General features: G+C 37.5%; 110 protein-coding genes and 1 tRNA gene (1 of these 111 cut by a window edge). 52 read left to right on the top strand and 59 right to left on the bottom strand.

The window, feature by feature from the left end; all coding sequences use genetic code 11:
- The first annotated feature begins 220 nt into the window (after window positions 1–220).
- The 4 genes from CIN_RS09260 (at window position 221) to spt (ending at window position 4,743) form a co-directional block, all read left to right on the top strand.
- The gene (locus tag CIN_RS09260; RefSeq protein ID WP_008854827.1) at window positions 221–1,348 is read left to right on the top strand and encodes a hypothetical protein; all 1,128 of its coding nucleotides are present in this window, start codon (window positions 221–223) and stop codon (window positions 1,346–1,348) included.
- 49 nt (window positions 1,349–1,397) lie between these two features.
- A complete protein-coding gene (locus CIN_RS09255; protein WP_008854826.1) occupies window positions 1,398–3,131 on the top strand; it encodes a fatty acyl-AMP ligase in 1,734 nt (577 codons plus the stop codon).
- A gap of 149 nt (window positions 3,132–3,280) precedes the next feature.
- Window positions 3,281–3,523, top strand: a complete 243-nt coding sequence (locus CIN_RS09250) for an acyl carrier protein (RefSeq protein WP_008854825.1) — start codon at window positions 3,281–3,283, stop codon at window positions 3,521–3,523.
- A gap of 14 nt (window positions 3,524–3,537) precedes the next feature.
- Window positions 3,538–4,743, top strand: coding sequence for a serine palmitoyltransferase (gene spt / locus CIN_RS09245; RefSeq protein WP_008854824.1), 1,206 nt, complete (start codon window positions 3,538–3,540; stop codon window positions 4,741–4,743).
- On the opposite strand, the gene CIN_RS09240 is transcribed toward spt, so the two are convergent.
- Window positions 4,744–5,676 (bottom strand): hypothetical protein, encoded by a 933-nt coding sequence (locus CIN_RS09240; protein ID WP_008854823.1) that lies wholly within the window; start codon window positions 5,674–5,676, stop codon window positions 4,744–4,746.
- A gap of 9 nt (window positions 5,677–5,685) precedes the next feature.
- Window positions 5,686–6,660, bottom strand: a complete 975-nt coding sequence (locus CIN_RS09235) for a diacylglycerol/lipid kinase family protein (RefSeq protein WP_040364253.1) — start codon at window positions 6,658–6,660, stop codon at window positions 5,686–5,688.
- Window positions 6,661–6,847: 187 nt separating this feature from the next.
- Here CIN_RS09235 and CIN_RS09230 point away from each other — a divergent pair, with 187 nt between their 5' ends.
- Genes CIN_RS09230 through CIN_RS09205 form a run of 6 tightly spaced genes read left to right on the top strand, consistent with a single transcriptional unit; the run spans window position 6,848 to window position 12,732 of the window.
- Entirely contained in the window at window positions 6,848–7,726 is an 879-nt protein-coding gene (locus CIN_RS09230; protein WP_008854821.1) for a metallophosphoesterase family protein, read from the top strand.
- Window positions 7,727–7,740: 14 nt separating this feature from the next.
- A complete protein-coding gene (locus tag CIN_RS09225; protein ID WP_008854820.1) occupies window positions 7,741–8,949 on the top strand; it encodes an LptF/LptG family permease in 1,209 nt (402 codons plus the stop codon).
- Window positions 8,949–10,046, top strand: coding sequence for an LptF/LptG family permease (locus CIN_RS09220; RefSeq protein ID WP_040364252.1), 1,098 nt, complete (start codon window positions 8,949–8,951; stop codon window positions 10,044–10,046). Before CIN_RS09225 ends, CIN_RS09220 begins: the two co-directional genes overlap by 1 nt.
- Entirely contained in the window at window positions 10,043–10,867 is an 825-nt protein-coding gene (locus CIN_RS09215; RefSeq protein WP_139016993.1) for a sterol desaturase family protein, read from the top strand. Before CIN_RS09220 ends, CIN_RS09215 begins: the two co-directional genes overlap by 4 nt.
- Window positions 10,868–10,875: 8 nt before the next feature.
- On the top strand, window positions 10,876–11,640 hold the full coding sequence (locus tag CIN_RS09210) for a nucleotidyltransferase family protein (RefSeq protein ID WP_008854817.1): 765 nt from the start codon (window positions 10,876–10,878) through the stop codon (window positions 11,638–11,640).
- 3 nt (window positions 11,641–11,643) lie between these two features.
- A complete protein-coding gene (locus tag CIN_RS09205; protein WP_008854816.1) occupies window positions 11,644–12,732 on the top strand; it encodes a glycosyltransferase in 1,089 nt (362 codons plus the stop codon).
- Window positions 12,733–12,787: 55 nt separating this feature from the next.
- Here the strand turns inward: CIN_RS09205 and CIN_RS09200 are convergent, their stop codons facing one another.
- Together CIN_RS09200 and CIN_RS09195 are read right to left on the bottom strand one after the other, a co-directional pair.
- Entirely contained in the window at window positions 12,788–13,690 is a 903-nt protein-coding gene (locus tag CIN_RS09200; RefSeq protein WP_008854815.1) for a glucosamine inositolphosphorylceramide transferase family protein, read from the bottom strand.
- A 15-nt stretch (window positions 13,691–13,705) separates the two neighbouring features.
- Complete coding sequence (locus tag CIN_RS09195; protein ID WP_008854814.1) at window positions 13,706–14,005, bottom strand: putative quinol monooxygenase; 300 nt, start codon at window positions 14,003–14,005, stop codon at window positions 13,706–13,708.
- Between the two features lie 243 nt (window positions 14,006–14,248).
- On the opposite strand from CIN_RS09195, the gene CIN_RS09190 reads away from it, so the two are divergent.
- Both CIN_RS09190 and CIN_RS09185 read left to right on the top strand, forming a co-directional pair.
- Window positions 14,249–15,043 (top strand): inositol monophosphatase family protein, encoded by a 795-nt coding sequence (locus CIN_RS09190; RefSeq protein ID WP_008854813.1) that lies wholly within the window; start codon window positions 14,249–14,251, stop codon window positions 15,041–15,043.
- Between the two features lie 47 nt (window positions 15,044–15,090).
- Window positions 15,091–15,927, top strand: a complete 837-nt coding sequence (locus CIN_RS09185) for a lipid-binding SYLF domain-containing protein (protein WP_008854812.1) — start codon at window positions 15,091–15,093, stop codon at window positions 15,925–15,927.
- Between the two features lie 42 nt (window positions 15,928–15,969).
- On the opposite strand, the gene mltG is transcribed toward CIN_RS09185, so the two are convergent.
- From mltG to CIN_RS09135, 10 genes are all read right to left on the bottom strand, one after another.
- Window positions 15,970–16,932, bottom strand: a complete 963-nt coding sequence (gene mltG, locus CIN_RS09180) for an endolytic transglycosylase MltG (RefSeq protein WP_040364250.1) — start codon at window positions 16,930–16,932, stop codon at window positions 15,970–15,972.
- 26 nt (window positions 16,933–16,958) lie between these two features.
- Window positions 16,959–18,239, bottom strand: coding sequence for a beta-ketoacyl-ACP synthase II (gene fabF / locus CIN_RS09175; protein WP_040364249.1), 1,281 nt, complete (start codon window positions 18,237–18,239; stop codon window positions 16,959–16,961).
- A 43-nt stretch (window positions 18,240–18,282) separates the two neighbouring features.
- Entirely contained in the window at window positions 18,283–18,525 is a 243-nt protein-coding gene (locus tag CIN_RS09170; protein WP_008854809.1) for an acyl carrier protein, read from the bottom strand.
- A 234-nt stretch (window positions 18,526–18,759) separates the two neighbouring features.
- Entirely contained in the window at window positions 18,760–19,506 is a 747-nt protein-coding gene (fabG, locus tag CIN_RS09165; protein WP_008854808.1) for a 3-oxoacyl-[acyl-carrier-protein] reductase, read from the bottom strand.
- Window positions 19,507–19,520: 14 nt separating this feature from the next.
- Window positions 19,521–20,483 carry an ACP S-malonyltransferase gene (fabD, locus tag CIN_RS09160; RefSeq protein WP_008854807.1) on the bottom strand — a complete coding sequence of 321 codons (963 nt, stop codon included), beginning with the start codon at window positions 20,481–20,483 and terminating at the stop codon, window positions 19,521–19,523.
- Between the two features lie 69 nt (window positions 20,484–20,552).
- On the bottom strand, window positions 20,553–21,044 hold the full coding sequence (locus CIN_RS09155) for a YdcF family protein (protein WP_008854806.1): 492 nt from the start codon (window positions 21,042–21,044) through the stop codon (window positions 20,553–20,555).
- Window positions 21,041–22,294 carry a class I SAM-dependent methyltransferase gene (locus tag CIN_RS09150; RefSeq protein ID WP_008854805.1) on the bottom strand — a complete coding sequence of 418 codons (1,254 nt, stop codon included), beginning with the start codon at window positions 22,292–22,294 and terminating at the stop codon, window positions 21,041–21,043. The genes CIN_RS09155 and CIN_RS09150 overlap by 4 nt, the downstream gene beginning before the upstream one ends.
- Window positions 22,295–23,062, bottom strand: a complete 768-nt coding sequence (locus CIN_RS09145; protein ID WP_008854804.1) for a glycine betaine ABC transporter substrate-binding protein — start codon at window positions 23,060–23,062, stop codon at window positions 22,295–22,297.
- Between the two features lie 44 nt (window positions 23,063–23,106).
- Window positions 23,107–23,934 carry an acyl-ACP desaturase gene (locus tag CIN_RS09140; RefSeq protein WP_008854803.1) on the bottom strand — a complete coding sequence of 276 codons (828 nt, stop codon included), beginning with the start codon at window positions 23,932–23,934 and terminating at the stop codon, window positions 23,107–23,109.
- Window positions 23,935–24,025: 91 nt separating this feature from the next.
- Window positions 24,026–25,033, bottom strand: a complete 1,008-nt coding sequence (locus CIN_RS09135) for an enoyl-CoA hydratase/isomerase family protein (protein ID WP_008854802.1) — start codon at window positions 25,031–25,033, stop codon at window positions 24,026–24,028.
- Between the two features lie 229 nt (window positions 25,034–25,262).
- Between CIN_RS09135 and bioB the strand changes: the two genes are divergently transcribed.
- On the top strand, window positions 25,263–26,276 hold the full coding sequence (bioB, locus tag CIN_RS09130; RefSeq protein ID WP_008854801.1) for a biotin synthase BioB: 1,014 nt from the start codon (window positions 25,263–25,265) through the stop codon (window positions 26,274–26,276).
- Window positions 26,277–26,320: 44 nt separating this feature from the next.
- Here the strand turns inward: bioB and CIN_RS09125 are convergent, their stop codons facing one another.
- Window positions 26,321–26,803 (bottom strand): hypothetical protein, encoded by a 483-nt coding sequence (locus tag CIN_RS09125; RefSeq protein ID WP_008854800.1) that lies wholly within the window; start codon window positions 26,801–26,803, stop codon window positions 26,321–26,323.
- Window positions 26,804–26,821: 18 nt separating this feature from the next.
- The gene (locus CIN_RS09120) at window positions 26,822–29,056 is read right to left on the bottom strand and encodes a heavy metal translocating P-type ATPase (RefSeq protein ID WP_008854799.1); all 2,235 of its coding nucleotides are present in this window, start codon (window positions 29,054–29,056) and stop codon (window positions 26,822–26,824) included.
- A gap of 115 nt (window positions 29,057–29,171) precedes the next feature.
- Between CIN_RS09120 and CIN_RS09115 the strand changes: the two genes are divergently transcribed.
- Window positions 29,172–29,363 carry a heavy-metal-associated domain-containing protein gene (locus tag CIN_RS09115; RefSeq protein ID WP_008854798.1) on the top strand — a complete coding sequence of 64 codons (192 nt, stop codon included), beginning with the start codon at window positions 29,172–29,174 and terminating at the stop codon, window positions 29,361–29,363.
- A 61-nt stretch (window positions 29,364–29,424) separates the two neighbouring features.
- On the opposite strand, the gene CIN_RS09110 is transcribed toward CIN_RS09115, so the two are convergent.
- Window positions 29,425–29,790 (bottom strand): heavy-metal-associated domain-containing protein, encoded by a 366-nt coding sequence (locus CIN_RS09110; protein WP_008854797.1) that lies wholly within the window; start codon window positions 29,788–29,790, stop codon window positions 29,425–29,427.
- A gap of 318 nt (window positions 29,791–30,108) precedes the next feature.
- Between CIN_RS09110 and CIN_RS09105 the strand changes: the two genes are divergently transcribed.
- Window positions 30,109–30,882: an SDR family NAD(P)-dependent oxidoreductase gene (locus CIN_RS09105; protein ID WP_008854796.1), complete on the top strand. Its 774-nt coding sequence runs from the start codon at window positions 30,109–30,111 to the stop codon at window positions 30,880–30,882.
- Between the two features lie 9 nt (window positions 30,883–30,891).
- On the opposite strand, the gene CIN_RS09100 is transcribed toward CIN_RS09105, so the two are convergent.
- Genes CIN_RS09100 through CIN_RS09085 form a run of 4 tightly spaced genes read right to left on the bottom strand, consistent with a single transcriptional unit; the run spans window position 30,892 to window position 32,946 of the window.
- Window positions 30,892–31,155: a MerR family transcriptional regulator gene (locus CIN_RS09100; RefSeq protein ID WP_211475715.1), complete on the bottom strand. Its 264-nt coding sequence runs from the start codon at window positions 31,153–31,155 to the stop codon at window positions 30,892–30,894.
- 31 nt (window positions 31,156–31,186) lie between these two features.
- Entirely contained in the window at window positions 31,187–31,831 is a 645-nt protein-coding gene (locus CIN_RS09095; RefSeq protein WP_008854794.1) for a phosphoribosylanthranilate isomerase, read from the bottom strand.
- A gap of 6 nt (window positions 31,832–31,837) precedes the next feature.
- Window positions 31,838–32,542, bottom strand: a complete 705-nt coding sequence (gene pyrF, locus CIN_RS09090) for an orotidine-5'-phosphate decarboxylase (protein WP_008854793.1) — start codon at window positions 32,540–32,542, stop codon at window positions 31,838–31,840.
- A 17-nt stretch (window positions 32,543–32,559) separates the two neighbouring features.
- Window positions 32,560–32,946 carry a lipopolysaccharide assembly protein LapA domain-containing protein gene (locus CIN_RS09085; RefSeq protein WP_170314051.1) on the bottom strand — a complete coding sequence of 129 codons (387 nt, stop codon included), beginning with the start codon at window positions 32,944–32,946 and terminating at the stop codon, window positions 32,560–32,562.
- A gap of 187 nt (window positions 32,947–33,133) precedes the next feature.
- On the opposite strand from CIN_RS09085, the gene CIN_RS09080 reads away from it, so the two are divergent.
- From CIN_RS09080 to CIN_RS11555, 6 genes are all read left to right on the top strand, one after another.
- Window positions 33,134–33,424: a hypothetical protein gene (locus CIN_RS09080; protein WP_008854791.1), complete on the top strand. Its 291-nt coding sequence runs from the start codon at window positions 33,134–33,136 to the stop codon at window positions 33,422–33,424.
- A 98-nt stretch (window positions 33,425–33,522) separates the two neighbouring features.
- Complete coding sequence (locus tag CIN_RS09075; protein WP_040364245.1) at window positions 33,523–34,041, top strand: protein-export chaperone SecB; 519 nt, start codon at window positions 33,523–33,525, stop codon at window positions 34,039–34,041.
- Between the two features lie 45 nt (window positions 34,042–34,086).
- The gene (locus tag CIN_RS09070) at window positions 34,087–34,671 is read left to right on the top strand and encodes an NUDIX domain-containing protein (RefSeq protein WP_008854789.1); all 585 of its coding nucleotides are present in this window, start codon (window positions 34,087–34,089) and stop codon (window positions 34,669–34,671) included.
- 73 nt (window positions 34,672–34,744) lie between these two features.
- A complete protein-coding gene (locus CIN_RS09065; protein WP_139016992.1) occupies window positions 34,745–36,067 on the top strand; it encodes a dicarboxylate/amino acid:cation symporter in 1,323 nt (440 codons plus the stop codon).
- Between the two features lie 49 nt (window positions 36,068–36,116).
- Window positions 36,117–37,001, top strand: a complete 885-nt coding sequence (gene folD, locus CIN_RS09060) for a bifunctional methylenetetrahydrofolate dehydrogenase/methenyltetrahydrofolate cyclohydrolase FolD (protein WP_008854787.1) — start codon at window positions 36,117–36,119, stop codon at window positions 36,999–37,001.
- 177 nt (window positions 37,002–37,178) lie between these two features.
- Entirely contained in the window at window positions 37,179–37,670 is a 492-nt protein-coding gene (locus CIN_RS11555; RefSeq protein WP_008854786.1) for a hypothetical protein, read from the top strand.
- A gap of 245 nt (window positions 37,671–37,915) precedes the next feature.
- Here the strand turns inward: CIN_RS11555 and CIN_RS09050 are convergent, their stop codons facing one another.
- Window positions 37,916–38,410 carry a lytic transglycosylase domain-containing protein gene (locus CIN_RS09050; RefSeq protein ID WP_083813380.1) on the bottom strand — a complete coding sequence of 165 codons (495 nt, stop codon included), beginning with the start codon at window positions 38,408–38,410 and terminating at the stop codon, window positions 37,916–37,918.
- Window positions 38,411–38,530: 120 nt separating this feature from the next.
- On the opposite strand from CIN_RS09050, the gene CIN_RS09045 reads away from it, so the two are divergent.
- Window positions 38,531–39,274, top strand: coding sequence for a methylenetetrahydrofolate reductase (locus CIN_RS09045; protein ID WP_008854784.1), 744 nt, complete (start codon window positions 38,531–38,533; stop codon window positions 39,272–39,274).
- On the opposite strand, the gene CIN_RS09040 is transcribed toward CIN_RS09045, so the two are convergent.
- Window positions 39,269–40,654: a M20/M25/M40 family metallo-hydrolase gene (locus CIN_RS09040; RefSeq protein WP_008854783.1), complete on the bottom strand. Its 1,386-nt coding sequence runs from the start codon at window positions 40,652–40,654 to the stop codon at window positions 39,269–39,271. The genes CIN_RS09045 and CIN_RS09040 overlap by 6 nt on opposite strands.
- Window positions 40,655–40,787: 133 nt before the next feature.
- Here CIN_RS09040 and CIN_RS09035 point away from each other — a divergent pair, with 133 nt between their 5' ends.
- Together CIN_RS09035 and CIN_RS09030 are read left to right on the top strand one after the other, a co-directional pair.
- Complete coding sequence (locus CIN_RS09035; protein ID WP_040364244.1) at window positions 40,788–42,005, top strand: MFS transporter; 1,218 nt, start codon at window positions 40,788–40,790, stop codon at window positions 42,003–42,005.
- A gap of 21 nt (window positions 42,006–42,026) precedes the next feature.
- Window positions 42,027–42,584, top strand: a complete 558-nt coding sequence (locus tag CIN_RS09030) for an LOG family protein (RefSeq protein ID WP_008854781.1) — start codon at window positions 42,027–42,029, stop codon at window positions 42,582–42,584.
- 84 nt (window positions 42,585–42,668) lie between these two features.
- Here the strand turns inward: CIN_RS09030 and CIN_RS09025 are convergent, their stop codons facing one another.
- From CIN_RS09025 to hpnA, 7 genes are all read right to left on the bottom strand, one after another.
- Window positions 42,669–43,331: a phosphorylase family protein gene (locus tag CIN_RS09025; protein ID WP_008854780.1), complete on the bottom strand. Its 663-nt coding sequence runs from the start codon at window positions 43,329–43,331 to the stop codon at window positions 42,669–42,671.
- Window positions 43,331–45,295: a squalene--hopene cyclase gene (gene shc, locus CIN_RS09020; RefSeq protein ID WP_008854779.1), complete on the bottom strand. Its 1,965-nt coding sequence runs from the start codon at window positions 45,293–45,295 to the stop codon at window positions 43,331–43,333. The genes CIN_RS09025 and shc overlap by 1 nt, the downstream gene beginning before the upstream one ends.
- 85 nt (window positions 45,296–45,380) lie before the next feature.
- Window positions 45,381–46,685 carry a hydroxysqualene dehydroxylase HpnE gene (gene hpnE / locus CIN_RS09015; protein ID WP_008854778.1) on the bottom strand — a complete coding sequence of 435 codons (1,305 nt, stop codon included), beginning with the start codon at window positions 46,683–46,685 and terminating at the stop codon, window positions 45,381–45,383.
- 10 nt (window positions 46,686–46,695) lie between these two features.
- The gene (gene hpnD / locus CIN_RS09010; protein WP_008854777.1) at window positions 46,696–47,592 is read right to left on the bottom strand and encodes a presqualene diphosphate synthase HpnD; all 897 of its coding nucleotides are present in this window, start codon (window positions 47,590–47,592) and stop codon (window positions 46,696–46,698) included.
- A gap of 144 nt (window positions 47,593–47,736) precedes the next feature.
- On the bottom strand, window positions 47,737–48,624 hold the full coding sequence (locus tag CIN_RS09005; RefSeq protein WP_008854776.1) for a squalene/phytoene synthase family protein: 888 nt from the start codon (window positions 48,622–48,624) through the stop codon (window positions 47,737–47,739).
- Window positions 48,621–49,889, bottom strand: a complete 1,269-nt coding sequence (locus tag CIN_RS09000) for a glycosyltransferase (RefSeq protein WP_008854775.1) — start codon at window positions 49,887–49,889, stop codon at window positions 48,621–48,623. The genes CIN_RS09005 and CIN_RS09000 overlap by 4 nt, the downstream gene beginning before the upstream one ends.
- 103 nt (window positions 49,890–49,992) lie before the next feature.
- A complete protein-coding gene (gene hpnA, locus CIN_RS08995; protein WP_008854774.1) occupies window positions 49,993–50,985 on the bottom strand; it encodes a hopanoid-associated sugar epimerase in 993 nt (330 codons plus the stop codon).
- A gap of 157 nt (window positions 50,986–51,142) precedes the next feature.
- On the opposite strand from hpnA, the gene CIN_RS08990 reads away from it, so the two are divergent.
- The 3 genes from CIN_RS08990 to CIN_RS08980 all read left to right on the top strand — a co-directional run bounded on the left by CIN_RS08990 (window position 51,143) and on the right by CIN_RS08980 (window position 54,849).
- Window positions 51,143–52,210: a lysylphosphatidylglycerol synthase domain-containing protein gene (locus CIN_RS08990; RefSeq protein WP_008854773.1), complete on the top strand. Its 1,068-nt coding sequence runs from the start codon at window positions 51,143–51,145 to the stop codon at window positions 52,208–52,210.
- 36 nt (window positions 52,211–52,246) lie between these two features.
- Window positions 52,247–53,137 (top strand): prephenate dehydrogenase/arogenate dehydrogenase family protein, encoded by an 891-nt coding sequence (locus CIN_RS08985; RefSeq protein WP_008854772.1) that lies wholly within the window; start codon window positions 52,247–52,249, stop codon window positions 53,135–53,137.
- A gap of 89 nt (window positions 53,138–53,226) precedes the next feature.
- On the top strand, window positions 53,227–54,849 hold the full coding sequence (locus tag CIN_RS08980; protein WP_008854771.1) for an ATP-binding protein: 1,623 nt from the start codon (window positions 53,227–53,229) through the stop codon (window positions 54,847–54,849).
- A gap of 44 nt (window positions 54,850–54,893) precedes the next feature.
- On the opposite strand, the gene pyk is transcribed toward CIN_RS08980, so the two are convergent.
- Together pyk and CIN_RS08970 are read right to left on the bottom strand one after the other, a co-directional pair.
- A complete protein-coding gene (gene pyk / locus CIN_RS08975) occupies window positions 54,894–56,339 on the bottom strand; it encodes a pyruvate kinase (RefSeq protein WP_008854770.1) in 1,446 nt (481 codons plus the stop codon).
- An 86-nt stretch (window positions 56,340–56,425) separates the two neighbouring features.
- Window positions 56,426–57,271 (bottom strand): SH3 domain-containing protein, encoded by an 846-nt coding sequence (locus CIN_RS08970; protein ID WP_050798408.1) that lies wholly within the window; start codon window positions 57,269–57,271, stop codon window positions 56,426–56,428.
- A 314-nt stretch (window positions 57,272–57,585) separates the two neighbouring features.
- Here CIN_RS08970 and CIN_RS08965 point away from each other — a divergent pair, with 314 nt between their 5' ends.
- Window positions 57,586–58,146 carry a DUF2939 domain-containing protein gene (locus CIN_RS08965; RefSeq protein WP_008854768.1) on the top strand — a complete coding sequence of 187 codons (561 nt, stop codon included), beginning with the start codon at window positions 57,586–57,588 and terminating at the stop codon, window positions 58,144–58,146.
- Between the two features lie 3 nt (window positions 58,147–58,149).
- On the opposite strand, the gene CIN_RS08960 is transcribed toward CIN_RS08965, so the two are convergent.
- The 6 genes from CIN_RS08960 to zapE form a co-directional block, all read right to left on the bottom strand.
- Window positions 58,150–58,377, bottom strand: coding sequence for a DUF3126 family protein (locus CIN_RS08960; RefSeq protein WP_008854767.1), 228 nt, complete (start codon window positions 58,375–58,377; stop codon window positions 58,150–58,152).
- A 463-nt stretch (window positions 58,378–58,840) separates the two neighbouring features.
- On the bottom strand, window positions 58,841–59,824 hold the full coding sequence (locus CIN_RS08955; RefSeq protein WP_008854766.1) for a L,D-transpeptidase: 984 nt from the start codon (window positions 59,822–59,824) through the stop codon (window positions 58,841–58,843).
- A 92-nt stretch (window positions 59,825–59,916) separates the two neighbouring features.
- Window positions 59,917–61,623 carry a dihydrolipoyl dehydrogenase gene (gene lpdA, locus CIN_RS08950; RefSeq protein WP_008854765.1) on the bottom strand — a complete coding sequence of 569 codons (1,707 nt, stop codon included), beginning with the start codon at window positions 61,621–61,623 and terminating at the stop codon, window positions 59,917–59,919.
- A gap of 840 nt (window positions 61,624–62,463) precedes the next feature.
- Window positions 62,464–63,675, bottom strand: a complete 1,212-nt coding sequence (gene odhB / locus CIN_RS08945) for a 2-oxoglutarate dehydrogenase complex dihydrolipoyllysine-residue succinyltransferase (RefSeq protein WP_008854764.1) — start codon at window positions 63,673–63,675, stop codon at window positions 62,464–62,466.
- 61 nt (window positions 63,676–63,736) lie between these two features.
- Window positions 63,737–66,607 carry a 2-oxoglutarate dehydrogenase E1 component gene (locus CIN_RS08940; protein ID WP_008854763.1) on the bottom strand — a complete coding sequence of 957 codons (2,871 nt, stop codon included), beginning with the start codon at window positions 66,605–66,607 and terminating at the stop codon, window positions 63,737–63,739.
- A gap of 55 nt (window positions 66,608–66,662) precedes the next feature.
- Window positions 66,663–67,781, bottom strand: a complete 1,119-nt coding sequence (zapE, locus tag CIN_RS08935; protein ID WP_050798407.1) for a cell division protein ZapE — start codon at window positions 67,779–67,781, stop codon at window positions 66,663–66,665.
- A 211-nt stretch (window positions 67,782–67,992) separates the two neighbouring features.
- On the opposite strand from zapE, the gene CIN_RS08930 reads away from it, so the two are divergent.
- On the top strand, window positions 67,993–69,015 hold the full coding sequence (locus tag CIN_RS08930) for an aspartate-semialdehyde dehydrogenase (protein ID WP_040364243.1): 1,023 nt from the start codon (window positions 67,993–67,995) through the stop codon (window positions 69,013–69,015).
- A gap of 60 nt (window positions 69,016–69,075) precedes the next feature.
- Here CIN_RS08930 and CIN_RS08925 read toward each other — a convergent pair whose 3' ends face one another.
- Both CIN_RS08925 and CIN_RS08920 read right to left on the bottom strand, forming a co-directional pair.
- Window positions 69,076–69,390, bottom strand: coding sequence for a hypothetical protein (locus tag CIN_RS08925; RefSeq protein ID WP_008854760.1), 315 nt, complete (start codon window positions 69,388–69,390; stop codon window positions 69,076–69,078).
- A gap of 45 nt (window positions 69,391–69,435) precedes the next feature.
- Complete coding sequence (locus CIN_RS08920; RefSeq protein WP_008854759.1) at window positions 69,436–70,071, bottom strand: hypothetical protein; 636 nt, start codon at window positions 70,069–70,071, stop codon at window positions 69,436–69,438.
- A gap of 192 nt (window positions 70,072–70,263) precedes the next feature.
- Between CIN_RS08920 and sdhC the strand changes: the two genes are divergently transcribed.
- The 5 genes from sdhC to CIN_RS08895 all read left to right on the top strand — a co-directional run bounded on the left by sdhC (window position 70,264) and on the right by CIN_RS08895 (window position 74,532).
- Window positions 70,264–70,716 carry a succinate dehydrogenase, cytochrome b556 subunit gene (gene sdhC / locus CIN_RS08915; protein ID WP_040364242.1) on the top strand — a complete coding sequence of 151 codons (453 nt, stop codon included), beginning with the start codon at window positions 70,264–70,266 and terminating at the stop codon, window positions 70,714–70,716.
- A gap of 64 nt (window positions 70,717–70,780) precedes the next feature.
- Entirely contained in the window at window positions 70,781–71,191 is a 411-nt protein-coding gene (gene sdhD / locus CIN_RS08910) for a succinate dehydrogenase, hydrophobic membrane anchor protein (RefSeq protein ID WP_170314050.1), read from the top strand.
- A gap of 32 nt (window positions 71,192–71,223) precedes the next feature.
- Window positions 71,224–73,035 (top strand): succinate dehydrogenase flavoprotein subunit, encoded by a 1,812-nt coding sequence (gene sdhA, locus CIN_RS08905; protein WP_008854756.1) that lies wholly within the window; start codon window positions 71,224–71,226, stop codon window positions 73,033–73,035.
- A gap of 18 nt (window positions 73,036–73,053) precedes the next feature.
- On the top strand, window positions 73,054–73,836 hold the full coding sequence (locus CIN_RS08900) for a succinate dehydrogenase iron-sulfur subunit (protein ID WP_008854755.1): 783 nt from the start codon (window positions 73,054–73,056) through the stop codon (window positions 73,834–73,836).
- A gap of 18 nt (window positions 73,837–73,854) precedes the next feature.
- Window positions 73,855–74,532 carry a tyrosine-protein phosphatase gene (locus CIN_RS08895; protein WP_008854754.1) on the top strand — a complete coding sequence of 226 codons (678 nt, stop codon included), beginning with the start codon at window positions 73,855–73,857 and terminating at the stop codon, window positions 74,530–74,532.
- A gap of 7 nt (window positions 74,533–74,539) precedes the next feature.
- On the opposite strand, the gene CIN_RS08890 is transcribed toward CIN_RS08895, so the two are convergent.
- The gene (locus CIN_RS08890; protein WP_008854753.1) at window positions 74,540–75,058 is read right to left on the bottom strand and encodes a helix-turn-helix domain-containing protein; all 519 of its coding nucleotides are present in this window, start codon (window positions 75,056–75,058) and stop codon (window positions 74,540–74,542) included.
- 465 nt (window positions 75,059–75,523) lie between these two features.
- Here CIN_RS08890 and CIN_RS08885 point away from each other — a divergent pair, with 465 nt between their 5' ends.
- Window positions 75,524–76,312 (top strand): NAD kinase, encoded by a 789-nt coding sequence (locus CIN_RS08885; protein ID WP_008854752.1) that lies wholly within the window; start codon window positions 75,524–75,526, stop codon window positions 76,310–76,312.
- Between the two features lie 32 nt (window positions 76,313–76,344).
- Here the strand turns inward: CIN_RS08885 and CIN_RS08880 are convergent, their stop codons facing one another.
- From CIN_RS08880 to CIN_RS08870, 3 genes are all read right to left on the bottom strand, one after another.
- Window positions 76,345–77,049 carry a response regulator transcription factor gene (locus CIN_RS08880; RefSeq protein WP_050798406.1) on the bottom strand — a complete coding sequence of 235 codons (705 nt, stop codon included), beginning with the start codon at window positions 77,047–77,049 and terminating at the stop codon, window positions 76,345–76,347.
- A 163-nt stretch (window positions 77,050–77,212) separates the two neighbouring features.
- The gene (locus CIN_RS08875; protein WP_008854750.1) at window positions 77,213–77,641 is read right to left on the bottom strand and encodes a hypothetical protein; all 429 of its coding nucleotides are present in this window, start codon (window positions 77,639–77,641) and stop codon (window positions 77,213–77,215) included.
- A 34-nt stretch (window positions 77,642–77,675) separates the two neighbouring features.
- Window positions 77,676–77,969: a hypothetical protein gene (locus CIN_RS08870; RefSeq protein ID WP_008854749.1), complete on the bottom strand. Its 294-nt coding sequence runs from the start codon at window positions 77,967–77,969 to the stop codon at window positions 77,676–77,678.
- Between the two features lie 292 nt (window positions 77,970–78,261).
- Between CIN_RS08870 and CIN_RS11550 the strand changes: the two genes are divergently transcribed.
- From CIN_RS11550 to CIN_RS08850, 5 genes are all read left to right on the top strand, one after another.
- Window positions 78,262–79,050 (top strand): extracellular solute-binding protein, encoded by a 789-nt coding sequence (locus CIN_RS11550; protein WP_050798405.1) that lies wholly within the window; start codon window positions 78,262–78,264, stop codon window positions 79,048–79,050.
- Window positions 79,051–79,319: 269 nt separating this feature from the next.
- Window positions 79,320–79,514 carry a DUF1656 domain-containing protein gene (locus CIN_RS11745; RefSeq protein WP_083813379.1) on the top strand — a complete coding sequence of 65 codons (195 nt, stop codon included), beginning with the start codon at window positions 79,320–79,322 and terminating at the stop codon, window positions 79,512–79,514.
- A gap of 34 nt (window positions 79,515–79,548) precedes the next feature.
- On the top strand, window positions 79,549–80,460 hold the full coding sequence (locus CIN_RS08860; RefSeq protein WP_008854747.1) for an efflux RND transporter periplasmic adaptor subunit: 912 nt from the start codon (window positions 79,549–79,551) through the stop codon (window positions 80,458–80,460).
- Between the two features lie 11 nt (window positions 80,461–80,471).
- Complete coding sequence (locus tag CIN_RS08855) at window positions 80,472–81,980, top strand: efflux transporter outer membrane subunit (RefSeq protein WP_008854746.1); 1,509 nt, start codon at window positions 80,472–80,474, stop codon at window positions 81,978–81,980.
- A 618-nt stretch (window positions 81,981–82,598) separates the two neighbouring features.
- Window positions 82,599–83,636, top strand: a complete 1,038-nt coding sequence (locus CIN_RS08850; protein WP_040364241.1) for a DUF475 domain-containing protein — start codon at window positions 82,599–82,601, stop codon at window positions 83,634–83,636.
- A 177-nt stretch (window positions 83,637–83,813) separates the two neighbouring features.
- On the opposite strand, the gene CIN_RS08845 is transcribed toward CIN_RS08850, so the two are convergent.
- Window positions 83,814–84,056: a hypothetical protein gene (locus tag CIN_RS08845; protein WP_040364240.1), complete on the bottom strand. Its 243-nt coding sequence runs from the start codon at window positions 84,054–84,056 to the stop codon at window positions 83,814–83,816.
- A 133-nt stretch (window positions 84,057–84,189) separates the two neighbouring features.
- Here CIN_RS08845 and CIN_RS08840 point away from each other — a divergent pair, with 133 nt between their 5' ends.
- The 3 genes from CIN_RS08840 (at window position 84,190) to CIN_RS08830 (ending at window position 88,085) form a co-directional block, all read left to right on the top strand.
- Complete coding sequence (locus tag CIN_RS08840) at window positions 84,190–85,581, top strand: MFS transporter (RefSeq protein ID WP_040364239.1); 1,392 nt, start codon at window positions 84,190–84,192, stop codon at window positions 85,579–85,581.
- Between the two features lie 27 nt (window positions 85,582–85,608).
- Window positions 85,609–86,415, top strand: coding sequence for a YdcF family protein (locus CIN_RS08835; RefSeq protein ID WP_008854741.1), 807 nt, complete (start codon window positions 85,609–85,611; stop codon window positions 86,413–86,415).
- A gap of 71 nt (window positions 86,416–86,486) precedes the next feature.
- On the top strand, window positions 86,487–88,085 hold the full coding sequence (locus CIN_RS08830; RefSeq protein WP_008854740.1) for an AAA family ATPase: 1,599 nt from the start codon (window positions 86,487–86,489) through the stop codon (window positions 88,083–88,085).
- A 34-nt stretch (window positions 88,086–88,119) separates the two neighbouring features.
- Here the strand turns inward: CIN_RS08830 and CIN_RS08825 are convergent.
- The 4 genes from CIN_RS08825 to xseA form a co-directional block, all read right to left on the bottom strand.
- Window positions 88,120–88,205 (bottom strand) — tRNA-Leu (locus tag CIN_RS08825).
- Between the two features lie 145 nt (window positions 88,206–88,350).
- Window positions 88,351–88,797 carry a YcgN family cysteine cluster protein gene (locus CIN_RS08820; RefSeq protein WP_040364238.1) on the bottom strand — a complete coding sequence of 149 codons (447 nt, stop codon included), beginning with the start codon at window positions 88,795–88,797 and terminating at the stop codon, window positions 88,351–88,353.
- On the bottom strand, window positions 88,790–89,230 hold the full coding sequence (locus CIN_RS08815; RefSeq protein WP_008854738.1) for a GlcG/HbpS family heme-binding protein: 441 nt from the start codon (window positions 89,228–89,230) through the stop codon (window positions 88,790–88,792). Before CIN_RS08815 ends, CIN_RS08820 begins: the two co-directional genes overlap by 8 nt.
- 47 nt (window positions 89,231–89,277) lie before the next feature.
- A complete protein-coding gene (gene xseA / locus CIN_RS08810; RefSeq protein WP_008854737.1) occupies window positions 89,278–90,729 on the bottom strand; it encodes an exodeoxyribonuclease VII large subunit in 1,452 nt (483 codons plus the stop codon).
- A 53-nt stretch (window positions 90,730–90,782) separates the two neighbouring features.
- Here xseA and purD point away from each other — a divergent pair, with 53 nt between their 5' ends.
- The gene (gene purD, locus CIN_RS08805; RefSeq protein WP_040364237.1) at window positions 90,783–92,057 is read left to right on the top strand and encodes a phosphoribosylamine--glycine ligase; all 1,275 of its coding nucleotides are present in this window, start codon (window positions 90,783–90,785) and stop codon (window positions 92,055–92,057) included.
- A gap of 162 nt (window positions 92,058–92,219) precedes the next feature.
- Complete coding sequence (locus CIN_RS08800; protein ID WP_139016990.1) at window positions 92,220–92,699, top strand: hypothetical protein; 480 nt, start codon at window positions 92,220–92,222, stop codon at window positions 92,697–92,699.
- A 133-nt stretch (window positions 92,700–92,832) separates the two neighbouring features.
- On the opposite strand, the gene CIN_RS08795 is transcribed toward CIN_RS08800, so the two are convergent.
- From CIN_RS08795 to truB, 4 genes are all read right to left on the bottom strand, one after another.
- Complete coding sequence (locus CIN_RS08795) at window positions 92,833–94,251, bottom strand: NAD(P)H-dependent flavin oxidoreductase (RefSeq protein ID WP_040364236.1); 1,419 nt, start codon at window positions 94,249–94,251, stop codon at window positions 92,833–92,835.
- Window positions 94,252–94,377: 126 nt separating this feature from the next.
- Complete coding sequence (gene pnp / locus CIN_RS08790; RefSeq protein ID WP_008854733.1) at window positions 94,378–96,546, bottom strand: polyribonucleotide nucleotidyltransferase; 2,169 nt, start codon at window positions 96,544–96,546, stop codon at window positions 94,378–94,380.
- A gap of 240 nt (window positions 96,547–96,786) precedes the next feature.
- Entirely contained in the window at window positions 96,787–97,056 is a 270-nt protein-coding gene (gene rpsO / locus CIN_RS08785; protein WP_008854732.1) for a 30S ribosomal protein S15, read from the bottom strand.
- A gap of 24 nt (window positions 97,057–97,080) precedes the next feature.
- A complete protein-coding gene (gene truB, locus CIN_RS08780) occupies window positions 97,081–98,001 on the bottom strand; it encodes a tRNA pseudouridine(55) synthase TruB (protein WP_008854731.1) in 921 nt (306 codons plus the stop codon).
- A gap of 227 nt (window positions 98,002–98,228) precedes the next feature.
- On the opposite strand from truB, the gene CIN_RS08775 reads away from it, so the two are divergent.
- Genes CIN_RS08775 through CIN_RS08760 form a run of 4 tightly spaced genes read left to right on the top strand, consistent with a single transcriptional unit; the run spans window position 98,229 to window position 101,723 of the window.
- Window positions 98,229–99,380, top strand: coding sequence for an MlaE family ABC transporter permease (locus CIN_RS08775; RefSeq protein ID WP_008854730.1), 1,152 nt, complete (start codon window positions 98,229–98,231; stop codon window positions 99,378–99,380).
- Window positions 99,381–99,382: 2 nt separating this feature from the next.
- Window positions 99,383–100,159, top strand: a complete 777-nt coding sequence (locus CIN_RS08770) for an ABC transporter ATP-binding protein (protein ID WP_008854729.1) — start codon at window positions 99,383–99,385, stop codon at window positions 100,157–100,159.
- 14 nt (window positions 100,160–100,173) lie between these two features.
- Window positions 100,174–101,124 carry an MlaD family protein gene (locus CIN_RS08765; RefSeq protein ID WP_040364235.1) on the top strand — a complete coding sequence of 317 codons (951 nt, stop codon included), beginning with the start codon at window positions 100,174–100,176 and terminating at the stop codon, window positions 101,122–101,124.
- Window positions 101,121–101,723, top strand: coding sequence for a PqiC family protein (locus CIN_RS08760; protein ID WP_008854727.1), 603 nt, complete (start codon window positions 101,121–101,123; stop codon window positions 101,721–101,723). The genes CIN_RS08765 and CIN_RS08760 overlap by 4 nt, the downstream gene beginning before the upstream one ends.
- Before the next feature lie 6 nt (window positions 101,724–101,729).
- Here the strand turns inward: CIN_RS08760 and rbfA are convergent, their stop codons facing one another.
- From rbfA to CIN_RS08730, 6 genes are all read right to left on the bottom strand, one after another.
- Window positions 101,730–102,152 (bottom strand): 30S ribosome-binding factor RbfA, encoded by a 423-nt coding sequence (gene rbfA / locus CIN_RS08755; protein ID WP_008854726.1) that lies wholly within the window; start codon window positions 102,150–102,152, stop codon window positions 101,730–101,732.
- The gene (gene infB / locus CIN_RS08750; RefSeq protein WP_008854725.1) at window positions 102,152–104,998 is read right to left on the bottom strand and encodes a translation initiation factor IF-2; all 2,847 of its coding nucleotides are present in this window, start codon (window positions 104,996–104,998) and stop codon (window positions 102,152–102,154) included. Before infB ends, rbfA begins: the two co-directional genes overlap by 1 nt.
- A 54-nt stretch (window positions 104,999–105,052) precedes the next feature.
- Entirely contained in the window at window positions 105,053–105,634 is a 582-nt protein-coding gene (locus CIN_RS08745; protein ID WP_008854723.1) for an RNA-binding protein, read from the bottom strand.
- A 70-nt stretch (window positions 105,635–105,704) separates the two neighbouring features.
- Window positions 105,705–107,237 (bottom strand): transcription termination factor NusA, encoded by a 1,533-nt coding sequence (gene nusA / locus CIN_RS08740; protein WP_008854722.1) that lies wholly within the window; start codon window positions 107,235–107,237, stop codon window positions 105,705–105,707.
- Between the two features lie 9 nt (window positions 107,238–107,246).
- The gene (gene rimP / locus CIN_RS08735; RefSeq protein WP_280985066.1) at window positions 107,247–107,864 is read right to left on the bottom strand and encodes a ribosome maturation factor RimP; all 618 of its coding nucleotides are present in this window, start codon (window positions 107,862–107,864) and stop codon (window positions 107,247–107,249) included.
- Between the two features lie 143 nt (window positions 107,865–108,007).
- Entirely contained in the window at window positions 108,008–109,108 is a 1,101-nt protein-coding gene (locus tag CIN_RS08730; protein WP_008854720.1) for a glycerol dehydrogenase, read from the bottom strand.
- Between the two features lie 452 nt (window positions 109,109–109,560).
- On the opposite strand from CIN_RS08730, the gene pflB reads away from it, so the two are divergent.
- From pflB to CIN_RS08715, 3 genes are all read left to right on the top strand, one after another.
- Complete coding sequence (gene pflB, locus CIN_RS08725) at window positions 109,561–111,843, top strand: formate C-acetyltransferase (protein WP_008854719.1); 2,283 nt, start codon at window positions 109,561–109,563, stop codon at window positions 111,841–111,843.
- A gap of 115 nt (window positions 111,844–111,958) precedes the next feature.
- Window positions 111,959–112,711, top strand: a complete 753-nt coding sequence (gene pflA, locus CIN_RS08720; protein ID WP_040364234.1) for a pyruvate formate lyase 1-activating protein — start codon at window positions 111,959–111,961, stop codon at window positions 112,709–112,711.
- A gap of 128 nt (window positions 112,712–112,839) precedes the next feature.
- Window positions 112,840–113,755 carry the 5' portion of a tetratricopeptide repeat protein gene (locus CIN_RS08715; protein ID WP_008854717.1) on the top strand. Its footprint extends 476 nt past the window's final position, so only the first 916 of its 1,392 coding nucleotides appear in the window; it begins with the start codon at window positions 112,840–112,842; the stop codon falls past the right edge of the window.

Raw genomic sequence — 113,755 nt, 5'->3', positions numbered from 1 at the left:
CTTTCTATAAAAAATATCATAAAATCTTCATAATTTTTATAAATACAAATATATCAATATGTTAGGGAAACTGGGAGCAAATGAAATGAGGAAGAGCGAGTCCTAAGAGTCGAGGAAAATAACCCTAATAACGATTTTACTCACCATTTAAATAATTATACTTTATAAACTCTAAATGATACTCACTCTATATATAACTATATAAAGTCATACCTTATAAATGCATGTTCTCTTTTCATATATAGCACAGCCCCATCAAACGTTACATTCGTTACCAATAGCTATTGCTATTGCGCAAGACTATCCAAATATCCAAGTTCATATTGCCTGTATTACAGAAAAACACCTGACTTATATTAAATCTATAGTCGCTTTATATCCGAATACAAATATAAAATATCATATACTCCCTCTCCCACTCATTATATATAACTATATTATACAACACGGAACGAATGCCCCTCTAAAAGTATTAGCATTATATTTAAACCGATCTTTCTTTAATCAGTTCTCTGCGATTATTGTTCCTGAAAGAACAACACTCTTATTAAAAAAATTTGGTGTTCAAAATCCAAAGCTAATTTGGACACGTCACGGTGCTGGCGATAGAGCTATCGGCTTTTCTAGAGATGTGCGAAAATTTGATTTTATTTTAACGGCTGGCAAAAAAATTGAGTATCGATTATTAAAACAAAAATCTATTCGTCCTGGACATTATCAAACAGGTATATATGCAAAATTCGATATCATCCATAAACTGCAGCAGAATAAGCAGCCTATTTTGTTTACAAACAATAAACCAATCATCTTGTATAACCCTCATTTTAAGCGTTGTTTCTCATCTTGGCATAAATTCGGACTACAAATTTTAGAGCAGTTTTCTCGACAAGATCAATATAACTTAATTTTTGCCCCACACTTTAGATTATTTTACCCTCCTTCTCCTAAAGATATAAAAGCATTTCAAGTCTATCAACAATATCATAATATATTAATTGATTTAGGCAGTGAGCACAGCGTAGATATGACATATACGCTCGCAGCACATCTATATTTGGGAGATGTCAGTAGTCAATCATCTGAATTCCTAGTCAAACCAAGACCTTGTGTCTTTTTAAATGCACATCGTGTTCATTGGAAAAACGATAAAAACTATATATCTTGGAGGCTCGGACAGGTTGTATCCTCGCCTCACCATATTATAAAAGTAATTGATGAAGCGTTTAAATTACAAAAAAACTTTATTCAATTACAAAAAAGTTATATACGCAATACATTTGGAACATTAAACAGCCCTACCGCACATATTGGGGCAAAAGCAATTGTTAATTATCTTAAAAGAACATAAGATAGTAAACTACAATGATTGCTTATAGAAACTTGGTGGAATTTTAATTGTGGAAATAACAAATTATCCTACCCCGACTGATTCAGGTTTGAAAAGACGTTTCGGTGACTTTACGTCTCTTGCTGAGGCTCTTGATTATGCTGCACAAGGTCAGTCCGGTATTAATTTTTATTCAGCCAAAGGGGTTCTTCTAGAATCGCTTCCTTATTCTTTATTAAAAGATCAAGCCAAAGATACTGCTAAAAAATTGCTAACTCTTGGACTTAAAAAAGGGGATCGCGTTGCGATAATCGCAGAAAGCGATAGTGATTTCAGCAGAATTTTTTTTGGTTGCCAATATGCAGGCTTAGTTCCTGCACCAATGCCTTTGCCCGTCGCGTTTGCCGGAAAGTCAGCTTACATAGACACATTACGCGGGATGATTACTAATTCTTCTGCAAGCGCGGTAATCACAGCACAAACAATTCAAAGTTGGACTCCAGAAATTATTGAAGGTTTTTCTTTAAAATTTGGAGGTAGCCCTGCTGAATTAATGGATATCCAAGCAGATCAAACAATTGAGCTCCCAACGATCAATAGTGACGACCTTTCTTATTTACAGTTTTCATCTGGAAGCACCCGTTTCCCAATGGGAATTGCTGTCACACAAAAAGCATGCTTAGCCAATGTACATGCCATTTCTAAATACGGATTAGCGGTTAAAGAAACAGGGGATCGCTGTGTTTCTTGGCTACCTTTATATCATGATATGGGATTGGTTGGTTTTTTCATTACACCATTGACATGCCAATTAAGTCTTGACCTATTACCCACAAGAGATTTTGCAAGAAGACCTCATGTATGGTTAGATATTATCAGTCGAAACAAGGGCACTTTATCTTACAGCCCATCTTTTGGTTTTGAACTCTGTGCTCGCCGCACACCTTCCTCTACATTAGAACTTGATCTTTCCTCATGGAGAGCTGCAGGTATTGGTGGAGATATGATTCGTTCTCATATTCTTGATCAGTTTGCAGAACAATATGCTGTATATGGATTTAGTCCAAAAGCATTTGTTGCAAGTTATGGTATGGCTGAAGCAACATTAGCATTAACTTTTGCACCTTTAGATACAGGCGTTAAGACTGATACTGTTGATTTAAATGTTCTCGAAACCAATGGAATTGCAAAACCTTGCAACGATCCTAAGATCACAACCAGAACATTTACTTTATGTGGCCCTATTCTCCCTGCTCATAAAATGGAAGTACGTGACGAAAATGGCAAATCACTTCCTGAGCGTCATGTAGGCAGTATTTTTGTAAAAGGTCCTAGCTTGATGAAAGAATATTTCCATCAAGAAGAAGAAACAAAACGAACAATTAGTGCAGATGGCTGGTTAAGAACTGGTGATCTTGGCTATATATTAGATAATGAAATTGTCATTACTGGTCGTGAAAAAGATTTAATCATCATTAACGGTCGTAATATTTGGCCTCAAGATCTCGAGTGGGCCGCGGAACATAGTTTTAATGCGCTCAGAAGTCGTGATGTCGCTGTATTCTCTGTCGATGCTGATAAGCACGAGTCGATCGTTGCATTAGTTCAATGTCGTTTCATCGATCCGGTAGAACGTAAAAATTTGCAAGAAGAAATGACCAACTTATTTCGCCGCCAACACGGTGTTGAAGTATCCGTTATTTTAGTTCCACCTCACAGCTTACCACAAACATCATCAGGAAAACTCACTCGTGCGAAGGCACGAAAAATGCTATTAGATGGTGAATTTAATATTAACACATAAGCTTATACAAGCCTCTTCTTTAATAGAAATCTTGAGCTTAACCGTTAATTAGAATATCCTAATTTAACCTTTTAATCAAAAAGGCTGATTGTAACTCAAACAATAATCAGCCAATATTAATAAAATCTAATTTAAGAAGGTATGCCAATATGACTGAAACGATTGAAAGCGTTTCTAAAACAATTATAGAAACACTGCTAGAAAACCCAAAAGTTCCACGTAATATTTCCGCTGATAGTAAAATTATCGAAGATTTAGAATTCGATTCATTGGCTGTTATGAATTTTGTGATGGAAATTGAAGACAAATTAGATGTTTCTGTTCCTTTAGATCGTTTAACAGACGTACGCACGATTCAAGATCTTGCTGAAGCTATTGTTTCTTTAAAATAAAAAGATTGATTCTTATGGATATCTTTACCAAATTTAAAACGCTTGATACCGCTTTTGAACAGCTTTCTGCTGTTTGCAAACATAATCCCTTTGGCACAACAATTGAAAAATTACTTTCTGCCACTGTTGGTATTATTAATGGCCAAGAAACATTGTTATTTGGAACAAATAACTATCTAGGTCTTAGCCAATCTGATGCAGCACGTCATGCTGCTTCTGAAGCTGCATTAAAATATGGTGTTGGCACCACTGGTTCAAGAATCGCAAATGGTACCTACTCTTTACATCAAGAGTTAGAACATGATTTAGCTAAATTCTTCAATCGCCGTTCTTGCATGGTATTCTCTACTGGATATCAAGCAACGTTGGGAATGGTTTCTACACTCGCAGGTAAAGATGATTATCTTTTCTTAGACGCTGATTGTCATGCCAGTATCTATGATGGTAGCCGAATGAGCCAAGCTCAAATTATTCGTTTCCGTCATAATGATGCTGATGACCTCAGGAAACGTTTACGTCGCCTTGGGGATATTCCTGGAAATAAACTCATCGTTGTTGAAGGTGTTTATTCAATGTTTGGGGATGTAATCCCACTTAAAGAATTTACCCAAGTTAAAAAAGAAGAAAAAGCTTGTCTTATGATTGATGAAGCACATTCTTTTGGGATTTTCGGGGAACATGGCCGAGGTATTGCAGAACGTGATGGCGTAGAGACAGACATCGATTTTACTGTTGGTACATTCTCAAAAAGCTTAGGCACTGTTGGCGGGTATTGCGTTTCTGATCATCCTCAAATGGATTTATTACGCCTTTGCACAAGACCTTATATGTTTACAGCATCTTTGCCACCAGAAGTAATTGCCGCAACAAAAGCTAATTTAGAAATCATTAAAAACCATCCAGAACTTAGACATCAACTCCATGATAATGCGTCACGTTTTTATCATGCTTTACGTCAAGCAGGTTTCTTAACAGGGCCAGATATTAGTTCTGTTATTTCTATTATCCTTGATGATGTTCCACAAGCAGCACGTTTTTGGAATCGTGTTCTAGAGTTAGGCGCTTATATTAACCTAAGCTTACCCCCAGCAACACCGGATAACCGTCCATTACTCCGTGCAAGTATTGCTGCAGCACATACAACAGACCAAATTGATAAGCTTGTGCAGATTTATATCCAAGCAGCACAGGATGTTGGACTAACTTTAAACAATAAATAATTAACGTTTAAAAACACCCTGGCGATATAATTTTATTAAAATCCAGGGTGCACTCACTAAGGGGTGTCGTTTTTGGAATGATGTTAAATTCAACTCTATCCCTTGGTGACGCTTAATCTTCCAAGCTAAATATTCAGCACCTCCTTTAAAAGTAAATGCTGCTTTTACGAGTCTAGCAATATTCAACGGTCGTCCTAATCTCTTCCGAACATTCCATTTGCATAACGCTTGTTCTCGCTCTGTATCAGAAATTTCTAGAAAAAACTGATTATAACACGTCTCAGAAAAAGAAATACCTAATCCAAACCATCCAGCTTTTAACAACTGATTAAAGTAAATTTCTCTATTCTCTAAAATAGACATCGGGCGATTTTTTGTTTCTACCCTTAGCTCTGCACCATAAGTCTGGGTAAATAAATTACACCAAAATTCCTCAGAAGTCCCTTCTTTTGGACCAAGGTACGCTGCCCACCAAGAAGCTGTAGCAACAGCCCTTATTAAACAACGGAATAGATCCCGACGAGCATCTACATCTCTACTCCACATAATTTTAATAGGCTGGCAAAAACGCGCCCACATCGTGGTATCAATAGATTGTAATCCTGTAGCTTCTCTCAACTGACTTAAAGATAAAATGGCAACCTTAGCCCTTAAAGAAACGTCTTGTTCGGTATATTCATAATATTCAATATTTGGAGGAAGCATTTGATTCGCTAGCAAACTACTTACTTTCCCCTCATACCAATCTGATAAATCCTCACAAACAATGTAAAAATCTAACAATCCTGTCAGATCTTGTTTCCATAAAGTTGATCCGTAATAAATGACCCCTATAGGACGCCTTCCTTTTAAAATAAACTCTATAAAACGAAAAACGTTTTGAGGAACGGCTTCTGTTTGCAAAGAAGACTGTAAAAGCGTAGCAAGTGACATCAGCAACAACTATAATCGAACAAAAGAAAATTCTGGGCCAACAGAGAAGTAAACTCGATGATCTTCACCTGTATCAAAACGCTCTCCATCCAGAATCACCTCTTGTTGTATCTTCATCTCAATTCGTTTAGCAATACCGCTTTGATAGGAAGTATTATCTCTTAGCCATTGTGGTGCTTTACCACGTAATAATGCCCAACATGCATAAATCAATTTTGATGGATAAGGTTTGACATTTAAATAATGCAGTCTTTGGTCATCATGCTCCCCCCCCCAAAATGGCCACATCCCATTAGATAAATTCTGAAGCGTTGTCGCTAAAAATAAAAAACTATTTTCACTCATTACACCTTGTTGATCATATTGAATATGACAAGCCTCTCCTTTTAACCACACATCACGTGTTTGTGGAGATAACAGCTTCAGTAACGCGAACAGAATCGTGATACCAACCGCCCAATCATGGGCAAAATTTTTCAAAATCGTTGGGTCGTGGGCAATATTAATCGCTCTTGTAAAAGCAGCAGTTCCAGAAAACATTCCTAAGACTGCTTGCCTAGAAGTATCTGACCACTCAATTTTAAGCGCATGACGATGTTGTACTGCCCCCATTAAACGATGTCTTTCAGATAAAATCTTTACCCGCTGCAACGCTTGCAATCCACGCACACCAAAACCAATGTCTTTTGCAATCAGATTTGTATTCCCGGAAGGTAAAATAACTAAACTAGGCATTTTATCCGTAGGATAAGCACGGTAAATACTTGTCATAACCTGACTAATCGTTCCATCACCACCATCAACAATAATACATTCTACATTTTCTGATGCGCAATGAACCACCATCTCATTTAGATGCTCAAGTGAATTGGGGACACAGTAACGGTTTCCCAACCAATTAGAGGCAAATTGTGAAAAACTTGTATCCTCATTTTTATTTAACCGACTGGTTGGGTTCTTAATCAAAGCAATATTTTGTGTCACAAACAGATTCCAAAATTCTATATAAACTTGTTTTTCATCAAGAAGAGTCGTAATAAAACATTTATATACAAATGTTATATATACTTCTCTTGTCTTTTATGAAACAATCAAAAAAAAAATCAACTATATTATAGCAAACTTATATATTATCATGTACGAAAGATCATTAACTAAAGGATAGTTACTGTTGAAACGCTTAACGATTGCTCATATTTCTGACCTTCATTTACCTCTAGAAACTATTCAATTTTCAAAGCTATCCCTTTGTAATAAACGTTTTTTGAGCTTTTTGTCATGGAAAAGACGTCGCTTTGGGTTGCAAAAAAAGAACTTAGATCTTGTTATTCAAGATATTCATGCACATAACCCTGATCTTGTCCTTATTTCTGGCGACCTTACCAATCTTGCCTTACCAGAAGAATTTAAGCAAGCCGCAGAATGGTTACATCAACTCCCTTTTCAAAAAATTCGTATTGTCCCAGGAAATCATGATTGTTTAGTCCAAACGCAATGGCATGATACACATGCTTATTGGACATCTTGGACAAAAGCATATGGTAAAGATGATTATCCAACAATTACAAAAACTGATACGACTGCTATTATTGGAATCTCAACTTCAGTGCCAACCGCACCATTTTTTGCAAGTGGATATATTGACCCAGATCAATTAGAACGTGTTAAAGAAGCTCTGCGAAAAGCTAAAGAAGAAAAACTCTTTCGAATTGTAATGTTGCATCATCCTCCTGTTTCAACAATGATGCATGAAAGAAAAGCTCTGAGAAATAGAAAGCAATTAAAAGAAATTTTTGATGAAGTGGGTGTTGAAATGATCCTATATGGTCATATCCACAAAACAATTACCAAAAAATTTCCAAATACAAATATACCAATGCTTGGAATTTCATCTGCATCCTCTAACGCTGTGCGCCCTCAACGTCAGGCAGCATGGCGTAAAATTAGTATAGAACCACAAGATCATCATCTTCAGGTTAATTTTTCAGTCAGGTCTTTGGATAAAAACCAACAATTTATCGAAAAAGCTGCATTTTATCTAAACCATTAACTCTAGTTGCTCCCTTGTCAAAGAATAACTCACACCCACATCATAAAAAACCTTTTTGGTCATTCTTGTTTCCTGGAACATTAGATCATTATTGTTTATCGCTTGCTGTCCCAACATTTTTTATTTCACTGGGTATTATTTTAGCAGCATTAATGCTAGAACGTTTACTCGTGTTACTAGATTTGCTTGCAGCTGATAACAGTCCATTAGGAACTTTTCTAGGATTACTCGCAGATCTTGTCCCTCATTATCTCGGATTAGCTATTCCAGCAGCACTCTGTGTTGCCGTTTACTCCAGTGTGCGACAAATGAGTCTTAATAACGAAATTGATGCGTTATTAAGCTCCGGAATATCATTATTCCGCTATTCACGCCCATATGTAGTTAGTGGCTTTATCGTAAGTTTTTTATGTATTATTTTATATGGTTATATGCAACCTTATGCACGATATGACTTTCGTGCAGCGTTCTTTTATGCGTCGCATGCTGGATGGGTGCCTAATATACAAAGCCATACCTTAATTAGACCTAATGATCACGTTGTTATGGTCGTTGATAAAGCCTATGATCATGGTACACATTTATCTGGCGTTTTTATTCACCAAAAAATACTAAATGAGCACCAAAAACCAACAGAACATATTATCATTGCTGAAACGGGCACTTTCTATACAGCTGATAATCGCTCTAAAATTCAACTTGATTTATATAATGGACAAAATCTCTCTTTAAATTCTCATGATAATAACAATATTACTAACTTCAACCAATCAATAAGAATTTTAAAACAAGAAGGTAAAAAAGTAACATTCCGAGATCGTGGCGATGATGAAAGAGAACTTACAATTACAGAACTATATCAACAGTTACGTCATCATACGAATTCGATCTCTCTTTTAGATATGAAAGCAGAATTCCATTTTCGTCTTGTCAGAGCCGTATCTATTTTATGTATTCCTCTCTTGGCAACAGGGCTAGCAATTATGAAAAAACGTAAAGGACGCAGCTGGGGATTAATCATCGCAGCCATAACTTTGCTCGCTTATGACCATATTCAGGAATTTGGCTCTAATTTAGTTGCTTCTGGGCATCATTCAGCATTAATTTCTTTGTGGCTTCCTTTATTGGCTTTTTTCTTGATGTGTTATCTCACTTTATTGTTTAAAAGTGGTTTATTAAGGATCTCTTTACTTAAACGCTCTTCTAGACATATGGGTAAATAATGAAAAATATGTTTCAACGACATCAGTTAATTATTTATCTGTCGATGCGATTACTTGGTGCTGTTCTTGGAACGGCTATCTTGCTGACTACAATTATGGAGGCTTTAACCCTTCTGGAACAAATGACTCCTATTTTAGAGCGGCATTTAGGAGGAAAAGGGATCGCACATTATCTTATCTTGCGCCTTCCTTTACTCTTCAGCTCTATCTTACCGTTAAGCATGTTAATCGGTGCCATCGTAATGTTCACACAATTAACGTTAAATACAGAGATCACTATCCTACGCTCAGCAGGCCTATCAACATTTGGTTTAATTAAAAAACTAATTCCTGCAACGTTATTATTAAGCGCTATTGCTCTTCTTTTTTATGATCAAATCACCCCAAGGTCAGAGCTTAATCTTGCCATTTGGTGGAACAAGACAAACCCTTCTCCTGAAAAAAGCAAAGATTTTTACTTCTATCAAAAACTAGATATTATTAGCGTTGATTATATCGCCCATGGTGGAAATAAAATTTCTGGCTTAACCATTTATAAACGTAAAGACAGATCTCATTTACAAAGTATTTTAAAAGCGGACACAGCAAAATATATTAATAAACAATGGATTCTCTCTAATGCAAAAATGTTAGAGGTTGCACCAGGTGTCCCTTTACAATTTATAGATATAACTGATCCGAAAAAACTCATTTGGAATGTTGCGTTAACGCCACGAAATTTTGTTGAACTCTCTATCCCGTCTTTACCTCAATCTTTTAAGACGATGTTCGTGCAATTATCCCATATAGAGCCATTTCGCTCTCCTACAAACACTTTAAAAACAGCAATATGGGAGCGCTTTTTCCTTCCATTTACTTTTATCGTGATGCTAATTATTGCAATTCCAGTAACATCAATCCCTCCAAGAACTGGATTAAAAAGCTGGTTACCTATATATTGTCTGGGTGCTGGATTATTCTTTATTATTTTTCAGGAGGTTTTGCGTGCCCTCGGTAAAGCTGGAACATTACCTGCACCTATTGCAGTAATTCCTTCTCTTTTGATATTCATCTTCGCAGCAAGTGCTATTATTTTAATGATTGAAGAAAAACCATGAAAAACCAATCTATCCTCGAAATCATGCGAAACAAAGATCTTCGGTCTGGTCGCAGTTATGACTTAGGTAAAATGAACTTAAAAGAATTATGGGTGGCTTATCTAACCCATGGCACCATTTTGCTTTATTTTAGCCTTATTGTTGCCAGTATTGTAGGTGTTTATTATACATTTACAGGGTGGCTTCCCGTTATCGGTGCAATCATCATGATGATCCTAGGATTTCCATTAATTTGGTATATTATCCATCGTTGGATTATGCATGTATCAATTTTATATCGAATTAAATGGACGGCTTCTTTGTGGAAACGAATTCATTTCGATCATCATCAAGATCCGCATCTATTAAACGTTTTATTTGGTTCTCCTCTTAATACAATACCAACAATTCTTATTGTTGCAGGTGGACTTGGATATCTAGTTGGTGGAGTACCTGGCTTTTTTGCTTCAATAGGAACCGCTGTTTACATGGCTAGTTTTTATGAGTTTTTTCATTGTATCCAACATCTTGGATATAAGCCAAAATCAAAATATGTTTTACATATTAAGCAAGTTCATGTCTTACATCACTTCCACGATGAAAAAGGTAATTACGGTATTACAAACTATTTCTGGGATAAAGTATTTGGCACTTATTACGAAGAAGCAAAAATGCGTGATCGTAGCCCAACCGTCTTTAATATGGGATATGACCTCAAAGAAGCTGAACGCTATCCTTGGGTTATGCTAAAAACAGGTTCACCTCCACGCGATCGTCCAGCGGGCTCTAACTTCCGTGAACAAAAAAAACCATCTTCTGAACAAGATAAACAAGCTGCATAGGAAACAATATGGAACGTGAAACTGTTAATGCACTGATACTTGCTGGTTCCAGACAAGGAAAGCAAGATCCTCTGGCTCAACATGCTCACGTTTCTCATAAAGCTATTCTTCCTATTCTTGGACGACCTATGATTCACTATGTTGTCCAAACACTTTCCAAGGTTAACCTAATCGAGAAAATCGCAGTAACCATTGAACAACAATCAATTGTCAAAGATATTCTACCTGAATATATTCAATACTTACCTGCAGCCTTAGGTCCAAGCGACAGTGTTATTCATGCAATTAAAGAGCTTGGTACACCACTTCTTGTCACAACAGCTGATAATCCTTTATTACAACCTGAATGGGTTGAGTATTTTCTAAATGAAGCTGAGCGCACAAAATGCGATATTGCCGTAGGGATCGCTCTAAAAGAACAAATTAATTCCGATGTTCCTAATACAAAAAGAACATATATCAATCTTTCTGATGGCTCTTTTTCTGGATGCAATCTCTTTTTATTCAGAACGCCAAAAGCAATACAAGTTGCAAAATTATGGCAAAAACTAGAAAAACATCGTAAACAGCCCTTGAAAATGGGATATTTATTAGGATACCAAATTATCCTAAGATACCTCTTAAAATGCTTAACACGACAAGCATTAAAAAAGAGAATTTATAAGCTTACCAAAGCAAAAACACATTTTGTAGTCATGCCATGGGGACAAGCTGCCGTGGATGTGGATAAACCAGAAGATTTAACTCTTGTTAATTCACTATTTCAAAATTAACCCATGCGTATCGCTTACATCATTAACTCATTAGAAGGTGGTGGTGCAGCATTTCCCGTTCCTTCAATTTTATCTTTAATGCGTGATTATGGTGCAGAAGTAAAAATTTTTGCATTGACTAAAAAAGATGGCAAAGCTTTACCTACAATCCATAAAGCTCTTTTACCTGTTTCCGTCAGAGACGGCGGCCTCAAAGATCATCTTAAAACATTATTATGGCTAAACCAACAAATCCAAACCTATCAGCCTACCCATTTATGGACTTCTTTAACCAGAGCAACTTTACTGGGACAATTGGTTGGATTAAAACACCAAATTCCTGTTATTAGCTGGCAACATGCTGCTTATTTAAAACCTTGGAACCTAAGACTCTTAAAGGCCACTCGCTCTCTTTCTAAATTATGGATTGGTGATTCTCAAAGAGTGACGACCCTAACTCAAGAACGCCTTAAAATTTGTAATGACAAAATAATCACTTGGCCTATTTTCAAAAGCTCTGTGAATGCACTCAAAGCACTTCCTTGGCAAAATGGACAAACTATTCAGATTGTCTCTATGGGACGATTACATCCTGTCAAAGGTTACGATATATTAATTGAAGCTTGTCGTCTGTTAAGCAAACGTCCGAACCTACCTAGCTATAAAGTGACTATTTATGGCGAAGGTCAAGAGTATGACACACTCAATAAACGTATTCAGCAATATCAATTAGAACAATATATTAAACTGGCAGGTTTCACGCCACATGTTGAACAAGCCTTAATACAAAGTCATCTTTATCTACAACCTTCTCGTTCAGAAGGATTTTGTGTTGCTGCTCATGAAGCCATGCAAGCTGGACTACCTGTGATTGCCAGTGCAGTAGGAGAACTTCCTTTTTCCATTACAAATAATAAAACAGGCTTTATTGTTCCTCCAGAAGACCCAATTGCCCTTGCCAATGCGCTTTATAATTTTTTACAAAAACCAGAACAGCTTTACATCATGGGACAACTTGCCAGACAAATAGTTCTCTCTCGTTTTTCTACAGAATATTTTAACCAAATTGGTCGTCAAATTTTTGACCGTATGAACACATTTACAAACCAATAAAAAAGAGCCTCTGTTAAAAAGACTCTTTCTCTAATCTATAATTTTTTAAATTCAATCAACGCTTCAATTTCTTTTTTAACTGATAAAGAGCATCTATTTTAAGGCGTTCAAATGCAGATTCAGCCATTCTCTTTGCATCAATTAACGTATATTCACCCATTGCACTTAATGTATGCACCCCATGACAATATGATCCAAACACTCCATCATTTGCATTTAAATGCTTGACCACATGCGCTTCAAACTTTTCCGGGGTCAAAGAGGTGATCTTGAGAAAAGATAATCCGCCGCCATAGGTCCTTGTGCAATCTTGTGTCGGTAAAATAATACCATCATCCGTTACCAACACACTTCCTCCTGGGCGAGAACTAGCGGGAGTAATACGAACAGGATTCTGAGGATGCAACTGCCACGCTCCCATTAGACTTTCAGAAAAAGCAACGGATAATACACTTTGGCGACTATATCCTGAATCAGCTGGCGTATAAAACATCCACCATAAACCATCATGAAAAAATATACTTGGATCAATAACCATCTCTGGAAAAGAAAACTCAGACACAGGCTCCCATTGATAAGGAAATTGGACTGCCTTATACAAATTTGTTTTTCCTGATTTATACGCTTCTGGCAGCATATAAATATTTCCCTGATCCTTAATCAATATAGGATAAGATAAATGCCATGGCTCTTCCAATACAACAGCTCTATCCAAAAGTTTTAGTGTCTTATCATCAAATACTAAAACTTCTATTCGCCCGTGACGGTCTCTATAATCATACCCCTCAGCAAACACATATAATTTCCCATCTTGATGTAAACCAAATGGGTCTGCTAAGAATTTAAAAGATGGTTCTTCCTCTAACCAATGAACATGATCCACCCCTTTGGCAACCACTTCTGCCATTGGAGCTTTTATAATCCCTACACGCCAGATATCTGTCTCATAAATAGACACGTTGCAATGACCTTCTTACTCTTTAATCTCATTTAAAAATAAGAGATTCATCGGGTGTTCTAAATAAGCTTCAACGGTTTTGGCTAATTTTTGGAAATGCGCTGTTTGTAGATGAAAATCTAATGCTTTTTGGCTGGCCCAATGTTCGATAAAAACAACTCGATTATGATTTCCTTGCTCGAAATGAGCTGCATAAAATTGATTCCCATCTTCTTGACGTGTTTGCTCAACACACTCTTTAACAACAGCTGCAATTTTTTCCCATGAACCTTCTTTTAAGTCTAATGTTGCAACTAACCTAAGATCTTGTGACATGATTTGTCCTTTTCATTCTTTTTATATTTCTGAGTTTTGCTATATAAAAGCCTATACTCTATTGATATAGCCCTTTAAAAAGCATAAACTTCACCTTTAAAATAAATAACGCCATTATTTATTCAAAATTAAACAATATATCCTATTTACTTTTTAACATATTTTCTAGCATATCAGAAAAAAAGATAGTGATCATATCCACATCACACCACTTTCAATTTGTTTATCGAGGTTAATCCAATTATGACGGACGCTCTTTCTCACCGCTTTGAAGCAGCACAAGCAATTGTTAAAAAAGCCGCTGAAATGGCCATGACAATGCGCCCAGCACCAGGTGGCCCGCAAGGATCTCTGAAACATGCTCAAGACTGGTTAACAGAAACAGATGGTAAAGTTGAATCCTTTATCTCTAAAGAAATTAAAAGCCTTTTTCCAGAGGATGGCTTTCAAGGAGAAGAAGAAGGTCAGACCAGAACAGGTTCATTAAGATGGGTTGTTGATCCAATTGACGGAACCTCAAATTATGCCAGAGGGCGTAATAGATGGTGTGTCTCTCTTGGATTAATGGAAGGGAGTACGCCTATTCTAGGGATTATTGCTGCTCCTCCTGTGCAAGAATTTTATACTGCTCGACTAGGACATGGCGCGTTTATGAATGGAAAGCAGATTCATGCCTCCCCTGTGACAGATCCTAAAACTTCTATGGTTGAATTAGGATGGAGCCACGTCAGTAAAAAAGAAGAATTTTTAAAACATGCGAATGCTATCCTTGAAACTGGTGCAATGATCCGTACATTAGGATCAGGGACGATGTCTTTGGTTGATGTCGCCAGCGGAAGATTAGATGGACATTTTGAAATGGCTATCAATTTATGGGATGTCGCTGCAGCTCTTGTGTTATTACAAGAAGCTGGAGCAAAAATTTCTCCATTTCTAGAAGATGGCGGTTTGTATCAACCAACACCAATCTTAACCGCAGCACCAGGATTAGCCGACTTACTATCAAAAACAGTCAATATTCCATTGCGTTCTGCGTAATTTCTTTATTTCTAAACCTTACTTTTTATATTTTATAGATGAAACACATGAATTCTTATAAATATCTTTCACTTTGCTTTACCGCAGCTCTAGGAGTTAGTATCTCAACAGCTGCATATGCAAGCACAAAAGCAGAGCAATCTTTGGTTGATCACGCGACTTTGGCAGTTCAAGACATTTATAGCGATGTATCTACAGATAGTAAGCTCTATAGTCGTCTTAAAGAAGCCAGAGCCGTTATGATATGCCCTGATATTACCCGTATATCTCTTGTTTTTGGCGGATCTGGTGGTAGCTGCGTTTTATTATCCAGAGATGCACAAGGATCTTGGTCAAGCCCTGCTTTTTACTCAATGTCTAGCGGATCATTTGGAATACAGCTTGGTGTTGAAAATTCAGAAGTTATGTTTTTCTTAATGGATGAAACAAGCCTACGCTCTCTGTTGGATAGCCAGTTTACGATGGGAGCAACAGCTTCTGCCACAGCAGCCAAAGCCAGTGGCAGTGCTGATAGTGGTGGGGAAAATATTTATACAATCCAAAAAAGCTCTGGACTGTTTGCTGGTGCAGCTTTTAAAGGTTCTAAACTCAAAATTGATAGTAAATCTAACCATAATTACTACAATGAAACTGTTGGCCCAGAAGATATTGTCATTGCAATGCGTGTGAATAACTCTGGAGCAGATCCATTACGTAGAATGCTCATTAAATTAAGTAAACAAGCCACTACATCAACCACCACTACAACTAAAAAAAGCAGCAAAAAAGACGATAGCACGAATAGTGATATTGATTCTGGTGCTATTCAGTTGGCACCCAGTGGAGGAAGTGGCAGCATTAAATCAGAAAGCTTAGCCCCACCACCAGCTGCAAAAAAATATTAAATTTAAAAATAAATAATCATAAAATAGCCAAGTATATCTTGGCTATTTTTTTTCCTTACGCAATGCAACATTATGATTATGTTCTGTTAGAGAACTAGAGAAACTATGCCCTCCAGTTCCATTAGCAACAAAATATAACATATTTCCATCAACAGGATGTGCCACAGCTTCTAATGCTGCCTTACCCGGAGAGCAAATTGGAGAAGGTGGTAACGCATCAATCCAATATGTATTATAAGCACTTTCAACAGTCCAATCTTGTCGTGTTAATGGACGATCAAGTTTCCCTTGCCCTTCCGTAAGTGCATAAATCACCGTTGGATCAGACTGCAATCTCATTCCTGTTTTAAGGCGATTAATAAATACACGTGCAATCATCGAACGTTCTCTAGGAACTGCTGTTTCTTTTTCTACAATAGAAGCAAGCGTTAAAAGCTCTTTAGGTGTTTTAATCTCTGCAAGAGGTTGCCGATTTTTCCAAATCTGATCTAATGTTTTTTGCATAGAATCTTGCATTCTCTGCAATAATTTTTCTCTAGAATTTCCATACTCATAAGCATAAGTTTGAGGAAGAACACTACCTTCTGTAGGAACAATAATCTGACCTGTTAAAAAAGGTGCCTGATTTATCAAATTTTCAATTTGATATGCCGTTAATCCTTCAGGAATTGTTAATTCATGTTGAACAGGTTTAGCATGACGTAAAATATTCAAAACTTGCTGTATAGATGCTTGTTTTGGAAAAGCAAATTCAGCTGCATGCAACGGTCCTTGCTTTGCTGTCATTTTTACAGCTATTTGAAAAATTAGTTTATTAAGAAAGCTATTGGATAAAACGTGTTCACGCTGTAACTGTGAAATTACAGCATCAGTATTCCCTTTTGAAATCACAACATCTTTTGCTGAGGACAACATACCAGGTTTGGAATAGATAGTTTTTCCAAACACAAACATCGCTAGAAGAATAACCAGTAATGCGCCACAACTTATCGATAACTTACGCATTAATATGTATCCTTAAGCTATATTTTCTAAACCTTCTTAAACAATAAAGAAGCGTTTGTTCCACCAAAACCAAAACTATTTGATAAAGCAACGTTCACTTGGCGACGTTGGGCTTCATGAGCCACACGATCAATCACTGTTTCTGTTGAAGGATTATCTAAGTTCAATGTAGGAGGCACAACGTTATCACGAATAGCAAGAAGAGAGAAAATCGCTTCTACCGCACCTGCTGCCCCTAATAAGTGACCAATAGAGGTTTTTGTTGAAGACATTGCTAGTTTTTTACCAGCATCCCCAAAAAGACGTTCAACAGCTTCTAACTCAAGGTCATCAGCTTTTGTTGAAGTACCATGTGCATTCACATAGTTAATATCTTCAACTGCAATCCCTGCATTCTTAATCGCGGCACGCATAGCTCTATAAGCGCCATCGTGACCTTCTGCAGGTGCAGTGATATGATATGCATCACCAGACATTCCATATCCGATGACCTCACCATAAATCTTAGCGCCACGTGCTTTTGCATGCTCATATTCTTCAAGCACAACAATACCAGCACCTTCACCCATAACAAAACCATCACGGTCTTTGTCCCAGGTACGAGAAGCTTTTTCAGGCGTATCATTAAATCCAGTTGACAATGCACGTGCAGCAGAAAATCCAGCAATTCCTAAAGCGCATACTGCAGCTTCAGCACCACCAGCGACCATCACATCTGCATCACCCAACGCAATTAATCTTGTCGCATCACCAATCGCATGAACTCCAGAAGCACATGCCGTTACAGCAGCATGATTAGGCCCTTTAAAGCCATACTTAATAGAGACATAGCCTGAAACCAAGTTAATCAATGATGATGGGATAAAGAATGGAGAAACTTTACGAATTTCACCATCGTGAACTTTAATTGATGTTTCGTAAATCGTTTGCAAACCACCAATTCCTGAACCAATCATTACCCCAGTAGAGCAACGTTCCTCTTCAGTTTGTGGCACCCATCCAGAATCTTCTACAGCTTGAATTGCTGCAACTAGACCTAAATGAATAAAACGATCCATCTTTTTTTGATCTTTAACAGGAATCCATTCTGCAAGATCTAACTTACCTTCACTTTTCATGCCGACAGGAACTTCACCTGCAACACGAGCGGGAAGGTTAGAAGCATCAAAGCTGCTGATTGCTTTAATTCCGCTCTCACCAGCAATTAATCGATTCCATACATTATCAATACCAATTCCAAGAGGACTGACAACACCCATTCCGGTGACGACTACTCGACGCTGAAAAATTTCTTTCTTTTCTGACATCTAATTAACCTATACGCCTCTTGAAACCGATCAAAATATGAAATTATGCAGATTGTTTTTGTTTTTCGATGTAATCGATAGCATCTTTAACAGTTGCAATTTTTTCAGCTGCATCTTCTGGGATTTCTACGCTGAATGCTTCTTCAAAAGCCATAACTAATTCAACTGTATCTAAGCTGTCTGCGCCTAAATCATCAATAAAAGAAGCTTCCGGTGTTACTTTTGCTTCTTCAACACCAAGATGTTCAACTACGATTTTTTTTACTTTATCGGCGATATCGCTCATCTAATTTAATTCCTTCTGCTTGCTATAAGCATTATTTAGTGGTCGTAACTCTATTAATTTCAAAGGTTTGTCACTGAACAAACCTTATATAAACAATTTAATCTGCTTGGGGCATATCATATTTATAACAAATAGCCAAGCCAAACTTCAAAATTGTATCTCTTAGTTTATACCTAACCCAATAATTCTTTATTAAGATAACGTCAATATATGATTTTTACAACACATGGTTGTTTAAATCATCGCCATCCCACCATTAACATGAAGCGTAGAACCTGTAACCCATTGAGCTTCATCAGACGCAAGGTAAATCACTGCAGCGGCAATATCTTCAACTTTACCCATACGTGTGCATGGAATTTTTTCCAATAACTTTTCACGTTGTGCTTCTGATAACTCATCCGTCATTGCTGTTTCAATAAATCCTGGAGCCACGACATTCACCGTAATTCCACGGCTTGCAATTTCTTGTGCCAAAGATTTGCTCATCCCAATCAACCCAGCTTTTGCAGCACAATAATTCGCTTGACCTGGATTTCCTGTGATACCAACAATTGATGCAATATTAATAATTCGTCCATAACGTCTGCGAATCATCCCCTTTATTGCAACTTGACTGAGACGAAAAGGAACTGAAAGATCTACATCTAACACTGTTTGCCAATCCGAATCTTTCATCCGCAATGCCAAGGTATCTCTTGTTAACCCCGCATTATTAACCAAAATATCAATAGGCGCATCAAACAGTTTCTCAGCATTTGGAATTAACGCAGAAACAGATTCTGGATCTGTTAAATTAGCAACTTGAATCTTTGCTTTTTCTTCACCACCCAGTTGCGTTTGCACTTCTTTGAGAACATTTTCTCTGGTTCCTGATAAAACAACTTTTGCACCTTGAGCAATTAATGCTTGAGCAATAGCTTGGCCAATACCACCAGAAGCCCCAGTAACCAATGCAACTTTGCCGTCTAATTTAAACATGTTGATTCCTTTAATTAACTTTTAGAATTCGAAAAAATAGTAACAAATTGATCAATATCTGCAGGCTCTCCAACAGAATAAACCTGGCGATCTTTAGCTGTTCGACGCATGATATTCGATAATACTTTACCAGATCCAATCTCAAAAAATATTTCTACTTCTTTATCAAGCATAAACTGCATCGTTTCAGCCCATCGAACTGGCGCAGTTACTTGTTTAACCAGTAACTCTTGAACTTCTTGCACGTTTTCATATGGTTGTGCCGTCACATTTGCAAGAACCGAACAATTTAAAGGATTTAAAGAAAGTGAAGACAAAGCTTCTTGCATTTTATTTGCTGCAGGAACCATTAAAGGACTATGAAAGGGTGCTGAAACAGGAAGCTTAATGACTCGACGAATCCCTTGTTCCGCTGCAAAAGCAATCGCACGTTCAATAGCGTCTAAATGACCAGAAATCACAACTTGTCCTGCACCATTATCATTCGCCACAGCAACGACAGAATCTGATTGACTACTATGCTGACAAATAAGTTGAGCTTGTTCCATATTGACGTTTAACAAAGCGGCCATACCACCTAAGCCTTTAGGAACAGAATTTTGCATTGCATCCCCACGTAAACGCAATAATGCAGCAGTTGTTGAAAAATCAAAAACACCCGCTGTGCATAAAGCTGAATACTCACCCAAAGAATGACCCGCAGCAAAAGAAACGTCTTTTGCAATATTAAGACCAACCTCTTTTTCTAAAATACGAATTACGGCCATAGAATGTGCCATCAAAGCAGGCTGTGTATTTTGAGTCAGTTTTAACTCATCCTCTGGCCCCTCCATCATAATTTTTGATAAAGGTTGCTTTAATGTCTCATCTAATTCCTCAAAGACCTCACGTGCCACTGGAAATGCTTCTGCAAGCTGTTTACCCATTCCAACATATTGGCTGCCCTGACCGGGAAAAAGAAAAGCACAAACTGCCATCGATTATTCCTAAATAAAATACAAAATTAATAAACAAATCTAAACAAGATCAACAAATATTGTCGTTTATTAGCATAAAATACGAAAACTATCCCATATTATTGCTGGGATTTCACGTAAACGCCAAACCCAACATTTGCAAAAATTACGAGATGCATTTCCTAAAGCCGCTACACGACGCGTACGCCATCCAGATATATACATCAACCAACAACATCGTGAAAGATGGTAAGCATTAGAAACAACGACAATAGTCTGTTGCTTAGAAAACCTTAGTTTTTGTAAAAGTTCACAGCATAATAATACAGACTGACTTGTATTAACTGCTTGGTCCTCACAAATAATCTGATTATCTAATACACCTTTTTGCATCAATAATTGCCTCATGACGTCCGCTTCTGTAATTCCTTTTTTCGGATTTCCACCAGTAACGATATATAAAGGAGAAACGCAGGTTTCTCCATAATTAACCGCTGCATTTACCCTCTCAATCAAAACTCGATGTGGTAATCCATCGGCCTTTAAAGCTGCTCCAAAAACAAGAATAGGCTGTTTGATCATTCAGCCACTCTAACAAATAACTGATTAATAGAACGTAGTTTCTCAAAAGTTTCTAACCATAATGGCATAATCTTCTTTTCTGGGACTCCACGCGCTTTCACAACCTCTATAATTTCACCCAAAGAGCGTTTTCCATCAATCAACCCAAGAAAACCTCTGGCCTGAGCAGGCAGTGGAAACATCACATTTAATGTACCAAACGCAAAAGGAAGTAAATTCGAAGGTAAAATTTCACTCGCCAGAATATCTCCTGGCTTTTCTCGCATAAATGGAATCGAGTCTAAAGACGCTGGATCTACAAAAGATAAATTATCTTCAGCCCTACGAATATAAACAACATGCGTTGCCATATTCCCAGCCAACCCTTCTGCAATAACAGCTTGCGTGCGAGCATCCATTTGCTCCATTTTGTCACGCATCTTAGGATCTGCAATTAAATATTTAGGATCATATCGAGCAGGCTCTACAAAACAACTGATTTGAAACCCTGTGTGATCAATCAAATCCCATAAAGTATCAACTGTATACGCACGATCCCTTGGATTTAATAATAAATCATAAAGACCTGCATCTCCACCTGTTAGATGATCACCAAAATTATTATTTCCACGCAGCCATGCGGTTTGAGGCAAATGACGCATAACGCGTTTCACGACATCCAAACGTTGTGCTGGTTTATCCGTAATTGGGGCAAGATGCGCCAATGCATCTTGTAACATATAGACCCCAGTACGACCATGAGGGGCATAGACCATCAGGCCTATCCCACCACCAACAGCCAAAGCATCTTTTAAAATCAACAATGCTTGTTCTGGATCAGGCAAATGATGCAAAACACCACAACAATCGATATAGTCAAACTTTCCCAAATCTAATTTAGGCAAATCAAAAATAGAACCTTGCACAAAACAAATATTCGTTAACTCACGTACTTTGGCACGTTCTTTAACAATATTTAAAACAGCATTGGCACGATCAAGACAAATCACTTCACCTGGACGATTTTGGCGTGCCATTTGTTGAGCCACCATAATCGCAGCATCTCCTGTGCCACACCCTGCGATCAACACTCTGAATGTATCTGATGTTTTTCTGTGCCCACCAAAAACCCAATAATCGATTTCATTTAGATGGCTAGGACTACCAATAAACAAACGCTTTTTTTCATCCAAAGGATTCCGCTCTGGATAAGGGTAAGACTCATATTGTTCAGCTAAACTAATATCTTGTTGATCGTGTTCTTTTGTCATTTATGCTCTTACTACCAATTTCCCACGTTGCCATGCTTCAGCAGCTTCATGCGCATCCATACCCTCAACACGCATGGCTTGCTCCATCAACTTCATGACTTGATTGCCGAGCGTCATTTCCTCTAACTCATCAATCAAATCTGCATCCAAAGAACGAACCAATTCTTTTTTTATCAAAATTACAGCTTTTTGCTCTTTATCAAGTAAATTTTTCGGATCTTGTAATTTATAAATCAAATCTGAATCCTCAAAAAAACTCGGAGAATATAAGGCAATGATTTTTCCATCTTGAGAAGTCATACTATCTCTATAAGAACTAATTGCTTCTTCATCTGTAACAGATTGTAAACTATACCCAGCATCTAACAACCCATATTCTTTAAATACCACTTCTATTCGTGCATAAATACTTTCTGGAACCATCACTTGTCGGTCTATTTCTGATTGTTGTGCTAATTGCTCAATGGAAGCAATATTCTCTTTAAATTTATTGGGTAGAGCAATAAACAAAGACGGTTGATATAAACCGCCAATTGCTTGCATCGGTGAGGCAGAATTCAGTAGATCTTGATGCACATCAGGCACCCATAACGTGGTGAAAATATCAATATCCCCATCGCAAAGCTCTTGAGAAATTACTTCACTTTCACCTGTAATCAACTCTATATCCATAACCCCATGGGCTTCCAGCACACGTAAAACTGCTGCTGCTGCTGCCTCGTGCACAGGGCTATCGAAAAAAGCCAACTTGATACATTCTTGATCCACTTGTTCTCTACCTCGTTTTAAAGTTAAGTGATTTCTATATAATCCTATGTCAGAGCAGAGATCTGCTTTGCATAAGATTTATGTTGGAATTTAATAATGAGCATCATTGCTTTTGCAAGAAGCTCTTGTATTTTCGTGGAAGGCATCCAACCAATTGTTTTAAATACCATATTCACCACACGTGTCACATGATGACGTTGATATAAAGGCATTGCTTTGGACATATATAACGCAATACAACGTTTATGGTTATAAGGCATGCCTTCTGGTTCATTTGTGATATGAAAAGCAGAAGCTAATTCATCATCTTGGCTTTCTACAATACGACCTAACGCAATTTTTGCCCGCGCCCATTTCGATAAATTATCTGCGGGTAAATAACGTTTCATACAATCATAGAATAATTTATAATGACGAAACTCATCTGCAGCTATTTTACGACAAATTTCTTTTAATACAGGCTCTTGCACGTGATCAGCCAACGCACTGTAATAAGAAGAGGTTCCAACCTCTACCATTGCACGCGCGATAAACTCGCCCGCATGAGATCCACGAATAGAATTTGCGGTATCTAAATCAATTTTATAAAAATTCTTAAAGCGATCAAAACTTTTTTGATAATTCCAACTTGGATCAGCCATCATTGCCCAACGACCCAAAGCTTCACCATGTTGAACTTCTTCATTTTCCCACTGCTGAAACAATTCCATTAACTCTGCATCATGCGCAAAGACATTATTTAAATAAACTGTATAATCAACACTGTTACGCTCAACAACCGAAGCTGCTTTGATTAACGGTACAACCTTTGGATCAACAAGAGAAGGGTCAAACCGATCCCACTTGATCTGCTCCATATCCCAATGCTTCATTATTCTATACCTTAAAAATGATTAATAATCGTCATTCTCTAGACTATATATTTTTGACGACATAAGGGCAAAAGAAAATATAAAGAACTTGTTAACTATATAATTTATGTGACGAAACAAAGCAGGTATCTACCGTTTGAGATAAAATAGGTGCCTTATCCCATTTAGGGCAACGATCTTTATCGACAACAACTGCACGAACCCCTTCTAGAAAATCTGAACGCCACAACAAATGACTATTCATATTCAATTCATGTTGTAAAGCATCTTTTAAATTAGAAATTTTCTTATGCCAAGATTTATAGGTCACTTCTAACGAAAATGGACAAGCTTGAGAAATCTCTTTTAAATCTTCTTTTGCCCACGGCAAAAAGCTACGCCTTAATCGACCAATAATCGTTTCAACATCAGGCGCACCATAGATATCCTCAACATCTTGTAAAAAATTAGGATCATATTTCCTGTCTCGCTTTAAAGGGGTTAGCACATCGCTAATATTCCTTTTTTCGATCTGATCTAAAATAGCAGGCACCATCGAAGAAGAAACAACATAATCCGCAAAGCCTAGCTTTATAGCATCATCAGCATAAAAACTTTGCCCCGTTAACATCATACGTAATCCTGTATATCCTGGAGCGTTACCAAACAAAAAGTTACTCCCTGCGTCAGGCGTAAGGGCAATCTTTACCTCTGGCATTGCCATAACAACACGCTCTGTAACAATGCGATGAGTGGCAAAACAACCAAGCCCAATACCACCCCCCATGGTAATCCCATCCATGATACTAATCGTCGGTTTTGGATATTGGGAAACATAATAAAATAGCTGATAATTATGAGTAAAAATACTAAGACCTTGCTCAAAATGGCCTTCTTTTATGAACGACGCAATCTGGCGAATATCTCCCCCTGCGCAAAAGGCTCTGGCATGAGAGCTATTAAACACAACGGCTTTAATAGAAGGGTCGGTTTTCCACAACTCTAGTTGAGACATAATTTCACGTTGTAAATCAACATTAATCGCATTCAAAGCCTTAGGGCGATTTAACGTTAAAATCCCTAAGCCCCCTTTTTGCTGAATGATAATCAACCGATTCATAAAAACTCCTAAAAAATTTACTGACTAGCCTTCATGTCGTTTTAGTTATAAATAATCTCTTTATAAAATAGAAACAATTTTCTCTTATCCATTTTATATAAAATATATCTTTTATATTCGCTTTATTTTTCTCTATTATTTTTGTAACTGTTTTTTTAATCTTTTTAAAAACTATATTAAGCATTATTTTACTTCAATGACCTCGCATCATGTAATGAAAGATATATCCATGTTTGCCCAACAAATTTCCTCTCCTGACCTTACAACAGAAGAGGCCTTTCCTATTCGTCATGATTGGACAAAAGAGGAAGTCGTTGCTTTATTTGAGCTTCCTTTACCAGAATTGATGTTTAGAGCACAATCTGCACACCGACTTTACTTCGATCCGACCAAAATCCAAGTCTCTACCTTACTTTCCATTAAAAGTGGTGGATGTCCAGAGGATTGCGCTTATTGTCCACAAAGTGCCAGACATGAGGAAAAAATCAAAGCAGATCGCTTAATGGCTGTGGATGAAGTTTTGAAAAAAGCCAGAGAAGCAAAAGCTGAAGGCGCAACCCGTTTTTGTATGGGGGCTGCTTGGCGCTCTCCCAAAGATCATGACTTGGAAACTGTTTGTGCCATGATCGAAGGAGTCAAAGATTTAGGGCTTGAAACTTGCGTAACCCTAGGCATGTTAAACCTTGAACAAACGCTCAAGTTGAAAAAAGCAGGACTAGATTACTATAATCATAACCTTGATACTTCCGAAGAGCATTACGAGAAAATCATTTCTACCCGCACTTATCAAGATCGTTTAGATACCTTAGCTTTTGTTCGTGACGCGGGCATCAAAGTTTGCTGTGGTGGGATCTTAGGCATGAATGAGCAAGAAGTCGATCGTGCCAGTATGATTAAAAGCCTTGCAAACTTACCTAAACACCCAGAAAGCGTGCCCATCAATCTCCTAATCCGCGTTAAAGGTACCCCTTTGGAAGATGCAGAAACCATTGATCCATTGGATTTTGTGCGCACCATTGCTGTTACTCGCATTGTCATGCCACAAAGTTACGTTAGACTTGCTGCTGGTCGTACAGAAATGAGTCCAGAAATGCAAACGCTTTGTTATTTGGCTGGTGTAAACTCTATTTTTCTTGGACAACGTTTATTAACCTGTCCAAACCCAGAAAAAAGTAGCGATTTAACTTTATTCAATAAATTAGGCTTACAAATCGCTGATAAGATGGTCGAAGCCTCTGCCTAATTATTCTATAGGATCTTGAACCCAATCAAGATCCTATTTCGTCTTTATTGCATAAAATTATTAATTCCAATAATTTTCACAACTGTTTTGCTGTGGTCTTTACAAGTCTTCTTTGGACATAGTCCAGCAAACCAAATCTCACCATTTCCAAAAGCCATACCTCGGTAAGTCGATAACATACCAACATATTGTTGCTCTTTAACAACTTGCTCAATTTTAGGCGTGATAATCTGATCGTAATGCTTGATAAATTGCTGTTTATTCTTAATTTTAACTTGTTTTTTATTTAACTGCACTATCAAAGGATATCTTATCACCGCAGCAACTTGATCTTTATGACGTTGAATAATACTATCTTTTAAAGCATCAAAGAAATGATGATAAATCTCATGAGTGCCATAGAGACCATCAAGCTGACTATCCATTGTTTGAGCCGTCATGGGTTGTTGCTGTGCCATTGCGCTTGATGCAATCATAGGAGAACTCGCTACAACCAACAAACCTATCATCAACTGTTTCAAATCCATTGTTTACCAATCCTTATGTTAAACTTGAGCTTTCCATCTTAATAATCGTAACGCATTCATCACCACACAAACACTGCTCATCGCCATTGCTCCCCCTGCCACCGCTGGACTTAAAAATCCACACGCAGCCAATGGAATACCAATCACATTATAAATAAACGCCCAAAATAGCCCTTCTTTAATCCGCTGATGCGTTTTTTGTGCAATATCAATCGTATCCACAACCAACGCAGGATGGTTACGCATTAAAACAATATCTGCAACTTCTGCTGCCACATCAGTACCTTCGCCAATTGCAATCGCCAAATCAGCTGCTGCCAAAGCTGGGGCATCATTAATCCCATCCCCAACCATTGCCACAGATTTTTTCTCTGATCCTTCATTTTGCATGGCAATAATCGTATTTTGTTTATCTTCAGGCGTTAAATTCGCTTTAACCTCTTTAATTTTTAAAATACTCGCTATTTTTGCCGCTGCCTGAGCATTGTCACCCGTTAAAATAACAGGAAGAATATGTTTCTTTTCTAATCGTGCAATCGCAATTGCAGCGCCATCACGAACGTGATCTTCAAAGGCAATAGCCCCCAATAGTTGATACTGATTATTCTGATTGGACACTAACCAAGATAAACTAACTCCTGTCACATCGATGACGACTGAATCCGTTGATACTCCCAAAGATTCGACTAGTCTTTGATTACCAAAGAAATATTCAACATTATCAATAACTCCAGAAATGCCACGTCCTTGATCCTTAATCATTTTGAATTTTTCAGGATCTTTTAAAGAAAGCTGATCTTCTTGAGCTTTCTTGATTAACGCTTTGGATAAAGGATGCTCACTCCCAACAGAGAGACTCCCTGCTAACAATAGCAGCTGCTCTTGAGTAACACCTTCAACAGGCTTCACCGCAACAACGGACAAGCGTCCTTCAGTTAAAGTTCCCGTTTTATCAAAAGCCACAGCTTGTACATGAATCGCACGATCAATGGCTTCTGCATTACGGATTAAAATCCCGGAGCGTGCTGCAGCACCACATCCTGTCGCCAATGCTGTTGGCGTTGCCAGCCCCAAAGCACAAGGACAAGCAATCACTAAAACAGAGGCACCATGTAGTAACCCTGCGATAAACAATCCATATCCTAACCACCACCAGAAAAAAGTTACCAACGCAAGACCAATGACAATCGGCACAAAAATAGCACTAATACGATCAACTAATTTTTGTATCGATGCCTTTGAGGCTTGGGCATCTTCCACCAAGCGCACAATCGCAGCCAGGCGTGTTTCACCACCAACCTTTTCAACTTTAATTAACAAACGTCCATTGGTATTTAACGAACCACCCGTCACCGCATCGTTTTCTTTTTTCTCAACAGGAACACTTTCCCCTGTTAACATCGATTCATCAACAGCACTTTCACCTTGCGTAATCACGCCATCAGATGGAATACGTTCACCAGGACGTACAACAACAATATCACCGACCTTCATCGTATCAATGGCGACCACAGTTTCTTGACCACCCACCCATTTACAAACCGTACCTGGCTGTAAAGACTGTAACGCGCGAATGGAAGAGGCTGCTTTTGAACGTGCTCTTTTCTCTAACCAATGCCCAAAAAGAATGAAGGTAATAATCAAAGAGGAGCTTTCATAATATAAAGGAGGCTCTGCCCCTAATGATGCTGCATGTCCAAAGGTCGTTAAGAGTAAAACAACCGTGCTTAATCCCCAAGCGGCACTTGACCCCAAAGCCACCAAGAGATCCATATTCCCAGCGCCAGACATCAAGGCACGAAAGCCTGCAACGTAAAAACGTTTTCCCAACCAGAACTGAACTGGTGTTGCTAGTAAAAACTGCACCCATCCTGGTAACATCCAATGATGATGAATTGTCCCTGCAATCATAGAAACCAACAAAGGCACAGACAAGCATGCTGCCCAAATTAAATGAGAAAGCTCTTTAGGCTGTTCAGAGGATAAAGGCTCTTTGTTTTTTTTATTATGATCAATCCAAGAGGCCCCATATCCCGCCTTGGTTACAGCTTCTTCGACACCTGAAATCATATGATGAGCATTGGAGTTTTGTGTAAATTCAACACGAGCTTGCTCTAACGTCAAATTAACACTGACATCTTGAACTCCCTCCACTTTTTTAATTGCCTTTTCAACACGCCTAACACAAGACGCACAAGTCATATCTGTAATTTTAAAATCAGCAATTTCTGTAGTCTCAGAGGGATTAGACATCTTTACTTCGTCCTATTTTTATAGCCTAATATAAAAATCTTGATTATGATTACATATATACAAATAATTATCATTATCACATAATACAACAAATCTTATTTAGGAGTATCATATCATGCAAACGTTTAAAGTCGAAGGAATGACCTGCCAACATTGTGCAAAGGCAGTCAAAGAAGCTGTTGAAGCTTTAGCCAATGTTGATGAAGCAACGGTTAATTTAGAAGCAAAAACAGTGACTGTAAAAGGCAATCCAGATCATGCAGCAATCAAAGCTGCTATCGAAGAAGAGGGCTATGAATTAGTCTAAATAAAAAAAGCCTCTTACATTTATAGTAGGAGGCTTTTTTTATTTAACTCTATAATATCTATTACACCAAAGATGGCAAAGAAGACCCGTAATAATAAAACAGAGTCATCACAACAGCTACGACTAAAAAGCCCAACACCATCGTTCCAAAAAATAAATATGCTTGAATCGCATTTGTATTTTTCGCTTTAACTTCGTAACCTTTTTGGAAAATCATTCTTTGTATTTCTATTAGCTTTTGATCAAATACAGAGTCTTCGTTTAAAGTAATTTTTGTTTGCCCTGTTGATAGATTAACTTCAGCAGACTTAACGCCATCTAAATTTTTTATGAATGTATCCATATCCTGTAAACTCGTTTCTGAGTTTTTATTTTCAATAAAAAACTCAATCGCTTTTGATGGGCTGTTAAGAGTTTTCGGCATCATATTGCTCCTTATAAAACCAAAATTACCTATTATTTAAACAAACTCTTGCATGAATGCTGTGTCCTTGTAACATGCCTTACATAAAACGCACAGAGCATCTCTATAATTTTACAATCGACAAAAAACTCATCCTATTAATACATGAGTATAAGAACAAACCACATGATCGCATATATACAGATTATTGTTATTCTCACATAACACAGAAAGTTTTAAGAGGCTCTTGATGATGCATTATCTTAAATGTAGTTAAACTACAAAATTTGAATTTAAAATAAATTAATTGTATGTTAATAACAATTATAACAAGGAAAACATATGTCATATTTTAAAAATAAAAATATTATTATCACAGGAGGTAGCGACGGGATTGGTCTTGGAATTGCCAGAGTATTTGCTCAAAAAAAAGCTAACCTCATCTTGATTGGTCGTAACAAAACAAAGTTACTCAATATACAAAGAGAATTAACCAACGATCATTCTTCTGTTCAAATCATCTCAGCCGATTTATCCAATCTCCATAATATTCCAACAATTAGCCAACAAATTATATCACTAACGCCACAAATTGATGTGCTGATCCATAATGCTGGAATTGGACAATTCAAACCATTTATTGAAACTGATGAAGCTTTACTTGATTTACATTTAAATTTGAACGTCAAAACACCGTATTTATTAACCCAAGCCTTACTCCCTTCCCTTATAAAAACCAAAGGAAATATCATTAATATTTCATCTTATTTTGCAGAAAGAATGCTTCCTGAGCGAACAACAACTGCCTACTCTTTAACAAAAGGTGCATTAAATTCGTTTACAAAATCTTTAGCATTTGAAATTGGACATTTAGGAGTGCGCGTGAATGCCATTGCCCCTGGCAGTGTTTCTACCGAACAGTTAAACAACAACTTACAACTATTATCCACCCATCAACAGAATAATTTTTATAAGATGATTAAAGATGTCTATCCTTTAGAAAAAATAGGGGCTCCCGAAGATATTGGAAAAGCAGCTGCTTTCCTTGCTTCTGAAGATGCACAGTGGATAACAAGCACGATATTTAAAGTAGATGGTGGCCTAACAACGAACTAAAACACAAAATTATATTTCTATGAGACTCATTAGAGAATCTAACTTTGCAATTCGATCCTCTACTTTCCTTGCAGCACCATCTAAACTATAACCGTCATCTAAAAGCTCTTGGACTAGAATGATTTTTTTTATATTTGCCAAATTAAACTGACGAGATTTCGCTGTAGGATCAACAGCTTGGATGATTCCTTTTTCCTCCCAATAACGTAATTTACGAACAGGAATATTGGTTATTGTTGAAACTTCATGAATTCCGACAATAACCTTAGACAAAAAATCCATATAAGAATAATTAAGATTGTTTTTACTCATATGGTTGACTTGACCGATCCAAACGACGAATACTCTCGACAAACTGCTTAATTAACGCAGTATCTTTCTCTCCTTTTTGACGCTCTACTCCAGAAGATACATCCACCGCCTTAGCACCTGACTGTTGAATGGCTTGCGTTACATTCTCTGACGTTAAACCACCTGCTAGCAGCCAAGGTTTTGGAGAATGCCAACCAGAAGTTAATTGCCAATCAAAGGTTCGACCATTCCCTCCAGGACGTAAATCTGACTGATTAGACGGCGCTTCAATAACCAACCCATCAACAGAACAATTTGTTGGTAAATCAGAGATTGTTTGAACACCTTTTGCTAACCAAACGGGAATACCAAATTCATCTCGAATTATTTGTGCAGTCTCAAGGGATGTATAAAGCTGCAATATATCCAGATTTACCTTATCAAGAACCGCTTTAATATCATCAAGCGTTGGCTTTACAAACAAACCAACTCTTAATAATCCTTGGTTTTTATAATCAGGTAACTGACGAGCTTGATCTATCGTAATATAACGTGGAGAAGGTGGATAAAAAACAAGTCCCACCCAATCCACTTTAAGTTCAGCTAATAAATCATAAGTATGAGTTTCTTTGACACCACAAATCTTAATCGCTGTCACAGCTCTTTACCCTTGTAATTCCTGCACAATATGTTTGGCCATTGCTTCTGGATCAACAGCTTTGGTAATAGGACGACCTACCACAACCCAGCTGGCTCCTGCTTGACGTGCTTGTGCTGGTGTCATTACTCTTTGTTGATCATCTGCAACCGCATCTTGCATCCGAATACCAGGCACAACTAAAACAACATCCTCGCCTAAATGTTCCCGTAAGTAAGCAACTTCCTGTGGAGAACATACTAAACCATCAGCTCCTGCCGCGAGTGCCATTTTCCCAAGAAGTAAAACCTGCTCTAAAGGTGTCACTGAGATACCAATAGAATTTAAGTTCTCTTGATTCATACTGGTCAACACAGTCACCGCCAGTAAAATCGGTTTCTGACCACTTAGGAAATTTGCATCTACCGATTTTCGTGCAGCAGCAATCATATCCTTACCACCCAAAGCATGGATCGTTAACATCGCAGGTTTTACAGATGCCAAACTCGCAATTGCTGAAGCAACTGTATTAGGAATATCATGCAGTTTAAGATCTAAAAAAATCTTTCTACCCTGAGCCAGACGAGCAACAGCATCAAAGCCACAGGCATAAGTAAATTCCATACCTATTTTAATCATTTGCCCAGTAGCATCAGCAATCTTTGCCCATTGCTCTGCTTGAGCAGGATCCTTCGTATCCAACGCAAGGATCAATCCTGTATTTTTAACCATAATCTTACTATACTGCTTTATGTCAGTGCTTTTGCAGCATCTGCCTCAGCAGAATTTCCAATAACTGTCACAGGTTCCTGAACAGGAATATTAACAGCCGCAGGCACTGTAGAAGCAGAAGTTTGAGTCAAACTAATATATTGCTCACGCAACTCATTTAATTTCTTTTCTAAATCCTGTACTTGCTTATTTGCTTTCCTTACCTTGCGCCATTGTTTTACCAAAGCAATAGAAACCGTCAAAGCACCGATTACAAAAGAAGCCAACCCAACCAGCACAGCAAAAAAGCCAACAGACATTTGCCAGCTGAAGAAAGGGAAGCTCATTGCGTATAACTCTTCATTCTTGAAGAAAAAAATACCCAAAACCGCTAGAAACGGTACAACAATTATTAGACGCAGCACGTAAAAATTCTCCTTAATCATTAAATTTAAGTGTCGCTTGCATAATAGTATATAGTATATTTCAAGACATAGAGTAAGAATTTTTATATCAAAAGCATTTTTTAATATAAAATTAGCAGTAAAGAATATTATTTTCTGAGGCGTTTCAAGTCCTGTTGCCAATAAATTAAAGTAAAGATTTTAAAAAATGAGCACAATTATCCCATTAAAAAAAACAATCAGCACAAATAAACTATGGGCTACTGCTTTCTATTTAAAAGGCAAAAGATATATTACAAACATTTATAGCTCGCATCAGCAAGCTATAGAAGATTGCTTATGGCGAGAAAAAGAAGTGCAAGCTTATAAACAGCTTTTAATTAGCAATAAACAACCAATACCCGAGTATTTTATCACGACTGTACATCGATCAGAGCTCCCTAAAAATTGGAAACCTTCACCAGCTTTAGGGTTTCTCCTTCAAACAAAATTTTACTAAAATGAATTCTTTAATTTCATATTCTTTTCAATTCTTGCTATATAAGCTTATTGAGAACAGTTTATACCACTCTATTATAATTAATGAGAAAAATGAAAATGTCTGAAAACGAACAGTTAATTGAACCAACAAAATTATCAAATCTCAGTTTAAATACTCAGTATATTAAGGACATCAGTCTTAAAATTCCTGATGCCCCTCATATTTTTAAAACCATGCCATCTTCCCCTAGTCTCACAGTCACTGTTGATGTGAATGCACAACAAATGATTGAGGGAGAACCTAATTTTGATGTAACTGTGTTTATTGCTTGTATTAGCACGACAGCTCCTCCTAATAATGATGAAAAAGCAAAAGTGATTTTTAATTTAACTTTGCAATATGCTGCTTTGATTAGCTTTCCAACATTGGAGACTTCCAATTTAGAAGAATTATTAATGGTTCACACACCAGATTTACTCTTCCCTGAAATTAGAAATGTCATTTTAAACATCACTCGCGAAGCAAATTTACCCCCTGTTATTTTACAGCGTATTGATTTTGCAACAATGTGGAAAGAAAAAAGACAAGAAAACCAAAATATTACAGAAATTGATATCAATCCTGATACAAAATAAATCTTTCTTTTCTATTTCACTTTCAGCATACAGGATATTTGAATTATGACAGCAAAGAAAATTATTGGTCAACCCGATGCTGGCGGGATCACTCCTATCTCGTCACGGATTGCTTACGAAAATCGTTGGTTAAAAATTCGTGAAGATATTATCAAATATCCCAACAACTTAGACGGTATGTTTGGAGTTGTAGAGCGTAACGAGTTTGCTGTTATTCTCCCTCTTGGCCAAGATGAAAATACCCAAACGGTCACTCTCATTCGACAATATCGATATCCTGTAGGTGAATTTATGTGGGAACTTCCTATGGGCATGTGGGAGTTAAAACCTGATGCAACTCCAGAAATGGTGGCTGCAGGAGAACTGGAAGAAGAAACCGGACTACGTGCTAAAACACTTATTCGTGCAGGTAGTTTTTATCAAGGTGCTGGTTACTCCACACAAAAAGGACATGTATTCCTCGCAACAAATCTAACCCAACATTCAACCAATCGTGAAGCTACTGAGCAAAATATGACTTGCCATACGGTACCATTGGCGCAATTTGAAAAGATGATTGAAACAGGTGAAGTGACCTGTATGGTTTCAATCGCAGCATTTTGTTTGTTGCGTAGCAAAAAATTAGTTTGACACAGTTACCTATAGTTTTTTAAAACTATAATCTTTCATAAAAAAACCATAATTAACGAGGGAATATTTCCGTATGGCATCAGAACAGGTTGAACAAACCCCAATATCTTCATCCAATTCTCTTTTAAGGCATACCCTCGTTATCGGAATTGCGATGATATCTGGGCTTATTTTGGGTATTATCTTCCATAATTACGGTTATAGTATTAATATTACTAAAACAACAAATCTGGCAACTTTTGTAACAACTTCTGCCGATTTGGTCGTCAAGATTTTCTTACGATTAATCAGTATGATCGTTGGCCCTCTTGTTCTAGCCACTTTAATTTCAGGCATCAGTAACGTCCAAGATACAAGCACTTTTAAACGTATTGGAATCAGAGTCGTTTTATGGTTTATTGCAGCCTCTTTTGTTTCTTTGGCTGTAGGGATGGTTTATGCTAATATTGTTAAACCTGGCATTGGATTTATGGAAAACCCTCCTCCTATTACTGAGGTACATTCAAACTATCATTTTGATATTATTCATTTTATTATCGACATTGTACCAGATAGTATTATCGGAGCCATGATCAAAAATGATAAAATCATACAAGTTGTTGTTTTTTCACTTTTCTTTGGATTAGCTTTAGCAAAAATCCCAGGGAAAACAGCTCAAGTTCTACGTGATGGTATTGATACTTTAGCCAAAGTTATGTTGAATATTACCGACATGGTTATGAAAATTGTTCCTTTGGTTGTTTTTTCTTCTCTACTATCAATTTCAACAAAAAATGGCATACAAATTATTCCACAATATGGAATATTTATTGCAGAGTTTTACATTCTTGTACTTATTATGTGGAGCCTACTTATTGGTACTGGATATTTAGTCATAGGCAAGAAAATCTTTCCTCTGTTATCTTATATCTCTGAGCCTGTTATGATTGGATTTGCAACAGCAAGTAGTGAATCTGCATATCCACGTTCTCTCGAACAACTCACAAAATTTGGAATTTCACCAAAAATATCTGGATTTGTTTTACCTCTAGGATATACATTTAACCTCTGTGGAACGATGGTATTCCTTTCTTTTGCAGCTTTATTCATTGCGCAAATCTATCATATTGATATGCCTTGGGATAAACAGATTATGATGCTGCTTGTCATGATGATTAGTAGCAAAGGAATTGCGGGCGTTCCAAGAGCATCAACTGTTATGTTGCAATCTGTTATGCCTGGTTTTGGCATTCCTGCATCAGGAATGACATTAATCATCGCTGTTGATCAATTCCTTGATATGGCTAGAACGGCAACAAGTGTTTTAGGAAATGGTATTGTTGCCGCAATTGCTGATGAATGGGATCAAAAAGCAGAAACAAAAAAAGAAAAAAAGAAAGACAAAACGATCGTATAAAACTTTCTTAAGCATACTATTTGTTAATTGAATATAGAGACTAAGAATAATGAATACACCTATCGAAACACAACTGATTGATGGTAAGGCATTTGCCGAACGTATGACACAGAAAGTAACTGAAGAAGTTGCAGAACTACAAAAAACCACAGGCATTACTCCTGGACTTGCTGTTATTCTAGTTGGCAACGATCCGGCAAGCGAAGTTTATGTGCGTAATAAAACAAAACAAACACATAAAGTTGGCATGCGTTCTTTTATGCACTTGTTACCAGAAACCACAACACAACAAGAGTTGCTATCTTTAATTCAAAGACTTAATAACGATCCTGATATTCATGGTATTCTAGTACAACTTCCCTTACCTAAACATCTAGTTGCAGATCCCATTATTCAAGCTATTCGTCCTGAAAAAGATGTTGATGGGTTAACAGCTTATAATGCTGGCAAATTAGCACTCGGGCATATGGATGGTTTTATTCCATGCACACCTTTAGGCTGTCTACTATTACTACAACAGGAAGTCCCTAATTTACGCGGATTGAATGCGTTAGTTATAGGCGCCTCCAACCTCATGGGAAAACCCATGGCACAATTACTTTTAAACCAAGGATGCACAGTAACAATTGCGCATATTGATACACGTAATACTGCTGAGCTAGCCAAACAAGCTGATATTATCATTGTAGCGACAGGATGCAGAGAACTCGTAAAAGGATCTTGGATTAAAAAAGGTGCTATTATTATTGATGTAGGTATTAACCGTATTATTTCTGATGATAAGAAAATAAAATTGGTAGGAGATGTTGCTTTCCAAGAAGCCCTAGGTATTGCAAGTAAAATTACCCCTGTACCAGGCGGCGTAGGGCCGATTACAATATCTTGCTTATTACATAACACCCTATGCGCAACAAAAAAACATCTATCAATATAAATTTTATTTAGAAACTTAACTGAAATAAGATCATAAGCCTTGTAAAACGAGATCGTTACAACTATCTATTTAATGAAAAGACTATTATATTAAAAAAACAAAACGATTTGTTATGTTTTTTGAGCCTAACAAAATATTTTATTACAATTAAAAAATACAAATGGATCAATAACACCAATGTCTGAAATCGAAACTCTATCTCTTTTATTTGACTCTGCTTGGTATCTTGCAACCTATCAAGATGTTACACTTGCAAATTGTGATCCTTTAGAACATTATTTATCTTTTGGTTACAAAGAAGGACGCAATCCTAATCGTTTTTTTAACACCAAATTTTACTTAAGCACTTATACAGATATCGCAGAATGTCATTTAAATCCTTTTATTCACTATATTTTATATGGTGCATCAGAAGGTAGATTACCTCGCTCTCCTCACGAATCTCCATTACCTCCGATAACGTTTGAAGTCTTTCTTGATGAGGATGAAACAGAAATTACTATTGAAAAGCACGATATAATCGTTGAAGAAAACACAAACAAAGCAAAAGAAACAACTAGTAAAATTATAAAAAAAGACGCTGTTGCTGCACCTCAAAAATCTGAAATAGCGAAAAAAAAGTACAAAAAAAAGTACAAAAAAAAGCGACACAGCCTTAAACAATACTAAAGATAGTGCAGAGCCTAAAGTCATTACAAAAAATATTAAAAAAGTTAACCCTCCAACTACTAAAGGGAATGATCATTCTTTAGATAAGATCGATATTAAAGTAGCTACAAAAGACGATAGTTCAACTGCAACAAAAAATAAAAAAGTAATTGAAAAACCAATTTCTCAAACAAAGACATCGACTCTTGTACAAAAAAGAAAAAAAGTTAAATCTTAATGATTTGTTACTAGAAGCAACGCGATCATTATGATCTTTTGCGATAGTGATGTTTATTAGACCTTTGTTTTGCTTTTAGTAGGCGTCTTTGATAAGGAGACAAACGATCTCCTAAAGAAGCAGAAGTCGAGTTTGTTTTATAAGATGCCTGGATAATTCGTAGCTGATATTGATTATTAAAATAAGGTGTATGGGAATGATAATTCCCAATCGCCTGCATTAAATTTCCATTTGTCTCACGTAAATAAAGCTTCATAATTGCGCCTGCGACCGCAATATTATAGCAACTATCATTTTGTAATCTTTTATAAATCACATCTCCAGCTTCATGAGTCGTTCTTTGCAATGGTTCAATCCATCGTGTATTAATCTGCATTACCCCCAAATCTTGTGTTCCGTTTTTATTATTAGAAACAAGACCTGGCCTCCCCCCTTCAACACGCTGTATTGATGGCAAAACATTGGGAGGTAAATGATGAAAAGTAGAAACCATCATCATACACTGAAGATACGGAACAACCATAAGAACAACCTATTTCAATAATTTTTTATCATTATGAAATCTATAAAATAAACTTGATTAGAGTGACTTGCAGTCAATTACAAACCTTTATACTATAAATCAAACAATAAAGGATAAAAAATGACACGTATCTCAATCGAGCTTATCCCTAGAGATAAACAAAACCTTATTACCGATATGCAAAATATCAAAGAATATTTTCCTGTCGCTAATACAATTAATATTCCAGACCTAATGCGCTTTCCTTTACATAGTTGGGAAGCTTTTGATATTACTTATCCTTTATATCCAAATACCATTCCTCATGTCAGAGCAATCGATATTGATCCTAATGCCCCTTTGCCTGGATATAACCAAAAGAACCTTAAAGAAGTTTTAGTCATTCAAGGGGATCCTCCTGCTGATTTACACAAAATCACCTATCCCAATACAACAGAAACTATCCTACGTCGTTATCAAAAAGAGCTGCCTCATTTAACATTATATGCTGCTTTTGATCCTTATCGTCGCTCCCCTAAAGAGGAGCTAGAACATATTCAGTCCAAAGAAGCCGCTGGGGCAAAGGGCTTCTTTACTCAACCTATTTTTGACGAAAAATTACTAGAGGTTTGTATGGATTGGCTTCACGATAAAAACGTATTTTGGGGGCTATCTCCTGTGGTTGGTCCAAGATCGAAATCTTATTGGGAAGTTACCAACAATGTCATTTTTCCTCAACAGTTTGAACCAACCTTAGAAGCAAATATTGCTTTCGCAAAGCGTGCGTTAAACCTTATTAAACAAACAAATAGCAATACTTACTTAATGCCACTACGGGTAAAACTTGAAAAATATTTACCCCCTTTACTCGAAGTATTTTTATAGTTTTACAGTTTGTAACGCATATAAAATTCTTACCCAAGAACGTATCCCCTTATGAAATGAACGAAGGTTATATTTTTCATTCGGGGAATGAATACAATCATCTACATTTGCAAATCCAACCAAAAAAGACTCGATTCCAAAGACGCGTTGTAAATCATTCACAACAGGAATAGCCCCTCCACTGCCAACAATAGCCGTTTCACAATGCCATTCATCTCGTAAAGCGTCACAAACAGTTCCTAGAACAGGGCCATCCAATGACACCATCCCTGCTCTAGAAGCACCATGAGATTCAAACTCAACGCGACAATCTTGAGGAATAAAGGACTTCACAAATTCACGAAAATTCTTTCTGATTTTCAAAGGATCTTGTTGCCCAACCAATCGAAAAGAAATCTTTGCTGAAGCTTTTGCGGGAATAACCGTTTTAAATCCTGCCCCTTCATATCCACCACTAATCCCATTAATTTCACAAGATGGCCGACACCAAGTTTGCTCTACAGCTTTAAAAGCTTTTTCTCCAGCAGCCTCTTTTAACCCAATCGGGGATAAGAGTGCTTCATCTGTTTTTCCGATCTCTTGCCATTTAGACTTAATCTCTTCAGGAATATGCGGAACACCTTCATAGAATTCTGGAACAGTGACACGCCCTTGACCATCTCGCAGCGCAGTAATCATTTCCGATAATACTTGAATAGAGTTGCGTGCCGCATTCCCATATAACCCAGAATGTAAATCTCTATTCGCAGCATAAATAGTGACCTCTTCCCCTACTAAACCACGCACCATCGCTGTAATCGCGGGAACATCTGGCGTTGCCATATCTGTATCACAAATAAACGCCATATCTGGATGAAGAGAATTCTTTTGTGCTTCTAAAAAGCCTGGTAGATGCTCTCCACCACTTTCTTCTTCGCCTTCTAAAATAACCGTCACACGCACAGGAAGTTGTCCTGTTTGATTATAAATTGCACGACAGGCTTCTAAGAACGTTAAGATTTGTCCTTTATCATCAGAAGATCCTCGTCCATGAATAACATCGCACCCTGAAGCATCTTTGATAATCGCAGGTTCAAAAGGAGGGGTATGCCATAACTCTAAGGGATCAACAGGCTGCACATCATAATGACCATAAAATAAAATATGTGGCGCATCTGTAGCTGACAACTCTTGAGCCAATATAATCGGATGCCCTTCTGTTTCACAAATCTGTGTCGTAAAATTGAAAGTTTCTAAATATTCTTTTAACCAATTTGCTGCATGACGACATTCATGTGCATAATCAGGGTCTGCCGAAATACTCGGAATTCGTAATAGCTCAAATAATCTTTCTAAAGATTGAGGTAATCCTTGATCAATATCTTTTAAAATGCTTTCCACAATTTTTTCCTTTCCTTATACGTGCAATCATTTTATCATCAAAAACATATATTTTATTGAAATATAAATAATTATCTATGCTAACTATTTCATATGTCACTCTTTTATCCAATCAAAGAATTGTTCTGATACGATGCCTATAAATCATCTAAAACCTAGCCCTGTTACTACGAAGATCCTTGCCGCCGTTATTTTTAACCTCATTTGTTATATTAATGTTGGTATGCCTTTTGCTGCAGTTCCATTATATGTACACCAACAACTCGGCTATAATTCCGTAGTCGCAGGTATGGCTGTTTCGATTGCTTATATTGGAACATTTCTCAGTAGACCCGGGGCAGGCAAATGGATTGATACAAAAGGCGCCAAAAGCTCTGTTGTCATCGGTTTAATTGTTAGCGCTTGTGGAGGATTATTTACACTCGGCTCTTCTTTCTTTATTGCACAACCACTTACAGCCCTTTTTATTATTATTCTTGGGCGTTTTTGTATGGGGGCATCAGAAAGCTGGGCATCAACAGGAACGAACCTTTGGAATATTAGTCGCGTAGGCGTCGAAAACGCAACTCAAGTCATTTCTTGGAATGGTGTGACTTCTTATGGAGGCATGGCCATTGGTGCTCCTTTAGGCATTTTTCTTTCTAGATTACCCGGTTTTTGGGGAGGCTTAAATAGCATTGCTATTTTAACGACCATTCTTGCTGCTGCTGGTGCTTTACTGGCCTCCACTTATCAGAACATTCCCCCCACTCCATCCAGTGAACCACGCCTTTCGTTCACTAAAGTCTTTATGCGTGTTTTACCAACAGGTGCAGGTCTTGGGTTAGCCACAATCGGCTTTGGTAGCATTCAAGCCTTCATGGCTTTATACTTTGTATTTAATAACTGGAATGGTTCAGCATACGCGATTTCCCTCTTCGGCGGATGTTTTGTTCTTATACGCTTTATCTTTAAAAGCTCTATCGATCGATATGGTGGGTATATTGTCGCCATCGTATCACTCTGCGTTGAAACCTTTGGATTATGCCTAATTGCTTTTACGCACTCTATCATTGGAACCTACATTGGTGCTGGATTAACAGGATGTGGATTTTCTTTGATGTATCCTGCATTAGGCATCATCGCTATTTCTACAGTCGGTGCAGAAAATAGAGGTTCTGCTTTAGCATTCTTCTCTTTATTCCTGGATATCGCACTCTTTATTGCAGGCCCTTTATTAGGCTTTATTCATTTACATTGGGGATATTACTGGTTATTCCTAAGCTCTGCTGTTTTTACATGTGCAGGGATTATCCTAACCTCAATTTTGCATTATCAATCAAAACATCGTACAATAGTTACACCTAATTAATATTATAAAAGTTTAAAATTAATGTCTAAATATACACATTCTGTTACCGTTTTCTGTGGCTCTCGTCTTGGAAATAAACCTGTATATCAACAAACTGCCAAAGACCTTGGTACTGGATTAGTTCAACATAATCTACGCCTCGTATTTGGAGGAGGAAATGTTGGTATTATGGGAGAAATCTCTAATACAATGATTGATCTAAACGGTGCGGTAAAAGGAATTATCCCTAAATTCTTACAGAAAAAAGAAGGTGAGCATTCTCGCTTAACAGACTTAATTATTACAGAAGATATGCATACCCGTAAGCAAATACTTTATAACGAAGCGGATGCTTTTCTTTGTCTACCTGGTGGAATTGGAACATTTGATGAGTTCTTTGAAATCCTCACTTGGAAACATCTACAACTGCATAACAAACCAATTATTATTGTAAATATCGACAATTGGGCAGAAATTGTCATTAAACAACTCCACATCATTGTTGAGCAAGATTTTGCTGATTCTAGTATTTTAGAATTATTTGAAATTATTGACGATGTTCCAAGCACACTAAACCGCTTAAAAGAAGTGCTTGTATAAGGACTAAAAAACTAAAAATCACAATCTATATTAATAATAGATTGTGATTCCATTTATTATATTAATAAGCAAAGTATTATAGACTTAAATTGCTTGAAATAAACTCTGATTATTCACAAAGTTATTTAACTGCCGATGCGCAATTCCTGCATCAACCCCTAGTTTAATAAGGCTAGAAATCTGAGCTGGATTGGTCAAAAGATTTCTGATCATTTTAGATGTATTTAATTTTCCATCATGAGATAATGCCATACAAGCAAGAGGTGGAAGATCTCTCGATGCTGAATCACAAACCACTCTTAATACAGCAAAAGGAATATTGTGTTCATGACAGTATTTCGCAACAATACCACTTTCCATATCCACAGAAACACAACCTGTCTGCTCAAAAAGCTTTTGTTTTTCAGCAGCTGACGTAATAATCTCATCACTATGAAGCAAAGCACCTAGCCTTACTTTAGATCTTTCAGACCCAAGCTTTAACCGTAATGCTGGATCTGAAATATAATCCTTATCCTCTACATGAATGACGTTCGGAAGTAAAATCGTACCTGCTTTGATCAATGGATCCAATCCAGCTGCAAATCCAAAAGAAACAATAGACGTCACATTCGCAGCAATTAAACGATTTAATGCTGCTTTAGCTCCTTCTTTAGTAGCTCCACTAGCCTCAATCGCCGCTGGATATAAGTGACGAGCTAGCTTCGCCTCTGATTGCATTCCAACCAAAACACCAATACGTTGCATTAAAAACCTACCTCAACTTTACCAGTATTACTGGATTGTAAATTGCGATAACGAGATAACGCAAATAACGGAAAGAACTGACGATATCCATGATAACGCAAATAGAATACTCTTGGAAAACCGACTGCATTATAAGGATCTTCAGCCCATTGACCATCTGTTTCTTGAGTTTCCATCAGCCAACGAATACCTTTTTGCACAGCTGGATGTTTATGCTGCTTTGCAGCCATTAACCCCAATAGTGCCCAAGCTGTTTGAGAAGGAAGACTGGTATGATATTGACCAGGAGTGCCCCCCTCGTAAGACTCTTCACTTTCACCCCACCCACCATCAGGACGCTGAACGCAAGTTAACCAATCCACAGCCTTTTGAACTGCAGGATCTTGATCTGAAATTCCAACAGCATTAAATGCACATAATGCAGACCAAGTGCCATAGATATAATTTGTTCCCCAGCGACCAAACCATGCACCACATTTCTCTTGTTCATCACGAAGATATTGGATACCTCGATCAATAACAGGCTTATCTTCTGGATGTCCTAACTGTGCCAAGAAAGAAATACATCGTGCTGCCACATCAACTGTTGGTGGATCAAGCAGCGCACCATGATCAGAGAATGGAATATGATTTAAAAGCATTTTGTTATTATCAATATCAAATGCTCCCCAACCACCATTGGAACTTTGCATTCCAATAATCCATTGACGCGCACGCTCTATTGATTCTTTATATTCAGGCTTACCCTCTCTATGAAGTAGCATTCCAACAACCGCAGTGTCATCAACATCAGGGTAATAATCATTACGATATTGGAAAGCCCAACCACCAGGAGCCACGTCTGGACAGTTAATTGCCCAATCACCTTTGACATCCAAGATTTGACGATCTTTCAACCATTCTGTTGCCTTAGCAAGCTTTTCCATCGTTTTTTCACGATCTACAGCACGAACACCAGAAGCCGTTTCAATCATTGCATGCCCTGTTAACGCTGTATCCCAAATCGGAGACACACAAGGTTGGCAATAAGCCTCATCATCTTTAATAACTAATAATTTTTTAACAGATTGCCAAGCAATCTCTGCTCTTGGATCACTATCCGGAATACCAAAGCAACGGAAACCCATCACAGTATTTGCCATCGCAGGATAAATCGCCCCCAAACCATCTTCACCATTGAGACGTTCTCTAATAAACTCAATTGCTTTTTTTTGAGCATAACGACGGAAAAATTTTGGAATTATTTTTTCAACTGGACGAACAACTTTGTCCAAATATTTAAATAAATATCCCCAGTTAGAACGAAACGGCCCTTTAATCCATTCTTTAATTTGTTCAGGATGGGTTACAAATAACTCTTGAACATGAATGTTATGACGATTAACAGCACGAGGTTTTAATGAAACCAACAAAACCAAAGGCGCAATAACCGTTCTAGACCAATAGGACATATTCCATACTGAGAATAACGCCCATTTTGGCATTAACATTAATTCAACAGGCATCGCAGGCGTTGCGCGCCAAGGAACTTCACCAAATAAAGCCAATTGTGTACGAGTAAAAACATTTGCAGTTTCTGCGCCACCATGTGCTAAAATTGCAGTTCTTGCGCGCTTCATATGAGGGGCATCAACATCATCCCCAATTGCTTTTAATGCGAAATATGCTTTAACAGAGGCTGAAATATCAAATTTACCACCATAATAAAGTGGCCAACCGCCATGATCCCCTTGAATTCGACGTAAATATACACCGATTTTTTCTTCTAACTTTGTATCGATACGGTCAAGAAAATGTTCTAGTAATACATACTCAGCAGGGATAGTTGCATCGGCCTCTAACTCAAAAACCCAATGTCCATCATCATTTTGAAGACCGGCTAAGACGTTTTGTGCTTGTAGAATAGCATGATCTAATGCATCGTCCTTTATCGTATTTTCCAAAGAGTCAACATGGTCAAGCATAGTCAAATATTTCCTTTTTGTTTATACAATATCAAAGTCTTTGAGAGATCTCTCATCCGTTTAACATCGGCAATCATATCGATTATTAATCAGGTTTTGAAGCAAAAACAGCATCTGCCGCACTAAACCCAGAACGAATTGCACCTTCAATCGTTGCAGGAAGGCCTGTAGCAACCCAATCTCCAGCCAAGAACAAATTATAATATGGCGTATAACAGGATGGGCGACGATAGTTTTGCTCAACCGTGGCCACAAAACTAGCGCGTTTTTCCCATAAAAGACGATAGTTTGGAATTTCTTCAGGTAACGGTGTCTCTACCACAGGAGATAAAACCTCTTTAACTTCTTGCCAAATTAACTCGGCCAGGTTTTCAGATTGACATCCAATAAAGCGATTAGCCGCACTTACCGTAATAGAAATGACACCTGGTTTTACAAAAATCCATTCGCTGATACCACCAATAACACCAACAAATTTTGCCTTATCAACACTGCCCTTAATCCGCAAATTTGGATCAACGGCATAATGTAGATTCAAAATACTTTCAAATTGATTAGGCACTTTAACTTTTGGACAAACAGCCCCTAATATTTGTTCCGCTACATGCGCGCTTAATGCAAGAATAACCGTATCCTGAGAGCCAACTTCTATTTTATTATTATTCATAACAAAATAATCAATTTTACCATCTTCAACATGTAACTCTGAAAGACGAGATTTCAAATGAATCTTACCACCTTGTAATTCAATCAAAGATGTCGCTGGTTGGACAAATGTTTCAGATAATCCTTCTTTAGGGAAGTAAGGAATACAAGCTTTCCCCCCCTTCATCAACGATTGACGCATCACAGAACCTAGTAACAAAGCACTGCCCGCATCACAAGAGGTATTCAGCGCAGAAACAGCAAAAGGTTTTAATAAGCGACGGGCAAACTGTCCATTAACCAAACAATCCGCAACCGTTTGTTGTGTATCTGCCTTTAATAACTTCCATAAAGCAAATAATTCTGGAAATTTAAAATCTGGCACACGATGTTTTGCAAGGAATAACCACCAAGGGAAACGCCCTTTAGATAACAATAAATCCCAACGCTTTCCTAATTCCAAGTCAACAAATGGAAATAGAGGATATCCAGACCCAATCAAGCTATTTGTTGCATCGATCAAACGCAAATATTTAAAAACAGCATCATTTCCAGATAAAATCAAATGATTGCCATTATCAATGGTTCTCTCTAAATGCGTATCATAAAAAGAACGTGCTCTGCCCCCCAAAGAAGGACTGCTCTCATATAAAATAACCTGAGCATCAGATCTCTGAGATAAAGAAACCGCGGCGGAAAGCCCTGCTAATCCACCACCAATAATATGAATATGTTTTTTTACCATCTCAAAATATCTATCTCTTCAATCCAATAAAATTCATGAACACCCCACTGCCCGCCACTGCAATTTTCTCAGGCAAAGACAACGATGCTCTCTTAAAAGGAGGCTTCCATCCTACCTTTTTTTGTTTAGACAATATAAACCCATAGGTAATCGCCATAATTTTTGCAGGAAGTAATGCTTTTTGATTACACTGCGCCATAAATTGACGTGCGAGTTTAAAATGATCCGCAGCTCTATAAGCTAAAATATTACAAACTTGATCAACATCAGGATTAGAAATACATCCTTTGGGATCTAATGGTAAGCGAAACCGTTCTAATAATTCTTTGGGTAAATATAAACGCCCACGCTCAGCGTCTTCTTCGATATCTCTTAGAATATTTGTTAATTGTAAAGCTCGGCCAAGATGATAAGCCACCTCTTGTGCTGCCTGAGAGCTATCACCAAAAATACAAACAGCCAAACGACCCACAGCGGAAGCAACTCGGTCACAATATAGATCTAACGTTTTTTCATCAGGGGCAATAATTGGATGTTCAATATCCATCTCCATGCCCTCAATAATATCAACAAAGTCTTTTTGCTTAAGATCAAAACGCTGAATCGTCGCCATTAATACACGGTCAACTGCATCCTCTTCCTGACCAGCATATAACCGAGATAAACGCTCTCGCCACTCTTGTAATAAACGATGCTTTGTTGGAACTTCACCTTCTTCATCAGCAATATCGTCAACAATCCGACAAAAGCTATAAAGAGCATACATTCCATAACGACGTTCTGGGGACAAAACTTGCATCCCTGCCGCAAAAGAAGTCTTTGATCTGTTCACAATATCTTCTACATAAGTCAAATCAAGTTCGCTGCACCCGATAATCTGTGCTGCTTCTGCTAACGGCTTACGCATAGTTTCTGATCAGACCTTTCTTTAACGACACAATAAACAAGTGTCACAACTACCAATTTGTAAATCAATATACAACCTTAAGCTATATATCTTTTTATACAAATTAAATACAAACGAATTTTGTGCATCCTACATAACATAATATTACATAAAATAACGAAAGGATTTCGAAACTGACAAAATTACATCTTTTTTGCTTAACTTCACACGTCCTGCCACAGGATCTTCATTCCGCAATCTCTGGGCTAAAAATTTAGCTAAATAAACAATCACAGCAGATTCTAAACGTAAGCGTCGATCATGAGTTAAACGAGGTAAATCTTCTGCTTCTTTATTCAACGCATCAACATAATCTAACAATATATTAAAGATTTTTCGTAATGCAAAGCTTGCTTTATCAGCAAGTAAATCTTCAACAACCACGTGATGCTCTTGCATCAAATCCAAAGGGATATAACAACGATCCAACTTAATTAGGTCAGTTTTACAATCTTGCAAATGATTTAAAATCTGCAAAGACGTACATAGTGCATCAGAAGCAGGAACCGTATCTGGTCCCTCTTTATGTAAACTCAATAAAAACCGTCCGACAGGATTAGCAGAATAACGACAATAATGCGTTAACTCTTCTAAAGTTTGATAACGTGTTTTTACAGCATCCTGACGAAAAGCGATAATTAAATCAGTTGCAGTATCAAATGGAACCCCAGTTTCAAGAAAGCTATTATATAAATGTCGTGCAGTCCACACATCAGAACGATCTGGTGCAGGAACATCTTTACATACAACAGCTTCCATTCCATTTAAGCGATTAATTTTTTCTTCGGCACTCAGTGTTTCAGAATCAGCAATATCATCAATGACTCGTGCAAAATCATAATAGGCTTGGACATGAGGCCTCAATTGACGACTAATCAGCAAAGAACCCACAGGAAAATTTTCATCTTTTGCGGCTTTTCCAGAGGAAACATCCTCTTCTCCCCAAATAGAAGAATCATATAAATGCGATTTACTTTGCTGAGCGGATGTCATTCACTATCTCTTTGTATGTTGGCTTGTTGAATATTATCAGAGCTTACCATATCTGGTAAATGAAGATGCAATTCTTTTTTACCATCCCCAATTGCAGGAGCAGTATAAGCCCTACCTTTCCACATCATTCCTTTACCACGGTAATAATTTACCGCAGATCCAATCGTTGCCAATAAATAAAATAAAGCAATAAAAGGTAACGCAAAAATCCATAAAAACGACAGACGAAAACGTGACAAAGTTGGAATAAAAGAACAAATAGAAATACAATAAGCAACAACAGCCAGTTTATGTGCCAGCCCTTGTGCTGTGAAGATTTGTATCAAAGGCACAAACCACATAAAAGACATAAGAGCAATCGTTAATAAAAGAAAAGGAACAGAATAACGTAACTGCACATAAGCTGTTCTGGTAATCATATTCCAAATATCGCTTAGTTCATCATAAGGTCTTAAAGAAGATGCAAGGCTACTATGCCCAAGATAAATATTCCCACCATGCTTCTTAACCAAAGTCGCCAAAGTCACATCATCAATTAATGCTGATTTTAGTGATGCAACACCACCGATTTTATTCAACATCTTGCTACGAATAAGCACCGTTCCGCCTGCTCCAGCAGCAACTTTAGAGCTCTTTTTATTCACACAAGGAAAAGGATACAACATGCAAAAGAAATAAACAAAGGCCGGAATACATGCTTTTTCGTAAATATTTTCACAGCGCAATTGAACCATTTCAGAAACCTGATCCAACTGATCTTTTTGTGCTTTATAGACTAATGTAGAGAGATGAGAAAGTTCATGATCAATATCTGCATCCGTAAAAAAGAAAAATGCGTTTTCCGTTGAGTATCGTTGTTTAATATAATCAACGCCAGTAGATAAGCCCCATAACTTACCACTCCATCCCGTTGGACGGGTTGACGTTTCGATAACATCCAAACGCTCCTGATCTTCAAGCGACAAAGTTTGTCGATAATTCCGAATAATGCCACCTGTATTATCGCTGCTTCCATCATCAACAACTAGAACTCTATATTGCCCCATATAATCCTGATGCAATAAAGAATTTGTAACTTTTTCTATTGTTTCAGCTTCATCACGTGCAGGAATAATCACGTAAACGTCAGGCCATTTTTCTTTAATAGATTCTAACGTTGTTTTTGGAATAGAATAAAGAATAGGACCTCTACGCCAAAAACGTCCATGAAAGAAAAAAAGCACAATCCATAGGATAAATGAGCAAGCTGCAACAATAAGCATCATCTTAAATTCTCTAAATACTACATTAAATATCTGGATATCACTTTAATAAATAGGATATCCATTAAATCATTAAAATTATGTTAATATATTTTTTTAAATGAATCTACTTGCGAACATAGCCTTGTTGATGAAACCAATCGACTGCGTCTTTAATAGCCTCATGTGCGGGACGATGCTTGTATCCCAACCCTTTTTCAGCTTTAGCAGAAGAAAAAAACATCTTTTTATAAGACATCATCAGCATTTCACGCGTTACTCTGGGTTGAATATTAAATCGATTAGCCATCCACTCAGAAACTATCGCTACTGGCCAAATTACCTTTTGATTCAAACGCATTAAAGGCGGTTTTACATTCGCAATCTTAGCTGTCATGGCAAAAAAGTCACAGAGAGACATATTTTCTCCTCCAAGAATATATTTCTCGCCAATCACACCTTTTTCTAACGCCAACAAATGTCCTTCGGCAACATCATCCACATGAACAATATTTAACCCCGTATCCACATAAGCAGGCATTTTCCCTTTTGCACAGTCCAAGATCATCTGCCCTGTTGGTGTTGGTTTAATATCTCTGGGGCCAATCGGTGTAGAAGGATTAACAATAACTGCAGGCAGTTGATTCTCTTTAATTAACTTCAAAACTGCTTGTTCTGCTTCATATTTAGACTGTTTATAAACACCAATAATCTTATGCACAGGGGTGTTTTCATCAGCAATACTCCCATCGCCAATCAACCCCAAGGCAGCAACAGAAGAGCAATAAACAATTTTTTCAACGCCTGCCCTTTGGGCAGCTAGCATTAAACGACGAGTTCCTTCGACGTTAATTTGCATCATACGTGCAGGATCTGGAACCCATAGACGATAATCTGCTGCAACATGGAAAAGATATTTACACCCTTTCAAGGACTCTTCAAAAGCTTCTGGATTTAATAAATCTCCCTCAACAATTTCTGCATCCAGTCCCTGTAAATTCGTTTTATCACTCGTTGAACGCGTTAACAGTTTTAGGCTGTGTCCTCGTTCAATTAATTTACGTGCAACTGCTGAACCTACGAAACCTGTAACCCCAGTAACAAATGTTGAGGCAACCATAAATCCCCCTGATCTAAATATAAAAATTTCCCATATAACGCTGAATCTGCTATTCAAAATTACGTCGAAATATATTGTAATGGATTTCACATATAATTACTATGGATACCATTCAACGAAATAATAATTTCTCTTTTTAAAAGATACACGGTCTGTTTTGAAAAAAATTTCAATTATACTCTTTTTTCTGGGGCTCAGCCTCATTATAGGTGGCGCGGCTTGGATCGGGGCAGATAGTATTTTTAAATCTGTCTTTTCAATTGGATTTGGCAACCTTTTAATTTTATGTGCATGGCAACTTTTAATTATTGTCGTCCTGAGTTGGGCTTGGCATACAATTTGTCCAGCTTTAGGAGTTATACGACTTTTTTGGGCCAGGAATCTAAGAGAAGCTGGCGCAACCTGCCTTCCCTTTTCTCAAATCGGAGGAATCGTTCTTGGGGTTCGTGCTGTTTGTTTCAAAGACTATCGATATATTAAAAACCCTGCCGACCTCTCCACAGCACAAGGAATTAGCTCTAATATCGTTGATATTACCACAGAAACATTGGGACAAGTCGTCTTTATTATCATTGGCATTACGACACTCTTAGTCGGCGGTTATCATACGCAATTACAAGATATCCATATGTTTGGAACTCAAATCAACCTAAAATGGTTCATTATTTTTGGAGTTCTTCTATTAATTTGTGGTTTAGTTCCTTTTATTTGGACACAAAGACAAGGAAATCTATTTTTTCGTAAGATTGTTAATTCATTAAGCTCTAATATTGCACAACAATGGAGCGGAAAAATCGTTTCTAGTGCAGATGCACTACAAGAAGCTTTAGATCAAATCTGGGCTCATCCTAAAAGAGTCGCGATCAGTTGCTTAGTCCACCTCGCAGGATGGATAGGCAGTGGCATTGGCACGTGGATGTGTTATCATTTCTTAGGGGCAGATATTAGCTTACTTGAAGCAATTACCATTGAAGCCCTTGTCTGTGTTGTTTTATCCATTGGTTTCTTAGTCCCTGCCAATATGGGCATACAAGAAGGGGCTTATGTTATTATTGGCGCTATCTTTGGTATCGACCCATCACTATCTTTTGGCCTTTCAATCTTACGTCGCGCCCGCGATCTTATTATCGGCATTCCAGTCTTACTGTTATGGCAATTAGGTGAAATTCGATATTTGCGTAAGAACCCAGAAAAAGAAGCTAAACTCGAGATCACCCCCAATTAAATTTTTATTTTCAACTTTTAATATCGATTATATATCATGAACACACCTATCTTTAATTGCGTTACTGTTATCGGGCCTGGCCTTATTGGCTCTTCTATTTTAAGACGTATTAAAAAAGATCGCTCAATCGCGACCCACAGCGTTGCTTATGATAGTAATCCAGACGTCTGTAATCGCGTTAAAGAACTACAAATCGCAGATGAAGTTTGTTTCGATCCAAAGTCAGCTGTAGAAAATGCAGACTGCGTTGTCCTCGCCATTCCTGTTGGTGCTATGGAGGAAGTTACAAAACAAATTATCCCTTATATGAAAAAAGGAGCCATCCTAACAGATACAGGATCAACCAAAGCCTCTGTCATTGCTGCCATTGAACCGCACCTTACCCCAGATATTATTTTTGTTCCTGCTCATCCTATGGCTGGCACTGAATTTTCTGGACCCGATGCTGGATTTGATACATTATTTGAAAATCGCTGGTGCTTAATTACCCCAACTGCCAACACATCCCAAGAAGGGATCAATAAAATTACGACTTTTTGGCAAACAATGGGCGCAAACACACGGATCTTAGCCATAAAACATCATGATAAAGTCTGTGCAATCGTCAGTCACTTACCACATTTAATTGCATTTACCATTTGTAATACCGCTGATAGTTTAGAAGAAGAAACAAGATCTGAAGTCTTAGACTATGCAGCTTCTGGTTTCAGAGACTTCACTCGCGTGGCTTCTTCCGACCCCACCATGTGGCGTGATGTCTTTATCAATAATCGTGAAGCGATTTTAGAAATGCTCGCACGTTTTACCGAAGATGCCCAAGCCATGGCCAAAGCTATTCGCTGGAAAGATGAAGACTATATTACTGAGACCATACAAAAAGGGCGTCGTATCCGAAAATCTCTGATCGATAACAAACAAGTGCAGTAGCAAACTAAAGAATATACTATCACCAGATCCATTTATCCTTTACTTTAGTTCTGTATTATTCTGAAATACAAAAGAATAAGGTTATTGTAATGACACACACCCCCTCCGTTCCAGAGCCTTTAACGGTAAAACAACTGATTAACAGCTTTGATTGGAACGGAACTTCTTTAGGCGCTCAAAATTCGTGGCCTGCTAATTTAAAAATCATTTTATCTTTAGTATTAGATACCTCATTACCCATGGTGATTTATTGGGGAAAAGGAAATGTTGCTTTATATAATGATGCTTATGCAAAGCTGATTGGTTCTAAACATCCTGCTTTATTAGGCAGACCGTTAATGGATGTATGGCCAGAACGTAAAGCTTATTTCAACCAAATTGTCAGCTCTATTTATCAAAAAGAAACCATTAAATATACGACAGACTACCATATTCCAGGACTTGATAACCAACACTTAACCAATACACAAATTGAGGTTACTTTCAGCCCAATCCTTGACGATCATAACCTCGTACAAGGCATGTTAAGTATGATCACACATATCAAGGAACCAACAGTCCCTTCATCTACCCAAACTATTGAACAATTAATTGGTGGATTGGCACATGATTTTAATACATTACTCGCAGGAATTATTGGCAACTTAGAACTCATGCAGATGCGTATTGATCAAAGCAAACTTAATATGTTGCCTTCTTATATTGAAGCTGCACAAAAAGCCGCAACCAAAGCCACAGAGATCACTCATCAGCTACTCTCTTTTTCAAGACGACAAACTTTAATTCCACATGTAATTGATCCCAACCATACCATAAAAGCATTGCTGGATACCTTTTATAATTTTATTAAAGAAGACAGCATTAAACAGCTTATTAATATACAGATCCAGCTAGAACCTATGATCTGGTCTATTTTCTGCGACCCTGAACACTTAAAGAATGCCCTTTTTCATATTTTTAAAAATTCTTGTGAATCTATTCACTCTTCAGGCGGTCATATTTTAATCACCACACAGAATATAACCATTACCTCCACGAATCCTCTGCGCCAATTCATTAAACCTGATGATTATATTGTCATTATGATTGAAGATAATGGCGAAGGCATGCCTCCAGAGATGATCAGCAGAGCAACAGACCCATTCTTTACAACTAAGCCTTTAGGTAAACGGGCTGGGCTTGGATTGTCAATGGCTTATGGATTTACGAAACAATCTAACGGACATTTAGGCATTATTTCCCACCCTCATAAAGGAACGACTGTCAGCCTTTATTTGCCACGCTATCATCGCCCTTTAATGATACAAACATTGGATAATCATCATGAAAAAGCAAAAATATATAAAGCACTGCTAATTTCACAAGATAGTCACTTATGTATGCTGCTAAGTGAAAACTTAGAAGATTTAGGTTACTCCATGGCGATTGCTCAAACTAGAAAAGAAACACTTGCACTTTTAAAAAATGATGGTTTTTTCAATTTTGTTGCTATTGATATCCGTCTTTTACCAGATGTAAAAGAAGAATTTATAGACGCGATTCAGCAAATCTGCCCTAAAATATCTATTTTATTTATTACAGGATACGAAGAAACACCAAGCAAGTTGAAAAAATTTATTAATGCGCAGAGTTTTGTTATTAGAAAACCAATTACACATACTATGTTGGCTGATTGTATCAAAGCAATGGAAAACGCCAGAAGTAAAACGTAAGTCGTAAAGAGAAGAATAAATCTTCCCCTTACGTTTGTTAAATATTATTCAACATCAACAACACGAATAAGATTCGTGCTACCTGCTTGACCAAAAGGCATACCAGCGATCACAACCATATGATCCCCTTTTGTCACAACTTTATAGCTTTTCACAATACGAGAAGCTTCTGCAACCATATCTTCAACGCTACAAGCTGGATTATCAACTGTCACTGAATGATAAGGATGAACACCCCAAGCTAATGCTAATTTTCTAGCAGCTTCTAATGTTGGTGTTACCCCAAAAATCATTGAATTTGGACGTTCTCTGGACATACGTTGTGCGGTTTTACCTCTTCTTGTAAACGCAACAACAGCAGGTGTTGCCAACGTATTACAAATTGTTTGAGCAGCAGCAACAATCGCATCTGCAACATTGTGATGAGGTTCTTCACGTGTTGCTTCCATAAGCTTACGCCATTCTTCATCTTTTTCAACACGACTAATGATACGATCCATGATGCTTACAGCTTCTTTTGGATATTGACCAGCAGCACTTTCTGCTGAAAGCATCACGGCATCCGCACCTTCAAACACAGCGGTTGCAATATCAGAAGCTTCTGCACGTGTTGGTGTTGGAGACGAAATCATGCTTTCCAACATTTGAGTTGCCACGATTACTGGTTTGCCCAAGCTACGAGCTTTACGGATGATTTTAATTTGAGCCAATGGAACTTCTTCAGGAGGCATTTCAACCCCAAGATCACCACGAGCAACCATCACACCATCTGTCAATTCTAAGATAGCATCAATGTTTTGCATTGCTTGTGGTTTTTCCATTTTGGTCACAATCCATGCACGACCATTAGAAATATCTTTTGCTTCTTGAACATCTTCTGGACGTTGAACAAAAGAAAGACCAATGAAATCAACCCCTAATTCCAATGCAAACTTAAGATCTTTATGATCTTTTTCTGTTAATGCTGGAATTGGCAATACCATATCAGGAACGTTAACCCCTTTATGATTTGACAAAGCGCCACCAACAACAACTTCAGTTTCTAAGAAATCTTTACCAACTTTACGAACAATCAAACAAAGTTTGCCATCATCTAGCAACAAACGACACCCAGGTTCTGCACTGTTGATAATTTCTGGATGTGGTAAACAAACGCGTTTATCTGTTCCAAGTTCTTTATCTAGATCCAAACGAAATGTTGCGCCTGTTTTTAAAGTCACTTTACCTTCAGCAAAGTCACCAACGCGTAATTTAGGTCCTTGAATATCGGCAAGAACACCAATGACTTTACCTGTTTCTTTTTCAAGTTCACGAATAATGTTATATCGTGCACCTTGCTCTTCATGAGAACCATGAGAGAAGTTTAAACGAAAAACATCAACACCGGCAAAAAACAATGTTCTGATCATTTCTTTTGTCGAAGATGCTGGCCCTAAAGTAGAAACAATTTTAGTGCGACGACCTCTTAACAAGCTAGCTTTATCTTCCATGTATCTAATTCCTTATATTCTAAATTAATGAATCAACTATTTTGCGTTTCACCGCGATCATAGATAAAAATTGATTCTCAAATAACCTAATGTGCTTCTATCACTTCTTGAGGCATAATTCCCCAAAAACTGTTTCGAGGTATCCAGCCATTATACCCCTTAATTGCAACTTTACACCAATCTGAACCTGCTGGACATTCTTTAATACTTCCAACAACCCCAGGCTTTAAAACCGCCACAGGAGTTGCTGTATCTTTTGCTTCAGATCTAAGAATAATGCTATTTTTTCCAGATTGTATGGATTGAGCATCCGCAATATATCCAACAATACGGCTGTCCATATGCTCTGTTTTCTTTTTATCGGCATCTTTATTTTCTGAGCCAGCCATTTCTTGTCCAGTAGACAAAGGCGCACCTGAAATCAAAAACGAACGACCTCCAGACAAAATAGCTTGCTGTATCCATCCTTTTTGCCCATCAGCATCTTCTACTAAACGCCAGATATCAAACTCACGAATTATTTTAACTGGCATTCCACGACGATGATACGTCCAAATTACAGGATAACGAGCCCCTGGCCCTGCACGCATATTGACCTCATCAGAGCGTAAGGACGCAAAATAAGGTAGTGGTTTCTTTGTTACTGCTCCTTGTTCAGACGCATCAGGGGTGGCTGGAACGACTTGACCTGTACCATTAACAACAGGAAGATTCCCACTTTGTGGTGGTAAGGTTTGAACTGATCCTGAAGCAAGAAGAGAAGCTTTATTAGGTGCAACACTGGGTGCATATTGTTTTTCTTGTTGAGTTTGTGCATATCCAGATAAAGGGAAAGCAAACCCTAAAGCCAAAACTCCCCCTAAAAAACATGTACTAACTTTATGCCGACTCAGATTTTTAGACATCAATAATTTAGAAAAACAATATTTCATACGATTCTATCTTTCAAAGATATAAATTTTACTTCGAAATAAATAAATAATTTAATAGCTTTTATATTCATAATATAAAAACGCGCTAATGTTAATATTCCATCTTAAGATTATTTATATAAACACTCTACAAATGAGAAACTCTCTCTTTTACAAAAACAATATTCATCTCGTTCATTTTGCCTTATAATAAGAAAATGTTTATATTTTGGCTATATCGTAGCTCATTAATAGATATTTGCTATGAAAATTTCATTTATTGATTTTATGTTAGCATGTTTAAATGATAGAATTTAATTTTAAAGGAGTAATGCATGCGTTTTTTATTTTCAAAAAAATGGAATTTTTTCTTTATCTTTGCTTTTTTAGGTGGGTTTTATATGACTTACCCCTACATGACCCTATGGTCTATTTCAAAAGCAATGCAAACGCATGATACAAAACAATTATTAACTTACCTAGATTGGCAGGCCATCAAAACAAATTTGCAAACAGACCTTGCACACAGCATCCAAAGCACTCCCACAACTAATGACGAACTTCCTGACTTTGGAAACTCTTTTGCGACGACTGCCATTTCAAATGCTGTAGATCTCCATGTAACACCTGAAAATCTCACACGATTTATTAATCAAATAAAAGAAGATTCTTCGCAACAACATTTATCTATAATGGCGGCTTTATTACAATCTTTTATGGACACACATATTCACTTTATGTCTCCTACCTATTTAAAGGCGAATATTATCACTCCTGGAGAACAAAAAGATCCTATTCAAATGACTATGCAGCTACAACATTGGAGATGGAAAGTAACATCTTTTAAATTCTCTGAACAACGTACTTTCCAATTTTTTCAACAATCAAATCTATAAAATTTATGTCAAATCTTCTTCTAATATCGTCAAAGAAATCGCATAAGAAACTTCTCCCTCATCTTCGTCACGATATACAGTACCAATGGATTCTAAGTTCTTACCATTTTGAACATATAATTCTACGGGTTGCCCGGAACGCTTTGGCAAAATAACTTTAAGACAATCACTGCCCAATTTTTTTTGCAAATACTGTTCTAAAACTTCTGCTTCTTTAGCTTGTATTGGCATTTTTACTGCACTCCTTTAATCATCATACTCACAGATATGAGTTATATAAACAATTTTCTGCTAATTTTATACCATTATTATGCCATTTTTTAGTAAAACAATTTACTTTATTTAGTTAACTTATACAATTTTGGTAAAAAATATGAAAAAATACACTTTTCACGTTATTCGTTACAGCATTATTTTACTACCAATGTTGTTACTAATATTCGTCATTACACATATTCACAATAGCACAAAATCAAACTACGCCTTTGCTAACAATCATATATCAACACAAGTTAGACCTCCTGATATGTTATCAAGTAGCCAATTACAAAGCATCATGAGTCTTAAAAGAGATACTTTGGTCCACGAACTACTTCCCTTTTTACCAACAGAACTAAAAATAAACTAGCAAAATAAAAACGTCTACTCAGTAAAATACAACCCGATAAACCTTAACAACAAACTTTGTATGTCCTTAGCTTCTTTGCGAATCATGTATTTGTGATGAATCAACCACAACTAACTTATCCCCAGCCAAAGGCGTAGACTGTCGGTTTTTTAATAAAACAGAACTAAAACGCTTATCTTTATGGGCCGCTTGATTATACAAGGCATCAATAATCCCATTCTGATCAATAAACTGATTCATTTTTGCAGCTACACGAACACATCCTTCAGACGCCGGTCGTCCCAAGCGTTGTTCTAAAAAATCAGGGTCGGTTGCGTGCATTTCCAAACGAATTTGCCCTTTTTCCCTATTAGGTAACCAGCCTTTTTCAGCCCATTGCCATCCGAAATCCCAAACACGCATCCCTTTAACGCCATTACCTCGAATGCCATTTTTATTTTTAGTACCTAATGCTCGATAGCCTATACGTTCAATCGTATTATAAAAAACACCTGTTGGCGTAATATAATAAAGTTTACGTCCTGTATTTCCTGTTGAGACTTTACCACCTCCAAGCGCTCTCCACTCTCCTTGCCCTTTTGGAAACGCCAAAACAAAGCATAATTCTTGTACTTTTGGATTTCTATCAACCACAATTAATAATTGTGGTCTTTTAACAGGGGGACCTTTACGTTCCATTTCTTCTTTTGCTAATTGAACCCACTTGCGATTTCGTTGCTCTGAATAAATCATGGCATTCGGAACGGATTTCTTCAACAACGCAGTTAGTCGAGCTGCTTCTTTATAAGCTTGCTCCGACGTTAAAGAAGGTAAAAATGGTAACCCGTGTATCTCATGTTCTTTTTTAAATAAAGATGTGTCGGCATACTCATAAAAATGAACATAGGAGCGATTAGCATTAGGATCAGGAATAGGTGTATAAGGAGGTGTATCCTCTAACCCTTTAATATCATCCTGCACATTAAAAGAGGTAGGTACTGCTTGCACTTGTATTTGCGTCCATATTGCCAAAGCGCCAAGAACACTAATCGCAAATACATGATGCCTCATCCTGTCTTCCCCTTTAAACTCTATTTTTTAATAAATTTACAGAAAATTTACTGTAATAGAATATCAAAACAAAGAAAATAGATTTTATATTGTTACAGGTGAATTGATCTTTTCTGTGTTCCCAAAGCTGCTTCTTTAATCGATTCTGTCAAAGTCGGATGAGCATGACAGGTCAATGCAATATCCTCTGCAGAGGCTCCGAAATTCATTGCCAATACAATTTCAGCAATCATTTCGCTACAATGTGGGCCGATAATGTGAGCTCCCAAGACTTTATTCGTTCGTTTGTCTGACAAAATCTTTACAAAACCATCCGTCTTATTCATTGCACGTGCACGTCCATTAGCACTAAATGGAAATTTACCAATTGTGTATTCAATAGACTCAGCCTGTAAAGCCTCCTCTGTTTTTCCTACCATCGCAATCTCTGGATCCGTATAGACAACGCTAGGAATAAGTTCATAATTCACATGAGGCTTCTGTCCTGCTAATAACTCAGCTACAGCAACCCCCTCCTCTTCAGCTTTATGCGCCAACATAGGCCCCGTAATCACATCCCCAATCGCATATATTCCAGCAATATTGGTTTGGAATTCAGTATTTACCGCAATACGTCCTTTGTCATCCAATATAATACCCAAAACTTCTAGACCTAACCCTTGAGTTACAGGACGACGCCCCACAGAAACCAACACCACATCTGCCGATAAATGTTCAGTCTTATCTCCAGCAGCATTTGTAATAGTTAGCTGGGATTGTAAACCTTCTTTATCAATTTTTTCGACCTTATGAGCCAACTTTAACGAGATCCCTTGTTTTTCTAAAATCTTAGCAAACGTCAAAGAAACCTCTTTATCAAACCTTGGCAGCAAACGATCAAAATATTCAATAATCGTTACTTTTGCGCCTAAACGATGCCAAACGCTACCTAACTCGATACCAATCACTCCTCCGCCAATCACCACCATATGTTCTGGCACTTTTTCAAGAGCCAATGCTCCTGTCGAAGTTATAACTTGTTTCTCATCAATCTCTACTCCTGACAAAGAAACACTTTCGCTTCCCGTAGCAATCAAAATAGAACGTGCAGTTACGATTGTATCATCTATTGAAACATGACCAGGCGCAGTAATGGTTGCGGTTCCTTTTAACCACGTGATTTTATTTTTCTTTAAGAGAAATTCTACTCCAGCAACATTGGCATCAATAACGGATTGTTTATGTGCCTGCATTTTTGCCAAATCAAGCTGTACATCTTTAACAATAACGCCTAGATTCTCAAATTGAGTTTGGACTGCTTCATATTGTTCAGACGCATATAACAAAGCTTTTGATGGAATACAGCCAACATTCAGACAAGTCCCACCCAAGGTGGATCTTTTCTCAACACAAGCCACTTTCATTCCGAGTTGAGCCGCACGAATAGCAGCCACATATCCCCCAGGCCCTGCGCCGATCACAATTAAATCATAATCTGTGACCTCTGCTAAACTTGCTTTTTGAACCTCCGTCTCAACAACAGGAGCAACTGAAACAACGGGATCCAAAGCCCCTACATCAGTTGCATCATGAATAGTTACCAATAACTTACCAACAGAGACCTCATCGCCTACGGCAACTTGATACTGCCCTACTACGCCAGCAATAGGTGCTGAAACTTCCACATTCACCTTATCTGTTTCTAACTCAACGACAGCTTCATCAGCGCAAACCGAATCCCCAGGTTGTTTTAACCATTTAGAAACAACTGCAGAAGTAATACTTTCGCCTAAAACTGGAACAATAATTTCCGCAGCCATCAGGGTAACCTTCCTTTAATAATAAGAATCAATATATTCGTTCTACGTAAAGCATTATTGATACAAACAATCACTTCATTATTTATCTTTAATTATAGATAAGCCATTTATAAACATACTATCAAAAATGTTGCCTCTGCAATGGGAAACAAAGCGGTTGCCAGTGATGGTTATACCAATCCTGGTGCCAGAGGGACCATTGCCTAAGTTTTTTACATGTAGCGTTTAAAACATCAATTAATTCGCTAACTCGATCTCGGAAATAATGGAATTCTAAATTGATTTCTTGATCATTATCAATATCAGCTTGATGTAGAGTATAATTATAAAAATATATCGTTCTGAAATCATAACTATATACTATGGAATCAGGGGGGATATTTTATTCCAACGGTTGGATCATCATCGCCCATTTGTTCACTATTATATCGATATGTATCAGCCATGGCTTTCAGCTACATGTCTTCGAATACACAAATATCATTTGCAGAAGTACGTGCATCTGTATCATTGTAACATTGTTTGACGACATCAATAATTCTGTGAAGCCTGTCGATTAAGTTAAGCGAACAATAGCTGGAGCCAAGGCATAACGGCTACATCAAATGTTTTTTGTGGTAGCCGTAAGAATATTTCCTTCCCTTTTTGTTCCTTCTGTATGAGAAACCATCGGGATTGCCAATAGTGCAAGGGCTACAAAAAGTTTTTTTTATGATTCATCCTGAATGATAAGCATTTTATTGATCGTTAATATATCGAAAATAACATTCTGCGCAAATGGAACCAAAAACGCTATTATTTACCCTTTTATATTGACCACATCCAATTAAAGATAAATCTCTAAACATCCAATAATAAACGCTCTGGATGCTCAATTTTATCTTTGATATGCACTAAAAAGCTCACAGCTTCTTTACCATCCACAATACGATGATCATAAGACAACGCCAAATACATCATTGGACGAATAACGACTTGGCCATTTTCAGCAATCGGACGTTCTTTAATTGCATGCATCCCCAAAATACCTGACTGAGGCATATTGATAATTGGAGTAGACATCAAAGACCCATAAATCCCACCATTCGTAATAGAGAACGTGCCATTTGATAAATCATCAAGTTTTAACTGATTACTACGTGCTTTTTGTGCGAAATTCGCAATCTGCATTTCAATTTCAGCAAAGCTCATTTGATCTGCATCACGCAAGACAGGCACCACCAATCCATTCGGCCCACCGATTGCAATCCCCATATTTACAAAATGACGATAGATAATATCTTCCCCATCAATTTGTGCGTTAATCGCAGGATATTCTTGCAAAGCAGATACGGTTGCTTTTACAAAAAAAGACATAAACCCAAGCCGCGCACCCTCATGTCTTTTATTAAATGCGTCTTTATATTCTGTGCGCATTTTCATAATCGCAGACATATCGACTTCATTAAAAGTCGTTAACATTGCTGCTGTTTCTTGGGCATTTTTTAAGCGTCTAGCAATCGTGCGACGCAACCTTGTCATTTTGACACGCTCTTCACGAGGGTCATCTTCACGAGCCGAAACAGGCGATGGTGCAGTTACAAGTTTATGCCCATCACTCTCAACAAAATTCACCACATCATCTCGCGTAATACGACCATCTTTCCCTGTGCCTTGTCCGATTTGTGTCGCAGTAATCTGTTTTTCATCCATCATTTTACGTGCTGCTGGCATTGGTTGATGTGTTTGAGGCTCTTGACCAACTGTCTCCACGCGCTTAGATGTTTCAACCTGTGAAATTGCTGTTAGGCCTTGAGACTTTACAACTTGTGCATTTCCCTCTTCAATTGTTGTCAGTACAGCTCCAACCGCCACTTCATCTCCAGCTTGAACAAAATGAACTCCCAAAATCCCCGCTTGTGGTGCTACAACCTCAACACTCACTTTATCCGTTTCCAACTCGATAACAGCCTCATCTATTGCGACTAATTCGCCTGGTTGCTTAAGCCATTTTGCAATCGTTGCAACTGAAATACTTTCTCCAAGTTGAGGGACTTTAATCTCTACTGACATTATTACTTACTTTCTTATTTATGCTGTCTTTATCATTTTTATCGTAATAAAATTAAGCTTTTTAATGATCTAATGCTTGATCTACTAAAGTCGCTTGCTCTGCCTTATAAACAGAAGCTAATCCAGTCGCCGGACTGGCTGCTGACAATCGTCCAACATACTTCACAAAACTTGTTTTATGATTCATTTCTCGTAAAATCTTTTCAATTTTACGATCAACAAAATTCCATCCACCCATATTTTCTGGCTCTTCCTGACACCACACCATTTCTGCATTCGGATAACCAGATAAGATCTCCGCCAACTCTGAAGCTGGGAAAGGATAAAATTGCTCCAATCTTACCAAAGTAATTTGTTCTGATTGCAATTCACAACGCAACTCAAGTCGCCTCATTAACAAGTCATAATAGACTTTACCGGAACAAATCACGACTCGTTTAATAGCCTCTTTATCTGTAACCGTTGGATCCACTTCATCAATCACTGGTAAGAACTGCGTTTGATCAGTAAACCCAGATAAAGGAGATTGGGCTAGTTTATGTCTTAACAAGGATTTGGGAGACATAATCACCAAGGGCTGACGATAATTTCTTTTTAATTGACGGCGTAAAGCATGGAAATAATTCGCTGGTGTCGTTAAGTTACAAATCTGCATATTATCTTCTGCACATAGTTGTAAAAAACGTTCCAACCGTGCGGAAGAATGTTCTGCACCTTGCCCTTCTTGTGCATGAGGTAACAACATCACTAAACCAGACATTTGCAGCCACTTGCTTTCGCCTGCACTAATAAACTGGTCTATAATAATTTGTGCACTATTGACGAAGTCTCCAAATTGAGCTTCCCACAAAATTAATGCATTTGCATTCGTGCAGCTATATCCATACTCAAATCCCAACACAGCAAATTCAGACAAATGAGAGTTATAAATATCTATCTTTGCCTGCTCTGGCTGTATATGGTTTAATAAAACGTAAGGCTGTTGCGTCTTTTGATCGAATAAAACCGCGTTTCGATGACTAAATGTGCCTCTTTGACAATCTTGACCCGTTAATCGAACAGGATATCCCTCAACCAATAAACTCCCAAATGCTAATGCTTCGGCTGTTGCCCAATCAATCCCAACTCCTGTTGAGAACATTTGTGCTTTGACTTCTAATTGACGGATGAGTTTAGGATGACAATCAAATCCTTCTGCATAAGAAGATAAAGCTTTTCCGATTTTTTGTACTATATCATGAGAAATCGCCGTTGAGAAATTCTGACGATCTTGCCCTCGAAATTTCATTTCTTGCCACTCTTTGGCAATCCACTCCATCTCGTTCACACGATAATTCTGTGCAACAACATAACTTTCTTGCAAATATTCTTGGAACTCACTCCAATTTGCTTCACTTTCGACAAAAGAGATCACGCCTTCTTTTGCTAATTTATCCGCATAGACTTTATAAAGATTATCATGCTTACGAATGGCTTGCGTCATCACAGGTTGTGTAAAAACAGGCTCGTCAGTTTCATTGTGACCATGTCGACGATAACAAACCAAATCAACGACAACATCCGTTGAAAAACGTTCTCTAAACGCCACAGCCAGCTGCATTACTTTTACAACGGCCTCTGGGTCATCGCCGTTCACATGAATAATTGGCGCACGAGCAACTTTTGCAACATCTGTGCTGTAATATCCAGAAGAGGACTCTTCCGGAGCGGTTGTAAAACCAATTTGATTATTAATAACAATATGAATAGAGCCATCTGTTTGATAAGCAGGCAATTGTGACATTGCCAAAATCTCATAAACAACCCCTTGCCCAGCAAAAGCAGCATCTCCATGTAAAATAACTGCTAAATGCTTACCTGAACGACGATCTTGCTCGGCTCGTACTTGCCCTTCAACAGCAGCCCCTACTACTTCTAAATGTGAAGGATTGAATGCCATCGAAAGCTCTATTGTTTTCCCTGCAACTTCAACTGTTTTACGATATCCAAGATGATACTTTACATCAGCAGCACCAGAAATCCCTTCTGGTTTATAAGAGCCTCCTGCAAATTCATGGAATAACGCTGTAAAAGATTTACCAATCACATTGGTTAAAACATTTAACCGCCCACGATGTGCCATTCCCATACTGATTGACTGGACATCATATTGAACTGCCTGACGAATGAGCGCATGAAGTGCTGGAATAGTAACTTCGGCGCCATCTAGACCAAACCGTTTAACACCAACATATCTTTTTTGACAGAAATTTTCTAAACCAACAGCTTCTGTAATTTGCTGTAAAATTCTTTGTTTATCTTCAGTTGCTAGATTAATAACGCCCTGACTTTCTATTTTCTGCATCAACCAATGACGTTGTTCTAAATCTTGTAAATACATATATTCCCAAGCAATAGAACGACAATAAACACGCTTTAATCCAGCAATAATTTCACTTAACGTATGGATCTCTTTGGGTAAAAAAGAAGCAACCTTATTCCCCACAAAAATAGGACGATCCATATCTTGCGCAGCAAACCCATATGTTTTTGGATCAAGATCTGCGACTACAATTCTATGAGCTAGTTTTAATGGATCAAGTTGCGCATACTGATGTCCAAAATTACGATATGCATTGATTAATGCAATTGCACGTATACTATCATGAACAGCAGCCTCAATTTGCACATGAGTAATTTGAGTTGTTTTTTGAGGGGTAGAGGCTGCTTTTTCATCAATATCATGCAAAATATCTGTTAATGGACGTGGAGACCAGGAGGCTCCTCGGGCGTCTTTAACAATAATATTATGTGCATCATCCAGCATCATAAATAAATCAGAGAATGAAGGATCAACACTTTCTGGATTTTCAACCCATTGTGCGTAAAGATCAGCCAGATAAGCACCATTTGATCCGCTAAATATACTTTCAATCTGATCCTTAGCCGCCATTGTCTCTTTCGTTCCTTAAAACTCTTTATGCAAATTTACTATTATCAGCAATCTCTTACACTGCTCGGGCGACATTACCCCAATTCTGACCTTGCATTTCATTTAACCGCGAAATTGTACGTTCGAAAAAGGATCTGCGATCTTCTTTACGATAAATATGTTCAAAATCTGTCTCTGCCGAAACATATAGTTTCACATTTTGCTCATACAATACATCAATTAACATTGTAAAACGTTCAATGACATTAACATTCTCTGGGTTAAATACGGGAATATCATCTAAAATGATTGTTTTAAATCGTTGGGCCAAAGCAAGGTAATCCCCAACTCCCAACGCTACATCACATAAGTCAGCAAATTTAAAACGTGCAACATCACCTGCAGCATGAGGAACATTCAGCTTTCTACCCATCACCAAAAGCATTTCTTCTTTCTCAGGAACACCATGCGATTCACGCAAAAATACATGATCTAATTGCTCTTTATTATGCATCGTACAGGGAATTAACCACCGTTGTTCATTTTCACTACGACCTAAACGATAATCCTGTGCTGCATTTAATTCAACCTCATTCATTTGCTGAGATAAAATTTTTATAAATGGCTTAAAAGCATCCGCACCAGGTCGATTTTGAAAGAGATTTTTAATTCTCACATTCGATGTTGCAACCACCACGACGCCTAATGCAAAAAGCTGTTCAAACAAACGACCCAACAAAACAGCATCGGCAATATCATTAATTTGAAACTCATCAAAACATAAAAGCCATGCTTTTTGAGCCAGCTCTCTTGCCAATGTAGGAATAGGATCGCCACCTTTTCCTGATCGCTGTTTTAAGACATGAAATCTTTTATAGGTTTCTTGCATAAAAATATGAAAATGCGTCCTGATCTTATATTGCACAGGAACCTGAGCATAGAACAAATCCATTAACATCGATTTCCCACGCCCCACAGATCCAACCAAATAAAGCCCTTTAGGAGGTTGAACAGGCTTTTGCCAGATACTTTTTAAAGCACCCAACATCCCACCAGCAGAATGAACAGCAGGTTGATACGTAGCCAGAGATTTACAGAGTTGATCCAACATAAAAACAATTTTTTGTTGTGCAGCATCTTGCTTTAACGTTTCTGCTTTTACTCTTTCCTGATAAACAGCACTGGGTAAATTCATATTCCACTCTTTTTCAGTCAATTTTTATCTAATAATACCCCTTCTATTTAATGTTATAAATGAAAATTCATAGTAATTTTTATATAGCTCTTACAATTGTGATCTCTTTTAAGCCTTTTTTGTTTTCATGCGTTTACAAGCAAGAATAAACCTGTAAATATATTCTTTTCAGTTTTAAGATTTATGAACCTAATCTAAGGATAAAAGAACTATGGGTTATCGCGTAGCCGTTATGGGTGCCACTGGAGCTGTGGGCAGAGAAATTTTGAAAATTCTTGCTGAACGGGACTTTCCAATTAAAGATATTGCAGCATTAGCTTCACCTCGCTCTGCTGGAAAAGAAATTTCTTTTGGCGATAAAAAAGTTCTAAAGGTTCAAAACCTAGAAACATTCGATTTTAACGGATGGGATTTTGTTCTTTCTTCTGCTGGCGCTTCTGTCTCTGCAATCTATGCCCCTAAAGCCGCAGAAGCAGGATGTATCGTCGTTGACAATACTTCATACTTCCGTATGGAACCTGATGTTCCTTTGGTTGTGCCTGAAGTAAACCCAGAAGATCTAAAAAAAGCGAAACGCAACATCATTGCGAACCCAAATTGCTCAACCATTCAAATGGTTGTTGCACTGAAACCATTACACGAGCTTTTTAAAATTAAAAGAGTGGTTGTATCAACCTATCAAGCGGTAGGTGGTGCTGGTAAAAAAGGCATGGATGAATTATTCACCCAAACCAAATCTTCTTTAATCGGAGAAAGCATTTCTCGTGGTAATTTCACGAAACAAATCGCTTTCAACTGTATTCCTCACATTGATAAATTCATGGATGATGGATTTACCAAAGAAGAATGGAAAATGGCAGTAGAAACCAGAAAAATTCTAGATCCAGATATCGCTGTTGTGGCAACTTGTGTGCGCGTTCCTGTCTTTATTGGCCATGGTGAAGCCATTACCATTGAATGTGAACGCCCTGTTGACCTCGAAAAAGCACGTAAAGCCCTTCGTAAAGCAGATGGTGTTATTTTATATGATGAACGCCAAGATGAAGGCTATGTTACTCAAATCGAAGCTGCTGGTGAAGATGCGTCTTACGTTTCCAGATTACGCATTGATCCAACTGTGCCAAATGGTTTGGCTTTGTGGTGCGTGTCTGACAACCTCCGCAAAGGCGCTGCATTAAACACTGTGCAAATTGCTGAATCAATGATTGAACAAAATCTCGTTTCTAAGAAATAATCTACAATCACAAGAGTTGATCTACATTAAAGGCGAGACATTCTCGCTTTTTTTATTGTTTTATTCATCTTTATAACGTCCATAACTTGCATATATTTTTGTAATCATACAGTAAGCATAAAAAGCAGGAACATAAATGGTAGAAATTTTCATATCATAAATAACATTTGTTTTTGAGTTTTTTTCTAAAACTAACAGCTTTATTGATTGCATTGCTTCTTCATCAGATTGTGGTTCAACTTTTTTTACCTTATTCTTAAACAGTTCTTTTAATGCACCTGACGCTTTTTCCATAAATGGTAATTGTTGAAAAGTATAAGAAACAATCCCATAATGCTCAATCGGACGATCTGGTTTTCCTGTATAAAAATCCACTTCTTTTCTCCTAGAGAATTAAAAAAATAAAATATTATTCAACAGCTAATGATATTTTTGTTTTAAATATTTTTTGATATCTGCTGCAGTTTTATATTTATAGTTCTTATAACAATCAGTGTCACCGTCAGGATTAAGATCACTTTTACAATTATTGTCACCGTTAAAACCCGACAAATTCTCATCGTCTGAAATATTTTTATCGAGAGACAATATCCCTTTATCATTTTTAGTATAAGCGTAGGTTTGGTATACATCACCATACGTACCAGCCCCTGCATGCTTTGAATCCCAAACGACCATCACAAAAATATATTTTTGATTCTTGATAATACTAAAAAAGACAGATTTTATTTCTGGACATCCTCCATCCTCCTCATACTGATCAATTTTTTCTTTTTGAACTGCACCATTCTGAACATTTTCTAAAAAGAAAGAAATCGGATAGCATTGTTGTACAATTGTATTCTGATCATCTTCTTTTCTGGTAAAATAAATTTTGCCATTTGGATATAAACTTGTTTTAAAAGGGCCTTGTACTATTTTAGTATCCGATATTTGCGCAAAACCAGAAATATTATAAAATAGCCCTATTAAAATTAAAAAACTTCTCAATACTTTTCGTTGCATCTTAGTCTCTTCTAAAACTTCCCATAACTTATCAACATGCTTTGTAAGCATAGTAATCTACAATTAGTTTCGATTATAAACAAAACCTTACAATATATTACACGCCAGAAACTATCATTTTTTTGATCGAAAAACCCTATTTCTCCTAATAATTTGACTAGACCGATAGAATAACGCGGTATAGGCTGAGGCTAAGTAATTTTGCTCGGCATCATGCCGAAAACGATACATTAGGAAAGAATTATGTCGGATATACGCGAGACTTTTTATGTCGGTCATAAAAGTGATGGTACGTTACAAAAACGACCTATGTCACCACATTTACAAGTCTATAAACCTATCCCTTCAATGTCCTTATCTATTTTAAATAGAATAACTGGGGCGGCTTTAGCCTTCGGATCAACATTAATGGTTGCGTGGCTTGCTTCTGCTGCAAAAGGGCCTAAATCTTTTAAAACCGTTCAAAAAGTCACTGGCAGTTTTCCTGGGCAAGTTGTTTTATTTGGCTTTTCTGCTTCTTTCTTTTTACATTTCATTCGTGGCATACGCCATTTAATGTGGGACAGCACCGCAAAACGCTTGGAAAAAGAAGAAATTAATAAAGATAGCAAGATCGATATCGTTGGTATTTCAGCGTTAACCCTTGGGTTATGGACAATCATTATCGGCAAGCGATTAAGTAAAAAGAATAAGTAATCAATTAATTACACAATCAATAATCACTCATATTTTTAATTTATTACTTTAGGAGAAACTATCCGTGAGAATATCTTCCGATCATCCCACCGTTTTACGTTCTAACTTAGGTCGCATGCGCCAACTCGGTGCAGGTCATCATGTTGTTGAGCATTGGAAAGCAGAGCGCATCACCGCAATTGGCAGCGCCCCATTGTCTATTTGGTTTATTATCCAGATGTTAAGGTTGGCCGATGCAGATCATAAAGCTGTTGTGCAATGGGCTGGAAAACCTGTGAATACTGTTTTGCTTCTTTCTTTGATGATTATCACCTTTCATCATATGCAAATGGGGCTACAAGTGATTACCAGCGATTATTCACGAGGAAAAAGTAAATCAATCCTTGATTTAATCATTAAAGGTGGAACTTTCTTCTTGGGATTATTATCCGTTATTTCCATTTTGAAACTTGCTTTGGCTCCAGCTAAAAAATAATTAAAAATAAAAGAAACAGGATATATGAAATAATGAATACCATAACCTTACCTTCACAACGCAGTTATCGTATTGTTGATCATGCATATGACGTTATTGTTGTGGGTGCTGGTGGCTCTGGGCTTCGTGCAACATTAGGAATGGGTGCCGCTGGATTACGTACCGCTTGTATTACCAAAGTTTTCCCAACACGCAGTCATACAACAGCAGCTCAAGGAGGCATTGCCGCCTCTTTAGGCAACATGGCCGAAGATCACTGGCAATGGCATATGTATGATACCGTCAAAGGCTCAGACTGGTTAGGCGACCAAGACGCTATTGAATATTTATGTCGCGAAGCTGTTCCTGCCGTCTATGAACTAGAACATATGGGCGTTCCTTTTACCCGCACAGAAGACGGTAAGATTTACCAACGTCCTTTTGGTGGACATATGCGTGATTTTGGGAAAGAACCCGTACAACGCGCTTGTGCTGCTGCTGACAGAACAGGACATGCAATTTTACATACATTATACCAACAAAGCCTTAAACACGACGTTGAATTTTTTGTCGAGTATTTCGCTATTGACTTGATTATGGATGATAAAGGGGCTTGTAAAGGCGTCATGGCTTGGTGTCTTGATGACGGCACCATGCATCGTTTTCGTGCGAACTTAGTTGTCTTAGCAACAGGTGGTTATGGACGTGCATTCCAATCTTGCACTTCTGCACATACATGTACTGGTGATGGAAACGCCATGGCTATGCGTGCAGGTATTCCAACCCAAGATATGGAATTTGTTCAATTCCATCCAACAGGTATTTTCCCAGCTGGTTGTTTATTAACCGAAGGTTGCCGTGGTGAAGGTGGGTATTTAACCAACTCTGAAGGTGAACGCTTCATGGAGCGTTATGCCCCTCATGCCAAAGACCTTGCCTCTCGTGACGTTGTATCTCGTGCAATGATTGTGGAAATTAACGAAGGTCGTGGTTGTGGTCCAAACAAAGATCATATCATGTTGCACTTGGAACATTTAGGTGCAGATATTTTACATGAACGCCTTCCTAGCATTGTTGAGACTTCTAAAGTCTTTGCTGGCATTGATGTTACCAAAGATCCCGTTCCTGTTCTGCCAACGGTTCATTATAATATGGGTGGTATTCCAACGAATATTCATGCCGAAGTCATCCGTCCAACCAAAGATAATCCAGATGCAACAGTCCTTGGCTTAATGGCTATCGGAGAAGCCGCTTGCGTTTCTGTTCATGGGGCTAACCGTTTAGGAACAAACTCTTTACTCGACTTAATTGTTTTTGGCCGTGCAGCTGCCTTACGTGCTAAAGAAACCTTAAAACCAAACGATAACATTCCTCCATTACCTGCCAATGCAGGTGAAGATGCCATTGCGCGTCTGGATACCCTCAGATACGCCAAAGGAAATACCAGAGTTGCTAAATTACGTGATAACTTACAACGCACAATGCAACGTCACGCTGCTGTTTTCCGAAATAACCAGAACCTCAAAGATGGTGTAGAAAAAATAGAAAAAATCTGGCCCGAACTTGCAGATATCTCTGTTGCAGACGAATCTTTGATTTGGAATACAGACCTAATGGAAGCATTAGAATTTGAAAACCTTCTTGCCAATGCAACGGTAACCATGGTTAGTGCAGAAGCTCGCAAAGAAAGCCGAGGTGCACATGCCCATGATGATCATCCTGATCGTGATGACAAAGATTGGTTAAAACATACCGTTTCTTTCCTAAACAACAAAGGAAAAGTCTCTTTGGATTATCGTCCAGTGCATATGCATACGCTGACCGATGAAGTTCAAACTTTCCCTCCGAAAAAACGCGTATATTAGGTAAGAAAGGTTAAAATTATGGTTGAATTTAGATTACCTCAAAATAGCCGTATCGGTGTTGGCAAGACCTTTCATGCTGCTCCTGATGCGAAAAACGTTAAACGTTTTAAAATATATCGCTGGAGCCCCGACGATGATCGTAATCCTGTCACCGACACTTACGAAGTCGACTTAGATAAAATCGGTCCTATGGTATTGGATGCATTGATTTACATTAAAAATGAAATTGATCCTACCCTTTCCTTCCGTCGTTCTTGTCGTGAGGGGGTTTGTGGTTCATGCGCCATGAACATCGATGGTCACAATACTCTGGCTTGTTTGAAATATATCAAAGACATTAATTCTGATGTGCCTATCTATCCTTTACCGCATATGCCTGTCGTTAAAGATCTTATCCCAGACCTCAGTGGCCCTTATGCCCAATTACGCGAAGTAGAACCTTGGCTAAAATCTGATACACCACCACCACCTGATAAAGAACGTCTTCAAAGTGTTGAAGAACGCAAGAAAATGGATGGACTTTATGAGTGTATTTTATGTTTTTGTTGCTCAACTTCTTGCCCCTCTTATTGGTGGAATGGCGATAAATATTTAGGCCCAGCAGTTTTATTAGCCGCAATGCGTTGGGTTTCTGATAGTCGTGACGAATATGCTGGTGAGCGCTTGAATGAACTAGAAGATTCCATGCGTTTATATGCATGCCGTACAATTATGAATTGTACGCAAACTTGTCCAAAAGGTTTAAATCCTGCCAAAGCAATTGCAGAGTTAAAGCATTTACAAGTTGAACGTAAAATCTAAATCATATAAAGATGGATCATGAGCAAGAAAATATCTTTTGATCCATCACTTTCCACTCCCTCTGACCGTTACAAAGCATGGTTAGATAGTCTATTTATTGACCATTCTATATTTAGGCTGGTCTGGACAAATTTTCACGCTGTTATTCCAAGCAAAGTCTATCGTTGCAATCATCCAACGCCTGCAAGATTACGCAAACTTGTTCAAAAACATCATATTAAAACAATTATTAACTTACGTGGCAAACGTGATTGTGGATCAGATGCCCTTTCTCGACAAGCCGCCAAACAACTTGGAATTACACAGCTTGATTTACCATTTGAAAGTCGCGGAGCCCCTCATAAAGATCGTATTTTAAATCTTGCACAACTTTACCCCAACCTTGAGTTTCCGATCCTCATTCATTGTAAATCTGGTGCGGATCGTGCTGGATTAGTTTCAGCATTAATTACTTTGTTCGAAGGCAAAACTCTCGATGATGCTATTGCTCAACTCTCTTGGAAATTTGGACATTTTAAACAAGCAAAAACAGGTATTTTAGACCGTTTTTTCGTTTACTATTATCAACAAACTCAAGGAAAAATAGATTTCCTCACATGGATAAACCAAGATTACCATGAAGATTTTTTAAGAAAAGAATTCAAAGCTAAAAAAATCTCTTCTTTTATAACCGATAAAATTCTTCATAGAGAATAAAATAAGCTTATTCTCTGTTATCTCCCATAGCACGAATTAAATGTAATAATTTTTGACGAATTTCAAGATCTGCAATCGCATAATACGCTTTTAAAAGATGAATAGCCTCTTTATTACTCATCAACTCAAATATCGTATCTTTTTCATCTTCAGGCGAGGATACAGATTCTGATGTATCATCTAAACTACTATGAACATCTTGTGCAATAGCAGATGACATGTCAGCACCTAATATTTTTTCTTCAATATAAAGTGGATTTAAAAATTCATCAAAAAAGAAATTAATAGGAACTTGTAAAATCTGCGCTATATCAAATAACCTTGATGCACCAACACGATTACTTCCTTTTTCATATTTTTGGACCTGTTGAAAAGAAAGACCAAGAGCCAAAGCAAGCTTTTCTTGAGAGTAACCTAAAAGTCTTCTTCTTAAACGAATACGTCCTCCAACTCTTTTATCAATAAAGTTAGATTCTATCAGATTATCTTTCATATATACATCTGAAATTTTTTTATTTTCAGCCATAAAAATATTTACTCTCGTAATAAAAATAATTATTCAACAATATTTTGCTTAAATAAAAATTTATTATAAATCTTATAATAATTAACAGCACAAGCGAATAAATTCAAGTATAGATACGAAATTTAAATAAATAATTATAGATGAACAAAACTTTTAATTGTATTAAAACAATTAAATACAATTAAAAGTTGAAATAATTGCTTTACTTTAACATTCAATTTCTACAAAATGTTATATACACAGAAATAATAACGATTATAAAACAAATATAATGATAATTTACTTTAATTTTGATTTAATATTATATTGTATAAAAAAAATAAAGGACTAAATTAGTCTAATAGGCTATGAATAATTTCAAAATAAAGTAAGATAACTACATTAACTATAAATTATAAAGCAAAATTATTTTCCTCCGCCTCCATATATTAAGTTACTAAACTCTAAATTATCTTGGAAATATCTATGTGGCCCCTAATTGATCCACCAAAAAAAATACATTTTTTATCTGTTAAAAGCTCTGAAGCAATTAAATATAAAAATGACCTGATAAAAAAATATGGCAATGCAGATATTAATGAAACAGAAGTGATCATCTGTATTGGTGGTGACGGCTTTATGTTGGAAACATTACATAATTATTTAAATTACCAAATCCCTATTTATAGTATTAATTTTGGATCTGTGGGTTTTTTAACCAACCCCAAAATATCTATAGAAAAAGATTTACCGCTAATTTTACACGAGGCCCAACCAACTTCTCTACATCCTCTAGCCATGACTGCTTACACTGCAGATGGAAAAACACATACAGCTTTAGCTTTTAATGACATTTTCCTTTATAGACAGACAAGACAAGCTGCAAAAATACAAATTATTACCAATGATGAAATTAGACTTCCTGAACTTATTTGCGATGGTATTATTGTATCAACACCAGCAGGATCAACAGCTTATAATTTGTCGGCTCATGGCCCTATTGTACCTTTAAATTCTGGGCTTTTACCTTTGACCCCGATCTGCCCTTTTCGTCCTCGTCGATGGAGAGGCGCCCTACTTCCTTCCAACACTTCTATTCAATTTTTAACCATGGAAGAAAAAAAACGCCCTATTGCCGCTGTCGCTGATTTTACAGAAATAAGAGATGTGACACAGGTTTTTGTAAAAGAAAATCGCACAATCAAATCAACGATTTTATTTAACCAAGGACATGAACTGTCAGAAAGAATAGTCGCAGAGCAATTCACTGTTTAACCGCGACTTAAATAAACTGCTATAATAAATTACTAGGCTTCTTCTTTAGAAGAGGCAGAGTGGGTATTGTGAAAAATATATCCTTGCCCCCACATCGTAGAAATTAAATCTCCAGCACCAGCATTTTGTAGCTTTTTTCTAAGCTTACAAACAAAAACATCGATAATTTTCATATCTGGTTCATCATCGCTATCTGCATACAAATAATTCAGAATGGTTGTTTTACTAATTAAAACACCTCGCCTTAGAATAAGCATTTCTAGAATTGCATATTCTTTAGCCGTTAAACGCACCATATTATTATTAACTGAAACTTCACGTGTTTCTAAATTAATCTGTAATGGACCTGCCTTGACAATACGATCTGCAACAACTTTATTCGCACGCCTTAAAAGCGCCTTACACCGAGCTAATAGCTCCTGCATCGCAAAAGGAATAGCAACAAAGTCATCTACACCAACTTGGAATGATTGAACTTTAAGATCAAGATCGTTTTTCTTAGAAACAACAAGCATAGGTAGTTTTTCACTAAGCGATCTTAAAAATTTAATTGTAGAAAAAAACTGCTTATCTAAAATGTCTGGCTCGATAATAAGCATATCATAATCGTAGAAACGCGACGCCGATAAAAGCTGGGTATCATAAGGAACACGATCAATTGAAAAGCCCGCTGCCTTCAACTCTTGATAGAACTCATGCTCAGAAAAGAATATTTCGCCCATAAGAAGAACATGCATAGTATCTACTCCAGATAGCTCTTTAGCTAATAACTATCATAAGTTGAAAACAAAAATCAATTAAAACTTAAGAAAGAATTAATACTTTATTAACTATTTAGATAATATCGAGGTTTGTAAAAATCAATATATACAAACCTCAATTTTATTTTATTAATTCAAATTATTTCTTAAATATCTTTTTGATAAATTGCCAAATAATCCCACGCACGTATCCCCCAATAGGGCCACTTAACGTTCCAATTAATGCCGTAATCGCAAGCGAATTTCGTAATTCTTTTAAATTATGATTACGAACGACTTTTGCTTCTAACTCAGCCACACTAACTCTTTGCTTGAAAGCACACCAAAATAAGAAAGCTGCACAAACACCATCAAACACGAGAATAATCAATGACGTTCCCAAAAAACCTGTATGGAGTAAATTCCAACAAAGTGCGGCCAAAACAGCATGAATGGAAATCAATGCAAATAAGCCAAAAAGAGCTCCAACCAAACACAAAACAATTTGCTTGCTAATTCTAATTGACTTTTTTTTCAGAAGTATAACCTCAGCATCAACTGCGGCTTTACCATACTCAGCAATCTTCATGATTCTTTAAATCACTTTCTAAATGATAACAAAATTAACGGATAACTCGACCTAATAAATACCCAATGACGATAGAGAGAACAATAGCAATTAAAGGTTTAGATTGCACTTTATCAGAAACATGCTTCATTTGATGATCTGTAAGTTCTTTTGTATTATGCACAACTTGATCAGCTTTATCCGCAGCTTGTACAATCGCTGGAGTTACTCGATCATTTAATAACTCTTCAACTTGTTCCTTTAAAGATCTAATTTCGTCTTGAGCACTCTTTTGCAATGCAACAGCAGCTTTTGCAGCTTTTTTCTTATCTTTTTTACCAAAAAACATTCTGTTTTTCCTTTCTATACCGAGAAAACATTCAAATAATTTATCTTCAACAACATGTATTTACGATAATATATTTTACATCTTCGTATAAACAATTTATAGTCACTCACTATACTTACATATTATTTAACAAATTTATATGCATTTACTTAAATTTATATTCATATTTATCTTTTCAAGCATACTATCAACCTCTTTTTGCTTTGCAGATACTAAGGTAAATCGGCCAAATTTAGGCGTTCTAAACGGCTATCAATTTTATTTTAAGACTTATGATAAAAAATACCATCTTGTGACATGGGATGGTAATATTACAACACTAGAGCAAGCATTATCCCTAAATAAATCTCCTGTAGATATTTTATTACTCAACAAAACTACTGCTGACCAAGCATGCGAGCGTGGATTATTAATTTCCTTACCTGATGATTTACTCTCTTCCGACACCAAACAATGTGATTTTCAAACAATAACAGATCATATCGCCTTGGCATGGGACACACGTAAGATTCATTTTAACCCAACTTGGAAAGATTTTTGGAATATCACTCAATATCCAGGAAGAAGAGGATTGCAAAAAGATGCTTTTAGCGCATTATCCATTGCATTATTAGCAGATAACGTTCCTCCTGATGAAATTATTGAAACTTTATCGACCCCATCTGGAATTTTACGAGCATTCAAAAAACTGAATCAACTTCGTCCTTATATTGTATGGTGGACAACGCCAAATGATGCCAACTTTTTATTAAAAAATAATCAAGTATTAATGACTAGTGCCTCTGTTCTCAGCATACTTTCTTTTCAACAACAACACCCTAATTTACATTTTAAGCTTCAGCAAAATAACACAATAGAGAATTCAATTGTCTTTAGTATCCCTATTACAATCCAAACAAGTAGAATTAAAATAATATACAATTTACTCAAAAAAAATCCTTTATTTCCATTTCCCTCTACAAATTTGGATTATTCAACAAAATATCCAACAATCAAACAGTTTAACTTTTCTTCTCCAGACTCTTCGATTTCATTAGATAAAATCTTTGACGAATGGTTACACTTAAGCAACCCCAAATAAAATTAATTAACAATAAATGATGAAATATCTTGACTGAAGTGGAACAAAGACTTATTCGCATTATGTATTTTTAAAAAATGAAATTATATATATCGACATTATTGCCACAATATTTGTATGATACATATTTAATTTTACAATGTTTCTTTATATCTTTAGTATCGATTATATGAAACGTTTTCTCATCCTTTAACTCAGAAAGAGATTTCTTTTCATCTATACGATTTTTCGCTATGTTTTTTTAGGCTTTTCCTGTTAGTAACCATGAAATGATCGCAGAATTTGACTTTTTTGGCATATTTATTGCCCCTTTTGTAGTATATACATTGCTTGCCTTGGTCGTAACAATGATTGTTCGATCTATTTTATGGCGAACAGGATTAATAAAAATATTTTGGCACCTTGCTTTGTTTGAAGTTGCCTTATACTTTTGTATTTTGTGTCTACTTATTCTCTATATGTAACCCTTTTATCTTTATTAAGTTTTGATCTCGCACCATGTTTTCTTTCAGCAATATTATCCGTATTAGCTTAACTCTTATCGTTGTTGTCATTGCGATTATCCTTGGGGTAACCCTTTGGGATACTTATATGATTGCCCCTTGGACACGTGATGGACGCGTCAGGGTTTACGTCGTTAAGATCGCCCCCGAAGTCTCTGGGACTGTGGTGCAAGTCCCAGTAAAAGACAACCAATATGTCCGTAAAGGCGAACCTTTATTTATTATCGATCCACTTCGTTTTAGAATCGCAATTCAACAAGCTCAAGCTAACTTAGAAACTGCTGAAGCTGACTTGACATTACAACGCCGTAACGCGATGCGCCGAAAAGGATTAGAGGGTATCGTTTCTACAGAAGAAAAAGAAGGGTATAACACCAAAGTTGCAACAGCTCAGGCCAGCGTTGATAGTGCACAAGCAGCATTAAGCGCAGCAAAATTGAATATGCAACGTTCTATTTTATACTCTCCAGTCAACGGATATATCACAAACCTTAATTTACGAGTTGGTGATTACGTCAGTTCTGGACAATCTTACTTATCTATTGTTGATGCAGATTCTTTTTGGGTTTACGGATATTTTGAAGAAACCAAAATGTGGGGTATTCACATAGGCGATGTTGCCCGTATTAAGTTAATGGGATATAAACAAATCCTTCCTGGCCACGTCGTTAGTATCTCTCGAGGTATTAATGATAGCAACGCTGATGCTGATGCCTTTGGATTACAAAATGTTAGCCCGATTTTCACATGGGTTCGTTTGGCTCAACGTATTCCAGTAAGAATACATATTGATCATGTTCCTGATACTATTCATTTATCAGCAGGGATGACCGCAACCGTCAGCATTGGTCCAGAAACCAAAGGACGCCGTGGCTTATTATCCTCTTGGTTACAAAATCATTTATAAGGAACAACGTAATGTATAAACACTTCTTTCGTTATACAACGCCGCTTGTTCTTTTATTTGGATTAACAGCTTGTACAGTAGGGCCTAACTTTCATCGTGATCATATGCAAATTCCAGATCAATGGACAGAAAAAGTTTGGAAACGTCCTGCAACAGCTAAAGAAATTGCAGATGCAACAAATGAAATGCGCCGTTGGTGGGAACAGTTCCATGATCCTTTGCTTAATGAACTTGTCGAAGAAGCAATTAAAAATAACTACAATCTACAAATTGCTAGCCAAAGCATTTTAGCAGCCAGAGCTTTAAGAGATCAACAATCTTCGAATTGGTATCCGCAACTTGATGGCTCTGCTGGTTATGGTTACACAACCACTTCCTATACATTAGGAACCAGCACGATGCTAAAAGGACAACCTAATGATGCTGTTATTCGTCGTTATGGTGCAAGCGTCAGTTGGCAAGTCGATGCATTCGGTATGATCCGTCGTATGGTGCAATCTCAAGATGAAGCTGTGAAGGCTTCTATTGAAGATCGTCGTGTTGTTTTATTAACGATGTTATCACAATTAGCTAATAACTATGTAACATTAAGAAATATGCAACTTCGTTTACGCATTGCTGATGAAAACGTTGCTATTGCTCAATATATTTATAACTTAGCTCAAAAACAATATTTAGAGGGAACAGGGACAACACTTAGCACGGCCCAAGCCCAAGCAGAGTTAGAAAGCCAACGTGCTTCTAGAGAACCGATAAAAACCAATATTACACAAATTACCCATACAATCGATGTGCTATTGGGAAAAACACCTGGTTCAACTGAAGCACTTTTAAAAATTGAAAAACCTCAACCTAACCTTCCCGCTTTTCCAGCATCTATTCCTTCGATTGCATTAGCCAACCGCCCAGATGTTCGAGAAGCAGAACGAAACTATGCTGTAGCAACAGCTAATGTAGGGATTGCTGTTGCCGAACTATATCCTCAATTTACCATTGACCTTAGTGCAATGCCAACAACGTCTTACACTAGTCAAATGGCCAATATTGCAAGTTTAGTATCAAGCAGTTTCATTAATATGGCTATTCCAGGGTTTCATGGTGGTCGTTTAACGGCGCAAGTTCAAGCCGCGCAAGCATTGGCAGAGGCTTCAAGACTACAATATCGTCAAACTATTTTAGGTGCATTAAAAGAAATTGAGGATATTATTGCAGCTTGGGGTGATGATGCTGAACATGTTGAATTATTGCATAAATCAAAATTAAGCAGCCAACTTGCTTTACAACGTGCCCAAAAATTATATCAAGCTGGTTTGACAGGATATCTTGATGTCTTAACCGCACAAAGAACAGCAACAGCTGCAACTAACTCAGAAGCTGTTGCAATGCTAGACCGTTTCCAAGATGCTGTTAATTTATTCACAGCATTAGGTGCTGGATGGCAAGGCGTTGAAATTACTAAAACAGAATTACCAGTTAGCTTAGAACAACAAAATATATGGGCAAAAGCGATTAAACAATAAAGACAAAATCATACCTCAGTGTTCTCAATAACCGATAAATAGAAAAAATGACGTCCTAATTATAAAGGTAACATCATTTTACTTTACCCAATCGTCGACAAGTCATTAATTGAAAATTGAGAACACTGATACATAGACTTTTTTGTGTTTCTTTTAAGTCATACTATGTACAAACACCTTGTAATCAGAAAACCATATAAAATAAAGACTGTTAGATATTCATCAAAGTTATGATATTCATCCAGCCTACACTTCCTCAACACAAAACAATATAAATATTCCTAACTCTATCATAATCAAAGCGGCTTATATATTAATCAACAAATCAGATACGATGAATATACTATTTTTATAGTAATAGGCACAAAACACTGATGTTAAACGACAAGTTGTAACTGAACGAACTTAGATTATAAATACATAGTTCATATGACAAAAGAGCATAGCAATCAAATAATGTATATATAAGATAATTTTTATTAATAATGAAAATTAACCACCTCTTTTAATATTTTAAAGACTATAACGATCTCACGAATAATATTGGTATTTACTTATAATAGATTGCCGCGTTAAAAGACTAATATCTCTATTCTTAGATATCTGGATATATAATTTATGAAATACTTTAAAGGCTCATTTTTCTTTACTATCATTTGCCTTTTCCTTGCGGCTTTTCTAGGTTACAATGCCACAGGAACCTCAACAGGTGCTTTATCAACTGTATTAATCTGTGCAATTCTTGGTGTATTGGAAGTTTCTCTTTCTTTTGATAATGCTGTTGTCAACGCAACTGTTTTAAAAGACATGAATCATATATGGCGAGGACGTTTCCTAACATGGGGAATGCTGATCGCTGTTTTTGGAATGCGCCTTTTGTTCCCATTAATTATTGTAGGTATCGCTGCTCACCTTGATCCTGTTGCTGCACTTGACCTAGCCATTAAACAACCTGAAAAATATGCAGAGATTTTATCTGGTGCTCATATTGGCATTATGGGATTTGGCGGATCATTCCTAGCTCTTGTTGGACTAAAGTTTTTCTTCGATGCTGAAAAAGATATTCATTGGATTACTTTTATTGAAAATCAACTGGCTAAATTCTCTAAATTAGAAGCTATAGAAATTGTTATTGTTCTTTTAGCAATTTTCGGCATGTCTAAATTATTACCAGAAGCAGAAGCATTAACTTTTATCATCTCTGGTATCTTTGGCATTATTACCTTTATTGCTGTTGAAGCAATTGGAACTATGCTTGAGGCTGAAGACGCTACAACAACAGTTGCCAAAGCAGGACTTGGTGCCTTTTTATATTTAGAAGTGCTTGATGCTTCTTTCAGCTTTGATGGTGTTATCGGAGCGTTTGCATTATCCACTAACCTTTTTGTCATTGTCCTAGGGTTAGGAATTGGTGCTATGTTCGTTAGATCTTTAACAATTATGCTTGTTGAACTGGATACACTTACAAAATATCGTTACCTTGAACACGGTGCTTTTTGGGCTATCCTTGCATTATCAGGATTAATGTTTGTTAGCGTTTCTCATGAGGTGCCTGAAGTCGTTACCGGTCTTATTGGAGCAGCATGCATTCTTCTTGCGCTGCTTTCCTCAATCTGTTGGAATAAAAAACATCCAGAAGAAGAATCTAAAAATTAATTATATCTAAATATCTCAACGTTATTTTTATAAAAGAAAATTATATAGCAATCATATTATACAAAGGTGCTTATTGTATCATTAGCAAAACCAATAAAATATTTAGACATCGGCCTTATTAGTCTTGATTGAATATTTTACTCAATAAAATAGTCATATTCATAGTGATGCTAACTTTTACTTTTCACCAAAATCAACTTCTTCAGCATCTATGATTTGACCAAGTGTTTTTACTTTATAAACTCCCCATCCTGTTATAATAAGGCCAATAATCAGTATAATGATAGGAATAATTAGACTACGAAGACCTGTATAAATGTACAATAATATATATATAAGAGAACTAAATGCTATCACTATCCCTAAAAAAAAACTAAGTACAATTTCAATTATATTTTTTTTAAAAAATTGTTCTCTCATCCTATTTCTCTCAATATGTAATGATTGCTTACGATAACTAATAATATAGAATTATTTATTTATTTATTCTAGCTCATCATCTAACATAATATTTTATATTCCTAAAAATTATTTTCTTTTCTGGTATTTTTTAATGACCAATAAACAAAAATATACTGCACTCTGCGTTTGCTGTATGGCTGTTTTAATCGTTCAAATTGATGCAACTGCAGTTAACATTAGCCTCCCTTCCATTGCCAAAGAGCTCCATGCATCCACCTCTCAATTACAATGGATTGTTGATGCATATTTAATGGTATTAGCCTCTTTATTAATGTTATCTGGATCTCTTGCTGATCGATTTGGTCAAAGAAGAATGTTTGCCATCGGCATTAGTATTTTTGGATTAGGCTCTTTACTATGTGCATTATCTACCTCTCCGAATATGCTCATTCTGATGCGTGGATTGCAAGCCATCGGAGGCTCCTCCATGGGGCCTATTGCATTATCAATCATATCAAAAGTGTTTACCGATAAAAAAGAAAAAGCATTTGCAATTGGAATGTGGGGAACAGTCCTTGGGGTAGGAATGGGATTAGGCCCCATCGTTGGTGGGTTTGTTGTTGCGGACTATAGCTGGCAAGGAATATTCTTGTTAAACATTCCCATTGTCATCATAGCAGTCCCATTAATTCACAAAGTGATTCCTCTTTTTGATGACAAGCAAGTTCGCTCTATTGATGTTCTAGGACAAATATTAGCAATCATCTTTATTGGTAGTTTGACCCTCACTATTATTCACTGTGGCGAAATGGGACTTTCTGATCCTATCGTAAAAGTTGCTGGTGTTATCGCTCTAATCTCTGGCTTTGTATTTCTATATGTTGAAAAACGTGTGAAAGAGCCTCTACTTGAAATTACCTTCTTTAAATCTATTCCCTTTTCAATTGCGACCTTTATTGGGTTAATCGAGTTTTTTAGCTACGCAGGCTTTGTTTTTGTGGCATCTCTCTATTTACAAGATTATCGACTAATTCCGCCACTGGAAGCTGGATTATTAATGCTTCCATTGGCAGCTGCAAATATGGTGTTTGCACCTTTATCTGGGTTGGCTGTGGGACGATGGGGCACACGATTACCAATGATGGCTGGAGGAACCTCCTTAATCATTGGAGCTGTTTTATTAATTATCGAAGTCGATATCCCTGAACTCTATTTCCTCCTTGCTGCATGGTTTGTTGGAATGGCAATGGGGATGGCGAATTCTTCAATTACCGTGATTGCTGTAACAGGCATGCCCAATCACAGAGCTGGCGTCGCAGGTGCAACAGCAGCAACTGCTCGACAATTTGGACAATCTTTGGGAGTTGCCGTGCTTGGGGCTTTATTAAACGGGCGTATGCATGCAGGATATCCATTTACACATGCCGCAACAGCAGGATGGTATCTATTATTAGCCTTGGGAATCTTGATGGTTGTTCTTTCTTGGATTACAGGCATGGCCTTTGCACAACGATCCGCACAAAGAGTGCAAGCAACATTTTAATAGCGTATTTATTCAATGAGAAAGTCCATGCTGCAATTTAACGATCTTTTAAAAACACAAGACGATGTTCACGCTGTTAATCAAATTGCAGCTTTTCTGGCACCTAGTGAGCATGCAGCCATTCATAATACTGACATTGATCTTGTCATTCACGCAGGGAATGCTGTGCTTGAAACGGCCATTGCGGCGTGCCAGCTTGCAAAACAAAAGCAATGTCCTTTGTTATTCTCTGGTGGCGTTGGGCATTCTACACAGCTTTTAATCGATACCGTAAAGATACTTTATCCTGAGATCACTCATGATTTTCAATCTCTATCTGAAGCAGAAATTACGGGGTATTTAGCGGTTGCGTTATGGGAGTTTCCAAAAGAAAAACTGATTCTAGAAACTCAATCAACGAATTGTGGGGCGAATGCTGCGTTTAGTTTAGATCAGCTGACAGCGTTAAGTTTATCGCCTAAAAAAGTAGTCATTATCCAAGACCCTACGATGCAATTACGCACCTTGGTGACGTTTCAAAAAGCGTGGCAGCAAGCGAATTTTGAGATGCAATTTTATAGTGAGCCTTCTTTTGTGCCTCAACTTAAGCTCTTAGATCATCAGATCAATTATGCTAATCCTGAGATTGTGGGATTATGGAGTCCCAGTCGATTTTTATCATTGCTAATCGGTGAAATTCCAAGGCTGAGAGATGATGAACACGGCTATGGCCCCAAAGGAAAAGGGTTTATCCCTCATGTTGATATTCCAACAGAAATCGAAGAAGCTTATCGTCATTTACAAGGATTGATCGCGCAGGAAGAAGCTGTTCAAGATCGGAAAATTCTTATTTAAAATAAACAACTTTTCATGTCGTTACACTTCAAGATATAGTTTTATATTGATTCAAATCTGGAGCATATGCAATGGACGACGACATTGTCAATCTATCGATACCCACACTAAATAATGAAACAATAACAATCAACTGTTCTCCAAAAGAAAGAATTTACTTTATTGGTGCGAATGGTTCTGGGAAAACCAGATTAGCTGTTTATATTGAAAATAAGCTAGGAGCAAAAGCACATCGTATTGCCGCACATCGTAATCTTACTTTAAATCCTACTGTTGATAAAATATCAGCGACACAAGCAAAACATGCACTAAAACAATATACACCCTCTTCAGCCATTATGGGCGCCAGTTATGCTACTGTTCTTTTTTCTAATTATAATGCTATAATTCAGCTTCTATTTGCAAACCAATCTAATATCGCATTACAAACTCATAATAATGCTCATGCAAAAAATGATGCCCCTCTTCAAAAAACATTTTTTCAACGATTAAATGATATTTGGAATCGTATTTTTCCTAATAAACAGCTTCTAATCACTGGAGATGATATCCAGGTTCAAAATTTAAATCAAACACCCTATTCAGCTAGTGAAATGAGCGATGGTGAACGCTCTGTCTTTTACCTTCTTGGACAAACATTTGTTGCTGATTCTGGAACTGTGCTTATTTTTGATGAACCAGAGCAACATTTACACAGATCCATTATGTCTCGCCTTTGGGATGAATTAGAAACTGCAAGACCCGATTGTGCATTTATTACGATTTCCCATGATTTAGAATTTCTTGCGAATCGTTATGGGCAAAAATACATCCTCAAAGCATATGACAATCAGAAATGGGATATCCAAGAACTCACAGAAAATAATGCTTTCTCTGAAGAACTCACCACTCTTATTCTCGGAAGCAGACAACCCATTTTATTTATTGAAGGTAATGAAAAAAGCCTAGACTTACCAATCTATCGTGCTTGTTATCCTGATTGGACAATTATACCAAGGAACTCATGCGAAGAAGTAATGTATGCAGTCATTACCCTTAATCACAATAAAAACCTTCATCATTATCAATGTGCTGGGATTATTGATGGAGATGATTATTCAGATGAAGAAAAAAAATATTTTTCTGGCCTTAATATTTATCCCCTCGCTGTTTCTGAGATAGAAAATATCTTTTTACTAGAAGACGTTTTAGCCGAAATCGCAAAAACAAATCATTATCAAGGCGTTGAATTAGAAGAGTTAGTCAAAGGGCTAATAAATGAAGTCTTCATACATCCTGGCAATGATAAAAACCAACAACAAAGCCTCTTACGCTATGCACGTCGTCGTATTGACCGAACCTTAAAGAAAATTGACTGTTCCGAAGCTGAGGATGAAAGTGCTCTAATTACATTATACGAATCACAAATAGCAAAATTAAAGATTGATCAACTTATTAAGACAGCTAACGATGCCATTCAAAGTGCAATTGCAGAACGGGACACAAAGAAATTGTTACAATGGTATGATCATAAGGGTTTGTTAGCGATTGCTTGCAAAACGACAGGCATGAAGGTTACACAATTCAAAGAATGGATCGTTAGATATTTGCGTAACGAACCAAATTCAATATTGTCGAAAACAATACAAAAACACTTACCAAATATAAAAAGTGATAAAAAAGATATTTAATTTTCAAAGGGGAAATGTTTTAAAACAAACATCGTGGTGCGAACTGTGGGACTTGAACCCACACGTCCAATTGGACACAAGATTTTAAGTCTTGAGCGTCTACCATTCCGCCAAGCTCGCTCTCGATGTTTGTATCGTATTAATAGCATGAAGATTTAAAACGTCAAATAAATAATGACAAAATTCTTCATTTTTTTTCGAAAAAATAAAAAAATTAAATTTTTCAATTATTAAGAAAGCATAAAACTCTTTAATTCTGAAACTTTTACGATTCTTGAGCAGGCCAATCAACAATATAATCTTCTAAATCCCCAGCATCTCGTTCGCTTATCACACGACCTTTGACAGAAATGCCCGCTTGATAGACCTCATCAAAACTACCAGTATTTAAATAATGCCACGTTGGCAGAGTTTTTCCCTCTGCCAATAAACGATAAGAACAAGTCGGCGGTAACCAATCAATTTCCGATAACATTTCTTTGGTTAACTGAATACAATCAGGAATACGCATTTTACGACGGCAATAATCGCCACATTGTCCCGTCTGAACATCCAATAATCGACAGGCTACATTGGTATATTCGATCTCGTCTGTTTCTTCATCACGTAATTTATGCAAACAACAGCGACCACAACGATCACACAGAGATTCCCACTGAGCCTCATCCATTTGATCAAGGCTCAATACCTCCCAGTAACGTTCTTTAAACAATGGCTGCACCCGCCTGCGCAACAGACATATCTTCCTCAACACTGCCACCACTTACGCCAATGGCGCCAATAATATATCCTTCTTTATTCTTCAATAACTCACCACCACCAAAAATCGCCATTCCTCCATTCGTCGCTTCAATCCCATAGAGCTCCTGCCCTGGTGCTGCAAGTTTACTAAGCTCATGTGTAGACATATTCAATGAACGTGCTGTTTTCGCTTTTTTTATCGCAATATCAATACTTGCCAAAAACGCCCCATCCATACGCACAAATGCTTTTAAATTCCCACCAGCATCAACAATCGCAATATTCATTAACAGATTATTCTCAACCGCTTTTTTAACCGCTGCCTCAATCACCTGATTTGCTTGAGCTTGCGTAATATCGCCTGGTAAATAAAATTTAGTCGCATCCATTTTAGAAACGCTCATTTTCTATTATTCCGTGTTTTAATATTTTTTGCCCTTTAATTACTATCTTATAAATCCAAAGTCTCTTGACGTTTATCTTGCTCTTTTACCACCCGAACCATGCGTTCACCATCATAAAACGTCAAGCTTAACTCTGATCCCGCACGTAATCCTTTGGCTTGCGTTACCGTATGACCTTGTTTGTCTTTTACAAACACATATCCTCGTGACAGAACGGCTTTAGGAGACAAAGATTCTAAACGTGCAGAAAGCGATTGCAATTGTATTTGTTTTTCTCGGCAAGTCGATTTTAACAAAGACAACGGCAATACAGGCAACGTTATTTTTTGCTGTTGCAAATAATGTCGCCAAGACGAAGTCATTTGCATTTTATGCATATGAATAGTGGATTTAAAGCGATTTAATAATCCAAATACATATTGATCGACTGGTTTAATTGCGGACAAACGATGACGGCGTTTCATCACCAATGCTGGTAAAGCCAGATCTAAGCGATAAGAACGATCATCGAGCCTCATTCGACTTTGAGCCAATAAAGTTGGAATATCTGGTAATTTCGAAACTGCTTTATTTAACCGTAATCGATAGGCCTGATTTAAATGAATTAACGCTTTACTTAAGCGTGTTGTATATTGCATCAATCCAGCGATTATATCCGCCTTGGATGGCACCGCCATTTCAGCTGCCGCCGTTGGTGTTGGCGCTCTACGGTCTGATGCAAAATCGATCAAGGTTGTATCTGTTTCATGTCCAACAGCAGAGATTAACGGAATCTGAGAATTCGCAGCGGCCCTAACCACACGTTCATCATTAAAGGCCATTAAATCCTCTAATGAACCGCCCCCTCTCGCCACAATTAAAATATCAGGACGAGGCGCTTTCGAAACAGAGGATAATTGATTAAATCCCTCAATTGCTTGAGCAATTTGCTCTACAGCACCATCGCCTTGCACGGCAACAGGCCAAATAATGATATCTCTGGGAAAGCGACGAGCAATCGTGGTTTTAATATCATGCAATACTGCCCCTTTGGGAGAAGTAATCACACCAACTGTTTGTGGTAATAGAGGAATGGAGCGTTTTCGTTCCTGAGCAAAAAGACCTTCTTCTTCTAACTTCTTACGCAGCTTCTCGATTCGAGCAAGCATTGCTCCTTCGCCTGCGTAATCTACTTGATCGACAATCAACTGATATGAAGAGCGCTCACCATAAGAAGAAATCTTACCTGTTGCAACAATTTCAATTCCATTTTCTAACTGCATTTTTAATTTAGCAGCTGTAAAGCGCCAAATAATCGCGGTTAACTTACCTTCTTCATCTTTCAAAGAAAAATAAATATGACCTGATGGATATTTCTTTAACTCGGTAATTTCTCCACGAACTTTTACACGTGAAAAATTCCCTTCTAAAATCCGTTTAATCGCTGTAGAGATATCCCCTACGGTAAATTCTGGTATATTATCCGTCATCAAGTCAGAAAGTTGGTCATTCATAGACATAAAATATGATAAACCTTACTCAAGTAAAGAATAGAAAAAGGAAGGAAATCACAATGCGAGTTTTACTGGTCGGTTCAGGAGGTAGAGAACACGCCATTTCCATGGCTATTGCCCGTTCCCCAAAACTTACCGAGCTATTTATCGCACCAGGAAACCCAGGTACTGCTCAATATGGTAAAAATATTGATATTAAAGTTGATAATATCACCGATCTTGTAAAATTTGCACAAGAAAATCATATTGACCTTGTGATCCCTGGCCCTGAGCTTCCTTTGGTTAAAGGATTAACCGATGCATGTAATGCAGTGGGAATCCCATGTGCTGGCCCCACACAAGAGGCTGCTCAACTTGAAGGAAGCAAAAGCTTTACCAAAATTGTCTGTGATGCCGCCAACATTCCAACCGCTCAATGGCAAGAATTTACCGAAGTTACTCCAGCTATTGAATATTTAAAAACACAATCTTTTCCAATTGTTATCAAAGCAGATGGATTAGCAGCTGGTAAAGGCGTTATTATAGCTGCTGATTTTGAAGAAGCAGAACACACCATTCAAGATATGTTGGCAGGTTCTGCTTTTGGACAAGCAGGGCATAAAGTTGTTATTGAAGAATTCCTAACAGGTGAAGAGGTTTCTTTATTTGCGTTCTGTGATGGGGAGAACGCAGTTCTTATCGGTGCGGCACAAGATCATAAACGCATTGGCGATGGTGATACTGGCCCAAATACAGGCGGAATGGGTGCGGTATCCCCACCACCTTTCTTTGACAAAGCCGCACAAGAGCATGCTTTGGACTTAACCGTTCGTCCAATGTTAAAAGAAATGAACAAAAGAGGAACACCTTTCCGTGGTGTAATCTTTGCTGGATTAATGCTAACTCCCAAAGGGCCTGCTTTAATCGAATATAATACTCGTTTTGGAGATCCAGAAGCCGAAGTGCTTTTACCTCGCTTACAATCTGATTTATTGGAAATCTTATTTAACCTAAGCCAAGGCAAACTTTCTCAATCAGAAATCAAATTCTCTGATCAAGCAGGTATTTGTATTATTATGGCTGCCAAAGGCTATCCTGGAACCCCAACAACAGGGGGGATTATTTCCAATATTGAAGCAGCAGAGACTTTACCAAATGTTAAAGTTTTCCATGCAGGAACGACAATGAACAATAATCAAGAGCTTTGCGCTGCGGGTGGTCGTGTGCTTTGCGTATCTGTCTTACATGATGACCTAGAAAAAGCTCAAGAAATCGCCTATCAAGCTGTTCGTAAAATCGAATGGAAAGATGGCATTTGGCGCAATGATATTGGTAATCGTGCGTTAAGAAAATAAGTCTTTATTGGTTTTGTCTATAAGCTTAAACGATAGTTTATAGACATTTTTTTTACAATCAGATTAAAAAATAAATTAATTATGAAATTGTAATGATTTATAATTATGACGTATAATAATCACTTGGTTTTACTTAATAAATTGCACAAAGTGATAAACAATATGACATTTGAGATAATAAAATCAAAAAAAGAAGGACTAGATAGCAAAGAAGGTTACATAATTGTAAGATCTACAACAGTCTTTTTAAGACTGCTAGGAGAAAAGCCTCACTACGAGTTGATGACTGCAACAGCTGATGAGGATAATGGTCCAATAACGGTATGCCAAAATCAAAAACAATTAATTACATCTGCCTTACAACTTGCTCTTGAACTAAAATTAAAACCGCTTGTAACATCTGATCATAACAGCAGAAAATATGTAAAAATTTGTTCTCTTATAATTGAAGATAATAATCAAGAGATACAAACTAAGGAAATACTCAAAAGATTTTTTGAAATCTATGATAACTACGATATAAAATCTCGTGCTGAAGAGGAAATGATAGAATTATATAATGATCTAGCAATAGATGACTCTGGTGAAGATGTATATTTAAGTGATGGTATGTATCTGAGTAGTGATGGCTCACTCCACTAAATCCCTTTATAAACAAGTTAAGATACTACATCATAAATTTATACATGATGCTTACTGAGATAGTCAGAATAATATCAATATTATAATTAAACATAAAAAAAGCCCTCTGAAAAATCAAAGGGCTTTTAAACGATTAATATCCCGTTAAAATACGGTTAATTAACTCTTTAACCGTTGGGGTAAATCCATTGGCATAAAATGGATCAGAACCAAAACGCCACCCTTGGGTACCGCTAAACATCAAATTATGATCCATAATCTCATTCGCATGTTCACCTGAAGCATGTGCAATCTTTTGCAATGTGCTTTGAATACAAAAAGACCGAGGGTCTGGGCGATTTCCTGTTGTATAATCTGGACCATGTTGTGACCAATTAGAAAAACGACACATAGATAAACAACCCATACAATCCGCTTGGTCTTTTTGAATAGACATCGCTTGTTCGGGTGTTACGAATACATATGTATTATCTGGGGTTAACATCATTTGTGTAAACCCTTGTTGCTCCCAACCTGCGATATGTTCGCGATCTTGAGAAGTAACATAAATCACACGTCCTCGAGCACCATATTCATATGGCACTGTCATATCGCCTTCTGGTTCTTTCGCAAAAGAAATCTGACGTTCTGAACGTGCTTTTAAGTCTAACAAAAAGCTATTTTTAACTGCTGAAGAGAAGAAACCCGTTGGTGAAAATTGATTTAAATAAATATCACCTTCTTTTAACGTCCGCAAACGATCTTTCCAAGCTTGTGGAATTGGGCTTTCTTTGGTTAATAATGGACGTGTTCCAAACTGAAACGCAATCGGCCCTAAATCAGGATTATCAAGCCAATCTTCCCACTCTGAAAGCCACCAAACACTACCAGCCATAATAATAGGAATATTATCTAATCCATATTGACGCATAACTCTGCGCAATTCCAAAACCCGAGGAAACGGATCTTGAGGCACTAATGGATCTTCACTATTCGATAATCCATTATGTCCACCTGCACGCCATGGATCTTCATAAACAACACCACCCAACCATTCTGGATGTTTGTTATAAGCTCTACGCCACAAAGCATTAAACGCACGACCAGAAGAAATAATCGGGTAATAATACACACCATTTTTAGAGGCAAGTTCAGATAATCTGAACGGCATTCCTGCACCACAGGTCACCCCAGTTATCGTTCCTTTTGCTTGCTCTAGAACCGCAGAAATAACAGGCTCACATCCACCCATTTCCCACATAACATTGGCATGAATAGGAGCATCAGGCCCAGCAATTTCACGAGCAATCCTTGCTTGAGTAATCCCGCCAGAAATTGCGTATTTAATCAACTCTTCATGGCGTTCACGACGTGTTTTTGCACGATAAATTTGAGGAATGATATTCCCTTCATCGTCATAGCTATCTGCATTTACAACTGATACAGTACCAACACCACCAGCAGCAGACCAATACCCAGCAGAGACACCTGTGGAAATTGCAACCCCTTTGCCCCCTTCAACTAATGGTAAAACTTCTTTACCACCCATAAGAATTGGATTAACTGCCTTCATTACTGCTCCAGCTCACAATGCAAATATCTAACACACATACTCGAATCAAATCTTTTAATCATATAAAATGTTTTTTTCCAGTGGCAAAGCAAAATTTTATTACTTTGCCACCAAAGTTACTAGTTTTTAAGATCTTCTTTGAGGGCGATCACTTCTGTTACGACTTGGTGATGGCGCACGTGGAGGAAGACTTTCGCTGATATCAGCGCCAGTTTCTTGATCAACTTCACGCATAGAAAGTTTAATTTTACCACGGTCATCAAAACCAACGACTTTAACCTTAACAATGTCATCAACTTTAACAACATCGCTAGTACGAGCAACGCGGCCTTCTGCAAGTTCAGAAATATGAACCAACCCATCACGAGCACCCATAAAGTTTACAAAAGCACCGAAATCAGCAACTTTTACCACTTTACCAGAGTAAATACGACCTACTTCTGGCTCAACAACAATAGATTCAATACGCTCTCTTGCTCTATCTGCTTGATCGCTTGAAGTTACTGCAATTCTTACCGTGCCATCATCTTCAATATCGATCTTACAACCTGCATATTCAACGATTTCACGAATAGTTTTACCACCAGCACCAATCAAATCTCTGATTTTTTCTTTAGGCACATTCATCACAATAATATGAGGCGCATTGTCAGAAATTTCAGCACGGCTTTCAGTTAAAGCTTTAGCCATTTCGCCAAGAATGTGCATACGACCATCTTTAGCTTGTGCCAATGCTTGTTTCATAATGTCAGGCGTAATGGAAGTAATTTTAATATCCATTTGAAGAGCTGTAATCCCTTGCTCTGTTCCTGCCACTTTGAAATCCATATCCCCAAGATGATCTTCATCCCCAAGAATATCAGTTAACACAGCAACACCTTTATCTTCTTTGATCAAGCCCATTGCAATCCCTGCAACTGGACGTTCCATAGGAACCCCGGCATCCATCAAAGATAAAGAAGTACCACAAACTGTTGCCATAGAAGATGAACCGTTACTTTCTGTAATTTCAGAAACAACGCGCATCGTATAAGGGAATGCTTCTTTGCTTGGTAACAAAGGATGAATTGCACGCCAAGCCAATTTACCATGACCAATTTCACGACGACCAGGCGCACCTAAACGACCACATTCCCCAACAGAGTATGGAGGGAAATTATAATGCAACATGAAATTAGAGCGATATTCGCCTTCTAATGCGTCAATAATTTGTTCGTCTTGTGCTGTTCCCAATGTGGTCACAACCAAAGCTTGGGTTTCACCACGAGTAAAGAGCGCAGACCCATGTGTTCTTGGTAGAATACCCACTTCACCAATAATTGGGCGAACGGTTGTCAAATCACGACCATCAATACGAATACCAGTTTTTAAAACAGATGTACGAACAATATCCGCTTCAAGACTATCAATCAAAGAACGTGCTTTTTCAACATCGAGTTCTTCTTCGGTAATTTTTTCAATAATCTTGTTACGTGCTTCACCAAGAGCAGCATAACGTTTTTGCTTTTCTTTTTCTTTGTAAGCTTCTGCTAAGATTTTACGACCAACTTTATCGATACGTGTTTTTAATTTTTTCTCTTCAGCAGTAGGCTCAATTAAATCCCAAGGTTGACGAGCAGCATGTTCAGCCAATGCAATAATCGCATCAATCACAACTTGTCCTGCTTGGTGACCAAAATTAACCGCACCTAACATTACTTCTTCACTTAATTCTTTAGCTTCTGATTCAACCATCAAAACGCCTTCGGTTGTACCTGCAACTACCAAATCAAGTTCACTATCTTTTACTTCAGATAATGTTGGGTTTAAAATATACTCACCGTCTTTATAACCAACACGACAGCCTGCAATTGGGCCTAAGAAAGGAATGCCAGACAATGTCAATGCTGCAGAACAACCAATTAACGCAACAATCGCAGGATCATTTTCAAGATCATGACTTAATACAGTTGCAATCACTTGCACTTCATTTTTAAAATTCTCTGGGAATAATGGACGAATTGGACGATCAATTAAACGAGAATTTAAAGTTTCTGCTTCTGATGCACGACCTTCACGTTTGAAAAATCCACCAGGGATTTTACCAACAGCGAATGATTTTTCTTGGTAATGAACAGTTAATGGAAAGAAGTCTTGACCTGGTTTGACTTTTTTATCACCAACAGCGGTACATAAAACAACCGTTCCACCATAAGTAATAACAACTGCACCATCTGCTTGACGAGCAACTTTACCTGTTTCAAGAATTAAAGGGCGACCGCCCCATTCAATTTCTTTACGATAATATTTAAACATTTATAATATCCTATCTAAGAGAATATATAGGAAAAAATCAAACCACTCTTACACCATAGACTGCAAATGACAGCGTCTCGGACGGCATGGAACTTTATTTTGCTTTTCTTAATTAATCGCACCATGTGGCCTGAAACGCTGTAAATGGGCTTGTTACTTTTTCTCTATTTTATCTATACCTCTTTATATAATTTCAAAAATAGGAACTGACTTAATGGTGTAAGTCAGTTCCTAAAGTAACTAACGGCGTAAACCTAGACGTTTGATTAAGTTTTCATAACGGCTTTGGTCTTTATTACGCAAATAGCTTAATAAACGGCGACGTTGTCCAACTAATTTTAACAAACCACGACGTGAATGAAAATCTTTAGCATGTTCTTTCATGTGTTCGGTTAAGTTAACAATTCTTTCTGTCAACAAAGCAACTTGAACTTCCGGAGAACCAGTATCGTTCTCTTTTGTTTGATATTCCTTCATTAACGCTGTACGACGTTCTGCTGTAATCGACATCGTGTTATCCTTTTTTCTAAAAAATTAAAATATACGAATTGGACGTAACCATTCAGTATCCAAACGGCATAATCCAACAAAACGCTTCCCATCCACAGCACGGACAACTCCATCAGGAATATCCGAATATTGTGAAACACGATCTGCAACTTGATCCCGTTCAAGAACGCGACCAAAACTGAGCTCTGCGACTTCATCTGATGTTAAGGCTAGAGCCGGGATGTCGTCCAGCGCAGTCTCAACAGGCAGAATCAAATCCAAAGAAGCTTCTCCTTTTTTGTCGTTTCCGACAATTTTGTCCAGTAAAAATGCATCTGTCACATCAAAAGGACCGACTTTTAAACGGCGCAGCTCTGAAATATATCCAACAGATTGGCACGCAACCGCTAAATCTCTGGCCAAAGAACGCATGTAAACGCCTTTTCCAGAAATAACTTCAAATTTCGCACGATCTCGATCCAGCCGTTCAATTAATCGAAAAGAATCTATACGGGCTGGACGTTTCTTCAACTCTGGCACTTCACCTTGGCGCGCCAAATCGTACGAACGTCTACCATCAACTTTGATAGCAGAAAAAATTGGAGGAACCTGTAAAATCTCACCTTGAAATTGTTCAAGCGCTTTATTGATTTCCTCATCACTCGGCCTGACATCAGACCGTGCAAGCACTTCCCCTTCGGCATCATCTGTCGTTCTAGATTCACCAAAAGTCAGTGTAAAATGATAAACTTTCTTTTTATCCAAGATATAAGGAATAGTTTTAGTGGCCTTACCAAATGCAATCGGTAATAACCCCGTTGCCAAAGGATCAAGAGTACCACTATGTCCGACTTTACGTGCATCAAAAGCATATTTAACTTTATTCACAATAAAAGCTGACGTTTTTTCTAATGGTTTATCAATTAACAACCATCCATCAACAATTTGTCCACGCCTATTCCGCATGAATACAATATCTCTCCTAAATATCTTGATAAGACTACCAAGAACATTTTTATCTTTACGTATTCCTTAGCACGGTAAGCGATGAAAATAAAATGATATATTCTATACAAAGCAATAATTTTATAATAAGGTGATCAACAAATAAGCAAAATACCTATGATAACAGTCAATAGTTTAATAAATGTTATCAATGGATAATGGGATTATTCTATTAGTAAGGTTTTCACTTGACGATTAACAACAATGCAAGTTTGCCATCTTTACAGCCTGAATGGACATTAAAGTTCGAAAATCAACAACCTAAGCTGTGTTTATATGGGGATTGGCTTGCAAAAAACAATAATATTCCACAATTACCACGAAATATTTTTCAAAATTGCTCTGCCGATATTTCAGTTCAATTTGATACAGACCAACTTCGTACGTGGGATAGTGGTTTTATTGCTTTTCTCTGGGAACTCAAAAATCTTGCTACAATCAATCATATTTCAATTGATAAACAGCAACTCCCTGAAGCTGCACAACAACTTTTAGCCCTGCTTGACGATAAAAAACCAGAAGTTTCACCACCTGCCAACCCTCCATTTCGTCCTTTGTATAATTTAGGCGGATGGGTTATTGACTCTTTAAATAGTCTTGGCGTTACCTTCCAGCTCTTTTTATTCGCATTAAAAGGCGTTTTTAAATTTCTAGCTGGGCGTTCTTATATGCGCCTTACAGATCTGCTAAGAGATATTAAAGCAGCAGGCCCTTCTGCACTTATTATCATCAGCATTGTTAATTTTTTGATGGGCTCTATTCTGGCGTTCGTTGGTGCGGTGCAACTTCGTAAATTCTCTGCTGATGCCTACGTTGCCAATCTTGTCGGTATTGCAACTGTCAGAGAGCTCGCTGCTGTGATGACAGCCATTGTCATTTCAGGGCGAACAGGGGGTGCCTATGCTGCACGGATCGCAACTATGCAAGGCAATGAAGAGATTGATGCGTTAAAAGTTTTTGGAATCCCAGTCACGGAATATCTTATTTTACCTTCAATGCTTTCCCTAACAATCACAATGCCCATTATGTATTTATATGCATGCTTCATGGGAATTTTAGGTGGTCTCATTGTTTCGATCTTAATGCTGAGAGTGACCGTTCTTGGTTTTCTTTATCAAACATTTGGTGCCGTGCCTTTTAATCAATTTATTTTTGGCGGTTCAAAAACCATTGCTTTCGCTATGTTTATCGGGGTTAGTAGCTGTTATATCGGTATAAAATCAGGACGTAGTGCTGCTGATGTTGGTGTTGCTGCAACCAAAGCCGTGGTTGCTGGTATTGTTGGTGTAATCGCCTTAGATGCCGTGTTTGCCGTTCTTGCAGATATTATCGGTATATAATCATGACCAACACACAACCCGCCGAACATCTTTTATCTGTTGAAAATTTAACCGTCGGATATGGCGAGCGTATTATTCAACACAATATTAACTTTACCGTTAAAAAAGGCAGTATTTTTGCTTTAATGGGTGGCAGTGGATGTGGTAAAAGCACACTCCTAAAATCCATGATTGGTTTATTACCGCCTAAAGCTGGTGACTTCCTCGTCAAGGGCGAAAACTATTGGAAATCCTCTAAACAACATAGGATAGATATAGGACGTAATTTTGGCGTTTTATTCCAAAGTGCCGCTTTATGGAGTTCTATGACTGTTGGGGAAAATATAGCCCTCCCATTACAGCTTTTTACGGATCTTTCTTCCTCAATGATTCAACGCCTTGTTGAGCTAAAATTGGGGCTTGTTGGAATGAGCCATGCGATTAATTTATACCCTTCAGAGCTCAGTGGTGGGATGAAAAAAAGATGTGGTTTGGCTAGAGCATTGGCTCTTGACCCTGAAATCCTATTCTTTGATGAACCTTCAGCAGGTTTAGATCCCATCACTTCAAAACGTTTAGATGACCTTATCGTTAATCTACGTGATGGTCTAGGAACAACAATTGTTATCGTCAGCCATGAACTGCCTAGCCTTTTTGCCATTGCAGATGATGGCGTATTCTTGGACGCTGAAACAAAAACGCCTATTGCATATGGCTCCCCAAAAGAGCTACGAGACCATCCACCATGCGAGTTAGTGAATGACTTTATGCATCGTCAAATTTTTGAACATCCGAAATAGAGAGACTATCCACTATGACAATCAATAAACAAACAGCTATTGGAGCATTCGTTCTAGGAGGACTAATTCTTCTATTGACTGTAATCATCTTTTTCGGAAATTTCAGCTTCTTTTCTACTAAAAGACAAGCAGTGATTGTTTTCCCAGGATCAGTAACAGGATTATCGATTGGTGCGCCAGTTACATTCCGAGGCGTGCAAGTCGGCACAGTAAACTCTATTACATTACAGTTTGATCCAAAAATACATCAAGCTTTTATCCCTGTTGTCATAAGCGTTGATCCACAAAAAATTCGTTTAGATACCCATTACAGAGATTATAAAGACTTTATGGATACAATGATTGCCAATGGGCTTCGTGCGGAAATTAGTACTGAAAGCTTTGTTACAGGCTCTTCTAATATATTCTTAGATTTTTATCCTGGTGATAAACCTGTTTTTCATCCTCAATTTACAGATCATCTCATTGAAATTCCTTCTCATCCGTCTGCTATTCAACAGATAAAATCTGAATTAATGCATCTACAACTTGAAAAGCTTTCAACAGATTTAGACAAAACTGTCCTTAAGGTTGGACAATTAACAGATGTGTTAAACCAAAAAATCCCTGCCTTATTAGATAATGTCAAACAAACGTCAGATAGTAGTAATAAACTAATTGCTAACGTTGATCAAAAACTTGATAAACTCTTTCTTAATCTAAATACATTACTTGTTGACGGTGATAAGCAAATCAAAACTAAAGGGGCTGAGTTCCAAAAAATATTAGTATCAACAAACAAAACACTCAATAACGCTTCTGATGTCTTACAAAATATAAAATCTATGACATCTGTACGCTCTACAACACGCAATAATTTGGAGATTATTCTACAAAACTTGGCAGATGCTGCTGTTTCATTACGTGGATTCTCTACACAAATTGAACGTAACCCTAAAATTCTATTAACAGGTCGTCGCCAATGAAAAAAATAATAACTTATGGTGCTATTGGCACTTTCTCTCTGCTGGTTGGATGTGCAGCTCCAGCACTACAATATTATACATTAACAGAAGGGGGGAATATCATTCCTCAACCTTCACGCACACAGACCTCTTCAGATAATGCCACTGTAATTTATATTGTACGCGTTACTGTGCCTGATTATCTCAATACTACAGACATTACCACACGTCATGATACAGTCGTAAATCATAGTGTTAATGGAAGAATGAGTAGTATTTTATCTGTAGGTGCGACAGGATTTATTGCTAATCTTCTAACTGATAAAAATCCCAATTTATGGATTACCAATGAATCCCCAGTAACGCCACCCAATTATCAGTTAATGATTAATATTAGACGTTTTGATTTACAAGCAGATCCAGATCAAACAGGTAAGTTAACTATTGAAGCAACATGGTCAATTATACCAAAAGACTCGCAATTACCTATTCAAAAACAAAGAACTAATTTCGTAGTTCAAGGATCTATTAAAACGGATAGTGAAATTATACAACTAGAGCAAAAAGCATTAACGCAACTGACAGACAGTATCAATACAACGATCCAACAGTTACGCTAATAAATTTTAATCTTCTTTATCTAGATCTCTTAATACTTCTGGTTGATGCAGCAAAACATCGATTTTTGCTGCATAATCTAACCCTGTATCTGCCTGAAAACGAAGTTCAGGTAAGAACTTTAAACTCAACTTTTGACTAAGCTGAGAACGAAGATATGGTGCAGCCTTTCTCAAAGCTGGCAACAATTCTTCTACATTACTTGCCCCCAAACGTACGACATAAATAATCGCGTTCCGTAAATCTGGAGTCATTCTAACTTCGGTAACCGTCAAACGTTTATCACGTAACTCTGGATTACGAAATTCTGTTCGTGCAAAGACATCAGATAAAACATGTCTAACCTCTTCGGCAACGCGTAATTGTCTTTGAGAAGGCTCTTTGGGATTTTTTCCCAAAGAGCTTTTTCCTGTAAATAAAGGCTTATTCATTAGGCTTCAATAGTTTCCATTTCGTAACACTCAACGACATCGCCTTCGCGTAAGTCATTAAATCCAGCAAAAGAAAGACCACATTCATATTCATGTGCAACTTCTTTTACATCGTCTTTAAAGCGTTTCAATTGGCTCAAATTACCTGCGTGAATAACAACGTTATCACGTAGCAAGCGTACACCACATCCACGACGAACAACACCTTGTGTTACATAACATCCAGCAACTTTAACGGTCTTACCAATAGAGAAGACTTTACGGATCTCAGCATAACCCAAGAATTTCTCACGTTGTTTAGGTGCAATACGCCCTTTAATTAATTTCTCAATATCATCAATCACTTGATAAATAATTGAGTAATAATGAATATCAACGTCTTCTTGTTGAGCTAACTCTCTTGCTTGAACTGTTGCACGAACGTTAAACGCCACGATAATTGCATTAGAAGCTTTAGCAAGTTGCACATCACTTTCTGTGATCTGACCAACAGTTGCGGAAATCACATTAACTTTGATTTCTTCATGCTCTAGTTTCAATACCGTTGTCTGAATTGCTTCAGCAGAACCTTGAACATCAGCCTTGATCAAGACAGCGACTTCTTTTTGTTCACCAGCTTGAATACGAGCCAACATTTGATCCAAAGTACCACGAGCAGCAAGACGGACAGCAGCTTGTTTTTCACGCACTTTACGTTGTCTGAACTCAGAGATCTCTCTAGCTTTACTTTCACTATCAACGACAATAAAAGGTTCACCAGCACGAGGAACACCTGTTAATCCTAACAACTCAACAGGAGCAGATGGCCCAGCATGTTTCATATTCGTGTTTTTGTCATCTAACATCGCACGAACACGTCCCCATTCAGCGCCAGCAACAATCACGTCCCCTTTGTTCAAGGTTCCTTTTTGCACTAACAATGTTGCTACAGGTCCACGGCCTTTATCCAAACGACTTTCTATCACTGCACCTTCTGCAATGCGGTTTGGATTAGCTTTCAACTCTTGTAGTTCTGCCAATAGGATAATTGCTTCTTCAAGTTTATCTAAACCAATACGTTTTTTTGCAGAAACTTCAACATCCTGAGTATCACCGCCCATTTGCTCTACAACAATTTCATATTGCAGTAATTCTTGACGAACACGATCAGGATTAGCACCAGGTAAGTCACATTTATTAATTGCAACAATAATAGGTACACCAGCAGCTTTTGCATGTTTAATTGCTTCGATAGTTTGAGGCATAACCCCATCATCTGCAGCAACAACCAATACAACGATATCAGTTACAGATGCACCACGAGAACGCATTGCTGTAAAAGCTTCATGACCTGGTGTATCCAAGAATGTAATTCTTGCACCTGATGGTAGTTTTACTTGATAAGCACCGATGTGCTGAGTAATTCCCCCAGCTTCACCTCTGGCTGTATCCGTTGTACGCAACGCATCAAGCAAAGATGTCTTACCATGATCAACATGTCCCATAACAGTAACAACAGGTGGGCGAGATAATTGATTTTCATCAGTATCTTGAACACCCTCAATACCCAACTCAACGTCACTATCTGCAACTCTATGAACGCGATGACCAAACTCTTCAATAACAAGCTCAGCTGTATCTGCATCTAAGGATTGATTAACCGTTGCCATTACACCCATTTTCATCAAGGATTTAATAACATCCCCTTGACGAGCAGCCATACGATTAGCCAACTCTTGAACTGTAATTGTTTCAGGCAAAGTCACATCACGAACGACTTTAACTTGATCTGCACGCAATCTTTCAAGCTCAGCTTGACGACGTTCACGTTCCCTTTGACGACGCATAGAAGCCAAAGAACGCATTTTATTATCATCTTCGCCTTCAATGGCTGCTTGAATATCAATTTTACCAGAGCGACGATTATCACCTGATTTGCCACGGCCACCACTAGGTTTACGAGCTGCACCCGCACCACGACGAGCACCGCCTCCGCCTCTACGACCATCACCGTCTTCACTATCTGTATCATCACGTGAATCAGGGCGAGCTCTTACAAAATCATTAGATTTTTTAACAATTTTATTATCGTCTTTATCTGTTTTACGCCCTAAATTTTTCTCACCATCCATCATTGCTGGCGCTGCAGTTGTTTTTGCCGCTGGTTTACTAGACATAACCGCGCGTTTTGCTAGAGGTTCTACAGGCTTTGGTGTCGGTGCAAAAGTAATCTCTCCTGGGATAGGAACGTGTGAAACTTTAACTTTACGATCAGGCGGAGATTGATCTGATACTCTTTTAGTTTCTTGCGTTGATTTTACCGCAGACTGTCTTTTCACTTCAACATCTTGAGCTTTTTGAACAGCTTCAGCTTCTACCTTTGCAGCACTTTCTGCTTCTATTCGTGCTTTTTCAGCTTCTTTCGCAGCAGCAACTTCTTGTTGAGCTTTTTCTTCTTCACGACGCTTTGCTTCTTCTGCAGCAGATAAAATAGCAATTTTTTCTTGCTCTCTGCGTTCTACTTCTTTACGTTGCTGATCAATACGTTGCTCTTCTAGCACACGTTGACGTGTAGCCAACTCTGAGGCTGTTAATCCTCTTTTACTTGCAACACCACCAGCAGACTTTTTAGTTGCTGGCTTACGTGCCACGCCGGTCGTATTTCCTGCTGTTTTCTCGCCAGCAGCAGAAGCACCACGTTTCTTACGGACTTCTACCTGCACAACTTTTGTGCGCCCATGACTAAAACTTTGTCTTATAGATCCTGCATCGACAGTGCGTCCTGCATCTTGCCTTACCGACGAACGTAAAGATAGACGTTTTTTACCTTGCCCTTGCCCTTGTTCTTGATCGTTGCCTTCGCTCATATACCTGCCTATTCTTTATCCATCCGCCGGATTTAACCCGCCGAACCCAATACCTTAATTGATAAACCCTGCTAACCGCTTGTTGTCATTGAAAATTCGATTAACAAACGGACCTGTGTGAATTGCCGCATGAACAACATAATCACGACCAAAGAGTTTTCCCAACTCTTCACCCGTAAAAACGGATACAACTGGCAAATTTTTTGCCCCAGAGAGTAAACGTAATTTTTCGTCTTCACTACCGTCTGAAGCTTGTATGATTAACCCAACATTATTTTGAGAAATCTTTTCCCTTACTTTTACAAAACCATATGTAATCTGTCCAGCACGCCTTGCAAGACCCAAGCCATCTTTTATCCGAAACTTTAAACCGTCTATAATCATTGACAATAAATTATCAGGAATTTTCACTTGGCACTGTGCGGCTTTGGAAAACACACGACGTTGTATTGCCGTATGTAGCACATTTTTATTTGCTTGCAACCACATTCCTCGCCCAGGGAGACGCTCTGTCAAGTCAGGAACCACCATTTCATCAGGGGATACAACAAAACGAATCAACTCTTCCGGACAACCTTTCTCTCTTGTGACCAAACAACAACGTTGTTCCTTTGGTGCTTCAGACTTCTTCATCATTACCGCAGTTTACCAAGAATTAAAAGAGGTTTCATCAAAACAGCTACAAATATTACGACAATAGATTTAATTATGCTTCACCTTCTTGAGATTTTTGCCCTTCTTCATCTTCAAACCAATGCTCTCTTGCTCGCATAATGATCGCGTTTGCAGTTTCCTCATCCAAAGAATCAGTTCCTAAAATATCGATCAATTCATCACTTGCAAGATCTGCAAGGTCATCAAGGGTTTTCACACCCTTTTCACCTAATAATATCAGCATTTGTGGCGTAAAGCAATCAAGCTCAACAATCTCATCAACCACACCAAGCTCTTGACGTTTTTGCTCTAAAGAATCTTGTTGTTTAACCAAAAATTCTTCTGCACGCTGCACAAGCTCTTGCGCAACATTTTCATCAAACCCATCAATTTCAGCAATTTCTTCCGGTGCAGTATAAGCAAGCTCGTCAATATTATGGAAACCTTCAGTGACCAAAAGACCTGCAATAACATCATCAACGTCTAAATCATTCACCAGTGCTGTTGTTCTTGCTTTAAATTCTTCTTGTCTACGTTCAGATTCTTCAGTCTCAGTTAAAATATCAATATCCCAACGGGTTAACTGACTAGCCAAACGCACATTTTGACCGCGACGACCAATTGCTAAACTGAGTTGATCATCAGGAACAACAACCTCAACACGTCCGGCTTCTTCGTCCATCACCACTTTAGTAACTTCTGCAGGAGCTAATGCATTCACAACAAAAGTTGCAGCTTGACCGTCCCAAGGAATAATATCGATCTTCTCACCTTGCAACTCTTGCACCACAGCTTGAACACGAGATCCTCTAACCCCTACGCAAGCACCGACAGGATCAATAGTTGTATCTTTAGAAGTAACAGCCATCTTCGCACGAGATCCTGGATCTCTAGCAACAGCTTTAATTTCAATAATACCATCATAGATTTCAGGCACTTCTTGAGCAAATAATTTTGCCAAAAATGCAGGATGAGAACGTGATAAGAAAATTTGTGGTCCACGAGGCTCTTTACGCACATCATAAATATAAGCGCGAACTCGTTCAGAGTTACGGAAATTCTCACGAGGAATCAATTCATCACGACGCAACAATGCTTCTGAACTACCAATTTCTACAAGTAAATTACCGTATTCTGTACGTTTAATCGTACCATTCACGATTTCACCTACACGGTCTTTGAAATCTTCATATTGACGGTTACGTTCAAACTCACGAACACGTTGCACAATCACTTGCTTTGCTGTTTGTGCTGCAATCCGCCCAAAATCAATCGGAGGTAATGGATCAACAATATGTTCACCGATTTTAATATTCGGTTGAATTTTAATCGCAATTGCATAAGGAATTTGAGAATCTTCGTGCTCGACTTCTTCTACAACTTCGGTCCAACGAGACAAACGAACCTCACCCGTTTTACGATCAATAATCGCACGAATATCTTTTTCATGACCATATTTTGCACGACCAGCTTTCTGAATAGCTTGCTCCATAGCTTCAAGCACTTCATCTCGACTAATCGCCTTTTCACGAGCAACTGCATCCGCAACCAATAATAACTCAGGACGAGAAACTGACGTATCCATTGAAACCTCTCAATGTGTTTTATAACGATTATTTTTACCAGATCGTTTTGACTGGTCTTTATCTGTATCTTCCTCAATAGATTCTTCTGAATCCTCAGATACAACATCCCTAGGGCTCAACATATGTTGACAAGCATCAATCAAAGCATCCGTTAAAACCAATTTAGCCTTACGAATTTCAGAGAAAGGCAAAGCCACTTCTGCACCATCATCCAAACGCATCCGTGCAAATTCATCATCTGCACCTAGTGCGATACCAGAAAAACGTCTTCTGCCTTCAACAGGAATCATCGTTTCTGCTTTTGCCAAATGGCCAGAAAAACGATTCCAATCTTTTGGACGAACCAAAGGACGATCAATCCCTGCAGAAGAGACCTCTAATGTCCATGCAGCTTCAATTGGATCATCAACATCCAAAATAGCACTGACAGCATGACTGATCTGTTCGCAATCTTCAACATTAATCAAAGATCCATCCGCACGATCGACCATAATTTGCAAGGTCAATGCCGTTTTACCTAAGATCATAATTCTAACGATTTCGTAGCCCATATCGATCAACGTAGGTTCAATCAATGCAGCAATACGACGGTCAAGACGGTTATCCGAAAATTCTAATGAATCCAAAACAAAAAAAGGCGGCCGACTAAGGCCACCCCCCACAATAAGGAAGATAATTTTTTATTAGCTTAATCGAAAAAATCTTTTTTTACAAGCATTAACTATTATTAACGCGTTGGTATCTTTTATTTTATATTTCAATAACATCCTTATTTATAACGCGTAGCCAGCATATTCGCAGCAATCATTGCTTGATAGACTTCATTAGCAGTTACTTTTTTAGGCATATTGCTCATCGTATCATGTTCATCACAGGCAACCTCTGCAACTTTACGCCATTCATCTTCAACAAACTCTTTTAATCCCATATCTTGCAATGTTAATGGCAAACCAACCGCCTTGATAATACGAATAACTTCATCAAACTCTTCTTTTGGAGCATTCTCTAAAACCAACTGAGTTAATAACCCAAAAGCAACCTTTTCCCCATGCTGTGCTTTATGTAAATCAGGCACCATAGACATTCCATTATTCACCGCATGTGCCGCAGCCAATCCACCAGATTCTGCACCAACACCACTCAGGTAAATCGTTGCTTCAATCACTTGCTCTAAAGCAGGTGTTACAATTTTATTACTCACTGCATCCATGGCTGCCTCAACGTTCTCTTGCAACACTTCATAGCATAAACGCGCAAGCCCTATTCCTGTTCGTGAAGGTCTTTTTAAAACCAGATTTACACCATCCACAGCATAACAAGCTCGCGCTTCAAAATATGTAGCCAACGCATCCCCAACCCCAGCAGCAAAGAATCGAACAGGTGCTTGAGCAATAATCGACGTATCTGCAATCACAACATCTGGATTTTGAGGTAAATATAAATACCGATCAAAAGCACCATTTTCCTTATATATAACTGCCAACGCTGTACAAGGAGCATCTGTTGAAGCAATCGTTGGAAAAATAATCACAGGATTTTTTTTATAATAAGCAACAGCCTTTGCAGTATCGAGCGTTTTGCCACCACCAATACCTACAATAACATTTGCAGATAACTCATCCATCAACGCAATAAGCCGTTTAATCTCTGTATCAGTACACTCATAATTAAACTTTTCAACTTTGCCATTTAATCCAGCCATGTGAAGATATGACAAAGCCTCACTATTGACTCGCTCCATGATAAATTCATCGCATAGCAATAGGGCATTATCACCAAAATCTTTCACATATTCATGAAGGTCTTTTAAAATACTACTGCCAATGATGAATTTTTTAGGAGAAGTTACAGTACGAGGAAGATTTGACATTTTTTTTCCTTATTTGTTACTTAAAATCTACAAAGGTCAAAACGAAAGCAGGTATAACCTTCTATTTAATATATTTTATTAATAAACTTTAATATATTTAAACAATATAACAGTTAAACCTTGAAAAAAATCAGTTTTACCCCTAAAATAATAATCACAATGACGTGAAATAATTGACGTCAAAATTATGCTAAATATTTTATAGAGATTAAATCTATGAAGAAACTGACTGAAGTAAAAAGTTTTTTTTACTCCTCTTTTAATTACATTAGGGGCTGGGTCAGTATTCGGTATTTTACTAACAGTTCTATAATAAATACCGTTTCTTTTTCAAAACAAATTAATAAATTCTTTACTGATAGTCTAAATTTTTATTCAAAAAAGGACTTCCTATCATTTTATACTAACGAATAAAAATGACTTTCTCTTACTGAAATACTAAGGAGATATATATGTCTAAACTCACAGATAAACATGCAGTTGCTTGGAAAGGCTTTAAAGGAAATAACTGGCAAGAAGAAGTCGCTGTTCGTGACTTTATCCAAGCTAACTATACCCCATATGAAGGGGACGAATCCTTTTTAGCATCCGCAACAGAAGCAACTGATAAATTGTGGGCAGAAGTTATGGAAGGGATTAAAGTTGAAAATGCGACTAAAGCCCCTTTAGATTTCGATACAAAAATTATTGCTACAATTACTTCTCATGACGCTGGATATATTGATAAACCTCTAGAAACAATTGTTGGTTTACAAACCGACAAGCCATTAAAGCGTGCAATCATGCCTAATGGTGGTATTCGTATGATCGAAAGTTCATGTAAAGCATATGACAAAACTTTAGATCCTGAAGTTTTAGAAATCTTTACCAAATATCGTAAATCTCATAACCAAGGCGTTTTTGATGTTTACACCCCAGAAATCATGGCTTGTCGTAAATCTGGTGTAATTACTGGGTTACCAGATGCTTATGGTCGTGGTCGTATCATTGGGGATTATCGCCGTGTTGCTTTATACGGTATTGATTACTTGATGGCTGATAAACGTCAACAATTTGACGATTTACAAAAAGACCTAGAAACAGGTAAAAACCTTGAAGCTACTATTCGTTTACGTGAAGAAGTTACAGAACAATTCCGTGCATTAAACGACATGAAAAAAATGGCTGCAAGTTATGGCTTTGATATTTCAGGCCCTGCAACCAATGCTCATGAAGCTGTTCAATGGACCTATTTTGGTTATTTAGCTGCGGTTAAATCTCAAAATGGTGCTGCGATGTCTTTAGGACGTACATCAACATTCTTGGATATTTATATCCAACGTGATCTAGAAAATGGTGTAATTACTGAAACACAAGCTCAAGAATTCATTGATCACTTTGTGATGAAACTTCGTATGGTTCGTTTCTTACGTACCCCAGAATATGATGAGTTATTCTCTGGTGACCCAATTTGGGCAACAGAATCTATTGGTGGTACAGGACTTGATGGTCGTACATTGGTAACCAAGAACTCTTTCCGTTTCTTGAATACATTGTACACAATGGGACCCTCTCCAGAACCAAACATGACAGTTCTATGGTCTGAAAAACTTCCTCAAACTTTCAAAGAGTTTGCAAGTAAGGTTTCTATCGACACTTCATCATTGCAATATGAAAATGATGATTTGATGCGTCCAGACTTTAACAGCGATGATTATGCAATTGCATGTTGTGTTAGCCCAATGGTGGTTGGTAAACAAATGCAATTCTTTGGAGCTCGTGCAAACCTTGCTAAAACATTGCTTTATGTAATCAATGGCGGCGTAGATGAAAAATCAAAAGCTCAAGTTGGTCCTAAAACTGCACCAATGATGGATGAAGTCTTAGATTTCGATAAAGTTATGGCTGGTATGGATAGCTTTATGGATTGGTTGGCAACAAATTATGTAACTGCTCTAAATTGTATCCATTATATGCATGATAAATATAGCTATGAAGCAGCATTAATGGCATTACATGATCGTGACATTGTTCGTACAATGGCTTGTGGTATTGCTGGACTTTCTGTTGCTGCAGACTCTTTATCTGCAATTAAATATGCAAAAGTACGCCCTGTTCGTGACGAAAATGGTGTTGCTGTTGATTTCGAAATTGAAGGTGAATATCCTCAGTTCGGAAATAACGATGCAAGAGTTGATGATATCGCTTGTGATCTTGTTGAACGTTTCATGAAGAAAATTAAAAAACTTCCTATGTATCGTGATGCAATCGCAACTCAATCTGTATTAACCATTACTTCTAACGTTGTATATGGTAAGAAAACAGGAAATACACCTGATGGTCGTCGTTCTGGCGCTCCATTCGGACCAGGTGCAAACCCAATGCATGGTCGCGATAAAAAAGGTGCTGTTGCTTCATTGACCTCTGTTGCTAAACTTCCTTACGAATATGCAAAAGACGGTATTTCTTATACATTCTCTATTATTCCAAACGCATTAGGAAAAGATGATTCTATGCGTAAAACAAACCTAGCTGGAATGATGGATGGATATTTCCACCATAATGATAATCGTGAAGGTGGACAACATTTGAATGTAAACGTCTTTAACCGTGAAACATTGGTTGATGCACAACAACATCCTGAAAAATATCCAAGCCTAACAATCCGTGTTTCTGGGTATGCTGTGCGCTTCAACTCATTAACAACGGAACAACAAAATGATGTCATTAATCGTACTTTTACCGCTACGATGTAATTGATATTCATCTACTTGTTGACTACATAAATGATAGATAAAGAAAGGTCCTGCAAAGGGCCTTTCTTTTAACGAATCATGCTATAAAAACTGATAAAATGAAAGTAAGTTAATAATGCATACAGACGACCACATCAGAGGCCGTATCCACTCCATTGAATCTTTTGGCACAGTCGATGGTGACGGAATTCGTTTTATTGTTTTTTTCCAAGGCTGCCTCATGAAATGTCTATATTGTCATAACCCAGATACTTGGGATATGCAGGGAGGACGTTTTGTGACTGTTCCTGAATTAATACAGGAAATCGTTACTTATAAACCCTTCTTACAACCTAATGGTGGTGGTGTTACTGCTTCTGGTGGAGAAGCTGTATTACAAGCCCGTTTTGTCTACGAATGGTTCAAAGCATGTCATCAAGAAAATCTTACCACATGCCTTGATACCAACGGCTATGTCAGAAAATATACTCCAGAAATTGATGATCTTGTAAATGAAACAGATCTCGTTATGCTTGATTTAAAGCAAATGAATGATGAGGTACATCAAAAATTAACAGGCGTTTCCAATCAATATGCCAAGCAATTTGCTGAATATTTACATCAACACAACAAACGCACATGGATACGATATGTTGTAGTTCCTGGTTGGACAGATGATGATGAATCTGCTCATTTATTGGGGCAATTTACCAAAAATATGGACAATATTGAACGGATAGAGCTTTTACCTTTTCACCAAATGGGAAAAGTAAAGTGGGAGATTATGCATAAAGAATATCAACTCGAGAATGTTGAATCGCCTTCTCGTGCAACATTAGAACGATTACAAAAAATAATCTCGAACTATGGTCACAAAGTGATTTTTTAATTTACACACGACCTCTTAATAAAAATTCATTTTAATATTTTACTTCATTTTATTACTAATATTATCAATGTAATTATGATATAAATTTATTAAAGCCATATTATTGCAGCATATGGAGATTGAAATAAATGCTATTTGATTATCAAAGTCAATACTCTTCTGGAATATCATTTTTCTCTAAAGAAATTGATAATTATTTTATTGATTATATACCAGGGAAATTAAATCAATTAATAATTACGTTTGAAAATGCTGATCAACCCAAAAAACCACGTTTAGACAAAATGCGTGAAGCATGGGGAGCAACATTCCTAACACGTAAAGGCTTTTCTGTTCTTGGTATTAAACCAAAAAAAGTTGATTGGTACCGAGGTGCCGATTTACATAACTTTTTTAGATCACATAATTTTAAAATATTTATTTCGAGCTTCCAACAAGTAATTCTTTATGGATCCTCAATGGGCGGTTTTGCTGCCCTTACCTTTGCAGAAGCTTGTCCCAATGCAATTGTAGTTGCCTTTAACCCACAATCTACACTCCATGCTGATTTAGCACCATGGGAAACTCGTTACCCTGAAGGGACTGCGCAGAATTGGACTGGAGATTTTGCTGATGCTTATTATGGAATAAAAAACGCAAAAAAAGTTTATATTGCATATGATCCTCTTTTAGATTTAGACCGCAAACATGTCGAAAGATTAACAGGCCCAAATGTAACTCTTTTTAAAATGCCTTTAGTTGGGCACATAGTAATGGGGTGGATGGGAGAGGCCGGCATTCTTTCAACATTTTTAGATGATGCTTTTGCCGGAACCCTTACTGAGAGCCAATGCCAACAGCTCGCACGAAATCGACGAAAAACTGCCCGTTACTATATAGTTATGGGATTAAGAACCAGATATACATCGGTTGCTCTTGCATGCGCTAATAAATTGCTAAATTTCCAACATATACCACTTCATCACCAAAGAGATTTTAAAGCATTAATTTTTAAACATCAACTATGGAAACATATACTTACAGATCAATGGAAAAACAAACTTA

It is taken from the genome of Commensalibacter intestini A911 (assembly GCF_000231445.1).
In the GTDB taxonomy this organism is placed as follows: Bacteria; Pseudomonadota; Alphaproteobacteria; order Acetobacterales; family Acetobacteraceae; genus Commensalibacter; species Commensalibacter intestini.
Note: the sequence above shows the minus strand (reverse complement) of the source record. Positions and strands in the feature narration are given on the sequence as shown.

Bases quoted from the DNA above. Each gene is read 5' to 3' on its own strand.
- CIN_RS09260 (WP_008854827.1), top strand. From the start codon at position 221: ATGCATGTTCTCTTTTCATATATAGCACAGCCCCATCAAACGTTACAT.
- CIN_RS09250 (WP_008854825.1), top strand. From the start codon at position 3,281: ATGACTGAAACGATTGAAAGCGTTTCTAAAACAATTATAGAAACACTG.
- spt (WP_008854824.1), top strand. From the start codon at position 3,538: ATGGATATCTTTACCAAATTTAAAACGCTTGATACCGCTTTTGAACAG.
- CIN_RS09240 (WP_008854823.1), bottom strand. From the start codon at position 5,676: ATGTCACTTGCTACGCTTTTACAGTCTTCTTTGCAAACAGAAGCCGTT.
- CIN_RS09220 (WP_040364252.1), top strand. From the start codon at position 8,949: ATGAAAAATATGTTTCAACGACATCAGTTAATTATTTATCTGTCGATG.
- CIN_RS09215 (WP_139016993.1), top strand. From the start codon at position 10,043: ATGAAAAACCAATCTATCCTCGAAATCATGCGAAACAAAGATCTTCGG.
- CIN_RS09210 (WP_008854817.1), top strand. From the start codon at position 10,876: ATGGAACGTGAAACTGTTAATGCACTGATACTTGCTGGTTCCAGACAA.
- CIN_RS09205 (WP_008854816.1), top strand. From the start codon at position 11,644: ATGCGTATCGCTTACATCATTAACTCATTAGAAGGTGGTGGTGCAGCA.
- CIN_RS09195 (WP_008854814.1), bottom strand. From the start codon at position 14,005: ATGTCACAAGATCTTAGGTTAGTTGCAACATTAGACTTAAAAGAAGGT.
- CIN_RS09190 (WP_008854813.1), top strand. From the start codon at position 14,249: ATGACGGACGCTCTTTCTCACCGCTTTGAAGCAGCACAAGCAATTGTT.
- CIN_RS09185 (WP_008854812.1), top strand. From the start codon at position 15,091: ATGAATTCTTATAAATATCTTTCACTTTGCTTTACCGCAGCTCTAGGA.
- mltG (WP_040364250.1), bottom strand. From the start codon at position 16,932: ATGCGTAAGTTATCGATAAGTTGTGGCGCATTACTGGTTATTCTTCTA.
- fabF (WP_040364249.1), bottom strand. From the start codon at position 18,239: ATGTCAGAAAAGAAAGAAATTTTTCAGCGTCGAGTAGTCGTCACCGGA.
- CIN_RS09170 (WP_008854809.1), bottom strand. From the start codon at position 18,525: ATGAGCGATATCGCCGATAAAGTAAAAAAAATCGTAGTTGAACATCTT.
- fabG (WP_008854808.1), bottom strand. From the start codon at position 19,506: ATGTTTAAATTAGACGGCAAAGTTGCATTGGTTACTGGGGCTTCTGGT.
- fabD (WP_008854807.1), bottom strand. From the start codon at position 20,483: ATGGCAGTTTGTGCTTTTCTTTTTCCCGGTCAGGGCAGCCAATATGTT.
- CIN_RS09155 (WP_008854806.1), bottom strand. From the start codon at position 21,044: ATGATCAAACAGCCTATTCTTGTTTTTGGAGCAGCTTTAAAGGCCGAT.
- CIN_RS09150 (WP_008854805.1), bottom strand. From the start codon at position 22,294: ATGACAAAAGAACACGATCAACAAGATATTAGTTTAGCTGAACAATAT.
- CIN_RS09140 (WP_008854803.1), bottom strand. From the start codon at position 23,934: ATGAAGCATTGGGATATGGAGCAGATCAAGTGGGATCGGTTTGACCCT.
- CIN_RS09135 (WP_008854802.1), bottom strand. From the start codon at position 25,033: ATGAATCGGTTGATTATCATTCAGCAAAAAGGGGGCTTAGGGATTTTA.
- bioB (WP_008854801.1), top strand. From the start codon at position 25,263: ATGTTTGCCCAACAAATTTCCTCTCCTGACCTTACAACAGAAGAGGCC.
- CIN_RS09125 (WP_008854800.1), bottom strand. From the start codon at position 26,803: ATGGATTTGAAACAGTTGATGATAGGTTTGTTGGTTGTAGCGAGTTCT.
- CIN_RS09120 (WP_008854799.1), bottom strand. From the start codon at position 29,056: ATGTCTAATCCCTCTGAGACTACAGAAATTGCTGATTTTAAAATTACA.
- CIN_RS09115 (WP_008854798.1), top strand. From the start codon at position 29,172: ATGCAAACGTTTAAAGTCGAAGGAATGACCTGCCAACATTGTGCAAAG.
- CIN_RS09110 (WP_008854797.1), bottom strand. From the start codon at position 29,790: ATGATGCCGAAAACTCTTAACAGCCCATCAAAAGCGATTGAGTTTTTT.
- CIN_RS09105 (WP_008854796.1), top strand. From the start codon at position 30,109: ATGTCATATTTTAAAAATAAAAATATTATTATCACAGGAGGTAGCGAC.
- pyrF (WP_008854793.1), bottom strand. From the start codon at position 32,542: ATGGTTAAAAATACAGGATTGATCCTTGCGTTGGATACGAAGGATCCT.
- CIN_RS09080 (WP_008854791.1), top strand. From the start codon at position 33,134: ATGAGCACAATTATCCCATTAAAAAAAACAATCAGCACAAATAAACTA.
- CIN_RS09075 (WP_040364245.1), top strand. From the start codon at position 33,523: ATGTCTGAAAACGAACAGTTAATTGAACCAACAAAATTATCAAATCTC.
- CIN_RS09070 (WP_008854789.1), top strand. From the start codon at position 34,087: ATGACAGCAAAGAAAATTATTGGTCAACCCGATGCTGGCGGGATCACT.
- CIN_RS09065 (WP_139016992.1), top strand. From the start codon at position 34,745: ATGGCATCAGAACAGGTTGAACAAACCCCAATATCTTCATCCAATTCT.
- folD (WP_008854787.1), top strand. From the start codon at position 36,117: ATGAATACACCTATCGAAACACAACTGATTGATGGTAAGGCATTTGCC.
- CIN_RS11555 (WP_008854786.1), top strand. From the start codon at position 37,179: ATGTCTGAAATCGAAACTCTATCTCTTTTATTTGACTCTGCTTGGTAT.
- CIN_RS09050 (WP_083813380.1), bottom strand. From the start codon at position 38,410: ATGGTTGTTCCGTATCTTCAGTGTATGATGATGGTTTCTACTTTTCAT.
- CIN_RS09045 (WP_008854784.1), top strand. From the start codon at position 38,531: ATGACACGTATCTCAATCGAGCTTATCCCTAGAGATAAACAAAACCTT.
- CIN_RS09035 (WP_040364244.1), top strand. From the start codon at position 40,788: ATGCCTATAAATCATCTAAAACCTAGCCCTGTTACTACGAAGATCCTT.
- CIN_RS09030 (WP_008854781.1), top strand. From the start codon at position 42,027: ATGTCTAAATATACACATTCTGTTACCGTTTTCTGTGGCTCTCGTCTT.
- CIN_RS09025 (WP_008854780.1), bottom strand. From the start codon at position 43,331: ATGCAACGTATTGGTGTTTTGGTTGGAATGCAATCAGAGGCGAAGCTA.
- shc (WP_008854779.1), bottom strand. From the start codon at position 45,295: ATGCTTGACCATGTTGACTCTTTGGAAAATACGATAAAGGACGATGCA.
- hpnE (WP_008854778.1), bottom strand. From the start codon at position 46,685: ATGGTAAAAAAACATATTCATATTATTGGTGGTGGATTAGCAGGGCTT.
- hpnD (WP_008854777.1), bottom strand. From the start codon at position 47,592: ATGCGTAAGCCGTTAGCAGAAGCAGCACAGATTATCGGGTGCAGCGAA.
- CIN_RS09005 (WP_008854776.1), bottom strand. From the start codon at position 48,624: ATGACATCCGCTCAGCAAAGTAAATCGCATTTATATGATTCTTCTATT.
- CIN_RS09000 (WP_008854775.1), bottom strand. From the start codon at position 49,889: ATGATGCTTATTGTTGCAGCTTGCTCATTTATCCTATGGATTGTGCTT.
- hpnA (WP_008854774.1), bottom strand. From the start codon at position 50,985: ATGGTTGCCTCAACATTTGTTACTGGGGTTACAGGTTTCGTAGGTTCA.
- CIN_RS08985 (WP_008854772.1), top strand. From the start codon at position 52,247: ATGAACACACCTATCTTTAATTGCGTTACTGTTATCGGGCCTGGCCTT.
- CIN_RS08980 (WP_008854771.1), top strand. From the start codon at position 53,227: ATGACACACACCCCCTCCGTTCCAGAGCCTTTAACGGTAAAACAACTG.
- pyk (WP_008854770.1), bottom strand. From the start codon at position 56,339: ATGGAAGATAAAGCTAGCTTGTTAAGAGGTCGTCGCACTAAAATTGTT.
- CIN_RS08970 (WP_050798408.1), bottom strand. From the start codon at position 57,271: ATGAAATATTGTTTTTCTAAATTATTGATGTCTAAAAATCTGAGTCGG.
- CIN_RS08965 (WP_008854768.1), top strand. From the start codon at position 57,586: ATGCGTTTTTTATTTTCAAAAAAATGGAATTTTTTCTTTATCTTTGCT.
- CIN_RS08960 (WP_008854767.1), bottom strand. From the start codon at position 58,377: ATGCCAATACAAGCTAAAGAAGCAGAAGTTTTAGAACAGTATTTGCAA.
- CIN_RS08955 (WP_008854766.1), bottom strand. From the start codon at position 59,824: ATGAGGCATCATGTATTTGCGATTAGTGTTCTTGGCGCTTTGGCAATA.
- lpdA (WP_008854765.1), bottom strand. From the start codon at position 61,623: ATGGCTGCGGAAATTATTGTTCCAGTTTTAGGCGAAAGTATTACTTCT.
- odhB (WP_008854764.1), bottom strand. From the start codon at position 63,675: ATGTCAGTAGAGATTAAAGTCCCTCAACTTGGAGAAAGTATTTCAGTT.
- CIN_RS08940 (WP_008854763.1), bottom strand. From the start codon at position 66,607: ATGGCGGCTAAGGATCAGATTGAAAGTATATTTAGCGGATCAAATGGT.
- zapE (WP_050798407.1), bottom strand. From the start codon at position 67,781: ATGAATTTACCCAGTGCTGTTTATCAGGAAAGAGTAAAAGCAGAAACG.
- CIN_RS08930 (WP_040364243.1), top strand. From the start codon at position 67,993: ATGGGTTATCGCGTAGCCGTTATGGGTGCCACTGGAGCTGTGGGCAGA.
- CIN_RS08920 (WP_008854759.1), bottom strand. From the start codon at position 70,071: ATGCTTACAAAGCATGTTGATAAGTTATGGGAAGTTTTAGAAGAGACT.
- sdhC (WP_040364242.1), top strand. From the start codon at position 70,264: ATGTCGGATATACGCGAGACTTTTTATGTCGGTCATAAAAGTGATGGT.
- sdhA (WP_008854756.1), top strand. From the start codon at position 71,224: ATGAATACCATAACCTTACCTTCACAACGCAGTTATCGTATTGTTGAT.
- CIN_RS08900 (WP_008854755.1), top strand. From the start codon at position 73,054: ATGGTTGAATTTAGATTACCTCAAAATAGCCGTATCGGTGTTGGCAAG.
- CIN_RS08895 (WP_008854754.1), top strand. From the start codon at position 73,855: ATGAGCAAGAAAATATCTTTTGATCCATCACTTTCCACTCCCTCTGAC.
- CIN_RS08890 (WP_008854753.1), bottom strand. From the start codon at position 75,058: ATGGCTGAAAATAAAAAAATTTCAGATGTATATATGAAAGATAATCTG.
- CIN_RS08885 (WP_008854752.1), top strand. From the start codon at position 75,524: ATGTGGCCCCTAATTGATCCACCAAAAAAAATACATTTTTTATCTGTT.
- CIN_RS08880 (WP_050798406.1), bottom strand. From the start codon at position 77,049: ATGCATGTTCTTCTTATGGGCGAAATATTCTTTTCTGAGCATGAGTTC.
- CIN_RS08875 (WP_008854750.1), bottom strand. From the start codon at position 77,641: ATGAAGATTGCTGAGTATGGTAAAGCCGCAGTTGATGCTGAGGTTATA.
- CIN_RS08870 (WP_008854749.1), bottom strand. From the start codon at position 77,969: ATGTTTTTTGGTAAAAAAGATAAGAAAAAAGCTGCAAAAGCTGCTGTT.
- CIN_RS11745 (WP_083813379.1), top strand. From the start codon at position 79,320: ATGATCGCAGAATTTGACTTTTTTGGCATATTTATTGCCCCTTTTGTA.
- CIN_RS08860 (WP_008854747.1), top strand. From the start codon at position 79,549: ATGTTTTCTTTCAGCAATATTATCCGTATTAGCTTAACTCTTATCGTT.
- CIN_RS08855 (WP_008854746.1), top strand. From the start codon at position 80,472: ATGTATAAACACTTCTTTCGTTATACAACGCCGCTTGTTCTTTTATTT.
- CIN_RS08850 (WP_040364241.1), top strand. From the start codon at position 82,599: ATGAAATACTTTAAAGGCTCATTTTTCTTTACTATCATTTGCCTTTTC.
- CIN_RS08845 (WP_040364240.1), bottom strand. From the start codon at position 84,056: ATGAGAGAACAATTTTTTAAAAAAAATATAATTGAAATTGTACTTAGT.
- CIN_RS08840 (WP_040364239.1), top strand. From the start codon at position 84,190: ATGACCAATAAACAAAAATATACTGCACTCTGCGTTTGCTGTATGGCT.
- CIN_RS08835 (WP_008854741.1), top strand. From the start codon at position 85,609: ATGCTGCAATTTAACGATCTTTTAAAAACACAAGACGATGTTCACGCT.
- CIN_RS08830 (WP_008854740.1), top strand. From the start codon at position 86,487: ATGGACGACGACATTGTCAATCTATCGATACCCACACTAAATAATGAA.
- CIN_RS08815 (WP_008854738.1), bottom strand. From the start codon at position 89,230: ATGAGCGTTTCTAAAATGGATGCGACTAAATTTTATTTACCAGGCGAT.
- xseA (WP_008854737.1), bottom strand. From the start codon at position 90,729: ATGTCTATGAATGACCAACTTTCTGACTTGATGACGGATAATATACCA.
- purD (WP_040364237.1), top strand. From the start codon at position 90,783: ATGCGAGTTTTACTGGTCGGTTCAGGAGGTAGAGAACACGCCATTTCC.
- CIN_RS08800 (WP_139016990.1), top strand. From the start codon at position 92,220: ATGACATTTGAGATAATAAAATCAAAAAAAGAAGGACTAGATAGCAAA.
- CIN_RS08795 (WP_040364236.1), bottom strand. From the start codon at position 94,251: ATGAAGGCAGTTAATCCAATTCTTATGGGTGGTAAAGAAGTTTTACCA.
- pnp (WP_008854733.1), bottom strand. From the start codon at position 96,546: ATGTTTAAATATTATCGTAAAGAAATTGAATGGGGCGGTCGCCCTTTA.
- rpsO (WP_008854732.1), bottom strand. From the start codon at position 97,056: ATGTCGATTACAGCAGAACGTCGTACAGCGTTAATGAAGGAATATCAA.
- truB (WP_008854731.1), bottom strand. From the start codon at position 98,001: ATGCGGAATAGGCGTGGACAAATTGTTGATGGATGGTTGTTAATTGAT.
- CIN_RS08770 (WP_008854729.1), top strand. From the start codon at position 99,383: ATGACCAACACACAACCCGCCGAACATCTTTTATCTGTTGAAAATTTA.
- CIN_RS08765 (WP_040364235.1), top strand. From the start codon at position 100,174: ATGACAATCAATAAACAAACAGCTATTGGAGCATTCGTTCTAGGAGGA.
- CIN_RS08760 (WP_008854727.1), top strand. From the start codon at position 101,121: ATGAAAAAAATAATAACTTATGGTGCTATTGGCACTTTCTCTCTGCTG.
- rbfA (WP_008854726.1), bottom strand. From the start codon at position 102,152: ATGAATAAGCCTTTATTTACAGGAAAAAGCTCTTTGGGAAAAAATCCC.
- infB (WP_008854725.1), bottom strand. From the start codon at position 104,998: ATGAGCGAAGGCAACGATCAAGAACAAGGGCAAGGGCAAGGTAAAAAA.
- CIN_RS08745 (WP_008854723.1), bottom strand. From the start codon at position 105,634: ATGATGAAGAAGTCTGAAGCACCAAAGGAACAACGTTGTTGTTTGGTC.
- nusA (WP_008854722.1), bottom strand. From the start codon at position 107,237: ATGGATACGTCAGTTTCTCGTCCTGAGTTATTATTGGTTGCGGATGCA.
- CIN_RS08730 (WP_008854720.1), bottom strand. From the start codon at position 109,108: ATGTCAAATCTTCCTCGTACTGTAACTTCTCCTAAAAAATTCATCATT.
- pflB (WP_008854719.1), top strand. From the start codon at position 109,561: ATGTCTAAACTCACAGATAAACATGCAGTTGCTTGGAAAGGCTTTAAA.
- pflA (WP_040364234.1), top strand. From the start codon at position 111,959: ATGCATACAGACGACCACATCAGAGGCCGTATCCACTCCATTGAATCT.